Source organism: Paracidovorax cattleyae, from assembly GCF_900104515.1.
GTDB lineage: Bacteria > Pseudomonadota > Gammaproteobacteria > Burkholderiales > Burkholderiaceae_C > Paracidovorax > Paracidovorax cattleyae.
In genome coordinates this window covers 1-111,013 of record NZ_FNJL01000019.1, presented here as the reverse complement: position 1 = coordinate 111,013, position 111,013 = coordinate 1, and the positions used below count along the sequence as shown (strand labels likewise).

Here is a 111,013-nt window from a genome sequence, read left to right as displayed (position 1 = left end):
CCCCAGGGCAGTTGCTATCGCGCTCCCGAAGCAGGTGAATGTGTGCGGATAGCCTTGATGCTGGGCTCGGATCAGGGGTTGTGAGAGGTTCCCTACCGTGCCAGAGAGGGTTTTGAGCCGAATCTCTTCGCATAATCCGCGCCGGTCATCGTGCTGCGCAGTGCAGCGCGAGATGAAGAGGGAGGAAAGATGGTCGATCTGATGAAAGCGCCGCAGGAGGCGCTGCAAGCCATTCTCGGGCGGAGCAACAAGCCCAAATATGCAACGCCGCTGTTCCAGTTGCGCGATATCCCGTCCGTGATGCGTTCGCGGCTGGGGTGGCCGGTGGCTGCGGCGTTGATGGAGCGGTGGTTCAATGGGGCGGCTTACCAGATGACGCCCGAGGTCAAAGGCAGCGTGGAAGGGCAACGCCTAAGCCAACTGCCGTCAGCACAGCTTGATGAGACCACCATCTCAATGGGATGGGCTCTGGGATTTGCAAGAGTACAGGCGGCCATGGATAGGCTGCGCACGAATTGGGCAAGTCCAGCAGGGATTGCACAGTTGAGAGACCAAGTAGAACGGCACAACAAGGGCAGGCAGCAGCAATGCTGGCGATTTGGTGATCTGACTCTTCCTGCCAAAATCCTTGACAAAACTTGTCAGGTCAACTACTTAGTCTTTGGCCGTATGAGTGACCCCATGGACGATTTCTATGGTGCCATGGGTGAGGCTCAGTTAAAGGTGGCTGTTACAGGTATCGTTACTCCATTGGGCAGCGGTAAAGCCATGGTCGAGATCGACGAATTAGGATTCTATTTACGGGATTCTTATGATTTCAACGATGGAAAGTCTTTTATTTCCCAACCTCTTGGTTGCTGGGGGTTCAATGGAATGGAATGCGGAATCCTTACACATCTGACTGTGCCGATTGAGGATGTAGTAGCGGACGATTCACCCGAATCAGTGCAAAGCCATAAATATCTCGTACAAAACCAAGACTTCCGTCGTTGGAGAGAGAAAAACAACAGAGGTGGTGATTTCATGGTTGTTTCAGATGTGCACCGAATCAAATTACCTTTTCCACAAAAATTTTCATGGTAAATAAAAATCAAAAAAAGAGGCGAATTCTCAGGAATTCATTCCCTATATTATTCATAGCCACAATTGCTGTTGGCCTGTGGCACGGCACCCGCCCCCACCTGTTCCATACCGCCGTCAGCCCCTACAAGGCCTATCGGATCGAATACTACGAAGCCTCTTTCCTGCAAGGACTATTGCATCGCGATTTCAAGATGCCTGCATTCGTGAGGCTGTACCGCGTCCAGCCGGACACCTTGATCGGCGAAAGCAAGGTGGTCGATCTCTGGATGAATGGAGAGCTCTATTGGTACACGGAAGACCCCATGAACAAGGTCCGCGTCGGCCGCGATGTCGTTTTCGAGAATGTTCCATCGGAATGCGCCGGCTGCCCACCGCTGCCCGACTCAGCAGTAATGCCCTGAACCGTCCCGGGGAGGTCTTGCCCCATCGCATTCACCCTCCAAGGCAACGCACGCCATGGAGATCCAACGGGCCTCACCCTGTGGTACCAGCAATCCCGCTCCCATGACCATCACCCGTCGATTCAAGGCAGCCGCCCTGCTCCTCGGCATGGCAGCGCTTGGGGTCACCATACGCAGTCTCGCCACCCCTGAATACCAAAGAAGCCACTACAGCCCCCGGCACGTCTATCGCCTCGATTACTACGAAGCCTCCTGGCTCCAGCGGATGGCACATTGGGACATGCGCCATCCGCACGTCATCCGTCTGTACCGGATTGAACCACCGGCTCTCCTCGGAGAAAGCGCGGTCGTGGACCTGTGGATCAACGGCCAGCTGTACTGGTACCTCTATCCGCCCATGAACAAGGTCCGCATTGGCCGCGACGTCGTCTTCGAAAACATCCCCCCCGAATGCACCGGCTGCCCGCCCCTGCCCGATTCCGCCGCCATGCCCTGACTCGCCCGCCCAAGAAAAAACGGCACCCGAAGGTGCCGTCTTTCCCAATCGTGGAAGAGGATGTGCCCTGGGCGGGTCAGTCCTCGACGAAGGCTTCCTCGCGCTTCTTGCTCACGGCCGGCAGCAGCACGATGACGAGCAGCAGCACGGCGGCGGCGAGCAGGCCGGCGGAGATCGGGCGCGTGACGAACACGCTCCAGTCGCCGCGGGACAGCAGCAGCGCGCGGCGCAGGTTCTCTTCCATCATCGGGCCCAGGATGAAGCCCAGCAGCAGGGGCGCCGGCTCGGTGCCCAGCTTGTGGAAGATATAGCCGATGAAGCCGAAGATGCCGACCAGCCACACGTCGAACGTGTTGTTGTTCGTGCCGTACACGCCCACCGCGCAGAACAGCACGATGGAGGGGAACAGCCAGCGGTAGGGCACGGTGAGCAGCTTGATCCACATGCCGATCAGCGGCAGGTTCAGGATGATCAGCATCGCGTTGCCGATCCACATCGAGGCGATCAGGCCCCAGAACAGCTCGGGGTTGCTGGTCATCACCTGCGGGCCCGGCTGGATGTTGTGGATGGTCATGGCACCCACCATCAGCGCCATCACGGCGTTGGGCGGGATGCCCAGCGTCAGCAGCGGGATGAAGGAGGTCTGCGCACCGGCGTTGTTGGCCGACTCGGGGGCCGCCACGCCGCGGATGTTGCCCTTGCCGAAGGGCACTTCGCCCGGCTTCAGCTTGGTCTTCTTCTCGATCGTGTAGGCCGCGAAGGCCGCCAGCAGCGCACCGCCGCCGGGCAGGATGCCCAGGGCCGCGCCGAGCGAGGTGCCGCGCAGCACGGCGGGAATCATGCGCTTGAAGTCTTCCTTGGTGGGGAACAGGCCCTGCACCTTGGCCGTGAACACCTCGCGGTCGTCCTCGGGCTTGGAGAGGTTGGCGATGATTTCACCGTAGCCGAACACGCCCATGGCGATCACGACGAAGTTGATGCCGTCGGTCAGCTCGGGAATGTCGAAGCTGTAGCGGGCCACGCCCGAGTTCACGTCGGTGCCCACCAGGCCGAGCAGCAGGCCCAGCACGATCATGGCCACGGCCTTGAGCAGCGAGCCCGAGGCCAGCACCACGGCGCCGATCAGGCCCAGCACCATCAGCGAGAAGTACTCGGCGGGGCCGAACTTGAAGGCCACTTCGGTCAGCGGCGGGGCGAAGGCGGCCAGGATCAGCGTTCCCACGCAGCCCGCGAAGAACGAGCCCAGGCCGGCGGCGGCGAGCGCCGGGCCCGCGCGGCCCTTGCGCGCCATCTGGTAGCCGTCGATCACGGTCACCACCGAGGATGACTCGCCCGGCAGGTTCACGAGAATCGCGGTGGTCGAGCCACCGTACTGCGCACCGTAGTAGATGCCGGCCAGCATGATGAGCGCGGCCACGGGCGGCAGCGCGTAGGTGGCGGGCAGCAGCATGGCGATGGTCGCCACGGGCCCGATGCCGGGCAGCACGCCGATCAGCGTCCCCAAAATACAGCCGATCAGGCAGTAGATGAGGTTCTGGAAGGTGAAGGCGACGCCGAAGCCGGTCGCCAGGTTGTCAAACAATTCCATGGTTTTCGATGCTCCCGCTCAACCCGAAATGAAACTGGGCCACACGGGGAACTGCAGTTTCAGCGCCCACACGAAAGCCACGTAGCTGCCCACCGCGAGGATGGTGGCGAGGATGAACACTTCCTTGGCGTTGAAGGTATCGCCCGCCAAGCTCGCGATGAACACGAGCGCGTAGATGGCGACGATCAGGCCCATGGCCGGTACGCCGAAGCTCGGCAGGCCGGCGAGCAGCACGCCGAAAGCGAAGTTGGAAGCGAGGATGAAGAACAGCGGCTTCCAGGCCCACTTGCCGATCTTGTCGCCATCGGCGCTCTCCACCACGGTGGCATAGAAGGTGATGGCCGCCCCCAGGATGGCGAGCAGGATGCCCAGGATCAGCGGGAAATACCCAGGACCCATGCGCGCGCCGTTGCCGACGCTGTAATTGGTGGCGCCGACCGCGAAAGCGACCCCCACACCCATGAACATGAGGCCTGAGAAGAAATCTTTCTGGCTCTTTATTTTCACGAAACGACTCCTTACACGAAGTTGACGGGCGATTGTGCAATCACCCCCCTGCCACATCGATGTGGATACCACCTATCCGGCACCTAGGGAAAACCGCAACGCGCCCAGCGAAAACACCGTCCCGGAGACCGGGACGGACTTCAAGATTTTCGGCTTGCGGAATGGAGTTCAGGTGACAGCCGGTGGTGCGGCCCGGTCACGTGACTCCAGCGGTGGCGTCGCGGCGATGACCTCTTCGAGCGTGGTCACGCCCTCGGCCACGCGCAGTGCGCCGGCGAGCCGAAGGGGGCGCATGCCGTCCTGCAGCGCCTGCCGCCGCAGCGCGTCGATGGAGGGCGACTGGGTGATGCGCTCCTTCAGCGCCTCGCTCACGGCGAGCAACTCGTAGAGCCCCATGCGGCCGTGGAAGCCGGTCATGCGGCAGTCCACGCAGCCCACCGGCCGGTAGGGGTGGTAGCCGCCCGTGATCTTCCAGGGTCGCACCACTTCCGCCAGCCGATCGATGCCCGCCGCCTCGTCGCGCTGGCGGCACTGCTTGCAGAGCGTGCGCACCAGCCGCTGCGCCAGCACGCCCAGCAGCGTGGCATTGATGAGGTAGGGCGGCACGCCCAGCTCCATCAGGCGGCTGATGGCCGACGGGGCATCGTTGGTATGCAGCGTGGAGAACACCAGGTGGCCCGTGAGCGCGGCCTGCACGGCCATGTCCGCCGTCTCCAGGTCGCGGATCTCGCCCACCATCAGGATGTCCGGGTCCTGCCGCATGAGCGCGCGCAGGCCTTCCGCGAAGCTGAAGTCGAGCTGCGGCTGCACCTGCGTCTGGTTGAAGCTCGGCTCGATCATCTCGATCGGGTCTTCCACGGTGCTCACGTTCACCTCCTCGGTGGCCAGGCGCTTGAGGGTGGAGTAGAGCGTCGTGGTCTTGCCCGAGCCCGTGGGCCCGGTCACCAGGATGATGCCGTGGGGCCGCTGCACCAGCGCCTCCCAGCGCTGCGCGTCGTGCGGCGAGAAGCCCAGCGCGTCCAGGTCCTTGACGGTGTTGTCCGGATCGAAGATGCGCATCACCATCTTCTCGCCGAAGGCCGTGGGCAGGGTGGAGAGGCGCATTTCCACCTCGTCGCCGCGCGGGTTGCGGGTCTTGATGCGGCCGTCCTGCGGGCGGCGCTTCTCGACCACGTCCATGCGGCCCAGCAGCTTCACGCGCGACACCATGGCGTTCAGCACACCCATGGGCATCTGGTACACCGGATGCAGCACCCCGTCGATGCGGAAGCGGATCACGCCCTGCTCGCGCCGCGGCTCCAGGTGGATGTCGCTCGCGCGCTGGTCGAAGGCGTACTGCCAGAGCCAGTCCACCACCTTGACCACGCCCTGGTCGTTCGCGTCCAGCTGCTTGTTGCTGCGGCCCAGTTCCACCAGCTGCTCGAAGCTGCTGCCCGCGCTCGCGCCGCCGGCCTTCTGCGCCGCCTTCACCGACTTGGCCAGCGCGAAGAATTCCGCCGTGTAGCGGTGGATGTCCTGCGGGTTGGCGACCACGCGGCGCACGGCGCGGCGCGACTGGCGCTCCACCTCGGCCACCCAGTCATCGACGAACGGCTCGGCCGTGGCCACCACGATCTCGCGCGGCGTGACCTGCACGGGCAGCACCCGGTGCCGCTCGGCGTAGCTCGCGCTCATCATGTCGGCCACGCGGCCCACGTCCACCTTGAGCGGATCGATGCGCAGGTAGGCCAGGCCGCTGCGGCCGGCCAGGTATTCGGTCAGGCTCTCCAGGTCCAGCGGCCTGCCGTCGCTCGCGCGCGCCATCGCCACGCTGGCCAGCCGCACCAGCGGATGCTGGCGGCTCTCGGCCTGCGAGCAGCGCGCGATGGTGCGCGCGGCCTCCTCCTGCGAGATCACGCCGTCGGCGCGCAGCCACTCGACGATGCGCCGCCAGTCGAGGGGGCCCGCGAATCCGGCCGGCGCCGCGGGCCCGGCGGCGTCATGGGGGGGAAGCAGGCTGCGGCTCATCGCGCGTCACTCCACCGGCTTGAACACGCGCGGCCACTTCGCCGCAGGCAGGTCCCACCGCACCTGCACCGCATCGGCGCGTGCCAGCAGGTCGGCGCGGCGCGGCCGCGACGGCGTGCGCTGGGCCAGCACCACGGTGTTGCCCTCGCGCGTGGGCTTGAAGGCCCAGAGCGCGTCGGCGCCGAAGGCCTCGGCCATGCGCCCGAGGCTGCGCTCGTAGCTGGAAGAGCGGCCGAAGAGGTTCACCGTCATCGCGCCGTCCTCGGTGAGCAGCGCGCGGCAGTCGGCGTAGAACTCCGCGCTGTCGAGCACCGGCGCCGCGGCCTCGTGGTCGTACAGGTCCACGGCCAGCGCATCGACCGTGCCGTGCCACTCGGGCTTGCGGATCTCCTGCGCGGCATCGGCCAGCACCACGCGCAGCTTCGGCCCGTCGGGCGGCAGCTTGAACCATGCGCGGCAGACGGCCAGCACCTGCGGGTTGAGCTCGATCGCCGTGCAGCACATGCGCAGCTTCTTGTGGCAGAACTTGGTGATCGCACCCGCGCCCAGGCCCAGCTGCATCGCATGCCGCTTGCCCACGCTGGCAGGCTCCACGAACAGCAGCCAGGCCATCATGCGCTGCACGTACTCCAGTTCGATGTCGAAGGGCTCGTCGATGCGCATGGAACCCTGGATCCAGGGCGTGCCCAGGTGCAGGTGGCGCACGTCGCCGTCATCGGAAACGCTGACTTCGGGCAGCTCGGCGGCTGCGGCTTTCTTGCGGGTGGTCATTCAATCCATCAATCCAAAGGGGGCCAGCGCCTCGGCCCAGGCGGCACGCTTGCGCTCGAAGCTCCAGGACGCGTTCGCGGGGCTGGTGGAGGGCAGGCGCAGCGACGGCACCGGCCCTTCCTGCAGCCCGGCCGGCAGGCCCAGGGCGGCGCGCACGGCACGCGCGTGCCTGAAGCTTTCCCCGCCATTGTGGGCGATGGCCGAAAGGCGGTGGCAGCGCGGCCGCAGCGCCGCGAAATCGTTCACCGCCGCGTTGCGGATGCTGGTGTCCAGGCTGCCCTCGCGCTCGCAGGCCGCGTACACATCCCACAGCCCCAGCCCGCGGTCCAGCAGCCAGGCGCAGCGCTCCGCGTAGCGGTCCCGGCCGGGCAGCGGGTGCTGCGGCCACAGCGCCTGCAGGATGGGCCAGAAATGGTTCTGCGGATGGCCGTAGTACTGCCCCGCGCGCAGCGACGCCACGCCCGGGAAGCTGCCCAGCACCAGCACCACCGTGCGCTCCGAGACGACCGGCGCCAGCCCCGTCAGGCGCAGGGCTGCTGCGGGCTGCGGGTCGGCGGGAGGGATGTCGGGCAAACGGGTCGGAGGGGACGAACGGGGCATGCGTGCCAATGGTAGCTATTCGGTAGTCGCCCGGCGGGCCTGCGCAGGCGCCGGCAGCAGCACCGCCAGGCGCGGCAGCGCCGCCAGTGAATTCACGTGCGCGGCCCGGGCCAGCGCCTCCACCGGCATGCCGCGCAGCTGCGCCACCACCTGCGCGATGCGCGGCAGCTCGCCCGGCATGTTGCGCGCCGGCGCCGCACCCGCCGCCCGCTCGGCCGCCGTCACGTAGAGCCAGTGCGGCGGGATGTCCGGCGCGTCGGTTTCCAGCACGATGGATTCCAGCGGCAGCTCGGCCGCCAGCCGGCGCAGCTGCAGGGCGCGGTCGAAGGTCACCGCCCCGCCGAAGCCGAGCCTGAAGCCCAGGTCGATGAAGCCGCGCGCCTGCTGCAGACTGCCGTTGAACGCATGGGCGATGCCGCCCTCGGCCCCCACGTCGCGCAGGCCCTTGAGCACCTTGTCCACCGAACGCCGGGTGTGCAGGATCACGGGCAGCCGGCTGCGCCGCGCGAGCCGCAGCTGCTCGCGGAAGAAATGCTCCTGCCGCGCCGGGTCCAGGTCCTTCACGAAGAAGTCGAGCCCGATCTCGCCCACCGCCACGAGGCGCGGGTCCGCCGCATGCTGCTCCAGCGCCTGCGCCAGCACGCCGAGATCGCCGTCGTCCGCCCGGCCGGTGAAAAGCGGGTGGATGCCCAGCGCATAGCTGTCGCCGTGGCGGTGCGCCAGCGTGCGGACGGCCTCCAGGTTGCACCGCTCCACCGCGGGCAGCACGCAATGCGCGACCCCGGCACGCGCCGCTTCCGCGCGCACCCTGTCCAGGTAGTCCCGGCCCGCATGGGCTTCGAACTCGTCGAGGTGGCAATGGGTATCGATCCAGGCATCCATCCCCCCGAGCATGCCAGCACCATGGGCGGCACGCACGTCGGCCGGCTCCGGCGGCCCGCGCAGGCCGCCAGGCCGCTGCCCGGAAACCCGCCTTGGAAACACGCGGACACATGCGCGGCGGGCGGTTCCGTGCTACCGTGGCCGGGAACCGCCTGCCCGGCGCACGACACCGCGCGCGGGCCCCCTGACCCGAGGTGACCGCATGCCCAGGCCCGCCCGCTACAGCAGCTCCCGCCGCGCGCCAGCCGCGGCCACCGCGCCACACCCGTTCCCGGCAGGGCCCGAGGGCCCGCCCCCGGCCGGGACTCCGGCCGTTCCCCCGGCCGCGGCCCCGGGCGCCGCCGGACCTGCAGGCGCCGCCGCCCCGTCGCCCGCGCGCCCCCCGCGGCGCAGGCTCGGCGGCGCGCTGGCGGCCGTGCTCGTCGCCGCCGGTTTCGGCTGGCTGGCCTGGCGCATGCCGCCGCCGGCGCCGCGCATCACCCAGCAGGACATCGACGCGGCCGTTCTGCATACCCTCTCGACCCAGCCCCTGCCCTCGGCCGCCGCGCGCGCCGCCGAGGCCGTGGCCCCGTCGGTGGTGCGCGTCACCGGCTTCGCCCACACGAAGAAAGGCAAGGGCAAGGTGCAGGAGGAAGAGCGCGGCGTGGGCACCGGCATCGTGATCGTGGACAAGGGCGTGATCCTCACCAACCTGCACGTGGTGCGGGGCGCGTCGCGCATCCAGGTCACCTTCGCCGACGGCTCCGAAAGCGACGCCTCCCTGACCGGCGCCCAGCCCGCGAACGACCTCGCCGTGCTGCAGGCGCACCGCGTGCCGGACGACCTGCAGGCCGCGCCGCTGCGCTCCACGCAGGGCCTCAAACCCGGCGACGGCGTGGTCGCCATCGGCTTTCCCTTCGGCATCGGGCCCTCGGTCTCGGCCGGCGTCATCTCGGGCCTGCAGCGCGAATTCGATTCGCCCCAGGGCAAGCAGGAGATGCGCAACCTCATCCAGTTCGACGCCGCCGCCAACCCCGGCAATTCCGGCGGCCCCCTCGTCACGCTCGACGGCGAGGTCGTGGGCATCGTCACCGCCATCCTCAACCCCACGCCCGCGCGCACCTTCATCGGCATCGGATTCGCCGTGCCCATCGAGAACGCGGCCGAGGCCGCGGGCTCGCCGCCGTTCTGACCTTTCGCCAGGAGCCTCCATGGACATCGCCCCGCCCCCGACGGCCGCCGCCACCGCCACCGCCACCGCCACGCTGATGGAGCAGATTCTCTATGAAGTCAAGCGCGTGGTGGTCGGCCAGGACCGCTTCCTGGAGCGCGTGATGGTCGCCATGCTCGCGCAGGGCCACCTGCTGGTCGAAGGCGTGCCGGGCCTGGCCAAGACCCTCACCGTGAAGACGCTCGCGGGCACCGTGCGCGGCACGTTCAAGCGCATCCAGTTCACGCCCGACCTCGTGCCCGCCGACCTCGTCGGCACGCGCATGTACCACCAGCGCACGGGCGAGTTCGCCACCACGCTCGGGCCGGTGTTCACCCACCTGCTGCTGGCCGACGAGATCAACCGCGCGCCCGCCAAGGTGCAGAGCGCGCTGCTGGAGGTCATGCAGGAGCGGCAGGTCACCATCGCGGGCGAGACGCACGTGCTGCCGCGCCCCTTTCTCGTCATGGCCACGCAGAACCCGATCGAGACCGAGGGCACCTACCAGCTCCCCGAGGCCCAGGTGGACCGCTTCATGATGAAGGTGCTCATCGGCTACCCCACCGAGGAGGAAGAGTTCGTCATCGCCCAGCGTGCCCTCGCCGAGCCCGTGCAGGTGGCATCCGTGGCCACCACGGAGCAGCTCGCCGCGCTGCAGGCCGAATGCCGGCGCGTGTACGTCGATCCCTCCCTGCTGCAGTACGCCGTGCGCCTCGTGGCCGCCACGCGCGCGCCCGCGCATTACGGCCTGCCCGAACTCGAACCGCGCATCGCCTGCGGCGCCAGCCCGCGCGCCACCATCCATCTGGCCGAGGGTGCCCGCGCCCTGGCCATGCTGCGCGGCCGCGGCTACGTGCTGCCCGAGGACATGGCCGACCTCGCGCCCGACGTGCTGCGCCACCGCATCACGCTCTCGTACGAGGCGATCTCGGACGGGCTCGATGCCGATGCCCTCATCGCCCAGCTCATGGCGAGGCTGCCCGCGCCGGCCCGCCCGCTGGCGCACGATGCCCAGAACGAGGTGCTCCATGCCGCCGCGCAGCGGGCCTGACGCCGCGGCAGTGCGCACGGCGCCGCTGCCCGCCGCCGGCCTGGCCACGGGCGCTGCGGACCGCCTGCTGCGCCGGCTCGAATGGACCGTGCTGCGCCGCCTCGACGGCCTGCTGCAGGGCGATTACCGAACGCTGCTGCGCGGCGCGGGCGTGGACCTGGCGGACCTGCGCGAATACCAGGCGCACGACGACGTGCGCCACATCGACTGGAACGTCACCGCGCGGCTCGGCACGCCCCATGTGCGCGTCTTCTCCGAAGACCGCGAGATGGCCGCCTGGTTCCTGCTCGACCTCAGCCCCTCGGTGGATTTCGGGCCGCCGGGGCAGACCAAGCGCGACCGGCTCACCGGCTTCGCCGCCGTGCTCGCGCGGCTGCTCACGCGCCACGGCAACCGCGTGGGCGCGATGCTCTTCGGCCATGGCGCCCCTGCCACCGTGCTGCCGCCGCGTACCGGCCGCACCCATGTGCTGCGCCTCATCGACGCGCTGGCGCCCGCGGGCCCGCCCGGGTCCGCGCCGCCCGGCACCACCGAGCTGCACCGGCTGCTGGATTCGGCCGCGCCCGTGCTCCGGCGGCGCTCGACGGTGTTCGTCGTATCCGACTTTCTCTCGGCCCCCGGCTGGGAGAAGCCCCTCGCGCAGCTCGCGCAGCGCCACGACGTGGTCGCCGTGCGGCTGCTCGATCCGCTGGAGATGGCGCTGCCCGACGTGGGCGTGCTGCACCTGCGCGATCCCGAGACCGGCGAACATCTGACGGTGGACACGCGCGACCGCGCCTTCCGCCAGCGCTTCGCCCGCCTCGCCGCCGAGCGCGAAACCGCGCTGCGCTCGGCCCTGGCGCGCGCGGGCGCGGACACGCTCGAACTCGCCACCGACGACGACCTGCTCGACGCGCTGGTGCGCTTCATGGAACTGCGCGGCCAGCCCGTGCGGGCCCGCCGGCGCGTGCGCGCCTGAGCGCCGGACGCGCCGGCCGAACGAACGACAAGGAAGGAGCCGCCCATGGTCTTTCTCTGGCCCGACCTTCTCTGGCTGCTGCTCGCGCTGCCCGTGCTGGTAATGCTCTACCTTTGGCTGCTCCGCCGGCGCCGGTCCGCCGTGCTGCACTACCCTGCCCTGGCCCTGGCGCGCGAAGCCCAGGGCGCGCGCGCCCGCTGGCGGCGCCATGTGCCGCCGCTGCTCTTCCTGCTCGGCCTCGCGGCGCTGCTGGTCGCGGCCGCGCGGCCGCTGGCGGTGCTCACCCTGCCCTCGCAGCAGCAGACCATCATGCTGGCCATGGACGTGTCCGGCAGCATGCGCGCCGCCGACGTGCACCCCGACCGCCTCACCGCCGCCCAGGACGCCGCCAAGGCCTTCATCGCCGAGCTGCCGCGCCACGTGCGCGTGGGCATCGTGGCCTTCGCGGGCAGCGCCCAGCTCGCCCAGTTGCCCACGCAGAACCACGAAGACCTCGTCAAGGCCATCGACAGCTTCCAGCTGCAGCGCGGCACGGCCACGGGCAACGGCATCCTGCTGTCGCTCGCCACCCTGTTCCCCGACACCGGCATCGATGTCTCCGCGCTCGGCGGCCGGCAGGCCATGCTGCGCCCGCAGTCCATGGACGAGGTCGGCCGCCCGCCGCACCGCGGCAGCAACGGCAAGGGCGCCGACCGGCCCGCGCCCGTGGCACCGGGCTCCTACACCTCGGCGGCCATCATCATGCTCACCGACGGCCAGCGCACCACCGGCGTCGATCCGATGGAGGCCGCGCAATGGGCCGCCGACCGCGGCGTGCGCGTCTATACCGTGGGCGTGGGCACCGTGGCCGGCGAGACCATCGGCTTCGAGGGCTGGTCCATGCGCGTGCGCCTGGACGAAGACACCCTCAAGGCCGTGGCGCAGCGCACCAACGCCGAATACTTCCACGCGGCCACTGCGGCCGACCTGAAGAAGGTGTACGAAACCCTCAGCTCCCGCCTCACCGTGGAGAAGAAGGAAACCGAAATCTCCGCCCTGCTCGCGCTCGCGGGCGCGGCCCTGCTGGTACTGGCGGGCCTGCTGTCGCTGTGGTGGTTCGGGCGGGTGCTTTAGAGCAGCCAACACGACCCTTCTGGTGCCTCGCCAGAACCGCTCGCCGGGTCGTGCCAGCCGCTCTCAGCGCGCCGCTGTCATGCCGTCGGAGCCCGAGGCTCGACCCCCGCAGCGATTCCCTGGATGCGTGGCAGCGGACCGAGGCACGATGCCATGAACGCTTCCAGTTCCGCGTCCGACAGCCCGAATTCCGTGTGGGAGCGTGCCTGCAAATACTCCTCCACTGTGGTGTTGATCCTTTCCGCCGAAGCGGCTGGGTAGGCTCCCGTGAGATAGACCGCCAATTGGGTCGCATTCATCACATGCAGATTCAGTCCGGTCACCCTCAGCGCACCCGTCGCCGGATCCTGCCGCATCGGCATGTAATCGGTGAGAGCTGCCACCGAGGCCACGACCCCACCGATCGTGATGCCGATCTTCCCGCTTCTGGGCAAGGTCTCGCTGGCCAGGCGGCCCGGCTTCAAGCCACGTCCGGCATCCTGGTACGACGCGGCTGCGGCACCGATGATCTGCAAATCGCCTGAACGGGTGCCGAACCCCAGCATGGTTTCCGGTACACCGGAAACCCGGTTGCGGTCGGGAATCGGCCGAAGATCCTCTTTGATGGCATCCGACAGGATGTCGTGGAGTCCGCCGGCGGCATAGGCATCCTGGCCGGTGGAATTCACCAGGTAGTCCACATCCAGCGATCTCTTCTCCGAGGCCTCTCCTTGCGCCTTGCCCGACACATCGACGCGAAGCCTTTGCCCACCCGGCGCATCGCCTGAGTCCAGGCACCGTATCGCGTCGATTTCGCCCTGGATCTGGCAATCGCGGCTGCCTTCGATGATGGCCCCGACGCGGGGCCCGGCCGCCTCAGCCACCCCGAAGCCGTTTCTCGCCACCCACGTGGAAGATCCGGCATGTTGCTTTGCGACCTCCATGGCCCATGCTGCCGTCGGCCCCCCGCCATACACCATGACGCTCTTGCCCTGAATGCGCTCCGCCATCCCGGGCGTCAGAACGTCGTCGTAGCCGAGTATCTGGGGCAGCTGCGCTGCCGATCCTTCCGGCAGCAAATGGTCCGCCAACCGTCTCGCAGGGGCAGCCCCCGTTGCGATCACTACCTTGTGCCCCAGCACGGAGGGTCCCGGTCCGGTCGTGGCGATGCGGTAGCCCGTGCCCTGCTCCTTCGATATTTTCTCGACAGAAATTCCGCCGGTGAAAAACACTTTCCTGCCCTGGCTTCGCAGCATGTCGCCGGTGTATTCGCCGAGTTTCGCCAGCCGGGCCTGATAGTCACGGGAATGCACATAGGCCGAACGGTCGTCATGCGGCAGCAGGTTGTTGAGGGCATCATGCCGGCCGGGATCGATAAATCCTGCGCTTTCCTCATGCGGCAACGCCAGGATGTGATGCGGCTGCGCGAGCCGGTGCCCGACCCTGTTCCAATAACCCAGATCCCCGATCACCACCACATGGGTGAACATGCTGTCGAGATTTGCGGTGGAAAGATAGGTCAGGGCGGCAGTGCCCCCACCCACGACAAACAGCGCTCTGTCATCTTCGCTCATGCCCGACAGAAAATCATTCAATGCACTGTCGGGCGCCCTCCTGTGCCCCGCTGCCTCGGCTCCCGGCTGCGCGTGTGCGGGACGGGGACTTTGCGGTGCAATGGCACGGCTTCGCAGGCGGATGCTCCCTTCCCGCACAATGGCATGAGGCTGTGATCTCGCCCGGATACCGTCGTCTCCCAGGGCTCCGTGCGATGACGGGCCGTGCGCTCTCGTCGTTCCGGTCGGGGACCGGGACCGATCCGCCCTGGACGTTCCATGCGAAGAATCTGACAGGTGCGCAGAAGAGAGGGCTTGGCGGCCCGAACGGATGCCGGCTGTGGGGTTGATCATGAACTCGGGCAAGAAATCTTCTGCGCACGATGATGCGACCCCACACCGCTGCCCGGCAGTGTCTGCGCGAATGCCGTTGCGATGGTCCGAAACATCCGCATGCGGCCACGCCACGCCCTCCAAGCGCGCCCCACGGGCCTTCAACACCGGTGACGAAGCCCTGCTCAACGCGTCTTCCGGCCGGCGCGGCCAGGAGCGGCGACAACGCAGATTTATGCCGGGTTGTCGATCTCGATGAACCGTTGTTCGATGCCCAGCGCCACCGCCACGTGCGCGGCCGCCGCGGGCGCGCCGTAGCGCTCGGTCGCATGGTGGCCCGCCGCGAGGAAGGCCACGCCCGTCTCCCGCGCCAGGTGCGCCTGCGGCTCGGAGATCTCGCCCGTGATGAAGGCATCGGCCCCCGCCGCGATCGCGCCCTCGAAGTATCCCTGCGCGCCGCCCGTGCACCAGGCCACGCGGCGGATCGGCCGGCCCGGCCCGGCGTCCTCCGGCGCGACCAGCGTCACCGGCCGGCCCAGCGCCGCCTCCACGCGCGCGGCGAGCGTGGCCGCGTCCGCGATGTCGGCCGGCGCGCAGAAGCCCAGGTCCTGCTCACCGAAGCGCACGTCGGCCGCCGCGAAGCCCAGCACGCGGCCCAGCTGCGCGTTGTTGCCCAGCTCCGGGTGCGCGTCCAGCGGCAGGTGGTAGGCGAAGAGATTGATGTCGTGGGCCAGCAGCCGCTGCAGGCGCTGCTTCATCCAGCCCGTCACCCGCCCGTCCTGGCCGCGCCAGAACAGGCCGTGGTGCACGAAGACCGCATCCGCCCCGTCCGCGATGGCGGCATCGATCAGCGCGCGGCTCGCCGTCACGCCGCTCACGATGCGGCGGATGCGCTCGCGGCCCTCCACCTGCAGGCCGTTCGGGCCGTAGTCCTTGAAACGGGCCGGCTGCAGCAGGTCGTCGAAGGCCGCGAGCAGCGCCTGCCGGGAAACCCCGGGGGCCAGGTCATCCGCGGGAGAGGGTACAACTGAGTCCGTCATGCACGGCATTGTGGCAGGGCGCGCACCAGGGAGGGGTGCCGCCCGTGACCCCGCCGTACACCACCAGAACGGCCAACCAGAACGACCGGCACGGGCCCGCGGCCCCGCGGCATGCACCGCCGCCGGTACACGAGAAGGAGGGATCCCATGTGACCGCCGCCACCACACCACGCCGCGGGCGCTGAACGCCGCCCGTCCGGGCACTCCCGATTTCTCCGATCCCGAAAGCCACCCCATGCCCCATACATCCCGCCATTTGTCCGTGAACCGCGTCCGGCTCTACCAGGCCGCCCAGACCGCGTCCCACACCAGCTTTCCCGTCAAGGGCCAGGGCACCGTCTCCGTGCTCCCGGCCGACGTGCCCGAGGCGCTGGACATCATCCTGCACCAGGACATGCCCTTCACCCCCACCGGCAACGCCTGCGGCCTCACCATCGGCCGCGCCGGCATCGTCCTGTGGGCCGTGCGCCACGGCAAGAGGCACCCCATCGCGCACGCCGAAGCCCCCGACCTGCGCCTGGATCCGCCGGGCACCCACCAGCCCTACTGGCTGAGCCTGGACAGCAACAACCGCCGCATCCGGTACGGCAAGGGCGAAATGCTGCGCGCCCTGATGCTGTATGAGTTCACCTGGCCGGACAAGAACGACCCGAACGGCATGGACGCCCTGTGCCGGCAACTGCGCCACGTCAGCGTGCGCGGCGCCACCGGCGTGCAGCTCGCCACGCTCCAGATCCCCGTGAACCTCGATCCGCCGCCCCACCTCATCGCGCCCGCGGAGGTGACCATGGAAAGCATCGCCGCCAACCGCGCCAGCGTCGCGGGCGACCTGCCCCTGGCCTGCCAGCGCCTCTACGACAACGTCGCCGGGCCGGGCATGAACCTCTCGCCGCCGGACTTCGCCGAGTTCGCCCAGGCCATCCAGTACTCCATCGTCACGCCCGGCGCGCTCTGCCACACCAAGCTGCTGGAAAAAGACCCGAGCTTCGGCTACCTCCGCGTCACGCTGGACGCCAACCAGGGCGATTCGCCCGGCCAGCCCTACGTGCTGGAAATCTGGCCCGCGGGCAATGGCTCGCCCATTCACAACCACGGCCAGGCCTGCGCCGTCATCAAGGTGCTGCACGGGCAGATCCAGATCTCGTGGTTCAGTGCGCTGAGCCCCGGCATCGAGCAGCCCTGGGGCAGCACCATCGCGCACGCGGGCGAGGTGACCTTCCTCACGCCCGACTACTACCAGATCCACCAGTTGAAGAACCCGTCGCCCCGCGAAGGCGGCCAGTTCTGCGCGACCATCCAGTGCTACCGCTACGCGGACGACAACATCGTCCACTACGAGTACTTCGACTACATCGACGAGAAGAAGCAGACCATCGAGCACTTCCTGCCCGACTCGGACTGGGAATACCTGGAGTTCAAGCGGCTGATCCAGGAGGAATGGAAGGCGGCCATGTCCGGGCAACGGCCCGCCACCGCCTGAACGCGGCGCGGGCATCCGGCGCAGGATGCCCGTCGCTTCGAGAGAGGCCCGTTCAGGCCCGCGCAGCCACCGGCTGCCAGCCGCGCGAGGCCAGCGGCACGAAGCCCAGCACGAAGCCCAGCAGCCCCATGGCCGCCACATAGTGCGCGGGCGCCATCGGGTCGCGCTGCATCCACACCGTCAGCAGCACCGGCGTGATGCCGCCGAACACCGCATAGGCCATGTTGTACGAGAACGAAAGGCCCGAGAACCGCACTTCCGGCGGGAAGGCGCGCACGCCCACGATGGGCAGCAGCGCGATCGAGCCCACGAAAAAGCCCACCAGCGCATAGTTGCGCACCAGCGTCTCCGGCGTGCCCGGCAGGCCCAGGTAGAACAGGTACGAGGTCAGGAACAGGCCGCCCCAGCCCACCAGCATCACCGCGCGGGTGCCGAAGCGGTCGGTGGCCCAGCCCACCACCACGCAGCCGATGGTCAGCGTGAGCGTGGCCACGGCATTGGCCTCCAGCGCCAGCGTGGCGGGCAGGTGGTGCACCTTCTGCAGGTACGACGGCGTGATCAGCACCACCACCACCACCGCGGTGGAGAGCACCCAGGTCATCAGCGCCACCAGCAGCATCGCGCCCTTGTGGTCGCGGAAGATGGTCTTGAGCGGCAGCTCGCGCGCCACGGCGCGGCGCGCGGCCAACTCCTGGAACACCGGCGTCTCGTGCAGGAAGCGGCGCAGGTACACCGACACCAGGCCGAACACGCCGCCCAGGATGAACGGAATGCGCCACGCGAAGCCCTGCACCTCGGCGGGCGTGTACGTGCGGTTGATGGCGATCGCCACCAGAGAGCCCAGCAGGATGCCGCCCGTGATGCCGGCCGTCAGCGTGCCCACGCCCAGGCCGTAGCGGTTCTTCGGCACGTGCTCGGCCACGAACACCCAGGCCCCGGGCATCTCGCCGCCGATGGCCGCGCCCTGCAGCACGCGCATCGCCAGCAGCAGCAGCGGCGCCGCCACGCCGATGCTCGCGTAGGTGGGCAGCAGGCCGATCACCAGCGTGGGCACCGCCATCAGGAAGATCGACAGGCTGAACATGCGCTTGCGGCCCAGCTTGTCGCCGAAGTGGGCGATCACGATGCCGCCGATCGGCCGGGCCAGGTAGCCCGCCGCGAAGATGCCGAAGGTCTGCAACTGGCGCAGCCAGTCGGGCATGTCGGCCGGGAAGAACAGGCCGCTCACCACCGTGGCGAAAAACACGTAGATGACGAAATCGTAGAACTCGAGCGTGCCGCCCAGCGCGGAAAGGCCCAGGGTCTTGTAGTCGCCGCGCGTGAGCGGGCGGTGGGGCTGCGCGGCGTCGGCGCTCGCGGCAGCGTCAGAAGAGGAAGTCATGGCGTGGTCCGGAAAAGCACGGGTGCGGCCCGGGCACGGCCACGCATGCGGCGGCGCCAGGGCTTTCTCTTGCGGCCGCCGGACCGGAGCGGAGCGTGGCGGGTGGCGCGGGCTGCAAGGCCGGCCGCGGGGGTGGAGTGCGGGCGGCCGGGCGCGGGGCCGGGGCTGGAAGAAAAAGAAAGGAAAGAAGAAAGAAAAACGGGAAACGGAAAACGAAAGCAAAAGGCCGCGGGTGGCGGCCATCCCCCGATTTTAGGGTTTTCCCTCCGGTGCCCGCGCACGCACTCGAATGCCCCCCTCCTCGCGCGGGGCGCAGTCGGCATGCCCTCCCACGGCCCACGGCCGCGCAAAGTGGCGACAATGTGGGCCTTTGCCGCCCCACCTGTCACCATGAAGCGCTTCTGGCTGCTGTTCTCCCAGGCCGTGACCGTGTTCGTCGCCGCCTACTTCGTCGTCGCCACCCTGCAACCGGACTGGATCCGGCGCGGCGCCACGCGCAGCAGCGCCGGCATCTCGCTCATCGAGGCGCCGTCCGCCCCCTCCTCCCAGCCCGTGGCGGGCAGCTTCAGCGCGGCGGTGCGCAAGGCGGCCCCGGCCGTCGTCAGCATCAACACCAGCAAGGCCGTGCGCAACCCGCGCAGCAACGACCCCTGGTTCCAGTTCTTCTTCGGCGACCAGGGCGCGCAGCAGACGCAGACCGGCCTGGGCAGCGGCGTGATCGTCAGCCCGGACGGCTACATACTCACCAACAACCACGTCGTGGAAGGCGCGGACGAGATCGAGGTCACCCTGGCCGACAGCCGCCGCACCCGCGCCACCGTGATCGGCACCGACCCGGACACCGACCTCGCCATCCTGAAAGTGGACCTCGACAAGCTGCCCGCCATGGTGCTGGGCAACTCCGACCAGCTCTCCGTGGGCGACCAGGTACTGGCCATCGGCAACCCCTTCGGCGTCGGCCAGACCGTCACCAGCGGCATCGTCAGCGCCCTGGGCCGCAGCCAGCTGGGCATCAACACCTTCGAGAACTTCATCCAGACCGACGCCGCCATCAACCCCGGCAACTCCGGCGGCGCGCTGGTGGACATCAACGGCAACCTGATGGGCATCAACACCGCCATCTACTCCCGCTCCGGCGGCAGCATGGGCATCGGCTTCGCCATCCCCGTCTCCACCGCCAAGCTGGTGCTCGACGGCATCGTCAAGGACGGCCAGGTCACCCGCGGCTGGATCGGCGTGGAACCCAACGAACTCTCCCCCGAACTCGCCGCCACCTTCGGCGTGCGCGCCACCGAGGGCGTCATCATCACCGGCGTCCTGCAGGACGGCCCCGCCGCCCGCGCCGGCATCCGCCCCGGCGACGTGATCGTGCGCGTGGGCGACAAGCCCACCGACAACGTCTCGGCCCTGCTCAGCGCCGTCGCGGCCCTGAAGCCGGGCGAGCCGGCGGCGTTCCAGCTGCAGCGGGGGGATGCGCAGCTGGAATTGAATGTGGTGCCGGGGACGCGGCCGCAGCAGAGGGGGCAGCGGCGGTGAAGGGCAGGCCTCTGTCGGGTTGAGAGCGCGTATCGTTTTCGCAAGTAGAGAGAGGCGACGTACCGAAAGGCGGCTTCGCAGCAGATGCCGTCGGTCAGCGCAGCGGGCCCAGCCGGCAGGCCCCGACCAACAACGGTCTTTGCTGCTCCCCGCTTCGGCGCCCGAAAGCTGTGGTTCAGCAAGTGAACCCAGCGACCGGCGAGGCCGGTCCGCCCGAACGATCATCCTGTTCACTACTTTGGTTACCGAACTCCTCCGAGCGGTCCTCCACTTAGTCTGTCGCGTTCCTTGAACGCCGCGACTCCGTCGTCATGAGCCAGGGCGCGCAAGCTCTGGTGCCAAGGAGCTTGCGACGTTGTGGCTTAAAGATACTTTTGCAGGATGGCCTGCCTGCGGGCGGATGAACTTTTGAGCACCGCCTGCGCATCGGCAATCTGCTGTTCCAGCGCCTCGATCTTGGTGACGAATTTCTTCTGCTCTGCGAGGGTCGGCACCGGCACCTTGATATTGCGCATAATCGTTGCGTTGATATTGGCTTGATTGATCGACTTCGAGGCCTTGCCTTTCGCTTCGATTTGGAAGACCGACGAGTTCATCATCTTTTCCAGGAATTTCGGCAGCACCTTCCCCGTGTCGGGCACCACGCGCACAAGGTAAGAGGCAAAGCAATAGTCTCCATCCAGATCGAATAGCCCGGTCTTGCCGACATGCTCGATACTGTTGGTGCGATTGAAAAGCAGGTCACCTTTGCTGAGCTTGTATTTGGCAAACTCCTCGGCGCTAATGTCTGCGCACTTCATGTTGCCGTTGTCCACCATCCGGCCACGGATGATTTCATTCATGCGGAATATCTTGTAGCCGACACCGCCCTCATTCATGGCTTCGTTCAGGCCGTACTGAATGTCGATGGCGATTTTTCCGATTTCTAAATGTGCAACTGAAGATCCATAAATATTGGCGACTTCCACGTCAATGCGGGCCAAGGCATTCTCAGACGTGTCGCGCGAAGAGTTGACCTCAACGTCAATCAACCTGCACTCAGAGACAATGTTGTTCAGTGTGATCGGGTCAGGCAGTGGAATTTGTAGAGCCTCAAGATCCTTTGGATAAACATGAGGCTGCGCCGCACCACTCGAAGCCGCCTGAATTTCGCTCTGCCGACTTTTTAGTACGTGGTAGAGGTATTCCGTGTACTCATCATCCACTCCACGCACCGTTGTACAATCGGATGCAAAAATTGGCTCCCTCCAAAAAGCCACATAACCAGCACTGGCGCCTGATGCGCTGACGGTTATTGTGTTAGCCGGGCGATTGAAAGCATTGTGCATGTAAGCATGAGTCATACCCCCTGCAATGACTTTATATCTTCCGGGCACAGCTTTTTTCTGGGTAATTGAAGTGCCTTTTCGTATTTCAGCCAAGCGGCTTAACGGGAAAATGGGCCACTTGGATACGACTTTTGCGCCGCCCTTGATCGCCAAGTTGATCTGTTTTTCGAAGACGACTCGAGAAAAATCCAGCATCTCTACCAACGGAGCCGCTCGCGCCACCTCCTGCAACGCCGTCGGGATAGCCGACAGCGTACCGTTAAAATTCGCCGCAATGCTGAAATTGAGCTTCCCAGTGTTGTCCCGGTTGGTTTCGTCATACAACGGCGTTAGGTGCCGCCCGTGGACATCCTTGATCAGCTTGATGCCCTCGTCGCCCTTGGCGGAACTCCATTCGTAGCCGAGGAATTGCTTGATGGCCTTGGTCTCCGTCGGGCTGCGAATGATCAGCACTGGATTGGGCTGATCGCAGGCCATTACGAAATGGTAGAGCTTGTCGCGCTCGATGGCCTGGACAAACGCTAGATAGCGTTTTTCGACCTCGGCGTCCTGCGCTTCCAGCGTCAAGACCTTGAACCATTTGGCCTTGTAGAGATTGGTGACCTCGTTGCTGCTGTTGAATTTTTCAAGGTAGACCGCCTCCAGTTGAGTGGTCCATGCACCGTTTGGTTCTCCCCTGAGCAGGGTTTTGTAGTCCTCCAACGGCACATTGATGTGTGCGACGTAGCGGGCAATCAAGTGCTCATCCTTGTAGATGACCTGCTTGCGCTTACTGGCATCTCGGCCCTTGAACCATTCCTCTACGCGCTCGCGGTAGTGCGCGGCGGTGTCGGGAGCGGTCTTCTTGCGACGCAGGAACAGGGTTACGGTGTTAGTACCCGTTTTGCCGAAGGTGCCGCTGCCGAATTCAGCAATAGCGACGATGTCGAAATACTGGATCAGGATTTCGCGGGTGCGGATGTAGGCGCTGCCGCCATTGGACAGGATGCTGGATGGCAGGATGATCGCAGCTACGCCATCGGCCCGCAGTAGTTGCTTAGCGCGCTCGATGAAAAAGGTTTCGATGCTGTTGGAGGTTTCGAGATCATTGATGGTATCGGCAAGGGTGTAGGCCTTGCGTTCTTCCTCGGGCAGCGTTTCCAGAAAGCCGCGCACGCTGTAAGGTGGGTTGGCGACCAGCAGGTCAAAACTTCCGTCCTTGATCTCTGGAAATGCCTCGTGCTGCTTGATCAGGCCGTCGCCGTAGCAGATGTTGATGCCTTGCTGCCCGTACATGAAGGCCGACACCTTGGCCACCTTGGAGAGGCGGTACTCCTTCTCGATGCCATAGAGAGCCTTGTGATACGCCGCTAGGTCTGCTTCTGGCTGATGCGTTTCCACCAAGGGCTTGAGCTGCAAGGCCAGCTCGGTGAGAAAGTGGCCTGCGCCACAGGCGTAATCGATGGCCTTGGGCGGTGTGGCGCTGCGCTGGACAAGTGAGGCCAGCGGCAGGCTCATCATGATGAAGCGGCAGATGGGCATGGGGGTGAAGAACTGCCCCTCGCTCTGTTTGACACCCTGATCGAGGAAGCCCTCGAACATATCGCCCAGAAACTGGTTGTGGCCGTGCGGGTCGGTCAGGCGAATGTCCTGCCACATTTGCAGAATCTTCAGCAGCACCTCGGCGTTTTGGTAGAACAACTTTTCGTTGTGAACATCGATCAATGAAAAATCGTTGTTGGTGAAAAACTTTTGCTGAATGAACAAATTCCACACCGCCCGCTGCGTGGCATCCGGGTTCTGTTTGATAAATCGAAGTGCGTTGTTGACGTCGCCCTGGTTGATGTATGTGATGTCTTCGCCGAGAAACTTGCCCATACCTGCTTGGTACAACTGCTGCAGGCGGTCCATCAGATCGAAATGGGTGTCGTAGGCCACACCCTTCCAGTAAAACTTCAGATCGGAGGGATTTTCAATTTCGTCCACCAGCTTGCACAGAAACAAGTTAACCAGCTTGTCAAAGGCGTTTTCACGGCCCGACACATTGTGCTGGCGCAGGATGGTGGCAAACTCGTGGTACTTCTTCTGCTGATCTCTAGCCGAGATGGCATGCAAATCGGCCAACGAATACTTGTCTTTGCCGATGTGATACGGCTGAATGTTTTCTTCGAAAATTCCCTTGGTTGTGTAATCGAGCTTGTAGGTGTCACGCCAAACGGCATGGCGCTCTTTCACATCGGTGGCCGACTTAAAGCCTTTGAACAGCGGATTTTCAATTAGGTATTTGCCATTATCACGATGCGCAATGATGTGGCTGGTGTAGCTGACCGCGCCTGCATCCAGGTCCGAGGTGTACAAGCACAGGAACTGGGTTTCGCTGATTTGCTGCGCGTAGCTGAAGAGTTGATCGCCGTCCTGCTGAGTCTTATTCCAAGCGCGCTTAAATTCGATTCCGGCCGTTTTGCATTCGATGATCAGCAAGGGACGGCCATCGTTGTCCTTGATCAGAATGTCGGCACGTCCGCCGCTGGCGCCACGCCCCAGTTTCCACTTGGGCTCCAGTTCGATGTGCTCAGGCTTATAGCCCTTTTCCAGCAGGCGGTGTACGCATTCGAGTACAACGAAATTTTCGTTAGCGTCGAAGTTGCAGGTTTGCCGTTCGCTAATAATCAGTCCAGCAGCTTCGGGATAAGAAATTTCCTTCTTAATGAAATTCACCTCAAGGATGGCTGCGCCGAACCCCTTACGATAAATTGCACCCTTTTTCTCGAATCCAAGGGCGCCCAGCAAATCCGACAAATTGTCTTGAGTCAGCATTATTTTCTTATTCAGTATCTTGCTCTAACCGGTCAATCAAGGCGACACAGCGGGAGCTTCGCTGCCAGTCGTGTCATCCGCGCCCCCAGCGCGTACCCATTCATCAACGTCGGACAGCTTGAACTTCCACAAGCGACCCACGCGGTGCGCGGGCAAGCGCTTGCTGTCGATCCAGCGATAGATGGAGTCACGCGTGACGCCTAAGTGTTCGGCGACCTGTTCAACGGATACCCAGGGCTCGGTCACGGGATGCTCCAAGAGCGGAAAATTGGATGGCACTCAGTCGCACAAAATGGCAAAGAGTCGAATCTAGCAGGTAATCGTCAGCTTTTCCGTGAAGCGCTACGAAATGCGGTCAGTCTGAACTGAAGCAGCCGCTCGCCAATGCCCGCAACGGGTCGGGAACAGACTGTCGCCCAAGGCGCCGCCAATGGCCGGACTCAGCCTAAAGCGGTCACCGAAAATGCAGGCCGACCGCCAGATGCCAGCAAAGCCCCCCCCGCACTCAATCCAAATACTGCTTCACCACTACAGACGCCTCCACCACCACCGGCCACACCTGCACCCGGTACCAGTCCTCCCCCTCCAACCCATCCTCCGACAGCGACCCCAACCCCGCCGCCGACAACCTCACCCGGTACACCCCCGGCACAAAGGCAAACCGCGCTGCGTCCGGCAAATAGTCCGTACAGCCCGCCACCACCAGCGTCCCAGTCGCCAGGGCGAGCGAAGCCTCCACCACATGGTCGAAGCGCTCGAAATCAGCCGGCGGCTCGGCATCCCACAGTTCCAGCGTCACTGGCACCTGCATGTTCCGTACGGTGCCACAACCCACGATGCCGGGCGCGACCGCCAGCATGCTTTGCACGGCGGCGGCGTCCCAGGCGCCGGAGAGGTCACCCTCGGCCGCCTCGTCCTGCAGGATGAATTGGTGATAGTCCGCCAGCAGGCGGAGATGGTGGGTCTGCACGTTCTTCCCTCCCTGGCCAGAGCGCGTGCAGTTCGTTGCAACCCTCAGGCCGACGGCTCCCTCTGCTCCGCCGCATCCTCCGGCGCCTGCGTGTGCCGGATGAAGATCTGCGCCGCCCAGATGCCCAGTTCGTACAGCAGGCACATGGGCACGGCCAGCGCGAGCTGCGACACCACGTCCGGTGGGGTGACGACGGCGGCGATGATGAAGGCGACGACGATGAAATAGCCGCGGAAGCTCTTGAGCTTGGCCACGTCCACGATGCCCATGCGCGCCAGCACGACGACGACCACGGGCACCTCGAAGGCGAGGCCGAAGGCCAGGAACATGGTGAGCACGAAGCTCAGGTAGGCCTCGATGTCCGGCGCGGCGGTGATGCTCTTGGGCGCGAAGCTCTGGATGAAGCTGAACACCTGCCCGAACACGAAGAAGTAGCAGAACGCCACGCCCGCGAAGAACAGCACGGTGCTGGAGATGACCAGGGGCAGCACGAGCTTCTTCTCGTGCGAGTACAGGCCCGGCGCCACGAAGGCCCACACCTGGTAGAGCACCACGGGCAGGGCCACCAGGAAGGCCGACATCAGCAGGATCTTGAGCGGCACCATGAAGGGCGAGATCACCGAGGTGGCGATCAGCGTCGCGCCTGCGGGCAGGTGCGCCACCAGGGGCGCGGCCAGCAGGTCGTAGAGCCGGCCCGGGCCGGGGTAGAAGAAGAGCACGGCCCCGACGATGCCGACGGCGACGACGGCCTTGATGAGGCGGTCGCGCAGCTCCATGAGGTGCGCGACGAAGGGCTGCTCGGTACCGGCCAGCTCGTCTTCGAGGGAGGGTTTTTCGGACATGGTGGAGGTGGGCGGCCCGCGCGGGGCCGCGCGGACGCGGCCGTCAGCAGGCCATCACTGGAACTTGCGGGGCCGGAAGCGCGCGACGCGCGCCGCGCCCGACTGGGCCTTGGTGCGCACGCCGGCGCGCGCCTTGTACCACTGCGGGGTGGCACTGCGCTTGAGGCGCCAGTTCTTGCCGGGGTGCTTGTAGGTCGGGACGATGCGGGACGATGGCCCTTCCAGGGCGGCGGGGTCCAGGCTGCCGTCGTGGCCGGCCGCGGCCGCATCGGAGGTGCCGGATTCCCAGTCCTTCTGGAATTCGCTCGCGTGGGTCTGGAAGCTGTGGTGGGCGTCGCGCGCGGCGGTCTCCACCGTGTCCTTCATCTTGCGCAGCTCGTCCAGCTCCATGGAGCGGTTGACCTCGGCCTTCACGTCGGCCACGTAGCGCTGCGCCTTGCCCAGCAGGGTGCCGACGGTGCGCGCGACGCGGGGCAGCTTCTCGGGGCCGATGACGATGAGCGCCACGGCGCCGATCAACGCCATCTTGGAGAGGCCGATGTCGATCATGGATGGGCGGGAAGGCGGTTCAGCGGGGAAGAAGGAGGAGGGAAATCAAGGACCGGGGCGCCCGGTCAGCCCTTGTGCCTGGCCTCGACGTCGATCGTGCCCTGGTCGGCGGCGTGCGCCTGCTGGTTCGTCACCTGCCCTGCGGGGGGCGTGGCCGCGGTGGTGGAGGCGGGCGTGCCGTCGGGCGCGGTGCCGTCCTTCATGCCGTCCTTGAAGCCCTTCACGGCACCGCCGAGGTCGGAGCCGATGTTCTTGAGCTTCTTCGTGCCGAACACCATCACCACGATGAGCAGCACGATCAGCCAGTGCCAGATGGAAAAGGAACCCATGGAAATCTCCTAACGAATACGGCCCATTCTAGACCCGGCGCAAGTCACGGAAGTTGCATATCCCTGACCGCCGATGGGAAGGCGTCACTGCGCAAAACGGCGGCATGCCGCAGTCCGGCGGCCGCGGAGCAGGCCATGCCAGCAGACGCCGTGGAACGGGCTTTGCCCGGCCACTGGCGTCGTCCCCCTTCCCGCGCGGCAGCGCGAGAGAAGGGGGAAGCGGCGCAGCCGCTCAGGGGGATATTCACCCTTTGAGCCAGGGGCGCGGACCACCCATCACGTGCAGGTGCAGGTGGTGCACTTCCTGGCCGCCTTCCGTGCCGGTGTTTACCACGATGCGGAATCCGCCGTCCGGGTAGGGATTGCAGCCCTGCTCCAGCGCGAGCTTGGGCGCCAGCACCATCATGCGGCCCAGCAGGCCGGCATGGGCATCGGTCACGCCGGCCATGGAATGCACGTGCAGCTTGGGCACCATGAGGAAGTGGACGGGTGCGCCGGGGTGGATGTCGTGGAAGGCGAAGACTTCGTCGTCCTCATAGACCTTCCGCGAGGGAATCTGGCCGGCGATGATCTTGCAGAAAAGGCAGTCGGGATCGTGCATGGCGTGGGAAAGGAATCGGGTCGGGAAACGCGTCAGGCATTGTCGGCGATGTTCACCGTGGGCCGCACCCCGACGTCCCGGTGGTGGCGCTCGATCCAGGCCTGCCCGGCCGCGCGGCCGAGCGCGAAAAGCTGGCGCACGAACGGCAGGTCGGCGCGCAGCTTGCTGGAGGCACCGAACCCGGCCAGCACGGAGCCGCCGTCGATGCGGTGCATGCGCACGCTCTTGTAGCGCTGCGCATCCAGCTTGCCCTCGGCCAGCAGGCGCCGCACGAACTCGATGGCGCGCATCTCGGCCAGCAGGCTGGCGTTGAAGGTGACCTCGTTCATGCGCTCCATGATGTCGGCCGCGCTGTCGGGCAGTTCGGTGTGCTCGATGGGGTTGATCTGCACCAGCAGGATGTCGGCGCAGCGGGTCTTGTAGATCAGCGGGTGCAGCGCGGGGTTGCCGGAGTAGCCGCCGTCCCAGTAGGGATCGCCCTCGATCTGCACCGCCTTGAAGAGCAGCGGCAGGCAGGCCGAGGCCATGACGGCGTCGGCGCTCAGGCGCTGGCCCGAGAAGATCACGCCGCGGCCGGTGCGCACGTTGGTGGCGCAGACGAAGACGCGCGGCCCGGGCGCGTCGCGCAGTACGTCGAAATCGACCTCGCGCTCCAGCAGCCGGCGCAGCGGGTTGATGCCCAGCGGATTGGTCTGGTAGGGCGACAGCCACTGCGACATCATGCCCATCAGGGGCGTGGAGGCGAGCGGCACGCCCCACATCAGGCTGCCCATGGCGCCCACGCCCTCCCAGAGCCGCGCCAGGGCCTCGCGCGCCATGGCGCAGCCGCGCTCGTGCAGCGCCTCGCCGCGCAGGCCGGGGTTCTGGTGGGCGGCCTGGGCGAAGCCGTGGGCCAGCGCCACCGCGTTCATCGCGCCGGCGCTGGTGCCGCTGATGCCCTCGAAGTGGAAGCGGCCGTCTTCCAGCAGCGCATCCAGCACGCCCCAGGTGAGCGCGCCGTGCGATCCGCCGCCCTGCAGGGCGAGGTTGAGGGGCACCGATCCCGGCGCCGGCGCGGCCCGTTCAGACATCGACGGCCTGTCCCTTGTTCATGGCCACCATGCCGCGCACGATCCGGTAGAGGAACCAGATGGAGATCAGGCCCCAGGCGATCCAGCCGGGGAAGACGAACAGCAGCCACAGCGGCGCCGTGACGAGGTAGAGCACCCCGGCCCAGATCACCGTGCGGATGCGCCAGGAGAAGTGCGAGGCCTGCCATGTGCCCTCGGCATCGCCTTTCTTCACCAGGTCGATGACGAGGGCGATGATGAGCAGCGCCGCGCCGGGCTGCGCGCCCGGGATGACGGCACCCACCGCGACGATGAGGTGCAGGATGTAGCTCACCCAGCCAACGGTTTTCAGGCCGTCGGCGCGCGCGTCGAGGTCGATGTCGGTGATGTCGTTGCGGTTCATGTCGGCGGTCCTCAGGGTTGGGATTCGTCGGCGGCCCGCTGCAGCGACTTGCGCAGCGCCTTTTCCTCGATGCCGCTGGTGCCTTCGCGGCGCTCCAGCTCGGCCACCACGTCGGCGGGCGCCAGGCCGTAGTGCGCCAGGGCGACCATGGAGTGGAACCAGAGGTCGGCCACCTCGTACACGAGCTTGGAGGCGTCCGCGCCGTGGTCCACGTCCTTGGCGGCCATGACCACCTCGGTGGCCTCCTCGCCGATCTTCTTGAGGAAGGCGTCCGGGCCCTTGTGCAGCAGGCGCGCGACGTAGCTCTTGTCGGCGTCGCCGCCGTTGGCGGGCTTGCGGCTCTCGATCACGGCGGCGAGCCGGGCGAGCGCGTCACCGGAATGCACGGCCGGCGCGGCCGAGGGCGAAAGGGAATCGTGGGTCATCGCTGTCACTTGTAGATGGACTCGGGGTCTTTCAAGACCGGATCGACGGCCTGCCAGGCGCCGTCCTTGAGCACGCTGAAGAAGCAGCTGTGCCGGCCGGTGTGGCAGGCGATGCCGGGCTCGTGGCCCAGTTGGGTCACCTTGAGCAGCACCACGTCGTTGTCGCAATCGAGCCGGATCTCGTGCACGGTCTGCACGTGGCCGGATTCCTCGCCCTTGAACCACAGCCTGCCGCGCGAGCGGCTGAAATACACCGCCCGGCCCAGTTCGGCCGTCTTGGCCAGCGCCTCGCGGTTCATCCAGGCGAACATGAGCACGTCGCCCGTGGCCGCTTCCTGCGCGATCACGGGCACGAGGCCCTGCGCATCCCATTTCACTTCATCGAGCCAGTTCATCGCCCCATTCTCCGCTTTTTTGTTGCACTGCAGCATGAAACCATGCCCACCGGGCCATGCCCCTAGAGCCGCACGGGAATGCCCCGCGCGGCCATGCGCTCCTTGGCCTGCGCAACGGTGTATTCACCGTAATGGAAGATGCTGGCGGCCAGGACCGCGTCCGCCCCGCCCTGCTGCACGCCGTCGGCCAGGTCGTCGAGGCTGCCCACGCCGCCCGAGGCGATCACCGGCACGCTCACCGCGTCGCTCACGGCGCGGGTCAGGGCCAGGTCGAAGCCGGACTTGGTGCCGTCCCGGTCCATGCTGGTGAGCAGGATCTCGCCCGCGCCGCGGCGCGCCATCTCGGCGGCCCACTGCACGGCGTCCAGGCCGGTGTTCTTGCGCCCGCCGTGGCTGTACACGTCCCAGCCTTCGCCGCGGGGCGCGCCGTCCGGGCCGGGGCGCGCGGCCTCCTCCGGGGTGCGGCGCTTGGCGTCGATGGCCACCACGATGCACTGCGCGCCGTATTTCGCGGAGGCGGCATCGATCACCTCGGGGTTGGCGATGGCGGCGGAATTGAAGCTGGTCTTGTCCGCGCCCGCGTTCAGCAGGCGCCGCACGTCTTCCACGGTGCGCACGCCGCCGCCCACCGTGAGGGGAATGAACACCTGGCTGGCCACGGCCTCGATGATGGGCAGGATCAGGTCGCGCCCGTCGCTGGTGGCGGTGATGTCCAGGAAGGTGAGCTCGTCCGCCCCCTGGCCGTTGTAGCGCGCGGCGATCTCCACCGGGTCGCCGGCATCGCGCAGCTCCAGGAAGTTCACGCCCTTCACGACGCGGCCTCCGGTGACGTCCAGACAGGGAATGATGCGTTTGGCCAGCATGGGCGGATCCTGCAAGAGAGAAAGAAAAGAAGAAAGCGAAAGGAAGAAATGGGAGCCCCTGGGCAACGCCGTCAGCGCAGCACTTCGAGCCGCTGCCAGCCGGTCCATTCGGCGCCCGGTGCGACTTCGACGGGCCGGTGCACGCAGGCGGCCTCCACGCACAGCATGTGCCGGAAGCCGTCCCCGGGCATGTCCGGCAGCGCCGCGCAGCGCTCCGCGCCGGGGTTCCAGACGACATTCTCGGCCCAGCCGCCCTGGGTGACCGCCAGCACGCCCTGCCCCGTCTCCACGCGCAGCGGCGCGCCGGGGGCGTCGAACACGCTGTCGTATTCGCCGTCGAAGCGCACCGCGCCCTCCTGCACGCCGCGCCGGTCGGCCACGGCATCCCAGCGGGCGCAGCCCCCGAGCCCGTCCACCTGCGCCCGGGCGATGTCCGCCACCCGCAGGTAGGTATGCAATGCGCCGGTGAAGGACCAGGGCGCATCGCCGGTGTTGCGAAGGGTGAGCGACACGCGCAGCGCGTCTTCGGACAGCTCCACGCCCAGCAGGGCCTGGAAGGCATGGGGCCAGAGCGCGCGGGTGGCCTCGTCGCCCTCGAGCGCCATCACGGCACCCGTCACGTGACCGTTTGACGACTCGGATACCAATTTCCAAGGCAAATTTCGCATGAAGCCATGCTTGGGCAAAGCCCCGCGCTGGTTGAACTGGGGGCAGCAGACCGGCACGCCGCCGCGGATCGCCGTGTGCCCGTCATGGGCCGACCGGGGGCTCAGAAAAAGCCGCTCGACGCCGTCCGCGGTGGTCCAGGAAAGCACCTGCGCCCCCTGGAAAGCCACGGTGGCGGCGCCCGACCGGGGGCTGTGCAGCCGGACGGCGGGCAGATCCGGAAACGGCGGGACGGGGGCCGGGGACGCGGCCAAAGCGGTGGCTGTCATATTTCGGATTGTAGGAGTGACGGCCTTTGCGCAGCCGCATGGCGGGCGGTTTGCGGCCCGGGTACGCACCGCGTATTGAACGACAATGCGCCACCCCGCCAACGGCGCAAGGAGAGCGCCGGGGGATCCATCGCTCATTTCTGCCTTGCACCATGCCAGAGAACAAAAGAAAGCTTCCCCCAACGGTCAGCATCCTGATCGCGATGATCATCGGCATCCTCGCGGGATACCTGATCAACACGCACGTCGCGGACAAGGCGGCGGTCGCCGGTTACGTATCGATCCTCTCGGACATCTTCCTGCGGCTGATCAAGATGCTGATCGCGCCGCTGGTCTTCTCCACGCTGGTGGTGGGCATCGCCCACATGGGTGACGCCGCCGCCGTGGGCCGCGTGTTCCTCAAGGCCATGGCGTGGTTCCTGACGGCCTCGCTGGTCTCGCTGGCCCTGGGTCTGGTCCTGGCCAACGTGCTCCAGCCCGGCGCCAACCTCGGCCTGCCGCTGCCGGACACCCACCAGGCGACGCAGCTGGCCACGGGCAAGTTCACGCTCAAGGAGTTCGTGAACCACCTCGTGCCCAAGTCGTTCGCGGAGGCCATGGCCAACAACGAGATCCTGCAGATCGTGGTGTTCTCGATGTTCTTCGGCGTCGCGCTCGCCAGCCTGGGCGACAAGGCCCGCACGCTGGTGCGCTGCGTGGAGGAACTGTCCCACGCCATGCTCAAGATCACCGGCTACGTGATGCGCTTCGCGCCCGTGGCGGTGTTCGCCGCCATGGCCGCCACGGTGGCGGTGAACGGCCTGGGCATCCTGCTCAAGTTCGCGGTGTTCATGGGCCAGTTCTACCTGGGCCTGGTGCTGCTCTGGACCCTGCTGATCACCGCGGGCTTCATCGCGCTGCGCGGCCGGGTGTTCAAGCTGCTGCGCAACATCCGCGAAGCCTTCCTGCTGTCGTTCGCCACGGCAAGCTCCGAGGCCGCCTACCCCAAGCTGCTGGACGCGCTCGACCGCTTCGGCGTGAAGCGCCGGGTGTCCAGCTTCGTGATGCCGCTGGGCTACTCGTTCAACCTCGACGGCTCGATGATCTACTGCACGTTCGCCACGCTGTTCATCGCCCAGGCCTACGGCATCCACCTGCCGATCGAGACGCAGATCACCATGCTGCTGATCCTGATGCTCACCTCCAAGGGCATGGCCGGCGTGCCGCGCGCCTCGCTGGTGGTGATCGCCGCCACGCTGAACCAGTTCCACATCCCCGAGGCCGGCCTGCTGCTGATCCTGGGCGTGGACACCTTCCTGGACATGGGCCGCTCGGCGACCAATGCCGTGGGCAACTCCATCGCCGCCGCGGTCGTGGCGAAGTGGGAAGACGCACTGCTGTCGGAAGAGGATGCGGCCGTGCACGCCGCCACGCTGGACACCCAGCCCGACGACGCCCCCGCAGGCGCCCCGGGCACCGCCACGGCGGCCTGACCTTTTTCAGCCGGCCTGCAGGAGACTGCGGGCCACGCCGTCCTGCCAGCGCCAGGCATCGGCGCACATCCGGTCCAGGCCGAGGCGCGCCTTCCAGCCCAGCAGCCGTTCGGCCAGCCCCGGGTCGGCCCAGCAGGCGGCCACGTCACCGGGCCGCCGCGCCACCACCTGGCAGGGCACCGGCCGGCCGCTCGCGGCCTCGAAGCCGCGCACCATCTCCAGCACCGACACGGGCCGACCCGTGCCCAGGTTCACCGTGAGCAGGCCGGGGTGCGCGCGCAGGTGGCGCAGCGCCGCGACGTGGCCGTCGGCCAGGTCGCACACGTGGATGTAGTCGCGCACGCCCGTGCCGTCCGGCGTGGGGTAGTCGCCGCCATAGACGCTCAGGCGCTCGCGCAGCCCCACGGCCACCTGGGCCACGTAGGGCAGCAGGTTGTTGGGAACGTCCTGCGGGTCTTCGCCGATGAGCCCGCTCTCGTGCGCGCCCACGGGGTTGAAGTAGCGCAGCCGGGCGATGCGCCAGCGGCCCGGCTCGGAGGCGTCCACGTCCGCCAGCACCTGCTCCATCATGAGCTTGCTCTGGCCGTAGGGGTTGGTGGCCGAGAGGGGGAAATCCTCGCGGATGGGCAGGGAGGCCGGCTCGCCGTACACCGTCGCGGACGAGGAGAACACCAGGGTGCGGACGTCCGCCTTGCGCATGGCGCGCAGCAACGCCACCGTGCCGGCCACGTTGTTGTCGTAGTACGACAGCGGCTCGCGCACCGATTCGCCCACCGACTTGAGCGCGGCGAAATGGATCACCGCACCGATGGGATGCTCCGCGAAGATCCGCGCAAGCAGGCCTTCGTCCCGCACGTCGCCCTCGACCAGGTCGGGCACGCGGCCGGTGATGCGGCCCATGCGTTCCAGCACCGAGCGGCGGCTGTTGCAGAAGTTGTCCAGGATGAGGAATGGCAGCCCGGCCTCGGCCAGTGCCACGCAGGTATGCGAGCCGATGAATCCGGCTCCGCCCGTCACAAGTATCACGCGCTGTCCTCCCGTTGAATCCGCCCTATTCTGGCCTGCGTAACACCCGAAGGCCAACCCTGGAATGCAGCCGGCGTGCAAGTGCCGGAGCCCTCTGGAAAGGGAATTTGCTGAAAGCAGCAAAGAGCGCAGGAGAATTGATAATAATTGAAACAATACAATGAATTGTTTTTTTCTATGGGTTTAACCACAGCGGCCCGGTTGGGCCACGATGCACTCCATAGGAGGGAGTGGCCCCGCCCCACCGGGCAGGCAGGCGCTCCGGCGGGCCCCGCGGATCGCGGGCAAACCCTTAGACGTTTTTTCACTTCATAAGACCAACGCGCCGTGTCCAGACGCCTGAGACTGTTGTTTTTCTGCTTGATCGCGCAACTTTCCGCGGCAGTGGCCTGGGCCGCTTCGCCGGCGGTGGCGCTGCATTACGGCCCGTCGGCACCGCTGTCGGAGCTCAAGGTGTTCGACATCGTCGTGGTCGAGCCGGACCACGGCTACGACCCGCAGTCTTTCGCGAAGACGGGCAGTTCCCTCTACGCCTATGTCTCCGTGGCCGAGGTGCAGTCCTCGCGCGCGTACTTCCGCGACATTCCCGATGCCTGGAAGATGGCCCGCAACGGCGCCTGGAACTCCGAGGTGATTGACCAGACGCCCGCCGAGTGGCCCGAGTTCTTCGCCACGCGCGTGGTCGCCCCCCTGTGGGAGAAAGGCTACCGGGGCTTCTTCCTCGACACGCTGGACTCCTACCGCCTGGCAAAGCAGTTCGACGAAGCGGCGCAGCAGCAGGGCCTGGTGCGGGTGATCGAGGCGCTGCACCAGCGCTTTCCCGGTGTCCAGCTGATCCTGAACCGGGGCTTCGAGATCGTGCCCCGGGTGAAGGACAAGGTGCAGATGGTCGCCGCCGAGTCGCTCTTCCAGGGGTGGAACGCCAATACGCGCCGCTACGAGGAAGTGAAGGCCACCGACCGGGAATGGCTGCTGGGGCAGTTGCGCACCATCCATGAGCGCGACGGCCTGCCGGTGCTGGCCATCGACTATGTGCCGCCGGCCGACAGGGAACTCTCGCGCGCCACGGCCGAGCGCATCAAGGCGCTGGGCTTCATCCCCTGGGTGACCGACGGGCAGGTGCGCACCGTGGGCGTGGGCAGCGTCGAGCTGGTGCCGCGCCGGGTGCTGGTCGTCTATTACGGCGGCGAATCGCTCTCGCTCAACTATTCGTCGCCCCACCGCTTCCTGCAGATGCCGCTCAACCACATGGGCTACGTGGTGGACTATGCGGACGTGCGCAACCCGCTGCCCGAGGGTGTCCTGCAGGACCGCTACGCGGGCATCGTCACCTGGTTCTCGGGCTACCTGCCCGAAGGCCGGGTGCGCACCGTGAGCCAGTGGCTGTCCGCGCGGCTCGGCGAGCGCATGCCGCTCGCCGTGATGGGCAACTTCGGCTTCGCGCTGGACCGGCAGTTCAACGAGGCGCTGGGCATCAAGGGCAACGCGAGCCCGCCGCGCGGCGAGCAGCAGGTGGCCGTGCAGGACCCGATGATGGGCTTCGAGCTGGCCGTGCAGCCTTCCAGCGGTTCGCGCTTCGAATGGGTGATGCGCAACGGCGCCCCCGCCCGGCAGCCTGCGCGCGCGCTGATCGAGCACCGCGACGCGCGCGGCGGCTCGTACCTGGGCGGCGCCATCCTGCCGTGGGGCGGCTTCGTCATCGATCCCTTCGTGGTGACGGAAGTGCCCGGCACCGACTATGCCCGCTGGATGGTCGATCCCTTCGCCTTCCTCGCGCAGGCGTTGCGGCTGCAGCCGGTGCCCGTGCCGGACGTCACCACCGAGAACGGCCGGCGCCTGCTGTTCTCGCACGTGGACGGCGACGGCTTCCCCTCGCGCGCGGAACTGGCGGGCAGCCCCAACGCGGGCGGCGTGCTGCTCAAGGAGATCTTCGAGAAGTACACCCAGGTGCCGCAGACCATGTCCGTCATCGAGGCAGAGGTCGCGCCCCACGGGCTGCACCCCGACACCAGCGCGGAGATGGAGGACATCGCGCGGCGCATGTTCCGGCTGCCGCACGTGGAGATCGCCAGCCACACCTATTCGCACCCGTTCCTCTGGGACCGCAGCGTGCGCCACGGCCTCTTCAGCGACAACTCGGAAGCGGCCATGAGCCTGGACGTGCCGGGCTACACGATGGACCTGCGGCGCGAGATCGTGGGCTCCACCGACTACATCAACAGCCGGCTCGCTCCGCCCGACAAGCGCGTGAAAATCCTGCTGTGGTCGGGCGACACGGCGCCCAACGCGGAGGCGCTGGAGATCACCGAAGGCGCGGGCCTGCTGAACATGAACGGCGGCGACACCTCGATCACGCGCACCAATCCGTCGCTCACGGCCGTCGGCGCCTTCGGCATCCAGAAGAACGGCTACCTGCAGGTGTACGCGCCCATCACCAACGAGAACATCTACACCAATCTCTGGAAGGGTCCCTACTACGGCTTCGAGCAGGTGATCCAGAGCTTCGAGATGACCGGGAAGCCCCGGCGCATCAAGCCGGTGGACATCTACTACCACGTGTATTCCGCCAGCAAGCGCGCGGGACTGAACGCGCTGCGCAAGGTGTACGACTGGGCCATGGCGCAGCCGCTGCACCCGGTGTTCGCCTCGGAGTACATCCGCAAGGTGCGCGACTTCCACACCGTCGCCATCGCGCGCGACGGCGGCGGCTGGCGCGTGCGTGGCGACGGCGAGCTGCGCACGCTGCGCCTGCCCGGCGCGCTCGGCACGCCGCAGCTGGCCGCGAGCCAGGGCGTGGCGGGCTACCGGGACGGCAGCGAAGGCCTCTACGTGCACCTCACGGGCGGATCGGCCTGGCTGCGCACGGACCAGGCCTCCGGCATATCGGGCAACACCACGGAGCCGGCCTCAGGGGCCACGGCGGCACGGCCGGCGCCCTACCTGCTCGAAGCCAATGCCCGGATCGCGGACTGGAGCGTGGCGGCCGACGGCACGCGCACCGATTTCCGGCTCACGGGCCATGCCCCCCTCGCTTTCAGCCTCGCGAACGCGCGCGGCTGCCAGGTGCGCGCCGACCAGCGCGCCATCGCCCCGGAACGCCAGGCCGCCACGGCCGGCACCGACGTCCTCGCCTACCGACTGACCCATGCTGCTGCGCAAATCCAGCTCCAGTGCCCAGCCCGCTGAGCGGCCCGTACTGGCGCCGCCCTGGCTGATCACGCTGCTCGCCGGCATGGTGGGCGGCGGCCTGTGGCTGCTCTACCCGCGGCAGGATCTGGAACGCCGGCTGGCCGAGACCGAGAACTCCGCGCTCTCGGTCGCCTATCTGCACAACCTGCTGCGCAGCGACCCGGACAACCCGCGCCTGCGGCTGCTGCTGGCGCAGCGGCAGATCGCCGTCGGCCAGATGGGCGATGCGCGCGCCACGCTGCAGCCTGCGCTGGACTCCGCCGACCCTCAGATCCACCGCGACGCGCTGTGGGCGCTCTGGGAACTGTCGTATGCCGAGTACCAGCGCACGCCCGAGCGGGAAGCCACCTACCGCAAGGCGATGCGCGAGGACCTGCTGCGCCAGCTGCGCGCGCTGTCCGCCGAACCCTGGCCGCTGGAGCGCCGCGTGCTGCTGACGCGCCGCGCCGCCGAGCTGCAGGACCGCGTGCTCGGGGCCGCGATGACCCGCAGGATGGCCGAGGAGGCCACCGATCCGCGGGAAGCCGCCCTGCTCTACGAGCGTGCCGCCAAGGAGGCCCTTGGCCAGTCGGACTACGCGGGCTCCGCGGAGCTCTACCTGCTGGCGCGCCGCGCCACGCCTGACGCGGAGCAGGCCAAGTCCTTCTATATGGCCGCGGTGCGCACCCTGCAGTCCGGCAACCGGCCCGTGGATGCGCTGGAGATGGCCGAGCGCGAGATCGGCCCGCTGGCGAAGGATCCGCAGGTGCTGCTGATGATTACGCAGCTGGCGCGTGCGGCCGGCAAGCCCGCCGTCGCGGACCGCTATGTGCGGCAGCTGCTGCGCATGTCCTGGCTGCGGCAGTGGGAGGACGACGCCACCGCGCTGGCCGCGGCGGTGCCCACCGTCGGCGCGATGCTGCGCCCCATGGCGTGGCACGGTTCCCCCGCGCCCGCCCCGGCTCCGGCGCAGTGCTACGACGATGGCGCCCACCTGCTGCGCCCGCCCATGCTCACCCTGCCGTCCGCCGCCGGCGCCGGTACGGCGAACGGCTGGGGATTCCGCCGCACGGCGGGACCGGCCCCTACGGCCCCTGCTGCACCTGCCGCTCCGGCCGCTTCCGCCCCCGCCCCGGCCCCTGCCGTCGCGGCCCCGCCCGTGCCGATCCCGGCGCACCTGCTGCCCTACGACGAGAAGATCTACGGCATCGCGTTCGAGGTCTTCCTGGAAAACCGCAAGCTCGACGACGCCTGGCTGATCGCGCACGCCGCGGTGCAGGCGCAGCCCGACGACCTGGCCTGGCGCGAACGGCTCGCCCAGGTGTCGGAATGGTCGCAGCGGCCCGGCGTGGCGCTGCAGAACTGGCTGGTGGTGGCCCAGCGCACGCAGAAGGAAGCGGCCTGGCAGGCCGTGCTGCGGATCGCGCCGGGTCAGTTCGACGACACGGCCCTGGTGCAGGCCATCCGCTTCCAGCTGCGCCAGCGGGCGGACGATTTCGGGCTGATCCGCCAGTTGGTGGCCACCTACGAACGCATCGGCGAACCCCAGCCGGCCATCGACTACCTGCGCCAGCACGGCAAGATACCTGAGGCCGTGGAGCTGCTGGCCCAGTTGGCCGAGCGCGCGGGACAACCCACGCTGGCGCTGGAGACCTGGCGCCGCCTGCTGGCGGACCCGAAGCAGCTTACCCCCGAGCGGGCCATGCGCGCAGCGGTGCTCGCGCTCACCCACGACCGGCCCGACGAGGGCCTGGGCTGGCTGGAGGCCGCCCAGCAGCGGCAGGCCCCGTCGGAGGCCGCCGCCATGGATTTCTGGCGCCTGACCGGCCAGCTGGCCGAGAGCCGGCAGCGCCAGGCCCTGGCCGTGCAGGCCTACCGGGCGCTGGTGGGCGCCAAGGACCACGACCGTTCCGACTACGACGCGCTGATCCGCCTGCTCATGGCCGACCAGCCGCTCGAGGCCGCCAAGGTGTCGGCGCTCGCCTGGGAGAAATTCGGCGACCCGCGCTACCTCGTGGATGCGCTGTCGGTCTATTCCAGCCGCAACCAGTGGGACGCGATGCGGCCGCTGATGCGCAAGCTCGAAGCCGGCTCGCAGGAAACGCAGCAGGCGGTTGCCGCCCTGCGGGAGATTCCCGAGTTTCTGCGCCTTGCGGGGGGCTACTACCAGGCCCAGGGCGACCTTGCCCGCGCGCGGCGCTATTACGAGGACGGCCTGCGCGCCAGCCCCGATTCGTCCGAGATGCGCCAGGCGCTCATCTGGCTGTTCATCGACAGCAACGATGCCGTCGCGCTGCGCACCCTGCTGACCACGCAGGAGCGCAGCTGGGCGCGCGACGAGGACGTGCACGACGCGCTCGCCGCCGCCTACCAGGCGCTCTCGCTGCCACAGGTCGCGCTGGAGCGCTACCTCACGCCGCGCGTGGCGCAGCACCAGGACGATTTCCTGTGGCTCATGAACTACGCCGACGCGCTGGACCAGAACCAGCAGACCGACCGTTCCTGGCGCCTGCGCCGCGAACTGCTCTCGCGCGAGTGGCGCGCCGCGCGGCAGGCCGGCGGCGAGCCCGGCAAGCGGCTCACGCCGCAGCAGGCCCGCGCCCGGTGGCTCACCGAGGAAGGCCTGGACACCACGCGCCGCGTGGCCCGCGCCCGCCTCATGCTCACCCAGCGGCCCGGTGATCCGGCGCTGGACGTGCTGCGCGAGCTGCTGCGCATGGACACGGACGACCGCAACCGCATGTCCAACGCGGCGGCGGAAACCGCCATCGGCTGGCTGCAGGATGCCGGCGAGTACACCGCCGAGCGCGGCTACCTCTGGCAGCAGTACGCCCGCGCCCGCGGCACGCGCACCAACCGGCCGCTCTGGGCCGAGATCACGGTGGCGCTGGCCGAGGACGACAAGGCCGCCACCGGCCAGTTGCTGGAAGGTTTCGACGAGCGCCTGCCGCGCTACGACCGTGTCAATGCAGCTCGCGCCGTGGACGATGTGCGGCTCGCGCAGACCGCGGCCTTCGACGCGCAGGGCGAACAGCGGGAGGACGAGCCCCTGCAGCTGCAGCTCACCGAAACCCTGCTGGCGTTCAGCGACCACGCCGGCGGCTACGGCAAGATCCAGCAGCTGGGCGGCCTGGACGAGGACGAGGCCGGCAGCCGTTTCCACATCGCCTTCAATCCGCGCATGGCGCTGGACCTGGAGTTCGCCAGCATCCGGCGCCGCTCCACCGATCCGCTGGTGGTGGTGAATCCTCCGGATGAAAGCGTGTTCGACGCCCGCCTGCACTGGCGCCATCCGGACGGGGAAACCACGCTGCGCGCGGGACGCCGCGTGAGCTTCCAGGCCTATACACCCGTGCAGATCGAGCACGAGCAACGCATCGACAACCGCCTGTCGCTGCGCATGGAACTGGGATTCCAGCTGCCCAGCCAGGAAAGCCTCGCGCTGCGCATCGCCGGCATGAAGCGCCGCGCGGGCGCCAGCCTGCGCTACCAGGCATCGCGCCTGGACCGCTTCGTGCTCGAGTACGCGGACGAGCGCTACCGCCTGCAGACCGGTGCCGGCCTCGGCAGCGGACGGCACACCACGCTGAGCTATATCCACACCTACCGGCAGGAGGCGCCGCTGCTGGAGTTCGGCGCGTTCTGGTCGCGCCACGATTTCTCGCGCACCGACATCTTCTCGCTCGCCCCGCGCGACCGCGAATTCCAGCGCTACCTGCTGCCGGGCATCGTGCCGGGGCCGGACTACTTCCTGCCCGACAGCTTCACCTACTACGGGCTGCAGGTATCGACCAACATGCGCTACGAGGAAGAGTATTCCCGCACGCTGCGGCCCTATGCCAGCGCGAGCCGCACCTGGCACAGCCGGCTGGGGCCGGGCTACGAGGTGCGGCTGGGCATGGCCGGCAGCGTGCTGGGCGGCGACCACCTCGGCCTGACCTGGGGCCTGAGCAAATCGGGCCTGCAGCTGCAGCAGGGGCTCAACCGCAACCTGGTCTTCAGCTACCGGCTGCATTTCTGACGCGTTTCTCCAAAGAAGAAAGGACTCTCCCATGCCACATCCACGCACCCTGATGCAACGCCTGCGCCGCTGCGCCGCCGGCGGCGTGATCCTGGTGATGCTCGCGGCGTGCTCCACGATCGACCGCGGCACGCCCCCTCCACTGGAGCGCAATGCCAGCTGGGTGGTCCTGCCGTTCGCGAACCACACGGAAACGCCGCTGGCCGGCAACCGGGCCGAGGCCATCGCCCTGGCCCTGCTGCAGGCCCGCGGCGTGGGCCGGGTGCAGCGCTATCCCGGCGGCACCCAGCAGGAGGCCCTGTTCGACGCGGGCGACGCCAAGCGCCAGGAAGAGGTGCTGGCCTGGGCCCGCGAGAAACAGGCCAGATACGCCCTGGCGGGCGCGGTGGACGAATGGCGCTACAAGGTCGGCGTGGACGGCGAGCCCGCGGCCGGCGTGACGCTGCAGATCCTCGACGTCGAGACCGGCGACACGCTGTGGAGCGGCACCGGCGGCAAGAGCGGATGGAGCCGCGAGTCCCTCTCGGGCGTGGCGCAGAAGCTGATCCGCAGCCTGATGGATTCCGGCCTGTCCGGTGCGCGCTGACCCTGCCATGCCGCCGGAGAAGTCCCCCCCGCCCCCCCCCGGCCGCCGCCGCGCGGTCGGCGCTGCGCCCGCGGGCGCCGTGCCGGCCTCGGGGCGCACGGGCCTGCGCCCGCTGCCGCAGCAGTTGCTGGGCAAGCTCGCCGCCACCGACACGCGCCCGGCCATCATGCTGCTGGAGACCCTGCTGCTGCCGGGCCTGGCGATCGCGCTGGGCCTGCTGGTGCACCCGCAGGATCCGATCTGGAGCGACGGCGACTTTCCCTGGGCATGGCTCGCGCCCGTCATCGTGGCGCTGCGCTACGGGCCGCTCGCCGGCCTGGGCGGCGCCGTGGTGCTGCTCGCGGGCTGGCTGCTGACCAATCTCGGCCACTACGACCGCTTCCCGCAGCTGTTCTTCCTGGGCGGCCTCATCCTGGTGCTGATCGTGGGCGAATTCTCCAGCCTGTGGCAGGCGCGCACCCGGCGCGCCGAGAACGTGCAGCTCTACCTCGACCAGCGCCTGGAGCACCTGGTGCGGCAGTACTACCTGCTGCGCCTGTCGCACGACCGGCTGGAGCAGGAGCTCATCGGCCGGCCCATGTCGATGCGCGACGCACTCTCCACGCTGCAGAGCGTGGATGTGGACGCGCCGGAGGATGCCGCGCAGGGCGCGCAGACCCTGCTGCGCCTGCTCGCGCAGTACTGCCAGCTCGAATCGGCCGCGCTGCACGCGGCCACCGAAGACCGCGTGGAGGCCGAGCCCGTGGCCCGCATCGGCAGCGGCAGCGAGCCGCTCGACACGCACGATCCGCTGGTGCTGCAGGCGCTGGAAACCCGCAAGCTCTGCCACATCAGCCAGTTGCTCACGCACAAGCAGCAGACCCGCTACCTCGCCGTCGCGCCGCTGCTGGATCTGGGCGGGGAGATCTACGGCCTGCTCGTGATCGAGGATATGCCGTTCTTCTCGCTGCAGGACGAGAACCTGCAGACCATCAACCTGCTGCTGGGCTACTACACCGACGGCCTCGCCATGCAGACCCTGGCGCGCCCGATCGTGGAGCGCATTCCCGACTGCCCGGCGGATTTCGCCTTCGAGGCCCGGCGGCTGTCCCACATGCGCGACACCACGAGCGTGCCCAGCATCATCGTGGCGCTCGAGTTCCTGCCCCGCGCCGTCGAGCGCGGCCTGCCGGCACAGATCGAGCGCCTGAAGCGCGAGCTGGACGAAAGCTGGCTGATCACCGGCCCCGGGCGCCAGGTGCTGGCGATGCTCATGCCGCTGGGCGACCTGGCCACGGCGGAGGGCTACATCAAACGGCTCGAGAACTGGTCCCAGCAGAAGGGCGGCCAGCCGCTCGCCGAATCCGGCATCTTCCCGCACGTGGTGCCCCTGGAGGGCGAGCCGCTCGCGGTGCTGGAGCAACTGCACAGGATCGCCCATGCTTAACCTCAAGCTCGGCATTTCGGCCTTCCTGCTCGAACTGGGCGCGTGGAGCGGCCCGCTGATGCTGCAGGGCCGCTCCGACGCCGCGCTCGTGAGCTACCTGATCGCGCACGCGCTGGCCTGCGCCATGCTCGCGCTGTGCCTGCTGCCGCTGCTCTCGGGCGAGCAGGCCCGCCCCCGCCTGCCCGTGCTGGTGCTCATGGCCGTCTTCAGCTACGCCATCCCCATCGCCGGATTCGTCGGGGTGGTGGTGGGCGTAGTGGTGCTGCGCCTGTACCGCTCCCCGACCGGGCAGGACGATTTCGAATCCCTGCAGCTGCCCGAGTTCGACCTGCACCAGCGCATGCAGGCGAGCTTCCGGCAGGCGGGGCTGCGGTCCTTCCTTGGCAACGCCCAGGCCCCCATGCAGACCCGCATGCGCGCCATGGTGGCGCTGCAGCACGTCTCCGGCCGCATCGCCTCGCCCCTGCTGCGCAGCATCCTCAGCGATCCCAGCGAAGACCTGCGGCTGCTCGCCTACGGCATGCTCGACACGCTGGAAAAGCGCATCAACCGCACCATCGACAGCGAGCTCGACGCCATGCGCCGCGCCGAGGCCCAGGAAGGCGCCACGCCCGGCCCGCTGACGATGGAATCCGCCCACCGGCTCTCCGATCTCTACTGGGAACTGGTGTACCAGGAACTGGTGCAGGGGGACCTGCGCACCCACGCCATCCACGAATCCCTGCGCTACTGCGACATGGTGCTGGCCCAGTCCCCCGGCAATGCGCAGCTCAACCTGCGGCGCGGTCGCCTGTTGCATGCGCAGGGCCGCACCGACGAGGCGGGCGACGCTTATGCCCGCGCGCGGGAACTGGGCCTGCCGGCCACGCGCGTGCTGCCCTACCAGGCCGAGCTGTGCTTCGAGCGGCGCGACTATGCGCAGGCCCGCGCGCTGCTGCAGGAACTCGGCCAGTGGCGCGCCCTGCCGCGCCTGCGGCCGGTGCTCGACTACTGGAGAGCCCGATGAGCGACGTCCGCCCCCAGGCCCAGGAAGCCGACATCGCGCTGCTGCTCGAAGGCACGTTCCCCTACGTGAGCGGGGGCGTGTCGAGCTGGATCAACCAGATCATCCGCGCCTACCCCGAGTACCGTTTCGCCATCATCTTCCTGGGCAGCCGCCGCGAGGACTATTCCGGGTTCAAGTACGAACTGCCGCCCAACGTGGTGCATTTCGAGGAGCACTACCTCTACGAGCATCTCGGCGTGCGCTCCATGCCCGCGCGGCGCCGGGGCGACCGCGCCGCGCTCGAGATGGTGCGCACGCTCGTCGATTCGTTCCGGCTCGGCGACCGCAGCCCCGCGGCGATCGAGGCCTTCCAGCGCATCAGCCTGGAGATGCAGCCCGGCGGGCGCCTGCCGCTGGAAGACTTCCTCTACAGCGAGCGCGCCTGGGAAATCATCTGCCAGAGCTACCGCGAGCACTGCACGGACCCGTCCTTCGTGGACTATTTCTGGACCGTGCGCATCATGTACCAGCCGCTCTGGATGCTCGCGCGCGTCGCCCGCAGCATGCTGCGCGTGCGCATGGTGCACAGCGCCTCCACCGGCTATGCAGGCTACCTGGGCGGCCTGGTGCGGCAGATGCGCGGCGTGCCGCTCATCCTCTCGGAACACGGCATCTACACCAAGGAACGCAAGATCGACCTGTTCAAGAGCGAGTGGATCCGCGACAACCGCAACATCTTCCAGCGCGACCCGACCGAGCTGTCGTACTTCCGCCAGATGTGGATCCAGTTCTTCGAATGGCTGGGCTACTACTGCTACGCGGCGGCCGACCCCATCATCGCGCTGTACGAGGCCAACCGGCTGCGGCAGGTGACCGACGGCGCGGATCCCGCGCGCACCTTCAACATTCCCAATGGCATCAAGCTCGGCCGCTTCGCGCCGCTGCGCCACCAGCGCCCCGCCGAGGTACCGCCCATCCTCTGCCTCATCGGCCGGGTGGTTCCCATCAAGGACATCAAGACCTTCATCCGCGCGATGCGGCGCGTGGTGAACCAGCGGCCCGACGCCGAAGGCTGGATCGCCGGCCCCACCGAGGAGGACCCGGCCTACGCGCAGGAGTGCGAGAACCTCGTGCGCAGCCTGGGCCTGGAAAAGAACGTGCGCTTCCTGGGCTTCCAGAAGGTGGAAGACCTCATGCCGCGCATCGGGCTCATCATCCTCTCGTCCATCAGCGAGGCGCTGCCCCTGGTGCTGCTGGAAGGCTATGCGGCCGGCGTGCCGGCCGTCTCCACCGACGTGGGCTCGTGCCGCCAGCTCATCGAGGGGCTGGACGAGGAAGACCGCGCACTCGGCGCCTCTGGCAAGGTGGTGCCCATCGCCGATCCGCAGCAGCTCGCGGACGCATCGCTGTCGCTGCTGAACGACGCGCCCGCCTGGCATGCGGCGAGCCGCGCCGCCGTGGCGCGCGTGGAGCGCTACTACACCGACACGCTCATGTTCGACCGCTACCGCCGCGTGTACGAACGGGCGTTCGAACAGACGGAGGGCCCCCGCTGATGGCTGGCATCGGATTCGAGCTGCGGCGCATGCTGCGCAAGAACACCCTGGTCGGCCTCGTGCAGGCCTACGCCTATGCGGGCGTGATCGGCTCCGGTCCCTGGGTGTTCTCCATCGTGGGCATCCTGCTGATCGGTATCTTCAGCGCGAGCGTGGTGGTGCCGGGCGTGCTCGTCACCCAGTTCCAGACCTCGGTCACCTACATGGTGGCGGGCAGCCTCATCCTCACCGGCCTGGTGCAGCTGGCGTTCACGCGCTTCGTGTCCGACCGGCTCTTCGAGAAGCGCAAGGACTCGATCCTGCCCAACCTGCACGGCCTGCTGCTGGTGACCACGCTGGCCGCCGCGGCCCTGGGCACGCTGGCGCTCTTCACCGTGCTGCCGCACCTGGGGCTGGTCTACCGCATGCTCATGCTCGCGGGCTTCACGCTGATGTGCGACGTCTGGGTGCTCACGGTGCTGCTCTCGGGCATGAAGCGCTACAAGGAGATCGTGGCGCTCTTCGGCGTGTCCTACGCCGTCATCGTGGTCAGCGCGCTGCTGATGCGGCCCTGGGGACTGGAGGGCCTGCTCGCGGGCTTCGTGCTGGGCAACTACCTGCTGCTCGCGGGCATGTGGCTGCTCGTGGTGCGCGAGTTCAACCCGCGCGGCCGCATCATCGCCTTCGACTTCGCGGACCGCAAGCTGCTCTACCCCTCCCTGGTCGCCATCGGCTTCCTCTACAACTTCGGTATCTGGGTGGACAAGTTCATGTTCTGGTACTTCCCGCCCACCTCCGAGCCCATCATCGGAGCGCTGCGGGCCTCGCTGATCTACGACCTGCCCGTGTTCCTGGCCTACCTGTCCATCATTCCCGGCATGGCGGTGTTCCTGGTGCGCATCGAGACCGATTTCGTCGAGTACTACGACAAGTTCTACGACGCCGTGCGCAGCGGCGGCTCGCTGGAGTACATCGAGGCCATGCGCGACGAGATGGTCTATTCCATCCAGCAGGGCCTGGGGGAGATCGGCAAGATCCAGACGCTGGCCGTGCTCATCACCTTCGTCGCCGGGCCGGCCATCCTGAGCGGCCTGGGCATCTCGCGCCTGTACCTGCCGCTGCTGCACGTGCAGGTGATCGGCGCGGGGCTGCAGGTGGGGCTCATGGCCATCCTCAACGTGTTCTTCTACCTGGACCAGCGGCGCATCGTGCTGATGCTGTGCGTGCAGTTCGTGCTGCTCAACATGGTGCTCACCGGCTTCACGCTGTACGCGGGCGCAGCCCTGTACGGCTACGGCTTCGCCGTCGCCACGCTGATCACGCTGTGCACGGGCATGTATTTATTGTCTCGACAGCTGAACCGGCTGGAATACGAAACTTTTATGCTGCAGTAGCCGGCGGCATTCCACAATCGGTGCTCCAGACCAGCAGAGGGGGCCCGATGGCACAGCCGATCTTTCCGAACGCACGCGCGGCCCTGCCCGCCTGCCTCCTGGCCGCTGCCGGACTGCTGGGCGCCTGCGGCGGCGGAGGAAGCGCCGGCGAAAACACGGGCGCCGCCACGACCTCCCCAACCGCCCAGGACGCAAAGGCCTCCGCCCTGCCGGCTACAGCCCTCGCGTTCACTGCCCCTGACGATGGGTCGGACGTGTTCGACGTCGGCACCGCCGTCGGCGTCTCCGTGGAGGCCCCGGGGGCCGAGGACGGCGCCACCGTGGTGTTCTCCGCAGGCACGGCCGCCATCCTGCCGGTGGCCGCCACGGTCCGCGCCGGCACCGCCTCGGCCAGCTTCACCGCATCCGTCCCCGGCCCCCAGGTGATCTCCGCGACGCTGGCGTCGTCCAGCGGCGCCGCATCCGCGTCGCGCACGGTGTATGCGCGGCCAGCCCCGGCCCCGATAGAAGTGCTGGTGCCTGCCTACTTCTATCCGTCGGAAGGCTCGCCCTGGGACGCCCTCGGCGCCGGCGCCCGCGCCTATCCGGGGGTGGCGGTCACCGCCATCCTCAACCCCGACAACGGCGTGTTCAAGCGCGCGAACCCGGAATTCACCGCGGCGGCCGGCAGCTTCGTGCAGTCGGGCGGCCGGCTGCTCGGCTACGTCTATACCCGCTACGGCGCGCGCTCCGCCAGCACGGTGAAGCGCAACATCGACAGCTACCTGCAGCTCTACGGCCGGGGCCTCATCAGCGGGTTCTTCATCGACGAGATGTCCACGTCGCCGAAGCGCCTGGCCTATTACCTGGACCTGTACACCTACATCAAGGGGCGCGATGCGGGCCTGCGGGTGGTGGGCAACCCCGGCACCCAGAGCACCAGCGGCTACCTGGGGGCGGCCGATACGCTGGTGAACTTCGAGAACCGGTCGCCGGCCTTCGCCGGCTACGACCCGCGCGCCGACGGCGGCTGGCTCTACCAGGCGGCCAACACCCGGCAGGCGGCGCTGCTGCACGACGCACCCGACTGCGCGGCCATGCAGCAGGCCGTGCGCGCAGCCGCCACGCCGCTGCGCAACACCGGCATGCTGTACGTGACCGACGACCAGTTCAATCCGGACACGGGCGAAGGCAACCCCTGGGACACCCTGCCGGGCTACTGGCTGCGCTTCCTCGGCACGGTCGATGCCGTCAACCGCGGAGCGACCCTGCCCGCCTGCTGAGCACCTGCCGCGCACCTGTTGAGCATTTCCCGGCGCACCCGCCCCGAAATGTGTCGAAAATTTACAAGAACCACAGAAATCGTCAAAACTACGCCGACCGTAACGAAAGACAATCCCGTCCTCCCGCTTCGTTCTTATCCAGACAGGAATCGCCATGGCCCGTATGTCACCCTTCGCCCGCTGGTGCAGCCTGTCGCTGGCCGCCCTGCTCGCCGCCTGTGGCGGCGGAGGCAGCGGCTCTTCGGACAGCACGACGCCGACCAACCCGGCCAATCCCGCGAACCCCACCACCGTCGCCATCGCCTTTGCCGGGCCCGACGCGGAAACGGTCTCCACCGCAGGCGCCACCCTGTCGCTGAGCGCGCAGGTCACGGTGAACGGCGCGGCTGCCGCGGACGGCACCCCGGTCAGTTTCGCGGTCTCCCCGGGCACGTTCTCCGCCACCGGCACCACGCGCTCCGGCGTGGCGACGGTCACGTTCAACGGCGCCACGCCGGGCCGGCAGCAGCTCAGCGCCTCCGTGTCGGTGGCCTCGTCGTCGGCGAACGCCACCGCGACGGCCACGCGCGTCATCTACCTGCGCCCCGCCCCGGCGCCGATGGAAGTGCTGGTGCCCGCCTATTTCTCGCCCTCTTCCGGCACCGAATGGAGCCGCCTGGCCAGCGGCGCCGCCGCCAATCCCGGCGTGCAGGTCACCGCCATCATGAACCCCGACAACGGGGAATTCGACGCGGCGGATCCTGCCTACGTGAACGCGCTCACCCAGTTCGTCGCCGCCGGCGGCAAGGTGGTGGGCTACGTGTACACGGGCTACGGGAAACGCTCGCTGGCCACCGTGAAGGCCAACATCGATGCGTATTTCACGCTCTACGGGCGCAGCGCGATCAGCGGCATCTTCCTGGATGAAATGTCGTCCGACGCGGCCATGCTGGGCGGATACCGAGAGATCTACGCCTACATCAAGGCCAAAGATTCCAGCCTGCGCGTGATCGGCAACCCGGGCATGGTGCCGAACACCGCCGACTACGCCTCGGTGGCCGACGTGCTGGTCACCTTCGAAGCGCGCAACAGCAGCTACGCCACCTACGATCCGCGCACCACCCCGTGGCTCTACACCCTGGCCAACAGCCGCCAGAGCTCGCTGGTGCACAACACCGCCACCTGCGCCGACATGCAGAAGGCCGTGCAGTCCGCCGCTTCCGCGCTCTACAACGCCGGCCCCATCTATATGACGGACCTGCAGTACGACCCGGTGAACGACATCGGCAACCCATGGGCATCGCTGCCCTCGTACTGGACGGCCCTGCTGCAGACCGTGGCGGCCGTGAACCAGGGGCGCACGCCCCCCGGCTGCTGACGGGAAACACCGCCTGCGCCCTGCGGCGCAGGCGCCGGATCAGGCCGCGCCGTTCAGCTCGTCCGCACGCGCCTGCGCCGCGGCGAAGTCGAGATCGCCCGAGTAGATCGCGCGGCCGCAGATGACGCCTTCCACGCCTTCGCTCTCTACCGCGCAGAGCTGCTCGATGTCGGGCATGCCCGCCAGGCCACCGGAGGCGATCACGGGGATGGTGAGGGCCTGCGCCAGCTTCACCGTGGCGTCGATGTTGATGCCCGACAGCATGCCGTCGCGGCCGATGTCGGTATAGACGATGGACTCGACGCCCCAGTCCTCGAACTTCCTGGCGAGATCGACCACCTCGTGGCCGGTGAGCTTGCTCCAGCCGTCGGTGGCGACCTTGCCGTCCTTGGCGTCCAGGCCCACGATGATGTGGCCGCCGAAAGCGCTGCAGGCGTCCTTCAGGAAGCCGGGGTTCTTCACTGCGGCCGTGCCGATGATCACGTAGCGCAGCCCGCCGTCGATGTATTTCTCGATGGTGTCCAGATCGCGGATGCCGCCACCCAGCTGCACGGGCAGGTCGTCGCCCACCTCCTTGAGGATGGCCTTGATCGCCGCGTAGTTCTTGGGCGTGCCGGCGAAGGCGCCGTTCAGGTCCACGAGGTGCAGGCGCCGCGCCCCGGCATCCACCCACTTGCGCGCCATGGCTGCGGGGTCTTCGCCGAAGGTGGTCGATTGATCCATGTCACCTTGCTTGAGGCGTACGCAGTGTCCGTCCTTGAGGTCGATGGCGGGGATGAGCAGCATGATGGAATGACGAGGTGGGGATATGCCGTGGCAGGGGCGTGCCAGTGCCGGCCGGGGTGGAAGAAAGAGGGGGAAGGCAGCGAGGAATGCTCAGGGATTCCAGTGGAGGAAGTTGCGGTAGAGCGCCAGGCCGTGCTCGGAACTTTTCTCGGGATGGAATTGCGTGGCAAAAATATTATCGCGGGCCACGGCGGATGCAAAGCCTCCGCCGTAATCGGTTTCCCCTGCAGTGTGCGCCGCATCGCGCGGCAACGCATGGAAACTGTGCACGAAATAAAAATAGCTTTCATCGGGAATACCGGCCCACACGGGGTGCACCGACCCGCCGTGCGGCACCTGCCGCACACGGTTCCAGCCCATCTGGGGCACCTTGTAGCGGCTTCCGTCCGGCTGCAGGCGGCCGGCCAGTTCGAATCGCACCACGTCGCCCGGGATCAGCCCCAGGCCCGGGGTGCCTCCTTCGGCGCTGTGGTCCAGCAGCATCTGCATGCCCACGCAGACACCGAAGAGCGGCTTCGACGCTGCGGCCTCCAGCACGGACTCCTGCAGGCCGGATTCGCGCAGCTCGCGCATGCAGTCCGGCATGGCACCCTGCCCCGGCAGCACCACGCGCTGCGCGGCGCGCACGTCCTCGGGGCGCGAGGTCACCACCACGGTCCATCCGCTGCCCGCGGCGGCCGCCTGCACGGCCTGGGACACCGAGCGCAGGTTGCCCATGCCGTAATCCACGACGGCGACGGTCTTTGCTTCAACATGCATGGCAGCGACCTAGAGCGAGCCTTTGGTGGAAGGAATGACGCCGGCCGAGCGCGGGTCGCGCTCCAGTGCTGCGCGCAGCGCGCGCGCGAAGGCCTTGAAGATGGTTTCGCACTGGTGGTGGGCGTTGAAGCCCTTCAGGTTGTCGATGTGCAGCGTCACGCCGGCATGGTTCACGAAACCCTGGAAGAACTCGTACACCAGCTGGGTATCGAGCTGGCCAATGCTGCCGGCCGTGAACTTCACGTCCATGTGCAGTCCCGGGCGGCCCGAGAAATCGACCACGACGCGCGAGAGCGCCTCGTCGAGCGGCACGTAGGCATGGCCGTAGCGGCGGATGCCCTTCTTGTCGCCCACGGCCCGCGCGAACGCCTGGCCGAGCGTGATGCCCACGTCTTCCACCGTGTGGTGGCCGTCGATGTGCAGGTCGCCCTCGCACTCGATGTCCAGGTCGATGAGGCCGTGCCGCGCGATCTGGTCGAGCATGTGGTCGAAGAAGCCGATGCCCGAGGACAGGCGCGCCGCGCCCGTGCCGTCGAGGTTCACGCGCACGCGGATGCGGGTTTCGGCGGTGTTGCGGGCGACCTCGGCCGTGCGGTCGGCGGCGGGGCCCTCGGGGGCGGTGGAGGGAACGAGTGCGGAGGAAGTCATAGGGAAGCCTGGAGTGCGTCGAGCATCTGGGCATTGTCGGCCTCGCTGCCCACCGTGAGGCGCAGGCAGCGGGCCAGCAAGGAATGCATTGTAGAAACGTTCTTGACGAGAACCTTGCGGGCCTTCATGCCCTCGAACGCCTTCGCCGCGTCGGGCACGCGCACGAGCACCATGTTGGCCTCGCTGTCCCACACGCGCTCGATGCCCGGCATGGCGCGCAGTGCCGCGACCAGCCCGGTGCGCGCGGCGCGCAGCTCGGCCGCCTGCGCCGCGAACACCTGCGCATGCTCCAGCGCGAACAGGGCGGCCTCGCAGTTGAGCACGCTCACGTTGTAGGGGGGGCGCACCTTCTCGATCTCGTCCACGAGCGCGGCCGGCCCGGCCAGGTAGCCCAGGCGCACGCCCGCGAGGCCGAATTTGCTCAGGGTGCGCATGAGCAGCACGTGGGCGTTGCGCCCGGGCTCGGCGCGCATGCGGTCCAGCCAGGTGCGGCTCGCGAAGGGCTGGTAGGCCTCGTCCATCACCACGATGCCGCCCTGCGCGCCCGCCGCGTCGATGACGCGCTGCACCGCATCCTCGTCCCACAGCGTGGCCGTGGGGTTGTTGGGATAGGCCAGGTAGGTGATGGCCGGGCGGTGCTGCGCTATGGCGGCCAGCATGGCGGGCTCGTCGAGCTCGAAATCGGGCGTGAGCGGCACGCCCACGAAGTCCAGGCCCTGCAGCTGCGCGCTCATCGGGTACATCACGAAGCCGGGCATGGGTGCGAGCATGGTCGCGCGCTCACCCGTGCCGGGCCGCGCGCAGGCCAGCGCCAGCAGCGTGATGATCTCGTCCGAACCGTTGCCCAGCACCATCGAGAAGCCCTCCGGCATGCCGATGTGCGCGGCGAGGGCGTCCTTCAGATGGGCCAGCCGCGCGCCGGGGTAGCGGTTCAGCGCCAGGGTGCCGAGGCGCCGACCCAGGGCTTCCTGCAATTGCAGTGGCAGCGGAAACGGGTTTTCCATCGCGTCCATCTTGAGCACGCCGGTGGCGGGCTGCACCGAGTAGGCGTGCATGGCGCGGACGTCGGGGCGGATGCGGCCGAGCGCGGCGGCAAGGGTGTCGGTCATTCGAGCGATTCCAGTTCGTCGGGAGCCAGGAGAAAGGGATTCACGGCGCGCACCGCGTCGTAGCGCTGCCCGTGCGGCAGCACGTCGCCCAGCACATGGCGGCAGCCCTGCTGGTGCGCGGACGCGACGATGAGGGCATTCCAGTAACTCAGGCCGTAGCGGTCCTGCAGGTCCCAGGCGCCATCGACCACGTAGGCGTCGAGGTGCGGCGGCTGCCAGACGCGCAGGCGGCGCACCTGCGCGCGCACCAGGTGCAGCGTCTGCGGGCCGGGGAAGCAGGCCACGGCGTTGTGATACAGCTCATTGAGCACCTGCGAGCTGATGCGCCCGCGGCGCGTGTTCCAGCACAGCGCGAGCCATTCGCGGGCCCGGGCCTGCCGGACGGGATCGCGGTCGTCCACGCTGCTGAGCAGCACGCCGGTATCGACGAACAGCGGGGCATTCATGGCGCGGCCTCGCGCTCCTGCAGTTCGGGCCTCGCCAGATAGGGCCGGGACGAAGCGCCCCAGCTTTCGAAGGCCAGCGCTTCGCGCATGGCCTGCGCATACGCGTCTTCCTGCCGCATTTTTTCCGCCAGCCATTCGCCCAGCATGCGCGATACGCTCGTGCCGCGCCGGGCCGCCTCGATGCGCGCCCATTCGGCAACGGTGTCGTCCATGGTGACGGTGACGTTTTTCACGGAGACTATGGTAGCCGAAAATTACACGAAGTTCGTGCAGCACGAAGTTCGTGCAACCTTCAGGCCAGGGTTTTGTCGGAATGGCCTGCCTTCGCCCCCATCGCACAGGCGATGGCGCCGACCCGCCGCAGCGCGGCCGCATGGTGCTCCGTCCAATCGCCGCCCACCCCGATCCGCAGGCAGTTGCGGAAGCGCCCACCGGTGCCGAATACGGTGCCGGGCGGCACGAGAATGCGCTCCTGCAGGCAGGCCTGGTGCAGCTGCAGGGTGTCCAGCCCGCGCGGCAGTTCCACCCACAGCAGCAGCCCTCCCGGCGGATCGCTCACCCGCGTGCCCGGCGGGAACGACTGCGCGATGGCGTGCCGCACGGCATCCATGCGTGCTGCCACGGCGCTGCGCAGCTGGCGCATCGCCGCGGCGTGGCCGGTCTGCAGCATCAGGTCGGCCAGCGCCAGCTCCAGCACCGGGGACTGTCCGCCCGCCTGCAGGTCCTTCATCTGGCGCAACTGCTCCGTCCACCGGCCGCCGTCCAGCCAGCCCAGCCTCAGCCCGGGCGCGAGCGTCTTGGAAAACGAACTGCACAGCATCACGTGGCCCGCGGTGTCATGCGATTTCACGGTGCGGCGGTGCTCCTCCTGCTCCGCAAGATCGTTGTACACCGCGTCTTCGATCACCGCGAGCCCGTGGCGCGCGGCGAGTTGCGCGAGCCGCCTGCGCTCCACCTGCGGCATGCAGGCCCCGAGCGGATTGCTGAGCGTGGGCACCACGACCAGGGCCTTGACCGGCTGCGTTTCCAGCGCCAGCTGCAGGGCATCCAGCGAGATGCCGTGCCGTGGATGGGTGGGAATCTCCAGCACCTTCAGGTGCAGCCCCTGCAGCAGTTCCAGGAAGGAAAAATGCGTGGGCGACTCCAGGGCCACCACATCGCCCGGCTGCGTCACCGCCCGCAGGCACAGGCTGATGGCGTCCATGCAGCCACCGGTGATGAGGATGCGCTCCGGATCCAGGCTGCAGCCCATGCCCACGGCATAGCGCGCGATGGCGCGCCGCGCCTCCTCGTGCCCCTCGGATGAGGGATACATGCACAGCAGGTGGCGGTGGCGCTGCACCGATCGGGCGACCGCGCGCCGCACCCGGTCCACATCGAGCAGGTCCGGGCCCGGCGTGCCGCTGCTGAACGACACCACGTCGGCCGGCTGCGGCGTGCCGAGGATGCGCTGGCCCAGCCAGTCCACGGACACGTCGCGCGGACGGCGCAGACCGCGGGACACCGTCGGCTCGGGCAGCACGGCCGGCCGTGGCGCCACGAAATAGCCCGAGCGCGGGCGGGCGGCGATCAGGCGGGCGTCCTCCAGCCAGTGGTAGGCCTGCACCACCGTGCTCTGGGCGACGCCGCGCTGGCGGGACAGTTCGCGCACGGAGGGCATGCGCGCGCCCCGGGCGAGCGTGCCGTTGCGGATCAGCTCGGCCATCTGCGAAGCGATCTGCAGGTACAGCGGTGTGGAATCGAGGTCGGGCATTGCATCCATTCTGTATCGCTGCTCCTCGCAATCATCAATACAGATGCCTGGCAATGCGGGCAATACAGACGCCACGCGGCCGGCATCTGTGCTGCCCCATCTGGCGCCTGCCTGCGGCTGTCGCACCCCGCCCGGCACCGGCACAGTGGGCAGCATGAACTCCGCAACCGCCTCCGCATCCCTCGCCCTCCTGCGCCGCCTGGCCTCGCGCCCGGCAGCAGCGCCCCGGACCCTCGTGGCCACGCTGGCGCCCAACGATGCGGTGCAGCCGCTGGACTGCGCCCCCGGCTGCCGGGCCACCCTGCAGGTGCTGGCAGGCCTGGCCTGGATCACGCAGCACGGTGACGGAGACGACTGGTTCCTGGAGGCGGGCCAGCGACTGGCCCTGCCAGGGCCGGGGCGCCTCTACGTGGGCGCCGAGGGCAGCGCGCCCCTGCGGCTGCGCTGGGTGGTGGAACCTGCACCGCCGCAGGACGGCACGGCGGGCACCGTGCGTGCCGCTGCCTGAGCCCGACACGTGCCCGAAGACTGCCGGCTCTGGCGGCTGCCCGGAGGCGCGCAGCGCCTCAGGTGGGTGTCACTTCAACCGCATCTCCGCAGCCCGCGCATGGGCCTGCAGCCCCTCGCCGTGCGCCAGCACGCTGGCGATGGCGCCCAGCGTCTGCGCGCCCTGCTCGCTCACCTCGATCAGGCTGCTGCGCTTCTGGAAGTCGTACACCCCCAGCGGAGAGGAAAAACGCGCCGTGCCGCTGGTCGGCAGCACGTGGTTGGGGCCCGCGCAGTAGTCGCCCAGGCTCTCGCTGGTATAGGCCCCGAGGAAGATCGCGCCCGCATGGCGCAGCAGCGGCTCCCAGCGGTGCGGGTCGCGGCTCGACACCTCCAGGTGCTCGGGCGCGATGCGGTTGCTGATGGTGCAGGCCTCTTCCATGTCCTTCGTGAGGATCAGCGCGCCGCGGCCCGTGAGGCTTTTGGCGATGATCTCCGCACGCGGCATGTCGGGTAGCAGTCGGTCGATGGCCGCCTGCACGGCATCGATATAGGCGGCGTCCGGGCATAGCAGGATGGACTGCGCCAGTTCGTCGTGCTCCGCCTGGCTGAACAGGTCCATCGCCACCCAGTCGGGCGGCGTGGTGCCGTCGGCCAGCACCAGGATCTCGCTCGGGCCGGCGATCATGTCGATGCCCACCGTGCCGAACACGCGCTTCTTGGCGCTGGCCACGTAGGCATTGCCGGGGCCGGTGATCTTGTCCACCTTCGGCACGGTGGCCGTGCCGTAGGCCAGCGCGGCCACGGCCTGCGCGCCCCCGAGGGTGAAGGCCCGGCTCACGCCCGCCACGTAGGCGGCCGCCAGCACCAGCGGGTTCTTCTCGCCGCGCGGCGTGGGCACCACCATGACGATGTCCTGCACGCCGGCCACGTGGGCCGGAATGGCATTCATCAGCACGCTGGAAGGGTATGCCGCCTTGCCGCCGGGCACGTAGATGCCGACGCGGTCCAGCGGCGTCACCTTCTGGCCCAGCAGCGTGCCGTCCTCGTCGCGGTAGCTCCAGCTCTCGCCGCTCGCCTTCTTCTGCGCCTCGTGGTACGTGCGAACGCGGCGGGCTGCCGCCTCCAGCGCCTCGCGCTGCGTGGCCGGCAGCATCTCGAAGGCGGCTTTCAATTCCGCCTGGGAGAGTTCCAGGGCCGCCACGGAGTCCGCCTGCAGCCCGTCGAAGCGCTGGGTGTATTCCAGCACGGCCGCATCGCCGCGCGCCTGTACGTCGGCCAGGATGTCGGCCACGCGCTGCTCGATGGCGGCGTCGGTGTCCGCGGACCAGTGCAGGCGCTCCCGGAAGGCGGTTTCGAAATCGGCACTCTGGGTGTTCAGGCGGACAGGCGTGGCTTTCATGGATCTCTCGGGGGCGCTTGCGGCAGCGGAGGAGACTTATTCGGTCTCCGCCGACACCTCGCGCGTCTTGCGGTTGTATTTCAGGGTGATCTTGTCGAGTTCGCAGAGGTTGAGGCCTTCCCACTCGACTTCCGATTCGTCGTCCGCGAACACCACCTTGATGTCCTGGACGCAGTGCTTGGTGTCGCCAAACTTGAACTTCCGGGAGGCTCCGTTGGCCAGCTGGTTGCGGCCCAGGCGGTCGGAACCCCAATTGTCCATTTTCGTCGGCGAGATGAACACTTCGTTCAGCGCATAGCCCGTGCGATTGACCAGCGTGAAATCCGCGTCCGCGGCGAATGCGGCACCGCTGAGGAACAGGCCGCCGAGCAGCAGGAATTTCTTGACCATGGGATGAGCCCTCCGAATTGAAACAATTGATGCACCGAGAAACAATTTTCCCGGTACTCGCATTTTGACGCGTGTTTCAACGGAAACTCATCCGTACCTCGGATTTCAGCTTTTTCATTCCGTCGCGGCGGCGAACGCATCGATGATGCGGCGCAGCGGCTCGCGCTTGAGCTTGAGCGCGGCCTGGTTGACCACGAGGTGCGAACTGATATCCATGATGCGCTCCACCTCCACCAGGTGGTTGGCGCGCAGCGTGCTGCCCGTGGAGACCAGGTCCACGATGGCATCGGCCAGACCCGTGAGCGGCGCGAGCTCCATGCTGCCGTACAGCTTGATCATGTCCACGTGCACGCCCTTGGCCGCGAAGAACTCGCGGGCGATGGTGGTGTACTTGGTGGCCACGTTGAGGCGCGCGCCCTGCTTCACCGCACGGGCGTAGTCGAAATCCTCGCGCACCGCGACGCTCACGCGGCACTTGGCGATGCGCAGGTCCAGCGGCTGGTACAGCCCCTGGCCGCCGTGCTCGATGAGCGTGTCCTTGCCCGTCACGCCCAGGTCCGCGCCTCCGTACTGCACATAGGTGGGCACGTCGGTGGCGCGCACCAGCACCACGCGCACGTCGGGCCGGTTGGTCGGCAGGATCAGCTTGCGGGATTTCTCGGGGTCTTCCAGCACCTCGATGCCGGCGGCGGCCAGCAGCGGAAGGGTTTCCTCGAAGATGCGGCCCTTGGACAGGGCCAGGGTGATCACGTCGCCCGGGTTCGTCATGCCTTCACCCTTTCGATATCGGCGCCCAGGGCGCGCAGCTTGCCTTCCATGCAGTCGTAGCCCCGGTCGAGGTGGTAGATGCGGTCCACCGTGGTCTGGCCCGTGGCCACCAGGCCGGCGATCACCAGGCTGGCGGAGGCGCGCAGGTCGGTGGCCATCACGGTGGCGCCCGACAGCAGCGCGCCCGTGTCGCCCAGCCCCTCGATCACCGCCACCTTGCCGTCGGCCTGGATGCGCGCGCCCAGGCGCAGCAGCTCGTCCACGTGCATGAAGCGGTTCTCGAAAATCGTCTCGGTCACGCGCGAGGCGCCCTGGGCCACCACGTTGAGCGCCATGAACTGCGCCTGCATGTCGGTGGGAAACCCCGGGTATTCGGTGGTGCGGAAGCTCTGCGCCCGCAACTGGCCCGCCCCCGGGCTGCGCACGCGGATGCCACCCTCGACGGACTCCACGGTCACGCCCGCATCGCGCAGTTTGTCGATGACGGCGTCCAGGTGATCGGCGCGGCCATGGCGCAGCAACGCCTCTCCGCCCGTGGCTGCCACCGCGCACAGGAACGTGCCGGCCTCGATGCGGTCGGCCACCACGCGGTGCGTGCAGCCGTGCAGGCGTTCCACGCCCTGCACCCGGATGCGGCTCGTGCCGTGGCCCTCGATCTGCGCGCCCATGGCGATGAGCATCTCGGCCAGGTCCACCACCTCGGGCTCCTGGGCCGCGTTCTCCAGCACCGTCTCGCCATCGGCCAGCGTGGCCGCCATGAGCAGGTTCTCGGTGCCGGTCACCGTGACCATGTCGGTGGTGATGCGGGCGCCCTGCAGCCGCGAGCGGCCCTCGGGCAGCCGCGCGATCATGTAGCCGTGCTCCACCACGATCTCCGCGCCCATGGCCGACAGGCCCTTGATGTGCTGGTCCACCGGACGCGAGCCGATGGCGCAGCCACCGGGCAGCGACACCGTGGCCTCGCCGAAGCGCGCGAGCAGCGGGCCCAGCGCCAGCACCGACGCGCGCATGGTCTTCACCAGCTCGTAGGGCGCCTCGGGCGTGGACAGCGCGCCGGCATCGATGCGCACCGTGCCGCTGCTGGCCCGGTCGTCGCCCTGGGAATGCTCGGCCGCCACGCCCATATTGCGGATGAGCTGCAGCATGGTCGCCACGTCCTGCAGGCGCGGCACGTTCAGGAGGGTAACGGGCTCGGCCGTGAGCAGCGCGGCGCACAGCTCGGGCAATGCGGCGTTCTTGGCGCCGGAGATCGGCACGTCGCCGCTCAGGGCACGGCCGCCGCGAATCTGGAGTTGGTCCATGGCTTGTTGTTCTGGGGTCTGGGGACGAAAAGAGGACGTTGCGGCAGATGGCGCAGCGGAAAGGGACCTGCGCTCATTCGCCGCGCGGCTGCGCAGCCCATTCGGCAGGTGTGAAGGTCTTCATGGAAAGCGCGTGCACCTCGTCGGTGTGCATGCGGCTGCCCAGCGTCGCGTACACCCGCTGGTGGCGCTGGATCGCGCGCTTGCCCTCGAACTCCGCGGAGACGATGGTCGCATACCAATGGCGGCCGTCGCCCTCGAGCGTGAGGTGTTCGCAGGGCAGCCCCGCCCGGATCAGGTCTTTGAGTTGGTCGGCGGTCATGTCAGTGGTTCATGTGGAGGACGGGCGCCCGGCCGCACGTGCGGCGCTTCGCCTGCGCGCGCCCGGGAGGGTGGTCATCAGTTCCTGATCTTGTAGCCGGTGCGCAGCAGGTGCACGGCCAGCGCGCTCACGGCCAGCCAGGCGCTGCCCACGATGGCCAGGCTCAGCCAGGGCGACGCGTCGCTCTGCCCGAAGAAGCCGTAGCGGAATCCGTCGATCATGTAGAAGAACGGATTCAGGTGGCTCACCGTCTGCCAGAAAGGCGGCAGCGACTGGATGGAATAGAACACGCCCGAGAGAAAGGTCATCGGCACGATGATGAAGTTCTGGAACGCCGCCATCTGGTCGAACTTGTCGGCCCAGAGCCCGGCGATCAGGCCCAGCGTGGCGAGCAGCGCGGCCCCCAGGAGCGCGAACGCCGCGATCCACAGCGGCGCGGCGAATTCCGGCTGCGCAAAGCCGAGCGTGGCGATGAACACGCCCAGTCCCACGGCCAGGCCGCGCACCACCGAAGAGCCCACGTAGGCGAAGAACCAGGCCCAGTGCGACAGCGGCGTGAGCAGCACGAACACCAGGTTGCCCATGATCTTGCTCTGGATGAGGCTCGACGAGCTGTTCGCGAACGCGTTCTGCAGCACGCTCATCATCACCAGGCCCGGCACCAGGAATGCGGTGTAGCTCAGGCGGTCATAGACCTTCACGTGGTCTTCCAGCACATGGCCGAAGATCAGCAGGTAGAGCACGGCCGTGAGCACGGGGGCGGCGATGGTCTGGAAGCTCACCTTCCAGAAACGCAGCACCTCCTTGTAGAACAGGGTCTGCCAGCCGGTCATAGCCGCACCCCGCCTTCGGGGGTTTCCGCGGGTTCGTCCGCCGGCGCGGGTTCGCGCGCGGGATCGGGATAGCGCCCTTCGGCCATGAGGCTGAGGAACACGTCCTCCAGGTCCGCCTTGCGGATCTCGACGTCGTGCACGCCGACGCCCGCGGCACGCAGCCCGGAGAGGATGCGCTCGATGTCCGCCGCATCCTGCGAGGGCAATTGCACCACGCGGCCGGTGACGCGCGCGGCCGCGGCCAGCGCGGGCGGCAGCGCGTCGTCGGTCTTGAATCGCAGCACGTTCGTGGAGGCGGCCTGCAGCAGCTCGGACGTGGTCGAGAGCGCCACCATCCGGCCGCGCTTGAGCATCGCGATCCGGTTGCAGAGCGCCTCGGCCTCTTCCAGGTAGTGGGTGGTGAGCAGCACCGTATGGCCCGCCTTGTTGAGCCGCGCGACGAAGTGCCAGAGGGTCTGGCGCAGTTCCACATCGACCCCGGCCGTGGGCTCGTCCAGCACGATGATGGGTGGCTTGTGCACCAGCGCCTGCGCGACGAGCACGCGGCGCTTCATGCCGCCCGAGAGCTGGCGCATGTTGGCGGACGCCTTGTCGGCCAGGCCCAGGCTCTCGAGCAGCTCGTCGATCCAGGCGTCGTTGTTCTTCACGCCGAAATAGCCCGACTGGATGCGCAGCGCCTCGCGCACGTTGAAGAACGGATCGAAGACGAGCTCCTGCGGCACGATGCCGAGCTTGCGGCGCGCATCGGCATAGTCGGCGAGCACGTCGCTGCCCTGCACCAGCACGCGCCCGCCGGAGGCACGGGCCAGTCCTGCGAGGATGCTGATGAGCGTGGTCTTTCCCGCGCCGTTGGGCCCGAGCAGGCCGAAGAACTCGCCCTCCTCGATGTCGAGGCTCACGCCGTCGAGCGCCTGGAAGGGCCCTTTGGGCGTGTCGTAGGTCTTGGAGACGGACTGGAAGGAGACTGCGGGCATGGGAGCCGCACATTCTAAGGTTTCGCATGCGCGGGTACCCGCGCATGGTCTTGCAGGGCACAGGCCGCCTCCGGAGCGGTGCGGCCAGGAACTCAGGAAGCGTCGGCGACGGCCTCGGGGGACGCCAGCAACTCCCCCACCCCGTACAGCCCGGCCAGCTTGGCCAGGCCCGCAGGCAGGTCTTTCACTTCGAAGCGCCGGTTCTCCAGCAGCGCGGCGCGGCGGCACTCGAGCAGGACCGCCAGGGCCGAGGAGTCGAAGGTGGCGAGGGGCGCGGCGTCCACGACGAGGATTGCGTCGCGGTGCGCCTTGAGCCCCTGCAGCAGCATGCGCAGGCAGGCCTCGGCCTGCCGGTGCGTCAGCTCGGTGGGTAGGACCAGCATGGCGGACGCCCCGGGGATGCGTCAGCCTGCCTTGCCGGAGCCGGCGGCGTTGGCCTTGTTGCGTGCGGCCAGCGATTCGATGAGGCCATCGATGCCCTTGGCGTTGATCTCCTGGGCGAACTGCGTGCGGTAGGTCTCGACCAGCCACACGCCCATCACGTTCAGGTTGTAGATCTTCCAGTCGCCGTCGCCGGGCGTCTTCTCCAGGCGGTAGTCGAGCTGGATCGGGTCGCCGCGGCCCAGGATCTCGGAACGCACGAGCACGTCCTTGTCGTCGGCGCCGGCGCGCAGGGGCTTGACCTGGATCGACAGGTCGTTGACCTGGCTGAGGGCGCCCGAGTAGGTGCGCACAAGCAGCGACTTGAATTCTTCCTGCAGGCGCGCCTGCTGCTGCGGCGTGGCCTGGCGCCAGGCCGGGCCCACCGCGGCGGCCGTCATGCGGCGGAAGTTCACGTGCGGCAGGATGACCTTGTCCACCAGCGCGGTGATCTTGTTGATGTCGCCCGACTTGATGCTCTTGTCGCTGCGCACCGTGTTGAGCACGTCGGTGGACAGGCGCTTGACCAGCTCGTCAGGCGTTTCGTCGGCGGCAAGGGCCGCCACCGGCATGCCCAGCCACAGCACGGCGGCGGTGCAGAGGGCGGCTTGGCCCAGGGTACGTCGGCTCATCGTCATATCGGTTTCCTTTCTGAAGGCGCGTCCCCGGCGGGGCGCTCCATGTCATGTTCGATTGTGTGCGGGGGTGGAGCCCCTCATGCGTCTGCCCGGTGCACGGATGCAAGCAACTGCAACGCCGTCCCGGGCCCTGCCGCGGCCTCAGGGCCTGGGCTCTTCGGGCAGCTTGCCGGCATCCTGGTCGTAGCGTTCCTCGCTGCGCCGGTCCGTCTGCACCGCCTGGCTGCGCACCTGCAGGTAGGCGTCGCGCGTGAAGCTGTACTTGTCGAGCGCGGCGCTGTCCAGCACCGAGCTCGCGCGCAGCAGGTTGGCCCGCGTGTTTACCGCACTCAGGGCATAGAGGGCGTTGCGGTCCGACACGGGATCGACATAGGTGATGAGGTTGCCCTTGGCATCCACCGGCAGGGCCACCGTGTCGCGCACGGTGGACGGGCCCAGGAAGGGCAGCACGAGGTACGGCCCCGTGGGCACGCCCCAGCGGCCGAGCGTGAGGCCGAAATCCTGCTTCGAGCGCTCGATGCGCATCTCGGTGGCGACGTCGAACAGGCCGCCGATGCCGAACACGGTGTTCGCGCTGAAGCGCGCGATGCTGTTGAGCGCACCCTCGCCGCGCAGCTGCAGCGCATTGTTCACGAAGGACCACAGGTCGCCGAGGTTGGCGAAGAAGTTGCTCACGCCGGTGCGCACCAGGCGCGGTGTGACCTCGGTATAGGCGGTGGCGACGGGCCGCAGCAGCACGTCGTCCACCTTGTCGTTGAACCGGGTCATGCCGCGGTTGTAGGGCTCGAACGGATCGCGCGGATTGGCGTCGGGCCCGGTGGCGCAGCCGGCCAGCAGGCAGGCCACGGCCAGCGCGCAGGCACCGCTGCGCAGGGAAGGTGCCCGGAGAGCTTGGAACTTGGTGGTCATCATTTTGTTGTCGTCATTTCTTGGAGCCGCCCGCGGAGGCCCCGCCGCCGCCCTCTTCGGCCTTGCCGTAGAGGAACTGGCCGATGAGGTTTTCCAGCACCACGGCGGACTGCGTGGACGTGATGCGGTCGCCCTCGGCGAGGTTCTTTTCGTCGGCACCCGCCTGGATGCCGATGTACTGATCGCCCAGCAGGCCGCTGGTGAGGATCTTGAGCGAGCTGTCCTTGGGGAAGGCGTAGCGCTTGTCCATCTCCAGCGTCACCTGGGCCTGGAAGGTCTTGTCGTCGAAGGTGATGGAATTCACCCGGCCCACCACCACGCCGGCGCTGCGCACCGCGGACTGGGGCTTGAGCCCGCCGATGTTGTCGAAGAGCGCGGTGACGTGGTAGCCGGACTGCCACTGCACGCGCAGCAGGTTGGCCGACTGCAGGGCGAGGAAGAGCAGGGCCGCACCGCCGAGGAGGACGAAGAGGCCGACCCAGACGTCGTTCTTGGAATGCTGCATGGTGTTTTTCTCTCTGAAGGGTTCTTGGGCGCTGCCGCGTCAGATGCTGAACATCCAGGCCGTGAGCAGGAAATCCAGCCCCAGCACCGTGAGCGAGGCCATCACCACGGTGCGGGTGGTGGCGCGGGACACGCCCTCGGGCGTGGGCTTGGCGATGTAGCCCTGCAGCAGCGCGATGAAGGTGACCGTGACGCCGAAGACGAAGCTCTTGAGGACGCCGTTGCCCACGTCCGCCCACACGTCCACCCCGCCCTGCATCTGGCCCCAGAAGGCGCCACCATCCACGCCGAGCATGACCACGCCGACGATCCATCCGCCGATCACGCCCACCGCGCTGAACACCGCCGCCAGCAGCGGCATGGCGATCACGCCGGCCCAGAAACGCGGGGCCAGGATGCGGCGCACCGGGTCCACGGCCATCATTTCCATGGCCGATAGCTGCTCGCCCGCGCGCATCAGGCCGATCTCCGCCGTGAGCGAGGTGCCCGCGCGGCCCGCGAACAGCAACGCCGAGACGACGGGCCCGAGCTCGCGCACCAGCGACAGTGCCACGAGCAGGCCCAGTGCCTGCGCGGAGCCGTAGCGCTGCAGCGTGTAGTAGCCCTGCAGGCCCAGCACGAAGCCCACGAACAGGCCCGACACGGAAATGATGGACAGCGAATAGTTGCCCAGGAAGTGCAGTTGGTCGCGCACCAGCCCGAAGCGCTGCAGCGTCGGTCCGAGCAAACCGGCCAGGCGCACGAACAGCCGCGCCGCGCGGCCCATGTCCGCCAGCAGGCTTCGCGTGGCGAAGCCGACGTCGGAAGGTTTCCACCAGCTCATCGCGCGCCTCCGCCCGGGCCGCCCAGCGGCCCGAAATCGTCGGCCGCCGAAGGGCCGGGGTAATGGAACGGCACCGGCCCGGTGGGCAGCGCATGCACGAACTGGTGCACCAGTGGATCGGTGCTGGCGCGCACCTCGTCGGGCGAGCCCTGCGCGGCGACCACGCCCGGCCCGAGGATGACCACGTGGTCCGCCACCCGGAAGGTTTCCTCCACGTCGTGGGACACGACCAGCGTGGTCAGGCCCATGGATTCGTTGAGTTGCCGGATCAGCTGCGCGGCCGTGCCGAGCGAGATGGGATCGAGCCCGGCGAAGGGCTCGTCGTAGAGGATCAGCTCCGGGTCGAGCGCGATGGCCCGGGCGAGGGCCACGCGCCGCGCCATGCCGCCCGAGATCTGGCTGGGCATCAGGTCGCGCGCGCCGCGCAGGCCCACCGCCTGCAGTTTCATGAGCACGATGTCGCGCACCAGCGCCTCGGACAGGTCGGTGTGCTCGCGCAGCGGGAAGGCCACGTTCTCGAACACGCTCATGTCGGTGAACAGCGCCCCGAACTGGAACAGCATGCCCATGCGGCGCCGTGCGGCGTAGAGCTGCTGCGCATCCATGCGTGCGACGTCCTGGCCGTTCACCAGCACCTCGCCCTGCTGCGCGAGGTGCTGCCCGCCGATGAGGCGCAGCACCGTGGTCTTGCCCCCGCCGGAGGCACCCATGAGCGCAGTCACCTTGCCGCGCGGGATGCGCAGCGAGACATCGCGCAGGATCGGGCGCTCGCCATACGAGAACGTGACGTTGCGCAGTTCGACCAGGGGGGTTTCGGACATGCGGAGGGTGCTGGAAATATCGGTTGGGAACGTGATTGTCGCGGCTGCGGCCATTGGCGATGCGAGCGATGGTAACGCAAACATACATGCATGCATGTTTGCTGGAATGCCTGACCGCCGAGCACTATATTTTCAATAGCACCCCGAACAGGCCCGGCAAGCCGTAGAAGCCCGGCAAACAGGTATTCTCTCGCCCGCGGAAGGCCTTCTCACAGCATGCTGCGAAGGAATGCCTGGGTTCGCGCATGTCGCGGATTCGCAAAGAACTCCGCCGATGGCGCGGACTCGATGATTTCCCCCTGGTCCATGAAGACCACGCGGTGGGCCACCTCGCGCGCGAAGCCCATCTCGTGCGTGACCACCAGCATGGTCATCCGCTCCCGGGCCAGGGCCCGCATGGTGCGCAGCACCTCGCCGGTCAGCTCCGGATCGAGTGCCGAGGTGGGCTCGTCGAAGAGCAGGATGTCGGGCTCCATGGCCAGGGCGCGGGCGATCGCCACGCGCTGCTTCTGCCCGCCCGAGAGCCGGCCGGGGTAGCTGTCCTGCTTCTCCAGCAGCCCCACCTTGGCGAGCAGCGCCTGCGCGGGCGGCACGGCGGCCTGCCGGGCCACGCCCTTGACCACCATGGGCGCCTCGATGACGTTCTCCAGCACGGTGAGGTGCGGGAACAGGTTGAACGACTGGAACACCATCCCCATGCGTCGGCCGATGCGGCGCACCTCGGCATCGGGCACGTAGCGGCAATGGCCGCCGGCATCGGTGGTCGCGAGCGTGTCGCCTTCGATGGCGATGTGTCCCCTGTCGATGGTCTCCAGGTGGTTCAGGCAGCGCAGGAAGGTGCTCTTGCCCGAGCCCGAGGGGCCAATCACGGCCACGGTCTCGCCACGGCCGAGCGTCAGCGACACATCCCGCAGCACGGGCAGGCCGCCGAAGGCCTTGTGCAGGCCGCGCGCCGCGATCATGGGCACGGCGGCACCGGTGGCAGCAGCGGAATGGTCAGGCGTCATGGCGGGCATAGCGTCGCTCCAGGCGCTGGAAGCCCCAGGTCAGCACCAGGGTCATCACGAGATAGAAGGCGGCGGCCACGAGGAAGGGCGTGGTCGTGAAGTCGCGCTGCACGATGCCGCGCGCGGCGCGCAGCAGGTCGTTCAAGGCCAGCACGTAGATGAGCGAGGTGTCCTTGACCAGCGTGATGGTCTCGTTGCTCATGGGCGGCAGGATGCGGCGCACCATCTGCGGCAGCACGATGCGGCGCATGGTCTGCCCGTAGGTCATGCCCAGCACCTTGGCGGCCTCATATTGGCCGCGGTCGATCGACTGGATGCCGGCGCGGAAGATCTCGGCGAAATACGCCGCATAGTTCAACGCGAACGCCACCACCGCCGCGGGGAAATCCGGCAGCCGCACGCCAACCACCGGCACGAACGGCAGCGCGAAGTAGATGAACAGCATCTGCAGCATCAGCGGCGTGCCGCGCATCAGCCAGATGTAGCCGTTGACCAGCCCCGACAGCAGCCTCCAGCGCGACACCCGCGCCAGCGCGAGCGCCAGCCCCAGCGGCACCGCCAGCACCAGCGTGATCGCGAAGAGCTTCAGCGTGACCGTCGCGCCCTGCGCCAGCGGCCCCAGAAGTGAAAGAACGTAATCCATCTACGAGCTAAAAGAATCCATGGCTGAACAACAGCGCCAAATACCGCCCAAGGCGCATGCACTCGGCACGGCCCCAGGTCAGCAGCAGCCGCGCAAGGGCCGCCCCGCCGCGCCGGCTGCGTCCCCCTTCCCGCACCGCGCAGCGATGCGAGAGAAGGGGGAAGCGGCGAAGCCGCTCAGGGGGATGCGCCGAGGTTATTTAATGATGTTCTTCCCGAACCACTGCGTGGCGATCGTGGCCGCGGCGCCGTCCTGCTTCATGTCGGCCAGCGCCTTGTCGAGGCGGCCCTGCAGTGCGGTGTCGTCCTTGCGCACGCCCACGCCGTATTCCTCGGTGCCGAAATGCTCGTCCAGCACGGCGTAGTCCTTCGGCTTCTTGGCGACGTAGTAGCGGCCCACCACCTCGTCCACGACAACGGCCTCCAGGCGCCCGGTGGAGAGGTCCATGAGTGCGGTCACGTTGTCGCCGAAGGTCTTGAATTCCTTGAACGACTTGAAGACGGCGTCATCCTTCTTGACCGCATCCACGGCGCTGCTGCCCTCCTGCGCACCGACGATCCTGCCAGCAAGGTCCGCCTTGGTCCTGATCGGGGATTTGGCGGCTACCACGATGATCTGGTGGTTCTCCATGTAGGGCGCGGTGAAGGCGATGTTCTGCCTGCGCTCTTCGGTGATCGTGAGGCCGTTCCAGAGCGCGTCCACGCGCTTGCCCGACAGCTCGGCCTCCTTGGCGCTCCAGTCGATGGGCTTGAACTCCACCTCCACGCCCATGCGCCTGGCGGCCTCGCGCGCCATGTCGATGTCAAAGCCCACGAGCTGGTTCTTGTCGTCGCGGAAGCCCATCGGCGGGAAATTGTCGTCCAGGCCGATCACGATCTTCGTGGCGGCGGCCGGGGGCGTGGCGGGGGTGGCAGCGGCCGGCTGGGCGCTGTCGTTCTTGCCGCAGGCAGCAAGCAGGGCACCGAGGGACACCAGGGCGATGGCGGCGATTTTCTTCATGGCGATGGGCACGGCCGGCTTTCGGCCGGCGCTGACATAGGGAACAAGGAGATGGACGGACGGCAGGCGAGGCACGGCGTCCGCGCACAGGGAACGGGTCCGCGGCACGGCGCAGCAGGTCCGCACGCGGCCCGGCGCCGCAGCGATGCCGCCGCACCCAGGCGCGTCGCGTCGGGGCGGGCGGAGGTGGACAGCAGGCCCGGAACCGGCGCCTATTGTCCCCGATCGCGGACCGGCCGCGCCAAAACGGCGCACCCAAGGCACTGCGAGGCACGCATGGCGAGAAAAAACGGCGCCTCCGGGGCGCCGTTCGCTTTCCTTTCGCCTGACCGGCAAGACCGGCCCGGCGGCTGACCTCTCACCGAGGCAGGTCGGAGTACCCCATCAGGAATTCGTCCACCGCCCGCGCGGCCTGCCGGCCTTCGCGGATGGCCCAGACCACCAGCGACTGGCCGCGGCGCATGTCGCCGGCCGCGAACACCTTGGGCACGCTGGTCGTGTAGCCGCCGGTGAAGTCGGTGCTGGCGCGGGCGTTGCCGCGGGCATCCTTCTCCACGCCGAAGGCTTCCAGCACGGGCGACACCGGAGCGACGAAGCCCATGGCCAGCAGCACGAGGTCGGCCTTGAGCGTCTGCTCGGAGCCGGCCACCTCGACCATCTTTCCGTCCTTCCACTCCACGCGCACCGTCTTCAGGCCGGTGACCTTGCCCTTCTCGCCGATGAATTCCTTCGTGGCGATGGCGAACTCGCGCTCGCAGCCCTCCTCGTGGCTGGAGCTGGTGCGCAGCTTGTAGGGCCAGTAGGGCCAGGTGAGCGGGCGGTTCTCCACTTCGGGCGGCTGGGGCATCAGTTCGAACTGCGTCACGCTCACGGCGCCGTGGCGGTTGCTCGTGCCCACGCAGTCGCTGCCCGTGTCGCCGCCGCCGATCACGATGACGTGCTTGCCGTCGGCGCGCAGCTGGCCCTTGAGCTTGTCGCCCGCGTTCATCTTGTTCTGCTGGGGCAGGAACTCCATCGCGAAGTGCACGCCGTCCAGTTCGCGGCCGGGCACCGGCAGGTCGCGGCTCTGCTCGGCGCCGCCGGCCAGCAGCACGGCGTCGAACTCGGCCTGCAGTTGCTCGGGCGTCACGGTTTCCCTGGCCCAGTTGGTGACCTTGGAGCCCTTGCCCAGGCCGTCCTTGGCCGCGCCGACGAACACGCCGGTGCGGATCTGGACGCCCTCGGCCTTCATCTGCTCGGCGCGGCGGTCGATGTGCGACTTCTCCATCTTGAAGTCGGGAATGCCGTAGCGCAGCAGGCCGCCGATGCGGTCGTTCTTCTCGAAGAGCGTCACGTCGTGGCCGGCGCGCGCGAGCTGCTGGGCGGCTGCCATGCCCGCGGGACCGGAGCCCACCACGGCCACCTTCTTGCCGGTCTTGTGCCTGGCCGGGCGCGGCTGCACCCAGCCCTCGGACCAGGCGCGGTCGATGATGGCGTGCTCGATGGATTTGATGCCCACCGGGTCGTCATTGACGTTGAGCACGCAGGCGGCTTCGCAGGGTGCGGGGCAGATGCGGCCGGTGAACTCCGGGAAGTTGTTGGTCGAATCCAGCACGGCCCAGGCGCTCTTCCAGTCCTGCTGATAGACCAGGTCGTTGAAGTCCGGAATGATGTTGTTGACCGGGCAGCCGTTGTTGCAGAACGGCGTGCCGCAGTCCATGCAGCGCGCGCCCTGCAGCCTGGCCTGCGCCTCGTCGAGGCCGATGACGAATTCCTTGTAGTGCTTCAGGCGCTCGGCGACGGGCTTGTAGCCCTCCTCGATGCGCTCGTATTCCATGAAGCCGGTGGTCTTTCCCATGATTGCGTGTCCTGTCGTTGTGGGGTGCGAAGCGGTGCGTCGTCGGTGCGGCCGGCCTTACTTGGCCGGCACCGCGGCGCGCACCTTCTCCTGCTCGGGGGCGGCCACCGGCGGGGTGGGCGGCTCCTGCAGCGCGCGGCGTTCGTGGATCTCGGACAGCGCGCGCTTGTATTCCGTGGGGAACACCTTCACGAACTTCGCCCGCGAGGCCGCCCAGTTGTCCAGCAGTTCGCGTGCACGCTTGCTGCCGGTCCAGCGGTTGTGGTCCTCCAGCATCTTCTTGAGCTGCGCCTCGTCGGTCTGGCCGCGGTGCCAGATGCCGGCGTGGGTGGTCGCCATCTGCTCGTCGGAGGGCAGGATGCGGTCCAGCGTGACCATCGACAGGTTGCAGCGCGTGTGGAACAGGCCGTCCTCGTCATAGACGTACGCCACGCCGCCGCTCATGCCGGCAGCGAAGTTGCGGCCCGTCTTGCCGAGCACCACCACCGTGCCGCCCGTCATGTATTCGCAGCCGTGGTCGCCCGTGCCCTCCACCACCGCGGAGGCGCCCGACAGGCGCACCGCGAAGCGTTCGCCCGCCACGCCGCCGAAGAAGGCTTCGCCGGTCGTGGCGCCGTACATCACCGTGTTGCCCACGATGGTATTGCGCGTGGTGTCGCCGCGGAAGTCGATGCTCGGGCGCACGATCACGCGGCCGCCCGAGAGCCCCTTGCCGGTGTAGTCGTTGGCATCGCCGATCAGGTAGAGCGTGATGCCGCGCGTCAGGAACGCGCCGAACGACTGGCCGCCCGTGCCTTCGAGCTGGATGCGGATGGTGTCGTCGGGCAGGCCTTCCGGGTGCTCGCGCGTCACCGCACCCGAAAGCATCGCGCCCACGGAACGGTTCACGTTGCGCGCCACCTCGATGAACTGCACGCGCTCGCCCTTCTCGATGGCGGGCCGGCTGCGCTCGATGAGCTTGCGGTCCAGCGTGTGCCCGATGTTGTGGTCCTGCGTGTCCACGTGGAAGCGCGGCACGTCGGCGGGCACCTGCGGCTGGGCGAACAGGCGGCCGAAATCGAGGCCGCGCGCCTTCCAGTGCGCGATGCCGGCGCGCATGTCGAGCAGGTCGGTGCGGCCGATCAGGTCATCGAACCTGGCGATGCCCAGCTGCGCCATGATCTGGCGCACTTCCTCGGCGACGAAGAAGAAGTAGTTCACCACGTGCTCGGGCTTGCCCGAGAACTTCCGGCGCAGCACCGAATCCTGCGTGGCCACGCCCACCGGGCAGGTGTTCAGGTGGCACTTGCGCATCATGATGCAGCCCTCGACCACCAGCGGCGCGGTGGCGAAGCCGAACTCGTCGGCACCCAGCAGCGCGCCGATGGCGACGTCGCGGCCCGTCTTCATCTGGCCGTCGGCCTGCACGCGGATGCGGCCGCGCAGGCGGTTGAGCACCAGGGTCTGCTGGGTCTCGGCCAGGCCGATCTCCCAGGGCGAGCCCGCGTGCTTGATGGACGACCAGGGCGATGCGCCCGTGCCGCCGTCATGGCCGGCGATCACCACGTGGTCGCTCTTGCACTTGGCCACGCCGGCCGCGATCGTGCCCACGCCCACTTCGGAGACGAGCTTGACCGAGATGTCGGCGTGCGGCGCCACGTTCTTCAGGTCGTGGATCAGCTGCGCCAGGTCCTCGATCGAGTAGATGTCGTGGTGCGGCGGCGGCGAGATCAGGCCCACGCCCGGCACGCTGTGGCGCAGCTTGCCGATGTAGTCGGACACCTTGCCGCCCGGCAGCTGGCCGCCCTCGCCGGGCTTGGCGCCCTGGGCCATCTTGATCTGGATCTGGTCGGCCGACGACAGGTATTCGGCCGTGACACCGAAGCGGCCCGATGCCACCTGCTTGATGCGCGAGCGCAGCGAATCGCCGTCCTGCAGCGGCAGGTCCACTTCGACGTTCGCGGCGCCGATCACGCTCTTGAGCGTGTCGCCCTGCTTGATGGGGATGCCCTTCAGTTCCTGGCGGTAGCGCGCGGCATCCTCGCCGCCCTCGCCCGTGTTGCTCTTGCCGCCGATGCGGTTCATCGCCACGGCCAGCGTGGCGTGCGCCTCGGTGGAGATGGAGCCCAGCGACATCGCGCCGGTGGCGAAGCGCTTGACGATCTCCTTGGCCGATTCGACCTGCTCGACGGGGATGGCCTTGGCCGGGTCGAACTTGAACTCGAACAGGCCGCGCAGCGTCATGTGGCGGCGGCTCTGGTCGTTGATGATCTGCGCGTATTCCTTGTAGGTGTTCCAGTTGTTGGCACGCGTGGAATGCTGCAGCTTGGCGATCGCGTCGGGGCTCCACATGTGCTCCTCGCCACGGGCGCGCCAGGCGTACTCGCCGCCCGCATCCAGCATGGTCTCCAGCACCGGATCGTCGCCGAACGCGGCCTTGTGCATGCGGATGGCTTCCTCCGCGATCTCGAACACGCCGATGCCTTCCACGCGGCTGGCCGTGCCGGTGAAGTACTTGGCGATGGTGTCGGTGTTCAGGCCGATGGCTTCGAACAGCTGCGCGCCACAGTAGCTCATGTACGTGGACACGCCCATCTTGGACATGATCTTCGACAAGCCCTTGCCGATCGCCTTCACGTAGTTGTAGATGGCCTTCTCCGGCGACAGGTCGCCGGACATGTCCTTGTGCATGTCGGCCAGCGTCTCCATGGCCAGGTAGGGGTGCACGGCCTCAGCGCCGTAGCCCGCCAGCACCGCGAAGTGGTGCACCTCGCGCGCCGTGCCGGTTTCCACCACCAGGCCCGCCGTGGTGCGCAGGCCCTCGCGCACCAGGTGCTGGTGGATGGCCGACAGCGCCAGCAGCGCGGGAATGGCCACCTGTGTCGCGCTCACGGCGCGGTCGCTGATGATGAGGATGTTGGCGCCACCCTTGATCGCGTCCACGGCCTGCGCGCACAGCGAGGCCAGCTTGGCCTCCACGCCCTCGCGGCCCCAGGCCAGCGGGTAGGTGATGTCGATCACCGCGCTCTTGAACTTGCCCTGCGTGTGCTGCTCGATGTCGCGCAGCTTGGCCATACCCGCGAAGTCGAGCACCGGCTGGCCCACTTCGAGCCGCATCGGCGGGTTGACCTGATTGATGTCCAGCAGGTTGGGCTTGGGCCCGATGAAGCTCACGAGCGACATCACGATCGCCTCGCGGATCGGGTCGATCGGCGGGTTGGTCACCTGCGCGAACAGCTGCTTGAAGTAGTTGTAGAGCGGCTTGTTCTTGCCCGAGAGCACGGCCAGCGGGCTGTCGTTGCCCATCGAGCCGATGCCCTCCTCGCCGTTCCTGGCCATGGGGGCCATCAGGAACTTGATGTCTTCCTGCGTGTAGCCGAAGGCCTGCTGGCGGTCCAGCAGCGGCAGCTCGGCCGGCAGCGGCGCGACCGGCGCGTCGCTGCCCACGCTGTCGAGCTTGATGCGCAGGTTCTCGATCCACTGCTTGTAGGGTTTGGTGTTGACGATGTTGGCCTTCAGCTCGTCGTCGTCGATCATGCGGCCCTGCTCCAGGTCGATCAGGAGCATCTTGCCGGGCTGCAGGCGCCACTTGCGCACGATCTTGTTCTCGGGCACGGGCAGCACGCCGGACTCGGAGGCCAGGATCACGATATCGTCGTCGGTCACGCAGTAGCGCGAGGGGCGCAGGCCGTTGCGGTCCAGCGTGGCGCCGATCTGGCGGCCGTCGGTGAACACGATGGAGGCCGGGCCGTCCCAGGGCTCCATCATGGCGGCGTGGTATTCATAGAAGGCGCGGCGGCGGCCATCCATGGTGGCGTGCTGCTCCCATGGCTCGGGGATCATCATCATCACGGCCTGGCTGATCGGATAGCCGGCCATCGTCAGCAGTTCGAGGCAGTTGTCGAACGTGGCGGTGTCGGACTGGTCCGCGAAGCTGATCGGGTAGAGCTTCTTCAGGTCCGGGCCCAGCACGGGCGAGGCCATCACGCCTTCGCGGGCGCGCATCCAGTTGTAGTTGCCCTTGACGGTGTTGATCTCGCCGTTGTGCGCCACGTAGCGGTACGGGTGGGCGAGCGGCCACTCGGGGAAGGTATTGGTGGAGAAGCGCTGGTGCACGAGGCCGATGGCCGAGACGCAGCGCGGGTCCTGCAGGTCCAGGTAGTAGGTGCCCACCTGGTCGGCCAGCAGCAGGCCCTTGTAGACCACGGTGCGGCTGGACATGCTGGGAACGTAGTACTCCTTGCTGTGCTTGAGCTTCAGGCTCTGGATGGCGGCACTGGCCGTCTTGCGGATCACGTAGAGCTTGCGCTCGAGCGCGTCCTGCACGATCACGTCGTTGCCGCGGCCGATGAACACCTGGCGCAGGATGGGCTCCTTGGTGCGCACGGTGGGCGACATCGGCATGTCGACGTTCACCGGCACGTCGCGCCAGCCCAGCAGCACCTGGCCTTCGGCCTTGATGGCGCGCTCCATCTCCTGCTCGCAGGCAAGGCGGGATGCGTGCTCCTTGGGCAGAAAGATCATGCCCACGCCGTATTCGCCGGCGGGCGGCAGGGTGACACCCTGGCGCGCCATCTCTTCGCGGTAGAGCGCGTCCGGGATCTGGATCAGGATGCCCGCGCCGTCGCCCATGAGCTTGTCGGCGCCCACGGCACCCCGGTGGTCGATGTTCTCGAGGATCTTCAGCGCCTGGGTGACGATGTCGTGGCGCTTCTCGCCCTTGATGTGGGCCACGAAGCCCAACCCGCACGCGTCGTGCTCGTTGGCGGATGCATACAAACCGTGCTGTTGCAGGTGCTGGATTTCGGCGGCCGTCGTCATGGCGCACTCCTCGGAATAAGAATCGCAGGGACCACAAGCGTAGTGCATTGCAGCAAAAGCCTGCAAGTTATTTAATAAGGGTCAGATACCAATATGACCAAACAATAAATCACAGCCGAATTAATTGGGGACATATCAAAAAAGAGCAGGCCCGGGCCACAACATCCGATGGCAGCCGCTTCCAGAGCCGCCTCCTGCGGGCGAGCGCTGGACAGCACGCGGTGAACGCCGTCAGCCGGCAGCCGGCTTGCGCGGCCGCCCCGGGCGGGCCTTGGTGACGCGGCGATCGGTCTGCCGCCGGAGTTCGTCCAGGAAATCCGGGCCGCCCAGCGCCCACCCCGACAGGGCGGAGGCCGCGATCGCCGCCTGCTCGGCAGCGGGCAGGCCGGCCTGCACCAGCGCGGCATAGGCGGCCTCGCGCGCGAACGGCGTGTTGCCCAGCGCCCAGTAGAGCGCATGTGGCGTCACCAGGCGGTCGGAGCGCAGGCCGCGCGCATGCGCATGGCTGGACCACGGATAGTCCGCCGGATCGGCCACCAGCCCCGACCGGACCGGATTGAGGTCGATATAGGCCATGCACGGCAGCAGGTACCGGCCGGGCTCGACCACCGTGGACCGGTAGCGCCCCTCCCACAGCGTGCCGGTGCGTCCGTGGCGCTGGTTGAACACGCGCACATAGCGGCGGCCCACGGCCTGCATCAGCAGCGGAATGCCCTCTGCGGTGCCCGGCGTGGCCAGCAGGTGGAAATGGTTGTCCATCAGCACATAGGCATGCACGGCCACCTCGCAGGCACGCGCCTGCTCCGCGAGCATCTCGAGCAGGAACTCCCGGTCCTGCCGGTCCACGAACACCGCCTGCCGGTTGTTCCCCCGGTGGATCACATGGTGGGGGTAGCCGGGAAGGGTCAGGCGGGGAAGGCGGGCCATGGCGGGCTCGGCAGCGGAATGGGGCTTTCGGCCGCCATCAGGCCGGCACGTCCGGCATGCCCTGCACCGGTGCCTCGGCCTGGCACGCACCGGCTTCGAGGCCGAAGCGCGGCCCGAGGTCCCGCTCCAGCCCGAACTCGGCGAGGATCGCACGCAGCCGCTCGGCCGCACTGCGCTTGCGCTGGCCGATATGCCGCGCCACGATCAACTCGTTCTTCATGCTGTGCTCCCAACCCACCAGCTCCGTCACCGTGACCTGGTAGCCACTGGCTTCCAGGTACAGGCAACGCAGCACGTTGGTCAGCTGGCTGCCCAGCTCGCGCGTGTGCAGCGGGTGGCGCCACAGTTCGGCCAGGGGCGTGCGCGCCAGGGCCAGGGCCTTGTTCTGGCGCAGGCAGGCCGCGACCTCGGCCTGGCAGCACGGCACCAGCACCATGGCGCGCGCCTGTTTGGCGAGTCCGAAGGCGATCGCGTCATCCGTCGCGGTATCGCAGGCATGCAGCGCCGTCACCACGTCGATGCGCGGGGGCAGCGCATCGGCCTGCATGGACTCCGCCACGCTCAGGGCCAGGAACGACATGCGTTCGAAGCCCAGGCGCCGGGACAGCGCCTGCGAACGCTCCACCAGTTCGGCACGGGTCTCGATGCCGTAGATGTGGCCGCGCCCGAGCTCCCGGAAAAACAGGTCGTGGAGGATGAAGCCCAGGTACGACTTGCCGGCGCCGTGGTCCGCCAGCGTGGGGGCCTGCCCGTCCTGCGCGAGCTCGCGCAGCAGGGGGTCGATGAACTGGAACAGGTGGTACACCTGCTTGAGCTTGCGGCGCGAATCCTGGTTGAGCCGGCCTTCGCGCGTGAGGATGTGCAGTTCCTTGAGCAGCTCCACGGACTGTCCGGGCCGCAGTTCCTGCAGCACCTGGGCATCCGCGGCGGCCGGCCCCGGCCCTTGCTGCCCGCCGGCCTGCGGGGATTTCGCCGCCGTGCGGCCGGCCTTCACGACCCGCTCCGCGCGCCGCCGTGCGCCACAGGGCAGCGCGGCCCCACGTCGAGCGCCGCCCATCCGTCGGCGCCCAGTTCCTCCAGCACCTCGATATTGCGCTCGAAGATCGCCTCCGCCTCGGGGAAGGCCTCCACGGCCCGGTCGATGCTTTCCTCGCGCAGCAGGTGCAGCGTGGGATACGGCGCCCGGTTCGTGGCATTGCCCACGTCATCCCCTTCCGTGTCCGCGAACTGGAAGCGCGGATGGAACGAAGCCACCTGCAGGATGCCGCCCAGGTCCATGGCTTCGACGAGATCGTCGGCCAGGCCGAGGAAGTCATTGAAATCGAGAAAATCCTCCATGCAGCGGGGGGCGATCAGCAGGGTGGTGTCCCGCTGCTCGGGGGAGGCCTCGGCCAGGGCCTCCAGTTCGCGCTGCAGGTCTTCGATGAGGGCGCGGGCGTCCTCGGCCTCGCTCACCACGTAGTGGATCTGGCCCTTGACGTGCACGGCCTTGGCGAAGGGGCAGAGATTCAGCCCGATCACCGCGCGCTCCAGCCAGCGGACCATGTCGTCGGTCACGGTCTGGTGCATGGTGGATGCGCTCGCGGTGGCGGAAGGCGGCACCGCGTCGGCGGGGGATTCGGTCATGGGGTCTTTCGGCAAGGCAGGCATGGGGTCGGGAAGCAGGCCGATTTTATCGGCCACCTTCCGGCCGGGTTCCCTGCGCCGTCGCCGCCGGGGCTCAGGACAGCAGGCGCTGGCCCGTGAGCCGCTCGTGCTCGCGCACCGCGAAGCGGTCCGTCATGCCGGCGATGAAGTCGGCGACGGTGCGGGCATGGGGCATGCCGCCATTATCGGAAGCCGCCTCCTGCGCCGCCACCGCACGTTCGGCGAACCGGTGCTTCATTTCCGAAGGCCGCTCCGCGTAGATGCCGAACAGGTCGCGCACCACCTGCTGGGCGTGGCCGGTGGTTTCCATCACCTGCGGATGCCGGTAGAGGTTCTGGAACAGGAAGCGCTTGAGCTCGAGGGACTGCGCGCGCATGGCCGCACTGAAAGCCACCATCGGGGGCATGCGGCGCACATCGTCCGCCGTGCGCGGTGCCGACTGCGCCAGCGCGGCTTCGGTGGCACCGATCACGTCATACACCTGGGCGCTCAGCATGCGGCGGATGGCCTCGTGCAACAGCCGCCGCTGCGCCTGCGGCGCGGCCAGGTGCGAATGCTCCCGCTCGGCATCGGCCCGGAACCGGTCGAACAGCGGCACGTCGCGCAACTGCGCCAGCGTGATCAGGCCGGAACGGACGCCATCGTCGATGTCGTGGGCGTTGTAGGCGATCTCGTCGGCCAGGTTGCACAACTGCGCCTCCAGGCCGGGCTGCTCGCGGTGCAGGAACCGCGCGCCCACGCCCCCGGGCTCCGAGGCTTCCAGCCGCTCGGCGTTGGCGCGCGAGCAGTGCTTGAGGATGCCCTCTCGCGTTTCGAACGTCAGGTTCAGGCCGTCGTAGTCCGGGTAGCGCTCCTCCAGCGCATCCACCACGCGCAGGCTCTGCAGGTTGTGCTCGAAGCCGCCGTACGGGGCCATGCACGCATTCAGCGCATCCTGGCCTGCGTGCCCGAAGGGCGTATGCCCCAGGTCGTGCGCCAGCGAAATCGCCTCGACCAGGTCCTCGCTGATGCGCAGCGAGCGCGCGATGGAGCGCCCGAGCTGCGCGACTTCGAGCGAATGCGTGAGCCGGGTGCGGAACAGGTCGCCCTCGTGATTGAGGAACACCTGGGTCTTGTACACCAGCCGGCGGAACGCGGTCGAATGCACGATGCGGTCGCGGTCGCGCTGGTACTCGGTGCGCGTGGGCGCGGGCACCTGCGGATGGCGGCGGCCCCGCGTCCGGGCGGGGTCGCTGGCATAGGGCGCGAGCGGGCCGGCGATCTGATCCGCGGCGCCCTCCTCCGCGCCGAACCCGGACTGCCCGACTGCGCCAGGGGAATGCATGTCCGCCATCGGGCGCTCCCGCATGTTCAGCTCACGCGCAGCAGGCGTCGATGACCTCGCGCACCAGCGCGTCCGGTGCAGCACGCACGGCGGCCCGGCCCGGCCCGTCGATGACGACGAAACGGATCTCGCCCCCTTCCGACTTCTTGTCCAGCCGCATGAGTTCCAGGTAGCGGCCGGCGTTGTCGGCGGGATCGAGCACGGCGCCCCGCACGGGCAGGCCGGCACGCTCGACGAGGCGGCGCAGCCGTGCGATGAACGCTTCGTCCACCAGGCCCAGCCGGCGCGACAGTTCGGCAGCCATCACCATGCCCGCACCCACGCCTTCGCCGTGCAGCCACACGCCATAGCCCATGCCCGCCTCGATCGCGTGCCCGAAGGTATGGCCGAAATTCAGGATGGCGCGCAGGCCGGCCTCGCGCTCGTCCTGCCCCACCACCCAGGCCTTGATTTCGCAGCTGCGCCGCACGGCGTGGGCCAGGGCTGCGTGGTCGCCTGCGCGCAGGGCATCGATGTGGTCTTCGAGCCAGGCCAGGAATTCCATGTCCGCGATCGGGCCGTACTTGATGACCTCGGCCAGCCCCGCGCTCAGCTCCCGCGCAGGCAGCGTCGCCAGGGTGGCCAGATCGCACACCACCAGCTGCGGCTGGTAGAACGCTCCGATCATGTTCTTGCCCAGGGGGTGGTTGATGGCCGTCTTGCCACCCACCGAAGAATCCACCTGCGCGAGCAGGGTCGTGGGCACCTGCACGAAGGGCACGCCACGCATGTAGCTCGCGGCCGCGAAGCCGGTCATGTCGCCGACCACGCCGCCGCCCAGGGCGAAAAGCACCGTCTTGCGGTCGCAGCCGTGCGACAGCAGCGTGTCGAAAATGCGGTTCAGCGTCGGCCAGTCCTTGTGCTCCTCGCCGTCGGGCAGCACGGCCAGGACGACCTCGGCATAGTGCGCGGACAGGGCCGCGCGCAACGGCTCCGCGTAGAGCGGCGCCACGGTCTCGTTCGTCACGACCAGCGCGCAGGCGGCCCTGGGCAGCGCACCATAGGTCCGGGCATCGCCCAGCAGGCCCGCACCGATCTCGATGCCGTAGCTCCGGTCGCCCAGCGCGATCTCCACGCGGTGGGCATGCCCCTGCGGCGCAGGCGATACCGAGGACGGGTCCATGCGGTCCAGCGCGGCGACGCCGGCATGGGAGGACGGGAGGGGCCGGTCGGTATCTCGAACGGGAAATGCATCGGCTGTCATGCCGTGGAGTCTATCGGCTTCCGTCCACGGGGAAAGGAGCGGGGAGATGGCGTGCCGCAGGTCTCGCTGCCATGCGGACGATCCCGGCGGCGTCGCCGGTCCCTGCTGGAATGCGCCTGCCCGCTTTGGCGGCTGGCTTCAGGCCCTCACGGGGTTGGCAGGTGGATGCCTGCCAGTTCCAGCTGCATGGCGATGCTCTGGACCAGGGCCGCCACGTTCTTGCCACGCTCCGGCGCAATGACGAAGTGGGCCGCGTCCCGGTAGAGCGGATCCCGCTCGCGCTGCAGTTCGCGGAGCCGGTCCAGCGGCGAATCCACCTGCAGCAGGGGCCGGGTCTGGTCGTGTCGGATGTGCCGGAAGATTTCTTCCGGCGAAGCGTTCAGGTAGACGACGGTGCCCCGATCGCGCAGGCGCGCGCGGTTCCCGGCCCGCATCACGACCCCGCCGCCCGTGGCCAGCACCCGGGGCCGGACCTCCGGGCGGGTCAGGTCGTGGATGACCTCCTCCTCCAGGTCGCGGAAGGCGGTCTCGCCCTCCCTATCGAAAAAACCACGGATCGAGCCGCCGATGCGCTGCTCGATCACGTGGTCCGAATCGATGAAGGGCAGACCCAGCCGCCGGGCGAGATGCCGCCCGACGGTGGATTTCCCCGAGCCTGGAAGCCCGATGAGGTGGATGCTCAGTTGGGGTCCGTGCAATTGTTGATGGAGCCGAAAGGACTGACCTGGGAGGCAGGAGGCACCTGCGCGTTCGTCATGTCCGAAGACGGTGCCCCCGTGAAGAAGCTGAAGAACGTGCTGGATTCCGTGCCCGCAACGATGGCCCTGGCAGCCAGCTCGATCTGGAGCCAGTTGGCATATTGCTGGCCAAAGGTCAGCGTGAAGGTGGCGCTGCCGGTGGCATCCGTGGTCACGGAAGCCGGTGCGATGGCGGCCGGCAACCCCGGGCTCAGGCGGCCGTTGCCGTCACGGTCCTCGCCTGGATCCAGGATGCCGTTGCGGTTGGTGTCTTCATTGAGGCAGAAGGCCGGGGGATTATCCCTGTAGGCCCAGACGCTGTTGGTCTTGTCGAAGAGCAGGATCCCCTTGCCGTACAGCGGCGCCCAGTACGACAGCGCCACATTCTGGTTGGCCACCGGCGCGCCGGTGGCATCCGTGACCTGCACGGAGAACGTATTGCGGTACGTGGTCGTCAGCTTTTCAATTTGATTGTTGGCCGCGATGGAAATGAAGAGCGCCTGGCTGCTCACCGTCAGTGACGACACGGCACTGATGCTGGTGTTGGCCACGTTGGCGCGGATCTGCACGCCATTGGCCGCGGTCGAGGTGGCGCCGGCCACGAACACGTCGGTCGCCAGCCCGTTGGCATCGGTCACTGCCGTGCCCGTCTTGATGGCACCGCCGCTCAGGTCCTGCACCACGGTGAAGAACACGGTCTTGCCCTTCACGGCATTGCCGGCGGCGTCGCGCACGGTGGCGCGCAGCTGCACCTGGCTGGCGCTGCTGCCGGCCGGGTTGGGTGCCAGGGCCGCCGAAGAGGTCTGCAGCACCAGCGTCGCCGGCGTGGAAGCCACGAAGTTCAGCGGCAGGGTCGTGATGGCGTTGTCGTCCACGCGGGCGCTCACCGTGGCAACGCCCACCGACGGAGACGTCACCTGCACCGTGGCCGAGCCCGTCGCATCGGTGACCACCTGGGTGGGCGTCACGGTGCCGCGCGTCGTGCCGAACGAAACGGTCTTGCCCGCCACGCCGGCATTGCCCGACAGGTAGCGCACCGTGACCGTGCTCGTGCTGTTGATCTCCACCTCCGTGTTGGCGGCGGGGGCCGTGAAGGCGAAATTCACGCTGCTGACATTGATGGTGAGCGCCTGCGACGCGCCTGCGCCCTGGATGGTCAGCGTGTCCGTGCCGCTGCGGGTCGCCGCATAGGTCAGCGTCACCGAGCCATTCGCATCCGTGGCGGCGCTGCTGGCGGTGACGGCATTGCCCAGAGACGAAGACGCGGTCACCGCAGTGCCGGCAATGGCGGCCCCGCCGCTGTCGCGCAGCGACACGGCGAAGTTGGCGGAGGCACCCGTCAGCATGGACGTGGCACCCGAAGCCGTCAGCGTGGTGCCCGAGACCGGGATGGTGGCCTTCTGCGTGATGGAGCCCGACGCTACCGTCACCACGATGTCGCGGTTGGAACGGTCCGTGCCGGCGGTGAGGATGGCCGTGGCGCGCCCGTCCGTACCGGTGGTGGCCGCGACGCTGGCCAGCGTGCCGCTGCTCGCGCTGAAGGTCACCGGCTTGGACGCAATGGCGTTGTTGGAAGCATCCTTCAGCACGGCCGTCACCGTGACGCCCGTGGTGTCGGCAGATGCGAGCGTCGTCGCGGAGGTCAGGACCTCGATGGACGCGACGTTCGGCGTCGTGGTGCCGCCGCCGCTTCCGCCGCCGCTGCTGCCACCGCTCCCACCACCTCCTCCACACGCTGCAAGCGTGGCAGCCAGCGTCACCGCGATAGCTCTCATCAATGCTTTCATTCGTTCACCTTCGTTTGCTTTTAACGGACCGGACCTTTGTCCGAAATCACCTTCGGCGTGATGAACACCAGCATCTCGCGCTTGGTGGACTCACGGGTCCTGTTTTTGAAGAGGTTGCCGACGACCGGCACGTCTCCCAGCAGGGGGATCTTGTTCTCCTGGTTGGTTTCCTCCAACCGGAAGATCCCGCCGATCACCACGGTGCCGCCGTTCTCCACCAGAACCTGCGTCTTGACGTGGTTCGTGTCGATGGCGACACCCTGCGTGGTCGTCTCTCCCTTGCTGTCCTTGTTCACATCCAGGTCGAGGATGATGTTGCCTTCGGGCGTGATCTGGGGTGTGACCTCCAGCTTCAGCACCGCCTTCTTGAAGGCGATGGTGGTCGCGCCGTTCGGGGCCGTCACCGAGTACGGGTATTCGGTACCCTGCTCGATGAGGGCCTTGGTCTGGTCCGCCGTGATGAGGCGGGGACTCGACACCACCTTGCCCTGGCCATCGGCCTCCATGGCGGACAGCTCCAGGGTCAGGAAACGGTTCGCGGCGGAATTGAAGAGCGTCAGTGCGAAGTTGCCGAAGCTGGCACCCGACGAGAGCGCGGCCGGCAGGTTCACGAAGGTGGAGCCGGCGGCATCCGAACCCGTCGCCACCGTTCCGCCTCCACCGCTCGATGCGACGGCGTTGTTGTAGCTGGTGCCGATCGCGAGGCGGTTGTTGCCGCCCACGCTGTAGCCGCCGTCGCCCCCGCGGTTGGCCCGCAGGTCGGCGCCGCCCAGGCGCACGCCCAGGGAGCGGCCGAAGGTGTCCCGCGCCTCGACGATGCGCGCCTCGATCATCACCTGGCGCACGGCCACGTCCAGCGTGCTCAGCAACTGGCGCACTTCCTCCAGCTTCGCAGCCGTATCGGTGACGAAGAGCTGGTTGGTGCGGGGCTCGGCGATCGCGCTGCCGCGCTCGGACAGGAAGCGCGTGGACATGCCCGTGGAGCCGGTGCTGTTGTTGGCCAGCTGGGCCAGCATGTCCGCCGCCTTGGCGTAGTTGAGCTGGAAGGCCTGCGTGCGCAGCGGTTCGAGCTTCTGGATGGCCAGCGCCGCTTCATAGTCCTTCTTCGTACGGGCGTCGATCTCGTCCTTGGGGGCGATCCAGAGCACGGTGCCGGACTTGCGCATGCCCAGGCCCTTGGCATCCATGATGATCTGCAGCGCCTGGTCCCAGGGGACGTCCTTGAGCCGGAGCGTGAGGGCGCCGGTCACGGTGTCGGAAGTGACGATGTTGAAGTTGGTGAAATCGGCGATCACCTGCAGCAGCGAGCGCACTTCGATGTTCTGGAAGTTGAGCGACAGCTTCTCGCCGCTGAAGCCCGGCCCCTGGCTCAGCTTGTTCAGATCGACCTTCTTCTGCCGCACCTCGACCACGAACTGGTTGTCGCTCTGGTAGGCACTGTGCTCCCATTCCCCGATGGGCTCGATCGTCATGCGCACGCGCTCGCCCTGGGTGGTGGTGGTCACGGTGCGCACGGGCGTGCCGAAGTCCGTGACGTCGAGGCGCCTGCGCAGGCCCTCGGGCAGCGAGGATTTGAGGAATTCCACCACGAGGTTGTTGCCCTGCTTTCGCAGGTCCACACCCACCTGGTTGTTGGCCAGGCCGACGATGACCCGGCCGGCCCCGTCCGTGCCGCGGCGGAAATCCACGTCGCGCAGCGCAAGCACATCGGTGTTGCGGTTTTCGGCGAACACCGCGGGGGTGGCCGCACTGGCCACGGCCCCGCCGGACACGGGCTCCAGCGACACCATGAGCGCGGAGCCCTGCACTTCCGCCTTGTACGACGTGGGTTGCTTCAGGTTGAGGACCACCCGCGAACGGTCACCCGCCTGGACGATGTTCACCGACTTGAGGTTGCCCTGGTTCACCTCGACCAGCGACTTGCCGGTTCCGTTGGTGGTGTTGGGAAAGTCCAGCGCGATACGGGCCGGCGCCTGTATCGCGAAGCCCGAAGGCACGGCACCGAGCGGCTGCGACAGCTCGATGCGGACCATTTCCGTGCCACTCTGCATCACGCCCTTGACCGACTCGATTGCAGCCTGCGCATGGGCCCAGGTGCTGCAGAACGTGGCTGCGGCAGCCAGCAAGGCCGCCCGGCAGCGAAAACCAAACCATTTCGTTCGAATCATTTCTTCCCCTCTTGGAGATCCAGCGTCGCAGGACGCTCTATCCAGTCACCCGTGGCGTCCTGGACTATTTCACGCAGCTGAATGGCCGTCTCGGTGATCCGGGTGATCTTCCCGTAGTTCTGCCCCAGGTAATTGCCCACGCGCACCTGGTAGATCAGGTTGTCCACCTTCAGGAGGGCGGTGGGAACACCGCCCTTGTCGAGGCTGCCGACCATGGCCATGGCGTCCAGCGGATAGGCCTCCAGAGGTTCCTTGCGGCGGGCCATCTCGGGCGCGATCAGCGTCGCGTTGGAAGCCACCTGGGCGGAGTCGCGGCGCAGCGCCTGCGTCAGCTTGGCCTGGTTGAACGGATCGGCCGCGCCGTCGACGACATAGTTCTCGGGCTGGAATCGCTTGGGCTCGCTCAGGGGCGTGACGTGCGGACGCGTCGTGGCGCGCAGCTGCGTCATCCACTCGCGCAGCTCGTCTTCGTTGGAGGAGCCGCAGCCCTGCAACGCTGCCACCGCGAGCGCGGCCATCGCATACGGAAGATGCCGCTTCATTTCTTGCCTCCGGCAGCCTTGCGCTGGGCCTGGATCTCATCGGGATCCAGGTAGCGGAACGTGCGCGCCGTGGCCTCCATGGACAGCGTGCCGGCCGGCGCGTCCTTCGCGTTCGCGGGCGACAGCACGATGTTGTTCAGCGTGACGATGCGGGAAAGATTGGCGATGTCCGCCGCGAAGGCGCCGATGTCGTGGTACTTGCCCGTGACCCTGATGGCGATGGGCAGCTCCGCGTAATAGTCGCGCACCACCACCTGTCCCGGACGGAACAGTTCGAACTGCAGGCTGCGGCCCAGGCCGGCCTGGTTGATGTCCGACAGCAGCGCGGCCATCTCTGCCTTGCTCGGCAGCTGCTTTTCCAGCTGTATCACGTATTGCTGCACCTGCTCGCGCTGCTTCTTCAGGGCGTCCAGGCTCACGGCCTTGACGAGCTTGCGCTGATAGTCCTCCCGCAGGCTGACCTCCTTCGCACGCTCGGCTTCGAGCTCGTCCTGGTATTCGTTGATCTTGAAGAACCAGAGCAGCGCAGCCACGGCCACGGCGATGAACACGCACAGCAGCAGCCGCGGCAGGGCCGGCCAGAGGGAGGGATCCTTCGGATCCAGGTTCCTGAATTGCCGCTGCAGGTTGTCCTGCAGCGCGCCGAAATCCACGGATGCTTTTTTTCTTGTCGCCATGCTCATCCCCCCGCCGCGCGCGGCGCGCTCGCGCCGTCCATGGCCTTCTGCGCCTCGCTGGTCCGCATGAGCCGGAAACGCACGTTGAACGAAGCCACCCGGCGCTGGTCCCTGGGGGTCAGCGCCACATTCGCGGCCACGATCTCCACCAGTTCGGGCTTGGAGAACCACGGGGTGTTGTCCGCCAGGTTGCGCAGCATTTCCGAGACCCGCTCGTTCGACTGCGCCATGCCCTGCATGGTGATGACCTGGTCTGCCTGCTTCAGGCTCGTGATGTAGACGCCGTCAGGCAGCTGCCGCACCAGTTCCGAGAGCAGGTGGACGGGCAGGTTGCGGTCGGACTGGAGGTCCTCCACGGCCTTCTGGCGCGCGCGCAGGGCGGCGATCTCTTCCTCGATCGTGGCGATCTCCTTGATCTGGCCCTCCAGGACCTGGATCTCGGACTGCAGGAACGCGTTGCGTCCCTGCTGCTCGCCGATCATCATCTGGAACCACCAGTAGACGATGGCGGCGATCGCGAGGCCCGCCAGGAACGACGCGAACATCGCCACCTGGAAAGCTTCCTTGCGGCGCTTCCGGGCTGCCTCGCGGTGGGGCAGCAGGTTGATGAGAATCACTGGAGGAACCTCCGCATGGCGAGCCCGCACGAAGTCAGGTAGGAAGGCGCCTCGCGCACCATCTTCTTGAGACGGACGGAACTTCCGATCTCCATGCCCTCAAAGGGATTGATGGCCGTGCAGGCACAGCCCGAGTGCTGCGTGACGGCTTCCGTCAGGCCGGGCAGCGGCGCGGAGCCGCCGGCCAGCATGATGTGATCCACCCGGTTGTAAGGGGTACTGGTGAAGAAGAACTGCAATGCACGGCCGATTTCCTGAGCCATGCTGTCCACGAACGGGCGGAGGACGGCCGAGGAATAGTCCTCCGGCAGGTCGCCGCTGCGCTTCTTGCTCTCCGCTTCCTCGGCGGAAAAACCGTATTGCCGCACGATGAGCTGGGTCAGTTGCGCGCCGCCGAAGGCCTGGTCCCTGTCGTAGAGGACTTCCTCGTTGCGTATGACCTGCATGCTCGTCGTGAGGGCCCCCACCTCGAACAGCGCCACCAGCGCATCCCTGCCCTGCTGCGGCAGGGCCTCGATGAGCCGGCCCGCGGCAAGGCGTGACGCATGGGATTCGATGTCCACGATGACCGGCTTGAGCCCCGCGGCCTCGGCCAGCCCCTGCCGGTCCTGCACCTTCTCGCGCCGCGAGGCCGCGATCAGCACGTCCACGTCGCCGGGCGCGCTCTTGTTGGGGCCGATGACGCAGAAATCGAGGCTCACCTCGTCCAGGGAGAACGGGATGTACTGGTTGGCCTCGGACTCGACCTGGACCTCGAGTTCCTGCTCCGTCATGCCCCCCGGCAGGGTGATGCGCTTGGTGATGACGGCCGAAGGCGGCAGCGCGAGCGCCACGTTCCGGGTGCGCGTGCCGCTCTTTTTCACCAGCCGGCGCAGGGCCTCGGCGACCTCGTCGAATTTTTCGATGTTGCCGTCGCTGATCCAGCCCCGCTCCAGCGGCTCGATCGCGCAACGTTCCAGTACCAGCCCCCCTGCCTTGTCGCGCCCGAGCTCGACCAGCTTGACGCTGGAGGAGCTGATGTCGATGCCCAGCAGCGGCGCAGCCTGGCGACTGAACAAAGATCCCAAAGAGATCAAGATTGGCCCCCTGTAACTCGCCTTATTGACGCAACAAAACTTAACACTTCACATGAATGCTAGCAGTAAGGTTGCGGAGCGGCAAAGCGTTTCCCGCCGCCGAAGCCGGCGTTACGTTGTCAAAAGCAGACGGTTTTCAGGCCGTTGCGGGGCGTTAAATGCATGCGGCCGCAAGCACGGCAGCGCCGGACGCGGCGCCGGCGGCCGGTCCTGAAAAAACCTTGATGCAACGCCCGTTTTTTTATAATGCCCGGTTGATTTGCACTGGACAGATATGCCGCCTCCCCCCACCGACAAGACTGCTCGCGAGAGCGCTCCCGCCCGTCCCACGTGGCTCCGCTGGCTGCTCAGGAGCCTGGCCTGGCTCTTGGGGATCGCGGCTGCGGGCGCTCTGGGCCTGGCTCTGCTGATCGCCGTGGCGCTGGCGGTGGCCTACCCCAACCTGCCGGACATCTCCGACCTCGCCGACTACCGGCCCAAGCTGCCGCTGCGCGTCTATTCCGCGGAAGGGGCTCTGCTCGGCGAATTCGGCGAAGAGCGCCGGAACCTGACGCCCATCCAGGACATCCCCAAGGTCATGACCAATGCGGTGCTGGCCATCGAGGACGCCCGCTTCTTCCAGCACGGCGGCGTGGACTACAAGGGCATGGTGCGCGCGGGCCTGGCCAACCTGGGACGGGTGAAGAGCCAGGGCGCCTCCACCATCACCATGCAGGTGGCGCGCAATGTTTATCTCTCATCCGAAAAAACAATCACACGCAAAATTTACGAAATATTACTAACATTCAAACTCGAGCATCTGCTGACAAAAAACCAGATTCTGGAGATTTACATGAACCAGATTTATCTGGGTAACCGGGCATACGGTTTCGCTGCGGCATCCGAAGCGTATTTCGGAAAACCGCTGAAATCCATCAGCATTGCCGAGGCAGCGATGCTGGCTGGCCTGCCCAAGGCGCCTTCCGCATACAACCCCATCAGCAATCCCAAGCGCGCGCGCATACGCCAGCTCTACATCATTGATCGCATGGTGGAGAACGGCTTCATCACCGCCGAGGAAGGCGCGGCCGCCAAGCAGGAAGACCTGAAGATCCGCCCCGGCGGCCCGGACAATACCCGCATCCATGCCGAATACGTGGCCGAGATGGCACGCCAGCTCATCTTCGCGCAATATGGCAGCGAGGCCTATACGCGCGGCCTGAATGTCTATACCACCCTGACGGCGGGCGACCAGGAAGCGGCCTACCAGGCGCTGCGCAAGGGCATCATGGACTATGAGCGCCGCCAGCATTACCGCGGGCCGGAGAAATTCGTCGCCCTGCCCACCGATGCCCAGGAGGCAGAGGACGTCATCGACGACACGCTCGCGAGCCATCCCGACAATGGCGACGTGCTGTCTGCCGTGGTGCTGGAGGCATCCCCGAAGAAGATCGTGGCGGCGCGCGCGAATGGCGAGCCGATCGAGATCACGGGCGACGGGCTCAAGCCCGCGCAGTCGGGGCTCAGCGACAAGGCACCACCCAATATCCGCATCCGCCGCGGCGCGGTGATCCGCATCATCCAGACGCCGAAGAAGACCTGGGACATCACGCAGCTGCCCGAGGTCGAGGGTGCCTTCGTCGCCGTCGATCCCCGCAACGGCGCGATCAAGGCGCTCGTGGGAGGCTTCGACTTCGACAAGAACAAGTTCAACCACGTCACCCAGGCATGGCGGCAGCCGGGCTCGAGCTTCAAGCCCTTCATCTATTCGGCCGCGCTCGAGAAGGGATTCACGCCCGCGACGGTGGTGAACGACGCCCCGCTGTTCTTCAGCGCCGGCACCACGGGCGGCCAGCCCTGGGAGCCCAAGAACTACGACGGCAAGTACGACGGCCCCATGACGCTGCGCACCGCGCTGGCCAAGTCCAAGAACGTCGTGTCCATCCGCATCCTCCAGGCCGTCGGCCCGAAGACCGGGCAGGACTGGATCACGCGATTCGGCTTCGATGCGGACAAGCACCCTGCCTACCTGACGATGGCGCTGGGCGCCGGCTCCGTGACGCCCATGCAGATGGTGTCCGCCTATTCGGTGTTCGCCAATGGCGGCTACCGCGTGAACCCCTACCTCATCACCCGGGTGACAGACCACAAGGGACGCATACTGTCCAACTTCGAGCCCCCGGCGACCTCGGACAACCCGCGCGCCATCGAGGCACGCAACGCGTTCGTGATGGACAGCCTGCTGCAGGAAGTGACGCGCTCGGGCACGGCCGCCCGTGCCCAGGCGACGCTCAAGCGGCCGGATATCTACGGCAAGACCGGCACCACCAACGATGCCATGGATGCGTGGTTCGCGGGCTTCCAGCCCACGATCGCGGCAGTCACCTGGATCGGCTACGACACCCCGCGCAACCTCGGCAGCCGCGAAACCGGCGGCGGCCTGAGCCTGCCGGTCTGGATCAGCTTCATGGAGCGCGCCCTGAAGGGAGTGCCCGTGGCCGAGCCGACCGTGCCGCCCGGCGTCGTGAACGTCGGTGGCGAGTGGTTCTACGAGGAGTTCGCCCGCAACGCCGGCGTGGCGAGCGTGGGCATGGAAGACCACCCCGCCGCCGCGGTGCCCGGCGCGCCGCCGCAGGCGCAACCTCCCGCGGAGGAGCGCAACCGCATCCTGGACCTGTTCAGGAACTGACTCCCCCTCGCGCGCAGCGGCGACGGAGGCACCCCGGCTTCGGCCGCGGTGCCTTTTTTCCTGGAGGAACTTCCTGGGAAAACTGCCCGGCGCTCAGGCCGCGGAGAACGCCAGCGGCATGCCCGCCTGCCGGGACGCGTCCCGGCTCAGTGCAGCGAAGAACTCGCCGGCACCCTTGGTGTCCTGCCAGGTGCCATCCTCGAACCGGTAGTGGTAGCCGCCCGACTGCGCAGCCATCCAGATTTCGTGCAGCGGCTTTTGCAGGTTGATGACGATCTGGCTGCGGTTGGGGAAGGTGATGGTCACCATGCCGCCCGAGCGCTGGGCGTCCAGGTCGGCGTCGGTCGCATCGTTGATGCGGTCGCAGCCCTGCTCCACCGCCAGCAGCAGTTTCTCGGCATGGTCCAGGAATTCGGGATCGGTCATTACTTCTACAATTTGCGGATGTTGAGAGCTTCCCAAATTCTAGTCAGCATGTCCGTCCTTGCTGCCGGTACGGTTGCCGCGCTGACGGGCTGCGGGCAGCGCGGCCCGCTCTACCTGCCGGGCGACGCCGCGGCCAGCCAGCGCGCCACGCTGCCGCAGACGCTCGATCCCATGCGTGACGCACCGACGCCCTCGCCGATCCCGGTGCCGTCACTGGCGCCCGCGGAGCCGGCGATGCCGGCCTCGTCGCCGTCCACTCCGTCGTCCGCGGCATCGCCTGCGTCCTCCTCCCCCGCCTCCGCCACCACCCCATGACGCTGACCGCACTGCCCGGGCACCCCCACATCGCCTACCAGGGCGACGACCTCTTCATCGAATCCGTGCGTGCCGCCGATCTGGCGCAGGCGCACGGCACGCCGCTCTACGTCTATTCCAAGGCGTCCATGCTGTCCGCGCTCGAGGCCTACCAGCGGGGCTTCGCGGGCCGCAAGGTGCAGATCTGCTATGCCATGAAGGCCAACTCCTCCCTGGCCGTACTGCAGCTGTTCGCGCGGGCAGGCTGCGGTTTCGACATCGTTTCCGCTGGCGAACTCCGGCGCGTGCTGGCGGCGGGGGGCGAGGCCCGCAAGGTGATCTTCTCCGGCGTCGGCAAGACGCGCCAGGAGATGCGCGAGGCCCTCGAAGCCGGCATCGGCTGCTTCAACGTGGAGAGCGAGCCCGAGCTCGAGGTGCTGAGCGAGGTCGCAGTGGCCTGCGGCCGGCGCGCACCGGTGAGCATCCGCGTGAATCCCAACGTGGATCCGAAGACCCATCCCTACATCTCGACGGGACTCAAGGGCAACAAGTTCGGGGTGGCCCACGAGCGCACGGTGGCGACCTACCAGCGCGCCGCGGCCCTGCCGGGCCTGCAGGTGGCGGGCATCGACTGCCACATCGGCTCGCAGATCACCGAGGCCACGCCCTACCTCGACGCCGTGGACCGCATGCTCGATCTGGTCGCGCAGATCGAGTTGGCCGGCATTCCCATCCACCACATCGACTTCGGCGGCGGCCTGGGCATCGACTACAACGGCGACACGCCGCCCGCGGCGGATGCGCTGTGGACGCAGTTGCTCGCGCGTCTGGACGCACGGGGCTACGGCGACCGGCAGTTCATGATCGAGCCAGGCCGCTCCCTCGTGGGCAATGCGGGCGTCTGCCTGACCGAGGTGCTCTATGTGAAGCCGGGCGAGCAGAAGAACTTCTGCATCGTCGATGCCGCGATGAACGACCTGCCCCGCCCCGCGATGTACCAGGCGTTCCATGGCATCGTGCCAGTGGCCGCGCCTGTTCCCAGCGCGGCGCCCGCCGTGTACGACGTGGTCGGCCCCGTGTGCGAGAGCGGCGACTGGATCGGCCGGGACCGCACGCTGGCCGTGCGCACCGGCGACCGGCTGGCCGTGCTGTCCGCAGGGGCGTATTGCAGTTCCATGGGCAGCAACTACAACACCCGCGCACGGCCCGCCGAAGTGCTGGTGGACGGCAGCTACGCCCACCTGGTCCGCGCGCGAGAGCCGCTGGAAGACACGTTCCGCCACGAGAAACTGCCCGGCTGACACACCACTTGATGCGCATCAAGTTCCCGGAGGGCCGATGTCCGTACAGTGACCGTTTCACGACAGATGGAACGCTATGGCATCGGAACCTCTGGAACTCTATCGAGACAGGCACCATGCCTGCCTGATGTTCTCCGACCTCATCGAGGAGGACGGGCAGGCGGTGCAGGCCAACCAGTTCCTCATCGTCGATGGGGACACCGGGGCGATCATCGACCCGGGCGGGAACCTGGCCTTCAATGAGCTGTTCATGGGCATGAGCAAGCACTTCGCCCCGCACAAGCTCTCCTACCTCATCGCATCCCATGCCGACCCGGACATCATCGCGTCGCTCGACCGGTGGATGACCAGCACCAAGGCCACGCTGGTGATCTCGCGCATCTGGGAACGGTTCGCGCCGCATTTCACCAAGGTGGGCAAGACCGAGAACCGCGTGATCGGCGTGCCCGATGCCGGCGGCCACCTGCCCCTGGGGCGGCACGAACTGGTACTGCTGCCCGCACATTTCATGCACTCCGAGGGCAACTTCCACTTCTACGACCCGGTGAGCAAGATCCTCTTCACGGGGGACCTGGGCGTATCGATGACCTCCGGGGCCGAGGCGCGCGAACCGGTCACCGACCTTCGCCCGCACATCCCGCGCATGGAAGGCTTCCATCGCCGCTACATGGTGTCCAACAAGATCCTGCGCCTGTGGACGCGAATGGCGCGCCAGCTCGACATCGCGATGCTGGTGCCACAGCACGGCGCGCCCATCATGGGCCGCGCGGCGATCGCCGACTTCTTCGACTGGATCGAGAACCTGCAGTGCGGCATCGACCTGTTCGACGACCGCGCCTACCAACTGCCCACTGCGCTCATCGACCCGGCCACCCGGCAGGTGCGGCCGGCACTGCAGGCCGTGCGGGCCTGACACGGCACCGCCCGCGGGAGGTCACGCTGCGGACGCGCGCGCACGGGCAGCGCGTGCACCCCACAACGCCCGCACCAACCGCCAGCCCAGCAGCGCGGCCAGGATGGCGGCATAGGCGGCCACCTCCCCGAAAAGGTTCTTGCCGGCCCGCATCCAGAAGAAATGCAGCAGCGCCAGGCCGGCCACGGCATACACCGTGCGGTGCAGCGCCTGCCAGCGCCGCCCCCCCAGCCAGCGGATGGCGCGGTGGAAGGAGGTGGCCGCCAGCACCAGCAGGACGAGGAAGGCCAGCATGCCCACGAGGATGAACGGCCGCTGGGCGGTGTCGCGCAGGATGCCGGGCACGTCCAGGCCCTGGTCGAGCCAGGCATAGGCCACGAGGTGCAGCAGTGCGTAGAAGAACGTGAACAGTCCCAGCATGCGCCGGTAGCGGGCGAGCGCCGGCAGCCCGGCGATGACGCGCAGCGGCGTCACGGCGAGCGCGATGCACAGGCCCCGGAGCGCCCAGTCGCCCGTGGACCGGATGATCACCTCCGCGGCATTGGCGCCCAGCCGGTCCGTTGCGGCACCGTAGAAAAGCCAGGCGAACGGCAACAGGCAGAGCACGAAGACGGCCGGCTTCGCGGCAGGATGCAGCAGCAGTTTGTTCATGGGAATGGCGGCCCGGGGGCCGGCGCGCAGGCCGCATGCCTGGCTCCGCCGGAACCCCGGTTGCGTCAGTAGAACTTCTTCAGGTCCATGCCCGCGTAGAGCTGGCCGACCTGGGCTTCGTAGCCGTTGAACATCAGCGTCTTGCGCTTCTTGGCGAACAGGCCGTCCTCACCGATGCGGCGTTCCGTCGCCTGGCTCCAGCGCGGATGGTCCACATTGGGATTCACGTTGGAGTAGAAGCCGTACTCCTGCTTCGCCGCCTTGTTCCAGGCCGTGCCGGGCTCCTTCTCGACGAAGCGGATCTTGACGAGGCTCTTGGCGCTCTTGAAACCGTACTTCCAGGGCACCACGAGGCGCACGGGCGCGCCGTTCTGGTTGGGCAGGACCTCGCCGTACATGCCGAAGGCGAGCAGGGTCAGGGGGTGCATTGCCTCGTCCATGCGCAGGCCCTCCGTGTAGGGCCAGTCGAGCACGGGCCGGTCCACGTAGGGCATGGTCTTCTTGTCGGCCAGAGTCACGAACTCGACGTACCTGGCGCTGCCCTGGGGCTCGACGCGCTTGATGAGTTCGGCCAGCGAATAGCCCACCCAGGGAATGACCATCGACCAGCCCTCGACGCAGCGCAGCCGGTAGATGCGCTCCTCCTGGGGGCTGAGCTTGAGCAGGTCCTCGAGGGCGAACTTGCCGGGCTTGTTGACGAGGCCCTCGACCTCGACGGTCCAGGGCGAGGTCTTCAGGGTGTGGGCGTTGCGGGCGGGATCGCTCTTGTCCACGCCGAATTCATAGAAGTTGTTGTAGGTGCTGGCGTCCTTGTAGTCGGTCAGCTTCTCGATGGTGGTGGCGCCTGCCACCTTGCTGGGAACCGACGGCAGGGCCGCCAGCTTGCCCGGGCGGGCGGTCTGGGCCAGGGCCTCGCGGCCGGTCCAGGTGGTCAGGGCGGCACCGGCGGCGCCCGCGGCCATCAGCTTCATGAGGTTGCGGCGGCACTCATAGACCGCGCGGGGGGTGATTTCGCTGCCGGCGGGGTGGAGAAAGCCGTCGTCGTGGTTGCGGATGAGCATGAATGGTCCTCGGTGGGGGGCGCACTGGGGGAAAGACCCCTGTTGTACGCGCCGAACCCTCCGAAGGATTCATCCCGCGTTACAACGTTCCATAGCTGTGCAGGCCCGACAGCCACATGTTGACGCCCAGGAACGCGAAGGTGGTGACCCCCAGGCCCACCAGCGCCCACCATGCCGACACCGTGCCGCGCAGCCCCTTCATCAGCCGCATGTGCAGCCAGGCCGCGTAGTTGAGCCAGACGATGAGCGCCCAGGTTTCCTTGGGGTCCCAGCTCCAGTAGCCGCCCCAGGCTTCGGCCGCCCAAAGCGCGCCCAGCACAGTGGCGATGGTGAAGAAGGCGAAGCCCACCGCGATGGCCTTGTACATCACGTCGTCGAGCACCTCGAAGGACGGCAGACGCTCGGCAATGCGCCGGCGGCCCAGCAGGATGCCGGCGACGATGAGCGCGGAGATGCCGAAATACACCATCCAGTAGCTGCCGCCGTTCTCCGCCGCGCCCTGGCGGAACACGATGGGCTCGAAGCACAGCACCACGCCGAGCATCCACAGCGGCGCGAGCCGCCACCAGCGCGTCTCGCCGGCCTGCTGCTTGATGAGGTAGGCGAAGGCCACCATGGCGGCGAGCGCGAAGGTGCCGTAGCCGATGAAGTTGGCGGGCACGTGCAGCTTCATCCACCAGCTCTTCAAGGCCGGCACCAGCGGCTGGATCTCGTGGGCCTCCCGCACGACGGTGTACCAGAGCAGGAAGCCCACGGCCGCGCTGACCACCAGCATGACGAAGCCGCCGAGCGCCCGCGTCGCGTACTGCTCCTCGTAATAGAGGTAGAACGCGGCCGTCATCCAGCAGAAGAGCACGAAGACCTCGTAGAGATTGCTCACGGGGATGTGGCCGATGTCCGGACCGATGAGGTAGCTCTCGTACCAGCGCACCATCGTGCCGATCAGTGCCATGGCGATCGCCACCCAGGCGATGCGTGAACCCAGCAGGTAGAGCGTGCCGCGCTCGCCGCGGGCGAACATGCCCAGCCAGTAGAAGACCGTGCTGATGAAGAACAGCATGCTCATCCAGAGGATGGCGGACTGGCTGGAGAGGAAGTACTTGAGCCCGAACACGGTGTCGGCCCGCGCGAGGCTGCCCGCGCCGTCCTGCTGGTAGAGGCCGATGGCCAGCAAAGCGAACGCCGCCACCGCCAGCATCAGCGTGCGCAGCGGCCGCCAGAACCAGCCCAGCCAGGTGGTGCAGGGGATGGCGCAGAGCAGGATGCCCTTCTCGTACACGTCCATGAAGGCACCGTAGCGCTGCAGGGCATAGAGGCCGCCTGCCGCCACGATGGCCGCGAACAGCCAGTCGAACCAGCTGCGGCGCGCGAAATAGCCTTCGCTCAGGGTGATGGTGGTGGTCGCCGTGTTCATGCGGTGATGCCTCCGTGGTGGGGCCGGGCCCCGATGAGTTTCTCGGTGAGCCGGGCGAATTCGCGGTCGCCGTCCAGGGTCTTGCGGTTGGTGGACAGGGCCATGGTGGCGTCGGCCCCCTCGCCGCTCCCGGCCGGCGCCAGCCACACCCACACGCGCCGCTCGCGCACGTAGAGCATCGCGAACACACCCAGGATCAGCAGCGCGCAGCCCAGGTACACCACGTTCTTGCCCGGAGCGCGCGCCACCTGGAACACGCTGGCCTGCACCTGCTTGAAATCCGCCAGTTCGAACGCCATCGGCGCTGGATAGGCCTGGGCATCGCTGAGCGACAGCACGGCCTGCGTCATGAAGGCGCGGGTGGCCTCATCCTGCGGCAGGGGCGCGAGGCCCGCGCGCTCGCGCGTCAGCTGGGCGAGCTCGAACAGCGCTCCATTCAGGATGCGGATCAGCACCTCGCCGGCCCGCTCGCGCTCGGCGGGCGGCACGTTCGCCTCCATGAATTCCGAGATGGCCTGCAGCCCTCCGCGCGGGGGCTGGCCCGCGGCGGACTTGCCGGGCTCCGCCGCGCCGGCGAAGATCGACAGTGCGCGCAGCGTGGACTGGGCCAGTTGACCGGCCAGCTCGGGACGGGAACCGTCCACCGCATGGGCCACGTAGCGCCGCACCGCCTGCTCGCGGAGTGCGGGGTCGGCCAGTGCCATGCGCATGCGCAGGAAGCCGTCCATGCGGCCCTGGTCATCGACCGGCACGCGCAGGAACCGAAAGGGATCGGCCGGGGTCTCCCGCACGCCCAGCAGGAACACCGGCTGGCCGTCGCCGGTGTCCACCGGCAGCATGTAGTTGTGGAATTCGCGCGCCTGGCCCGCGGCGTCGCGCAGCTTGTAGGTGACGCTCGGGCCCACGTTGCGCAACTCCTTGGGCGTGGACGTCTTGTTGCCCGCCCCGAGGCGCGATTCGATGGAATGCCGCAGGTCCACCTTGCGCACGTCCGCACCGGAGCCACCGGCCCCGGCGCCGAAGTTCTCGACGTTGATGGTGCGCAGCCCCGTGAACTCCAGCGTGAGGGCCTGCGCGGCATCCGTGCCCTGCTCCCCCGTGCCCGCGCGCTCGATGCGCGTGGAGCCGCCCACGGTTCCATCCACCTCGAACGGCCGTACGCCCGGGGCCATGGGCACGGCCCGCAGCTTGAGCAGTGAGCCGCCATCATCGAAGCTCGACTGGTAGATCTCGATGCCCCGGTAGCTGGCGGGATGGTTCACTTCCACGCGGGCGGGCACGGATTCGCCCGTGGCACGGTCATGGATGACGATCTCGCTCGCGAACAGCTTGGGCATGCCCGTGGAGTAGTGCTCCACGATGAATTTCTTCAGCTCGATGGAAAACGGCAGCTCCTGGAGCAGCACGCCGTCGGACTGGTTCAGGATCGCCGTGCCGGACTGGGTGCCTTCGGCCACGAACAGATTGCCCCGGAAGGTGGGATTGCGCTCGGAGAGCCGGTGTTCCGCCCCCACCTCGGAAACCATCCCCCCACCGGTGTACGGCGTCTTGCCCCCCAGCCACATCTGGGCGCGCACGATCAGGTCTCCGTCCAGCAGCCCACCCAGGCAGATAAGCACGATGGCGCTGTGCGCGGCGATATAGCCGATCTTGTTGGCGGCCCCGGCCTTGGCGGCCACCATCCATCCCGTGCCCGGCCCGGCGGCGGTGTCGCGCTGCTGCAGGCGAACCTTCCAGCCGCCACCGGCCAGCAGCCCCCCGATACGCCGCGCCGCGGCCTCCGGCGTCTCGGCGCCGAGCGCCGCGTGCGCACGGTGGCGGAAGGCCTCCAGGCTCTGCTCCCGGATGTTTTCCTTGTAGCTGCGCAGGTCGGCGAGGTAGCGCGGCCCGTTGCGGGCGATGCACAGGGAGGTGCTGGTCACCAGGAAGGCGAGGATCAGCAGGAACCACCAGGCGCTGTAAACGGCGTTCAGCCGCAGCGCCAGGAACAGCTCGGCCCAGAAGGGTCCGAACTGGTTCACGTAGTTCGCCGCGGGCTCGTGCTGCTTGAGCACGGTGCCGATCACCGAGGCGATGCAGATCACCGTGAGCAGCGAGATCGCGAAACGCATGGACGACAGCAGCTCGACCAGGGCCCGCGCGGGCGCGGTGCGGGACGGATGCGGATGGCCGTGGACGGTGTCGGACATGGAAACGGACAGGCGAAAAAGCGTGCGGCGAGCGGGGTCGGCTGGAAGCGGCGGGACCCTGAAAACAAAAAAGGCGGGCCATCCGTTCAGATGGGCCCGCCCGTCTTGGGTGTGATTATCGGCGGCAGGTTCCGGAAGGCCGGGCGGCCAACCGGGGGGATTTTGACGCAAATCAAGCGCCGGGGCTCCCGGGATTCCCGCAGGATGCGCGGGGAGGTAAAGGGTTCAGCGCAGGCCGGCGATGTAGTCCGCCACGGCGCGGATCTCGCGGTCGTTGAGCTTGGCGGCGACCTGGGTCATCTGCACGCTGTTGGCGCGCTTGCCCTCACGGAAGGCAGCGAGCTGCTTGGCGGTGTAGTCGGCGTGCTGGCCCGACAGGCGCGGGTACTGGGCCGGAATGCCGGCGCCGTTGGGGCTGTGGCAGCCCGCACAGGCGGCGATGTTGCGGTCGGCGATGCCGCCGCGGTAGATCCGCTCGCCCAGGGCGACCAGGTCCTTGTCCTTGGCGAAGCCGGGCTTGGCCTGCTTGCCGGCCGCCCACCAGGCGATGTTGCGCATGTCGTCTTCCGACAACGTGGCGGCGATGCCCTGCATCACCGGGTCGCTGCGCTTGCCGGATTTGAACTCCTGCAACTGCTTGACGAGGTATTCGGGGTGCTGCTGCGCCAGCTTGGGATTGGCCACGATGGTGGAGTTGCCGTCCGCCGCATGGCAGGCCGCGCACACCGCGGCGAAGCTGGCTTCGCCCTTGGCCGGGTCCGGCTTGCCCGCCTTCTGTCCCGCCGCGGGTGCCTGGGCCGAGGCCGGGAACGCGGCAACCGCCAGCGCGGCAGCCATCAGCATGGGAGCAAGCAGTTTCTTCATATCGGGGGGTTCTGTGTTGTAGAAGGAGGGCCGCAGAGCCCGTCAATCTTACAATGCGCCCCTTCGCGGGCGTCTCCCTGCTAACCCCCATTTATGACGACTACATCACATGCGCCAGTTGCTGGCCCGCTTCCGCCCGCACCCGACGCCAAGGTCGCCGTGGGATGGATGCACACGGCCCGCTTCCTCACCACCGCCGCGCAGCTGCACCACCTGCCGCCCATCGACGTTCCCGAAATCGCTTTCGTCGGACGCTCCAACGCCGGCAAGTCCACCTGCATCAACACGCTGACGCAGCAAAAGCAGCTCGCGTTCGCCTCGAAGAAGCCCGGACGCACGCAGCACATCAACCTGTTCGCGCTCGGCCGGCAGAACGTGACCGACGCGGTGCTGGCCGACCTGCCGGGGTACGGTTACGCCGCCGTGTCGCGCTCGGACAAGCAGCGCTGGCAGCAGGTGATGGTGAACTACCTCGTGAGCCGCAAGGGCCTCACGGGCATCGTGCTGCTGTGCGACCCGCGCCTGGGCCTGACCGAGCTGGACGAGGCGCTGCTGGAAGCCGTGCGGCCCCGCGTCGAGGCCGGACTGAAGTTCCTGGTGCTGCTCACCAAGGCCGACAAGCTCACGCGCGCCGAGCAGGCCAAGGTGCTGTCCATCACGCGACTGCAGGCGGGCGGCGGGGAGGTGAAGATGTTCTCCGCCCTCAAGAAGCAGGGCGTGGACGAGGTCGCGCAACTGCTGTGGCAATGGTCGCACCCCCTGGGCGCGACGCCGGCCGCAGCGGACGGGCCGCAGGAGGGCCCGCAGCCGCCCGACGCTCCCGCGCCCGGCCCCGAGGATTCCCCAGCCCCCTGACGACCCGCGTGGACGATCCGCGCGGGTGGCCCCACGGACCGCCGCGCACATGACCGACACCACGCTCCATCCGCTGCCCCACGGCATCACCCTGCACTGCCGCAACCGCGGCGCGCCAGGGCGACCGGTCCTGGCCTTCCTCCACGGATTCCCGGAAGGTGCCTTCATCTGGGACGGGATGCTGGAGCATTTCTCGCGCCCCGAGAACGGCGGCTACCGCTGCGTGGCGCCCTTCCTGCGCGGTTTCGCGCCCTCCAGCAGCCCGCAGGCCGTGGAGTCGTACCGTGCCAAGCACTTGGTGCAGGACCTGGTGGCGCTGATCGAGGCCGAATGCGGCCCGGTGGATGCGGGCGGCCGGCTCGCGGCGCTCATCGCGCACGACTGGGGCGGCGCGGTGGCATGGAACCTGGCCAACCAGCGGCCCGACCTGCTGGAACGCCTGGTGATCGTGAATTCGCCCCACCCCGGTACCTTCCTGCGGGAACTGCGGCAGAGCCCCGAGCAGCAGCAGGCGAGCGAGTACATGCATTTCCTCTGCCGGCCGGACGCCGAGACGCTGCTGGCGGAGGACGGCTACCGCCGGCTCTTCGGCTTCTTCGGCCGCCCGGACGGCAGCGCGCCAGGTTGGCTCACGCCCGAACTGCAGGGCCGCTACCGCGCCACCTGGGACGAAGGCCTCACGGGCCCGTGCAACTACTACCGCGCCAGTCCGCTGCGCCCGCCGCGCGAGGGCGAGGCGCATGCGGCGGGAGTCGAACTGCCTGACGCCATGCTCTCCATCGGCATGCCGACGCTGGTCGTCTGGGGCCTGGATGATCCTGCGCTGCGGCCGGGCCTGCTCCATGGCCTGGAGCGCTGGGTGCCGTCGCTGCGGTTGCGCACCGTGCCAGGCGCGTCGCACTGGATCGTGCACGAGCAGCCGGAGCGCGTGGCGCACGAGATCGGAGAATTCCTTGGAGATGCCTCCGCTTCGGCTCGAGCGCTTTGACCGGTCGGGGCCGCAGCCTCGGGCGCTGCAGCTTGGCCGGTCGATTGATCGATCGGGCTATCCGTAGACCGGCGGCTCGCCCGGCGGGCGCGACTTGAAGCGCCGGTGCACCCAGTAGTACTGGCCAGGCATGGTGTCGATCCACTGCTGCAGCTCGCGGTTCATGCGGGCGGTGTCGGCCTCGAGATCGTCGGTGGGGTAGTTCTGCCAGGCCGGCATCATCTCGGCGCGGTAGCCGCGCGGCGTGATGCGGCCGATGAGCGGCACCACCTTGGCCCGCCCCAGGCGCGCGAAGCGCGACAGCGAGGTGATGGTGGCGGCCGACATGCCGTAGAACGGCACGAACAGCGAATCGTTGGGCCCGAAATCCATGTCCGGCAGCAGGTAGAGCAGCCCGCCCTTGCGCAGTCCGCTCAGGATCGGCTTGACGCCGTCGGCCCGGTTGAGCATGCGCACGTTGCCGAAGCGCTGGCGGCCGGCGAACAGCCAGGCGTCGATGTCCGGATCAGGGTGTGGCGTGAAGATCGAGGTGAATGCCCGGTCGGTCTGCAGCGTGAGCGCGGTTCCGGCGGCGTCCATGCCCAGGAAATGCGGCGCCAGGATGATGGTGGGCGTGTCGCCGTCCAGTTCATCGAGCGCGCCGTGGATCTCCAGGCGCTTTTCCACCACCGGCTGCGGCGCCATCCAGAGCCAGCTGCGGTCCAGCCAGGCCTGGCAGAAGCGCACGAAGGTCTCGCGCGCCCATGCCCGCCGCTGCGCCGCACTCGCCTGGGGAAAGCACAGCTCCAGGTTGCGCAGCGCCACCTTGCGCCGCGGCTTGGCCAGCACGTAGGTCAGCTGCCCCAGCACCCAGCCCAAGGCGCGCAGCACGGGCAGGGGCAGCCGCGCGAGCACGCGCATGCAGGCGAGGTTGAAACGCCCTGCCGTCATGCGTCCGCTCCCGGCACGGCCGGCGTGGATGCCTCGGCCCGCGGATGCTTGTAGCGCCCGTAGCCCCAGAGGTATTGGTCGGGAGAGTGTCGGATGGTGCGCTCCATGGATTGGTTGATCTGCAGGACGGCAGTTTCGAGGGAAGGGGACAGCGGCTCGGCCAGGGGCTCGAGGTGCAGCACGTAGCCTCGCCCGCGCGGCAGGCGCTCGCAGCGTGCCAGGATCACCGCGGCGCCGGTCTGCTGCACGAGGCGGGCGGCCAGCGTCATCGTATAGGCCGGCTGACCGAAGAACGGCGCCCACAGGCCCAGCCCCTCGGGCGGCACCTGGTCGGGCAGCAGGCCCACGGCTTCGCCGCGGCGCAGTGCCTTGATCATCTGCCGCACGCCCGAGAGTGCCGTGGGCACCGCCCGGATGCCGGGCCGGTCGCGCGCCGTGCGCATGAGATCGGCGAGCCAAGCCTGCCGGGCGGGGCGGTAGAGCACCGTGAAGGGGCCGTGCTCAGGGGCCCAGCGCCGCGCCGCGATCTGCACGGACAGCTCGAAACTCCCGATGTGAGGGGTCAGGAACACGATGCCCCGGCCAGCCGCCCAGGCCTGCTCCACGCATTCAGCCCCCTCCAGGCGAAACGGCGGTGCTTCGGCATGCAGCCACAGGCGCGGCAGCTCGGCCGCCATGCGGCCCGCGTGGGCCACGGCGGCGCGCACGCGGGCGAACGGATAGCCGGCCAGACCGGCGTTGGCCAGGAAGCGGCGGCGGTAGGTGGGGGACGCGAGAAATGCGATCCAGCCCAGCACCGCGCCCAGCGCGTGGAGCGCAGGCAATGGCCATCGGGCGAAGAAGCGGAACGCGGGGGGCATGCGGTGACAGATCCGTGTCGGTAGAATGGCGGGGTCGCTGAGTTAAATGAGCAACTTGCAGGGCGACGTTAAACAATTCTGCTAAAGCGTTCGCCACGGCTCCACAAGGCTGAGGGCAACGCCCAAAATGCCAAAAAGCACAGGAGTTTATTCAAATGGCGAACGATTTTCTCTTCACGTCGGAATCGGTGTCCGAAGGCCACCCCGACAAGGTGGCGGACCAGATCTCCGACGCCATCCTCGATGCGATCTTCCGCGAGGATCCCCGCAGCCGCGTGGCCGCCGAGACGCTGACCAACACCGGCCTCGTCGTGCTCGCCGGCGAGATCACCACGAATGCCCACGTGGACTACATCCAGGTGGCACGCGACACCATCAAGCGCATCGGCTACGACAACACCGACTACGGCATCGATTACAAGGGCTGCGCGGTGCTGGTGGCCTACGACAAGCAGAGCAACGACATCGCCCAGGGCGTGGACCACGCCAGCGACGACCACCTGAACACGGGTGCCGGCGACCAGGGCCTGATGTTCGGCTACGCCTGCGACGAGACGCCCGAGCTCATGCCCGCGCCCATCTACTACGCCCACCGCCTGGTGGAGCGCCAGGCCCAGCTGCGCAAGGATGGCCGCCTGCCCTTCCTGCGCCCCGACGCCAAGAGCCAGGTGACGATGCGCTACGTGGACGGCAAGCCCCACAGCATCGACACGGTGGTGCTCTCCACCCAGCACCATCCCGACCAGTCCGAGACGGCCACGAAGATGAAGGCCAGCTTCATCGAGGCGGTGATCGAGGAGATCATCAAGCCCGTGCTGCCCAAGGAATGGCTGCAGGACACGAAGTACCTCATCAACCCCACGGGCCGCTTCGTCATCGGCGGCCCGCAGGGCGACTGCGGCCTGACGGGCCGCAAGATCATCGTGGACACCTACGGCGGCGCCTGCCCGCACGGCGGCGGCGCCTTCAGCGGCAAGGACCCGACGAAGGTGGACCGCTCGGCCGCCTATGCCGCGCGCTACGTGGCCAAGAACATCGTGGCCGCGGGCCTCGCGCGCCAGTGCCAGATCCAGGTGAGCTACGCCATCGGCGTGGCGCGCCCGATCAACGTCACGGTGTACACCGAAGGCACGGGCGTGATCCCCGACGAGGAGATCGCCGCGCTGGTGCAGGAGCACTTCGACCTGCGCCCCAAGGGCATCATCCAGATGCTGGACCTGCTGCGCCCGATCTATGAAAAGACCGCCGCCTACGGCCACTTCGGCCGCGAGGAACCCGAATTCACCTGGGAAAAGACGGACCAGGCCGCCGCGCTGCGAGCAGCCGCCGGCCTGTAAGCATCGCAGCCCCCGTCGAGCCGCCGCCCCGCCAGGGCCGGCGGCTTTTTCGTTGCGCGCGCTCCTACATCCGCAGTCACGGCATGCCGACGGCGCCACGCATGGACGCTGGCGATGATCGGTACACCCGACGCCGAAAGCGCCCTCACCGGCCCGGCGGCGGCTTCATCGTCAACGGAGCGACACCATGCTGAAGTACGCCATCATTTTCGCCATCATCTCCCTCATCGCCGGCGCGCTCGGTTTCAGCGGCGTGGCCGCGGGCGCGGCGGGCATCGCCAAGATCCTGTTCTTCCTGTTCCTCGTGGTCGCGGTCATCTTCATCGTGCTGGCCGTGCTCGGCGTGGGCGCCGCACGCAGCGCGATGAAGTAACCGCTCTGGCACTCCTCGCGGCCGCGCAACGGCCCGAGGTCCAGCCCGGCGTGCCCGGTCCGCCTCGCCCCTGCCACGCGCAGGGGTGCCAGGCGGGCCGGGCACGCGTGTTTGTGGCCGGGCATCGCGCACCAGAGAGCCATTGACGGTGCGGAGGCAACACGGCCCAGCGGTTCTACCCCCAGGTGTTGCATCCTTTTACGGCAAAGTTAGTTTCACAAATAAACTAACAAACTAGAATGTGAGCCATCTGCACATTCCTACCAAGGACCCTGCCATGATCCGATCCTCCACCTCGCTGCACCTGCTGGCCATCGATCCGCAGAATGATTTCTGCGACCTGCCTGCGGACTGGTGCCCCGCCGATCCCGCCAGCGGTGCGCAGACGGCACCCTCCCTGCCGGTGACCGGCGCACACGCCGACATGCAGCGTCTGGCCTCGTTTGTGCGGCGCACCGCCGGCCGAATGGAAGCCGTGACCGTCACGCTGGATTCGCACCAGCGCTACGACGTGGCCCATCCGCTCTTCTGGCAGGCACGCGAAGGCGGGGAGGTGCGCCCCTTCACGCCGATCACTGCCGCGCAGGTGCACGACGGCGTGTTCCTGCCGCGCGACACCGATGCCCTGCCCCGCGTGCTGGCCTATCTGGACGCGCTGGAAGCCCAGGGCCGCTACACGCTGATGGTGTGGCCCGTGCACTGCGAGATCGGAAGCTGGGGCCACGGCGTGCATGCCGACGTGCTGGCGGCCTGCGCGCAATGGCAGGCCGTGCGCGGGAGGGCCGTGCAGGCCGTGTTCAAGGGCATGAACCCCTGGACCGAGCACTACAGCGCCATCGAGGCCGAGGTGCCCGATCCGCAGGATCCGGCGACCGCGCTCAACGTACCGCTGCTGCAGCGCCTGGGCGCGGCGGATTGCCTGGTGATCGCCGGGGAGGCCAGCAGCCACTGCGTGCGAGCCACCACCGAGCACATCGTGCAGCACCTGCCGCGCCTGCAGCCGGGCTGGACGCCGGAGCGCGTCGTGCTGCTGACCGACTGCATGAGCCCGGTGCCTGGCTTCGAGAGCCAGCACAGGGCCTTCCTCGACGCGATGCATGCACAGGGAGTGCGGCTGGCTGTCTCAGAGGATTTTCCTGCCTAGCGCGGGCCACCGTGCCTTTCCATCACGCACCGCATTCCAGGAGCACGCACGCATGCCACCGATCATCCAGAGCCTGCTGGACACCGACCTCTACAAGTTCACGATGTGGCAGGCACTGCTGCACCGCCATCCGCAGACGCAGGCCGAGTACCGCTTCGTCTGCCGCAATACGCCGGCCTTCCCGCTCACGGAGCTGCTGCCGCAGGTCAACGCCGAACTGGACGCCCTGTGCGCCCTGCGATTCTCCCCGGCCGAGCTCGACTACCTGGCCGGGCTGCGCTACATCAAGAGCGACTTCGTGGATTTCCTGCGCATCTTCCAGTTCCAGCGCGCCTTCATCGAGGCGCGTGCGGAGGGGGAGCAGCTGTCGATCGTGGCGCGCGGGCCGCAGGTGCACGTGATGGGCTTCGAGATCTTCGTGCTGGCCATCGTGAACGAGCTGTATTTCCGCCGGCTCGGCGGTGGCGCGGACGTGCTGCAGGAGGGCCGTCGGCGGCTGGCCGCGAAGATCGCGCGGGTGCAGGCGCTGGCAGCGGAGGCGCCGCGGGCCCATCCGTTCGAGATGTTCGACTTCGGCCTGCGCCGGCGCTACAGCGGCACCTGGCAGCGCGAGGTGGTGCAGACCTTCGCCACGCAGGCCCCGCAGTGGTTCAAGGGCACGTCCAACGTGCTGCTGGCCCGCGATCTGCAACTGGTGCCCATCGGCACCATGGCCCACGAATACCTGCAGAGCTACCAGGCGCTGGGCGTGCGGCTGCGCGACTTCCAGAAGGCGGCGCTGGAAGACTGGGTGCAGGAATACCGCGGAGACCTCGGCATCGCGCTCACCGATACGGTCGGCATGGACGCCTTCCTCGCGGATTTCGACCTGTACTTCGCCAAGCTCTTCGACGGACTGCGACACGACTCGGGCGATCCGGTCGCCTGGGGCGAGAAGGCCCTGGCGCACTATGCGCGGCTGCGCATCGACGCCCACGGCAAGCGGCTGGTGTTCTCCGACGGGCTCGACGTGGAGCGCGCCCTGGCGCTCCACCGCCACTTCGGCGACCGCGTGCAGCTGGGTTTCGGCATCGGCACGCAGCTCAGCAACGACCTGGGGCCGCGCCCGCTCAACATCGTCATGAAGATCGTGCGTGCCAATGGCCAGCCGGTCGCGAAGCTGTCCGACAGCCCGGGCAAGACGCTGTGCGACGATGAAACCTACCTCGCCTACCTGCGCCAGGTGTTCGGCCTGCCACCCGAGGCCTGACGTCTTCGCCCTTCCCCAACGACGCCCAAGGAAACGACATGCTCCGGATCACCCTCGCCCAGCTCAACCTCACCGTAGGCGACATCGAAGGCAACGTGCAGCGGATGACCGACGCCGCCCGGCAGGCGGCACGGGACGGCGCCGACCTGGTGGTGTTCACCGAACTGGCGCTGTGCGGCTACTACCCCGGCGACATGCTGGAGGAGTCCGGATTCATGGAACGCGTGGATGCGGGCATCGCCGCACTGCAGGACGCCTCGCGCGCCACGCCCGGGCTGCACTGGGTGGCGGGCACGCCCACGCGCGCCCAGGGCCCCGGCAAGCGCCTGCACAACAGCCTGCTCGTGCTGCGGGACGGCGCGGTCCGCCTCACCTATGCCAAGCAGCTGCTGCCCACCTACAACATCTTCGACGAACGCCGCCACTTCGAGCCCGGACCCGACGTCGCGCGGGTGCTGCGCATCGGCCACGCGCAGATCGGCTTCCTCGTCTGCGAGGATGGCTGGAACGACACCGTGGCCGATTACGCCACCAACCCCTTCCAGCGCCTGGCCGATGCCGCGCCGGACCTGGTGGTGAGCATCAACGCGAGTCCCAGCCACATCGGCAAGCGCGAGGTGCGGCACCAGGTCTTCGGCGACGCCGCGCGGCGCCACGGCCTGCCGGTGGTCTATGTGAACCAGGTCGGCGGCCAGGACCAGATCGTCTATGACGGGGCCTCGTTCGCGGCGGAGCCGGAGGCGGGCGTGGTCTTCGAAGCGCCGCGGTTCGCCGAAGACGTGCGCACCCTGTGCCTGGAGGACGGGCGCTTCCGCTCCGGGGATGGGGGCGCCCTGCCCCCCGTGCCGCGGGAGGGCCTGCCCACGATGGACTTCTACCGCCAGCAGATAGTGCTCGGCCTGCGCGACTATGCGCGGCGCTGCGGCTTCGGGCAGGTGGTGGTCGGCAGCTCGGGCGGCATCGACAGCGCCCTGACCCTGGCGCTCGCCGCCGAGGCGATGGGCGCGGAGAACGTGGTGGCGGTGACCATGCCCTCGCGCTTTTCCTCGAGCGGATCGGTGGACGATTCGGTGGCCCTCTGCCGCAACCTCGGCATCCGGCTGCACACCCATCCCATCGCGGACCTCGTGGCGGGCTATGCCGCGCAGTTCGAGGCCAGCTTCGGCCAGCCGCTCGAAGGGCTGCCGCTGGAGAACCTGCAGGCACGCATCCGCGGCACCATCCTGATGGAGTATTCGAACGCCTTCGGGCACCTGCTGCTCACCACGGGCAACAAGTCGGAGATTTCCGTGGGCTACTGCACGCTCTACGGCGACACGAACGGCGGCCTGGGCCTGCTGGGCGATCTCTACAAGACCGAGGTGTTCGAGCTGTCGCGGCACGTCAACGCGCACGCGGGCCGCGAACTGATTCCCCAGGCCATCATCGACAAGGAGCCGTCGGCCGAACTGGCCCCCGGCCAGCGGGACGTGGACAGCCTGCCACCCTACCCGGTGCTGGACCAGGTGCTCAAGCTCCTCATCGAAGGCGAGGGCCTCTCGCATGCCGAGTATGCCGACGCGCGCGACTTCGCCGCCCGCCTTCAGCACGACGAGGCCGGCCGCGCGCTGGTGCACCGGGTGCGCCGGATGATCGCGCGCAACGAGTACAAGCGCCGCCAGGCACCGCCCATCCTGCGCGTGCGTGCCAAGGCCTTCGGCAACGGCCGGCAGATGCCGATCGCGGCGAAGTACGTCTGACCGCGCCGGCACGGCTACATTTGCCGCAGTGGCCCCGCAGCCCCGCAGCGCGCATCCCGCCCGCGGGCTCCCTCATCGCATCCGCATCCATGTACGACAACGCCATCCTCATCGGCCGCTTCGAGCCCGTCCACAACGGCCACCTGGCCCTGCTGCGCCGTGCGCTCGACAGCGCCCACCACGCCATCGTCATCATGGGCTCGGCATGGCAGGCACGTTCGCCCAAGAACCCGTTCACCTGGCAGGAGCGCGAAGCCATGCTGCGCAACGCCCTGCCCGAGGCGGACCGCGCCCGCCTCACCGTGCTGCCCGTACGCGACCACTACAACGAACTCGCCTGGGTGGCGGCCGTTCTTGACGCGGTGTCGCGGCATGTGCGGCCCGACGCGCGCATCGGGCTGGTGGGCCACTTCAAGGACGCCACCAGCAGCTACCTGCGGCGCTTCCCGGGCTGGCAGCTCATCGCCGTGGAGCGCCAGGGCAGCATCGACGCCACGGCCATCCGCGATGCCTACTTCGGCGCCACGCCGGACACCCTGCTCGCTGCGCTGGGCCCGCTCGCCGAACAGGTACCCGACAGCACCATCGACTTCCTGAGCGCCTTCGCCCAGGCTCCGCACTACGCGGCCCTGCAGGAGGAGTGGCGCATGCTGCGCGGCTACCGCGAAGCCTGGGCGAAGGCGCCCTATCCGCCGGTGTTCGTGACCGTGGATGCCGTGCTGCGCTGCCAGGACCACGTGCTGCTCATCCGCCGCGCGCACGCGCCGGGCAAGGGGCAACTGGCCGCGCCGGGCGGCTTCATCGAGCAGCGCGAGACCGTCTGGCAGTCCTGCCTGCGCGAACTGGCCGAGGAGACGCATTGCACGCTGCCCGAGGCGCGCATGCGCGCCGCACTGCGCGAGGTGGCCGTGTTCGACCACCCGGACCGCAGCCAGCGCGGACGCACCATCACGCACGCGCACTACTTCGACCTGGAAGGCGCGCCCTTCCCCGACGTGCGCGCGGACGACGACGCGGCGCAGGTGGAGTGGTTTCCCATCACCAGGCTGGCAGCGCTGGAAGAGGCCTTTTTCGAGGACCATTTCCACATGCTGGACCATTTCCTGGGACTGACGCGCGAACCGGCGGCCGGCTGACGCGGCACACCAGCATGCCTTCGTCCGGGTACGGCAGCACCGTTTTGCGATTCACGGAAGTGCTCACCAGCGCATGTGTAATGGATGCAGGAGGAAAGGGAGCCCTGCCGGATGGCGGGCAGGCCGGAGGCCTACGGCGTGCGCCGCGGCGTGAAGGCAGGCACCCGGATCGTCGTGCCCACTTGGCGGCACCGGGCCTTCAGGCGCTCGACCCAGGCACGGCTCACCAGGGTCGTGCTGGAGCCGACGTCGGCTTCGGTCGGGGCGACGCCGGTCTTGAGATCCACGCTGCCGCTGGAGGATGCCAGCGAACGGCCTTCTCCCACGGAGTCTTCCACCGGCTGATAGCGCTGGCCCGGCCGGACGAGATTGACGAGATAGACGCGCGCGCCTTCATGCCAGAGCATCGACAGCACGCTGGTGCCGTCTTCGGCCGTCTCAGGGGGCGACAGGCGTTGCTGCACGAAGCAGAAGGTGTTCGCGCGGCGGGTCTGCCCAATTTCATCGAGGAAGGCGCGCAGCATGGACCGGTCGGGCAGGCGGACGGGATCGGGCCGCGTGAACGCAGGATCTCCAGCCAGAGGCGCTGCAAGGCAGGGGATGGCGGCGAGAAGGCCGACCAGTACCAGTACAGCGCGCAACGTACGGGAGACGTGCGTGATGGCGTGTCGCATTGTTCGAAGGCTCCTCCGGGCAAGGAGTGTAGCGCCACGCCCGAAGGAGCCGTTACGCGCCGGCTCAGCGCGAGAGCGCGTCGGTCGTGGCCGAGTCCAGGCGGCCCGTCACCGGCAGGCCCTTGTCCTTCTGGAAGGCCCGCAGCCCGTTCGCCGTCT

The 111,013-nt window shown here is 68.0% G+C and carries 102 protein-coding genes; 32 read left to right on the top strand and 70 right to left on the bottom strand.

Annotation, left to right across the window (positions count from 1 at the left end; translation table 11 throughout):
* Positions 1 to 189 precede the first annotated feature (189 nt).
* From BLR05_RS16210 to BLR05_RS16200, 3 genes are all read left to right on the top strand, one after another.
* The gene (locus tag BLR05_RS16210; protein ID WP_092836021.1) at positions 190 to 1,083 is read left to right on the top strand and encodes a DUF6402 family protein; all 894 of its coding nucleotides are present in this window, start codon (positions 190 to 192) and stop codon (positions 1,081 to 1,083) included.
* Positions 1,077 to 1,484, top strand: coding sequence for a hypothetical protein (locus tag BLR05_RS16205; protein ID WP_092836019.1), 408 nt, complete (start codon positions 1,077 to 1,079; stop codon positions 1,482 to 1,484). The genes BLR05_RS16210 and BLR05_RS16205 overlap by 7 nt, the downstream gene beginning before the upstream one ends.
* Positions 1,485 to 1,587: 103 nt before the next feature.
* The gene (locus BLR05_RS16200; RefSeq protein ID WP_092836017.1) at positions 1,588 to 1,980 is read left to right on the top strand and encodes a hypothetical protein; all 393 of its coding nucleotides are present in this window, start codon (positions 1,588 to 1,590) and stop codon (positions 1,978 to 1,980) included.
* 76 nt (positions 1,981 to 2,056) lie between these two features.
* On the opposite strand, the gene BLR05_RS16195 is transcribed toward BLR05_RS16200, so the two are convergent.
* The 6 genes from BLR05_RS16195 to BLR05_RS16170 form a co-directional block, all read right to left on the bottom strand.
* A complete protein-coding gene (locus tag BLR05_RS16195) occupies positions 2,057 to 3,568 on the bottom strand; it encodes a tripartite tricarboxylate transporter permease (protein ID WP_053844740.1) in 1,512 nt (503 codons plus the stop codon).
* Between the two features lie 18 nt (positions 3,569 to 3,586).
* A complete protein-coding gene (locus BLR05_RS16190; protein WP_053844741.1) occupies positions 3,587 to 4,075 on the bottom strand; it encodes a tripartite tricarboxylate transporter TctB family protein in 489 nt (162 codons plus the stop codon).
* A gap of 168 nt (positions 4,076 to 4,243) precedes the next feature.
* The gene (gene tfpB / locus BLR05_RS16185; RefSeq protein WP_092836015.1) at positions 4,244 to 6,082 is read right to left on the bottom strand and encodes a type IV pilus assembly ATPase TfpB; all 1,839 of its coding nucleotides are present in this window, start codon (positions 6,080 to 6,082) and stop codon (positions 4,244 to 4,246) included.
* A 6-nt stretch (positions 6,083 to 6,088) separates the two neighbouring features.
* On the bottom strand, positions 6,089 to 6,853 hold the full coding sequence (locus BLR05_RS16180) for a class I SAM-dependent methyltransferase (protein ID WP_092836013.1): 765 nt from the start codon (positions 6,851 to 6,853) through the stop codon (positions 6,089 to 6,091).
* The gene (locus BLR05_RS16175) at positions 6,854 to 7,453 is read right to left on the bottom strand and encodes a DNA-deoxyinosine glycosylase (protein WP_092836011.1); all 600 of its coding nucleotides are present in this window, start codon (positions 7,451 to 7,453) and stop codon (positions 6,854 to 6,856) included.
* A gap of 15 nt (positions 7,454 to 7,468) precedes the next feature.
* Positions 7,469 to 8,335: a TatD family hydrolase gene (locus tag BLR05_RS16170; RefSeq protein ID WP_208606023.1), complete on the bottom strand. Its 867-nt coding sequence runs from the start codon at positions 8,333 to 8,335 to the stop codon at positions 7,469 to 7,471.
* Positions 8,336 to 8,537: 202 nt separating this feature from the next.
* Between BLR05_RS16170 and BLR05_RS16165 the strand changes: the two genes are divergently transcribed.
* The 4 genes from BLR05_RS16165 to BLR05_RS16150 are packed head-to-tail and all read left to right on the top strand — an operon-like array spanning position 8,538 to position 12,646.
* On the top strand, positions 8,538 to 9,506 hold the full coding sequence (locus BLR05_RS16165) for a S1C family serine protease (RefSeq protein WP_092836007.1): 969 nt from the start codon (positions 8,538 to 8,540) through the stop codon (positions 9,504 to 9,506).
* A 19-nt stretch (positions 9,507 to 9,525) separates the two neighbouring features.
* Complete coding sequence (locus BLR05_RS16160; protein ID WP_092836005.1) at positions 9,526 to 10,575, top strand: AAA family ATPase; 1,050 nt, start codon at positions 9,526 to 9,528, stop codon at positions 10,573 to 10,575.
* On the top strand, positions 10,553 to 11,533 hold the full coding sequence (locus tag BLR05_RS16155; protein ID WP_244160116.1) for a DUF58 domain-containing protein: 981 nt from the start codon (positions 10,553 to 10,555) through the stop codon (positions 11,531 to 11,533). Before BLR05_RS16160 ends, BLR05_RS16155 begins: the two co-directional genes overlap by 23 nt.
* Positions 11,534 to 11,578: 45 nt before the next feature.
* The gene (locus BLR05_RS16150) at positions 11,579 to 12,646 is read left to right on the top strand and encodes a VWA domain-containing protein (protein WP_092836003.1); all 1,068 of its coding nucleotides are present in this window, start codon (positions 11,579 to 11,581) and stop codon (positions 12,644 to 12,646) included.
* A gap of 77 nt (positions 12,647 to 12,723) precedes the next feature.
* Here BLR05_RS16150 and BLR05_RS16145 read toward each other — a convergent pair whose 3' ends face one another.
* Entirely contained in the window at positions 12,724 to 14,199 is a 1,476-nt protein-coding gene (locus BLR05_RS16145) for a hypothetical protein (RefSeq protein WP_143015939.1), read from the bottom strand.
* 545 nt (positions 14,200 to 14,744) lie between these two features.
* Positions 14,745 to 15,551, bottom strand: coding sequence for a Nif3-like dinuclear metal center hexameric protein (locus BLR05_RS16140; RefSeq protein WP_092836000.1), 807 nt, complete (start codon positions 15,549 to 15,551; stop codon positions 14,745 to 14,747).
* Between the two features lie 235 nt (positions 15,552 to 15,786).
* Here BLR05_RS16140 and BLR05_RS16135 point away from each other — a divergent pair, with 235 nt between their 5' ends.
* Entirely contained in the window at positions 15,787 to 17,031 is a 1,245-nt protein-coding gene (locus BLR05_RS16135) for a cysteine dioxygenase (protein WP_092835998.1), read from the top strand.
* Between the two features lie 52 nt (positions 17,032 to 17,083).
* On the opposite strand, the gene BLR05_RS16130 is transcribed toward BLR05_RS16135, so the two are convergent.
* Entirely contained in the window at positions 17,084 to 18,412 is a 1,329-nt protein-coding gene (locus BLR05_RS16130; protein WP_092835996.1) for an MFS transporter, read from the bottom strand.
* A 390-nt stretch (positions 18,413 to 18,802) separates the two neighbouring features.
* Between BLR05_RS16130 and BLR05_RS16125 the strand changes: the two genes are divergently transcribed.
* Positions 18,803 to 19,948, top strand: coding sequence for a trypsin-like peptidase domain-containing protein (locus BLR05_RS16125; protein ID WP_092835994.1), 1,146 nt, complete (start codon positions 18,803 to 18,805; stop codon positions 19,946 to 19,948).
* 362 nt (positions 19,949 to 20,310) lie between these two features.
* Here the strand turns inward: BLR05_RS16125 and BLR05_RS16120 are convergent, their stop codons facing one another.
* From BLR05_RS16120 to BLR05_RS16060, 13 genes are all read right to left on the bottom strand, one after another.
* The gene (locus BLR05_RS16120; protein ID WP_092835992.1) at positions 20,311 to 24,072 is read right to left on the bottom strand and encodes an N-6 DNA methylase; all 3,762 of its coding nucleotides are present in this window, start codon (positions 24,070 to 24,072) and stop codon (positions 20,311 to 20,313) included.
* 36 nt (positions 24,073 to 24,108) lie between these two features.
* A complete protein-coding gene (locus BLR05_RS16115; protein WP_092836031.1) occupies positions 24,109 to 24,318 on the bottom strand; it encodes a helix-turn-helix domain-containing protein in 210 nt (69 codons plus the stop codon).
* A gap of 259 nt (positions 24,319 to 24,577) precedes the next feature.
* Positions 24,578 to 25,042, bottom strand: coding sequence for a hypothetical protein (locus BLR05_RS16110; protein WP_092835990.1), 465 nt, complete (start codon positions 25,040 to 25,042; stop codon positions 24,578 to 24,580).
* A gap of 44 nt (positions 25,043 to 25,086) precedes the next feature.
* Entirely contained in the window at positions 25,087 to 25,884 is a 798-nt protein-coding gene (gene tatC / locus BLR05_RS16105; RefSeq protein WP_092835988.1) for a twin-arginine translocase subunit TatC, read from the bottom strand.
* 54 nt (positions 25,885 to 25,938) lie between these two features.
* Positions 25,939 to 26,433, bottom strand: a complete 495-nt coding sequence (gene tatB, locus BLR05_RS16100) for a Sec-independent protein translocase protein TatB (RefSeq protein ID WP_092835986.1) — start codon at positions 26,431 to 26,433, stop codon at positions 25,939 to 25,941.
* 65 nt (positions 26,434 to 26,498) lie between these two features.
* Complete coding sequence (gene tatA / locus BLR05_RS16095) at positions 26,499 to 26,762, bottom strand: Sec-independent protein translocase subunit TatA (RefSeq protein ID WP_092835984.1); 264 nt, start codon at positions 26,760 to 26,762, stop codon at positions 26,499 to 26,501.
* Positions 26,763 to 27,006: 244 nt separating this feature from the next.
* Positions 27,007 to 27,363 (bottom strand): histidine triad nucleotide-binding protein, encoded by a 357-nt coding sequence (locus BLR05_RS16090; RefSeq protein WP_092835982.1) that lies wholly within the window; start codon positions 27,361 to 27,363, stop codon positions 27,007 to 27,009.
* Between the two features lie 32 nt (positions 27,364 to 27,395).
* Positions 27,396 to 28,433 (bottom strand): patatin-like phospholipase family protein, encoded by a 1,038-nt coding sequence (locus BLR05_RS16085; protein ID WP_092835980.1) that lies wholly within the window; start codon positions 28,431 to 28,433, stop codon positions 27,396 to 27,398.
* On the bottom strand, positions 28,426 to 28,815 hold the full coding sequence (locus BLR05_RS16080) for a DUF4870 family protein (protein WP_092835978.1): 390 nt from the start codon (positions 28,813 to 28,815) through the stop codon (positions 28,426 to 28,428). Before BLR05_RS16080 ends, BLR05_RS16085 begins: the two co-directional genes overlap by 8 nt.
* Before the next feature lie 11 nt (positions 28,816 to 28,826).
* Positions 28,827 to 29,240 carry a phosphoribosyl-ATP diphosphatase gene (locus tag BLR05_RS16075; protein ID WP_092835976.1) on the bottom strand — a complete coding sequence of 138 codons (414 nt, stop codon included), beginning with the start codon at positions 29,238 to 29,240 and terminating at the stop codon, positions 28,827 to 28,829.
* Between the two features lie 5 nt (positions 29,241 to 29,245).
* Positions 29,246 to 29,671, bottom strand: coding sequence for a phosphoribosyl-AMP cyclohydrolase (hisI, locus tag BLR05_RS16070; protein WP_081483718.1), 426 nt, complete (start codon positions 29,669 to 29,671; stop codon positions 29,246 to 29,248).
* A 26-nt stretch (positions 29,672 to 29,697) separates the two neighbouring features.
* Entirely contained in the window at positions 29,698 to 30,498 is an 801-nt protein-coding gene (gene hisF, locus BLR05_RS16065) for an imidazole glycerol phosphate synthase subunit HisF (protein WP_092835974.1), read from the bottom strand.
* A 71-nt stretch (positions 30,499 to 30,569) separates the two neighbouring features.
* Positions 30,570 to 31,433 (bottom strand): D-hexose-6-phosphate mutarotase, encoded by an 864-nt coding sequence (locus tag BLR05_RS16060; protein ID WP_092835972.1) that lies wholly within the window; start codon positions 31,431 to 31,433, stop codon positions 30,570 to 30,572.
* Positions 31,434 to 31,585: 152 nt separating this feature from the next.
* Between BLR05_RS16060 and BLR05_RS16055 the strand changes: the two genes are divergently transcribed.
* Positions 31,586 to 32,905, top strand: coding sequence for a dicarboxylate/amino acid:cation symporter (locus BLR05_RS16055; protein ID WP_092835970.1), 1,320 nt, complete (start codon positions 31,586 to 31,588; stop codon positions 32,903 to 32,905).
* 6 nt (positions 32,906 to 32,911) lie between these two features.
* Here BLR05_RS16055 and galE read toward each other — a convergent pair whose 3' ends face one another.
* Positions 32,912 to 33,931, bottom strand: coding sequence for a UDP-glucose 4-epimerase GalE (gene galE / locus BLR05_RS16050; RefSeq protein ID WP_092835968.1), 1,020 nt, complete (start codon positions 33,929 to 33,931; stop codon positions 32,912 to 32,914).
* 327 nt (positions 33,932 to 34,258) lie between these two features.
* Here galE and BLR05_RS16045 point away from each other — a divergent pair, with 327 nt between their 5' ends.
* From BLR05_RS16045 to BLR05_RS16005, 9 genes are all read left to right on the top strand, one after another.
* Positions 34,259 to 37,117 carry a bifunctional glycoside hydrolase/polysaccharide deacetylase family protein gene (locus tag BLR05_RS16045; protein WP_092835966.1) on the top strand — a complete coding sequence of 953 codons (2,859 nt, stop codon included), beginning with the start codon at positions 34,259 to 34,261 and terminating at the stop codon, positions 37,115 to 37,117.
* Positions 37,077 to 41,120 (top strand): tetratricopeptide repeat protein, encoded by a 4,044-nt coding sequence (locus BLR05_RS16040; protein ID WP_092835964.1) that lies wholly within the window; start codon positions 37,077 to 37,079, stop codon positions 41,118 to 41,120. Before BLR05_RS16045 ends, BLR05_RS16040 begins: the two co-directional genes overlap by 41 nt.
* Positions 41,121 to 41,151: 31 nt before the next feature.
* Positions 41,152 to 41,706: a penicillin-binding protein activator LpoB gene (locus BLR05_RS16035; RefSeq protein WP_092835962.1), complete on the top strand. Its 555-nt coding sequence runs from the start codon at positions 41,152 to 41,154 to the stop codon at positions 41,704 to 41,706.
* 7 nt (positions 41,707 to 41,713) lie between these two features.
* Positions 41,714 to 43,132, top strand: a complete 1,419-nt coding sequence (locus BLR05_RS16030) for a PelD GGDEF domain-containing protein (RefSeq protein ID WP_092835960.1) — start codon at positions 41,714 to 41,716, stop codon at positions 43,130 to 43,132.
* Positions 43,125 to 44,138 carry a tetratricopeptide repeat protein gene (locus tag BLR05_RS16025; protein ID WP_092835959.1) on the top strand — a complete coding sequence of 338 codons (1,014 nt, stop codon included), beginning with the start codon at positions 43,125 to 43,127 and terminating at the stop codon, positions 44,136 to 44,138. The genes BLR05_RS16030 and BLR05_RS16025 overlap by 8 nt, the downstream gene beginning before the upstream one ends.
* Positions 44,135 to 45,673, top strand: a complete 1,539-nt coding sequence (pelF, locus tag BLR05_RS16020; protein WP_092835957.1) for a GT4 family glycosyltransferase PelF — start codon at positions 44,135 to 44,137, stop codon at positions 45,671 to 45,673. Before BLR05_RS16025 ends, pelF begins: the two co-directional genes overlap by 4 nt.
* Positions 45,673 to 47,046 carry an exopolysaccharide Pel transporter PelG gene (gene pelG / locus BLR05_RS16015; RefSeq protein ID WP_092835955.1) on the top strand — a complete coding sequence of 458 codons (1,374 nt, stop codon included), beginning with the start codon at positions 45,673 to 45,675 and terminating at the stop codon, positions 47,044 to 47,046. The genes pelF and pelG overlap by 1 nt, the downstream gene beginning before the upstream one ends.
* Positions 47,047 to 47,093: 47 nt before the next feature.
* Entirely contained in the window at positions 47,094 to 48,308 is a 1,215-nt protein-coding gene (locus BLR05_RS16010; protein WP_092835953.1) for a spherulation-specific family 4 protein, read from the top strand.
* Positions 48,309 to 48,462: 154 nt separating this feature from the next.
* The gene (locus BLR05_RS16005) at positions 48,463 to 49,665 is read left to right on the top strand and encodes a spherulation-specific family 4 protein (RefSeq protein WP_092835951.1); all 1,203 of its coding nucleotides are present in this window, start codon (positions 48,463 to 48,465) and stop codon (positions 49,663 to 49,665) included.
* Between the two features lie 39 nt (positions 49,666 to 49,704).
* Here BLR05_RS16005 and hisA read toward each other — a convergent pair whose 3' ends face one another.
* The 7 genes from hisA to BLR05_RS15970 all read right to left on the bottom strand — a co-directional run bounded on the left by hisA (position 49,705) and on the right by BLR05_RS15970 (position 55,175).
* Positions 49,705 to 50,451 carry a 1-(5-phosphoribosyl)-5-[(5-phosphoribosylamino)methylideneamino]imidazole-4-carboxamide isomerase gene (hisA, locus tag BLR05_RS16000; RefSeq protein WP_092835949.1) on the bottom strand — a complete coding sequence of 249 codons (747 nt, stop codon included), beginning with the start codon at positions 50,449 to 50,451 and terminating at the stop codon, positions 49,705 to 49,707.
* Positions 50,452 to 50,541: 90 nt separating this feature from the next.
* Positions 50,542 to 51,210: an imidazole glycerol phosphate synthase subunit HisH gene (gene hisH, locus BLR05_RS15995; RefSeq protein ID WP_092835947.1), complete on the bottom strand. Its 669-nt coding sequence runs from the start codon at positions 51,208 to 51,210 to the stop codon at positions 50,542 to 50,544.
* Positions 51,211 to 51,219: 9 nt separating this feature from the next.
* Positions 51,220 to 51,858, bottom strand: coding sequence for an imidazoleglycerol-phosphate dehydratase HisB (hisB, locus tag BLR05_RS15990; RefSeq protein WP_092835945.1), 639 nt, complete (start codon positions 51,856 to 51,858; stop codon positions 51,220 to 51,222).
* Complete coding sequence (locus BLR05_RS15985; RefSeq protein WP_092835944.1) at positions 51,855 to 52,967, bottom strand: pyridoxal phosphate-dependent aminotransferase; 1,113 nt, start codon at positions 52,965 to 52,967, stop codon at positions 51,855 to 51,857. Before BLR05_RS15985 ends, hisB begins: the two co-directional genes overlap by 4 nt.
* A complete protein-coding gene (locus BLR05_RS15980) occupies positions 52,964 to 53,413 on the bottom strand; it encodes a PIN domain-containing protein (protein ID WP_092835942.1) in 450 nt (149 codons plus the stop codon). The genes BLR05_RS15985 and BLR05_RS15980 overlap by 4 nt, the downstream gene beginning before the upstream one ends.
* Entirely contained in the window at positions 53,410 to 53,646 is a 237-nt protein-coding gene (locus BLR05_RS15975) for a CopG family transcriptional regulator (protein ID WP_092835940.1), read from the bottom strand. The genes BLR05_RS15980 and BLR05_RS15975 overlap by 4 nt, the downstream gene beginning before the upstream one ends.
* Positions 53,647 to 53,705: 59 nt before the next feature.
* Positions 53,706 to 55,175, bottom strand: coding sequence for an aminotransferase-like domain-containing protein (locus tag BLR05_RS15970; RefSeq protein ID WP_092835938.1), 1,470 nt, complete (start codon positions 55,173 to 55,175; stop codon positions 53,706 to 53,708).
* 145 nt (positions 55,176 to 55,320) lie between these two features.
* Between BLR05_RS15970 and BLR05_RS26595 the strand changes: the two genes are divergently transcribed.
* Complete coding sequence (locus tag BLR05_RS26595) at positions 55,321 to 55,674, top strand: DUF2917 domain-containing protein (protein ID WP_167361277.1); 354 nt, start codon at positions 55,321 to 55,323, stop codon at positions 55,672 to 55,674.
* A gap of 69 nt (positions 55,675 to 55,743) precedes the next feature.
* Here BLR05_RS26595 and hisD read toward each other — a convergent pair whose 3' ends face one another.
* From hisD to BLR05_RS15815, 30 genes are all read right to left on the bottom strand, one after another.
* Positions 55,744 to 57,054 (bottom strand): histidinol dehydrogenase, encoded by a 1,311-nt coding sequence (hisD, locus tag BLR05_RS15960; protein ID WP_092835936.1) that lies wholly within the window; start codon positions 57,052 to 57,054, stop codon positions 55,744 to 55,746.
* 36 nt (positions 57,055 to 57,090) lie between these two features.
* Complete coding sequence (locus BLR05_RS15955; RefSeq protein WP_092835934.1) at positions 57,091 to 57,444, bottom strand: hypothetical protein; 354 nt, start codon at positions 57,442 to 57,444, stop codon at positions 57,091 to 57,093.
* Between the two features lie 114 nt (positions 57,445 to 57,558).
* Complete coding sequence (gene hisG, locus BLR05_RS15950) at positions 57,559 to 58,212, bottom strand: ATP phosphoribosyltransferase (protein ID WP_092835932.1); 654 nt, start codon at positions 58,210 to 58,212, stop codon at positions 57,559 to 57,561.
* Positions 58,209 to 59,513, bottom strand: coding sequence for a UDP-N-acetylglucosamine 1-carboxyvinyltransferase (gene murA / locus BLR05_RS15945; RefSeq protein ID WP_013593456.1), 1,305 nt, complete (start codon positions 59,511 to 59,513; stop codon positions 58,209 to 58,211). Before murA ends, hisG begins: the two co-directional genes overlap by 4 nt.
* A gap of 73 nt (positions 59,514 to 59,586) precedes the next feature.
* Positions 59,587 to 59,835: a BolA family protein gene (locus BLR05_RS15940; protein WP_011794177.1), complete on the bottom strand. Its 249-nt coding sequence runs from the start codon at positions 59,833 to 59,835 to the stop codon at positions 59,587 to 59,589.
* Positions 59,836 to 59,912: 77 nt separating this feature from the next.
* Positions 59,913 to 60,668: an ABC transporter permease gene (locus BLR05_RS15935; RefSeq protein WP_092835929.1), complete on the bottom strand. Its 756-nt coding sequence runs from the start codon at positions 60,666 to 60,668 to the stop codon at positions 59,913 to 59,915.
* Positions 60,665 to 61,642: an ABC transporter ATP-binding protein gene (locus tag BLR05_RS15930; RefSeq protein WP_092835927.1), complete on the bottom strand. Its 978-nt coding sequence runs from the start codon at positions 61,640 to 61,642 to the stop codon at positions 60,665 to 60,667. The genes BLR05_RS15935 and BLR05_RS15930 overlap by 4 nt, the downstream gene beginning before the upstream one ends.
* 92 nt (positions 61,643 to 61,734) lie before the next feature.
* Positions 61,735 to 62,043 carry an STAS domain-containing protein gene (locus BLR05_RS15925; protein ID WP_491896662.1) on the bottom strand — a complete coding sequence of 103 codons (309 nt, stop codon included), beginning with the start codon at positions 62,041 to 62,043 and terminating at the stop codon, positions 61,735 to 61,737.
* Positions 62,044 to 62,046: 3 nt separating this feature from the next.
* On the bottom strand, positions 62,047 to 62,700 hold the full coding sequence (locus tag BLR05_RS15920; RefSeq protein ID WP_092835923.1) for an MlaC/ttg2D family ABC transporter substrate-binding protein: 654 nt from the start codon (positions 62,698 to 62,700) through the stop codon (positions 62,047 to 62,049).
* Positions 62,701 to 62,841: 141 nt separating this feature from the next.
* Positions 62,842 to 63,609: an MlaA family lipoprotein gene (locus BLR05_RS15915; protein ID WP_377777345.1), complete on the bottom strand. Its 768-nt coding sequence runs from the start codon at positions 63,607 to 63,609 to the stop codon at positions 62,842 to 62,844.
* Between the two features lie 13 nt (positions 63,610 to 63,622).
* A complete protein-coding gene (mlaD, locus tag BLR05_RS15910) occupies positions 63,623 to 64,114 on the bottom strand; it encodes an outer membrane lipid asymmetry maintenance protein MlaD (RefSeq protein ID WP_011794171.1) in 492 nt (163 codons plus the stop codon).
* A 39-nt stretch (positions 64,115 to 64,153) separates the two neighbouring features.
* Positions 64,154 to 64,936, bottom strand: coding sequence for a lipid asymmetry maintenance ABC transporter permease subunit MlaE (gene mlaE / locus BLR05_RS15905; protein ID WP_092835919.1), 783 nt, complete (start codon positions 64,934 to 64,936; stop codon positions 64,154 to 64,156).
* Positions 64,933 to 65,757 (bottom strand): ABC transporter ATP-binding protein, encoded by an 825-nt coding sequence (locus BLR05_RS15900; RefSeq protein WP_092835917.1) that lies wholly within the window; start codon positions 65,755 to 65,757, stop codon positions 64,933 to 64,935. Before BLR05_RS15900 ends, mlaE begins: the two co-directional genes overlap by 4 nt.
* A 209-nt stretch (positions 65,758 to 65,966) precedes the next feature.
* Complete coding sequence (locus BLR05_RS15895) at positions 65,967 to 66,773, bottom strand: amino acid ABC transporter ATP-binding protein (protein WP_279616022.1); 807 nt, start codon at positions 66,771 to 66,773, stop codon at positions 65,967 to 65,969.
* Positions 66,754 to 67,407 carry an amino acid ABC transporter permease gene (locus BLR05_RS15890; RefSeq protein ID WP_092835915.1) on the bottom strand — a complete coding sequence of 218 codons (654 nt, stop codon included), beginning with the start codon at positions 67,405 to 67,407 and terminating at the stop codon, positions 66,754 to 66,756. Before BLR05_RS15890 ends, BLR05_RS15895 begins: the two co-directional genes overlap by 20 nt.
* Before the next feature lie 195 nt (positions 67,408 to 67,602).
* The gene (locus tag BLR05_RS15885) at positions 67,603 to 68,406 is read right to left on the bottom strand and encodes an amino acid ABC transporter substrate-binding protein (protein WP_092836025.1); all 804 of its coding nucleotides are present in this window, start codon (positions 68,404 to 68,406) and stop codon (positions 67,603 to 67,605) included.
* A 358-nt stretch (positions 68,407 to 68,764) separates the two neighbouring features.
* A complete protein-coding gene (locus BLR05_RS15880) occupies positions 68,765 to 70,243 on the bottom strand; it encodes a glutamate synthase subunit beta (protein WP_092835913.1) in 1,479 nt (492 codons plus the stop codon).
* Positions 70,244 to 70,300: 57 nt separating this feature from the next.
* Complete coding sequence (locus BLR05_RS15875) at positions 70,301 to 75,043, bottom strand: glutamate synthase-related protein (protein ID WP_092835911.1); 4,743 nt, start codon at positions 75,041 to 75,043, stop codon at positions 70,301 to 70,303.
* A 231-nt stretch (positions 75,044 to 75,274) separates the two neighbouring features.
* A complete protein-coding gene (locus BLR05_RS15870) occupies positions 75,275 to 75,970 on the bottom strand; it encodes a transposase (protein WP_092835909.1) in 696 nt (231 codons plus the stop codon).
* Positions 75,971 to 76,007: 37 nt separating this feature from the next.
* Complete coding sequence (locus BLR05_RS15865; protein WP_377777337.1) at positions 76,008 to 76,964, bottom strand: class I SAM-dependent methyltransferase; 957 nt, start codon at positions 76,962 to 76,964, stop codon at positions 76,008 to 76,010.
* A complete protein-coding gene (locus BLR05_RS15860; protein ID WP_092835907.1) occupies positions 76,961 to 77,596 on the bottom strand; it encodes a DUF1415 domain-containing protein in 636 nt (211 codons plus the stop codon). Before BLR05_RS15860 ends, BLR05_RS15865 begins: the two co-directional genes overlap by 4 nt.
* A gap of 94 nt (positions 77,597 to 77,690) precedes the next feature.
* Positions 77,691 to 78,950 carry a deoxyguanosinetriphosphate triphosphohydrolase gene (locus BLR05_RS15855; RefSeq protein ID WP_092835905.1) on the bottom strand — a complete coding sequence of 420 codons (1,260 nt, stop codon included), beginning with the start codon at positions 78,948 to 78,950 and terminating at the stop codon, positions 77,691 to 77,693.
* 22 nt (positions 78,951 to 78,972) lie between these two features.
* Positions 78,973 to 80,103 carry a 3-dehydroquinate synthase gene (gene aroB / locus BLR05_RS15850; protein WP_167361278.1) on the bottom strand — a complete coding sequence of 377 codons (1,131 nt, stop codon included), beginning with the start codon at positions 80,101 to 80,103 and terminating at the stop codon, positions 78,973 to 78,975.
* Positions 80,104 to 80,330: 227 nt separating this feature from the next.
* Positions 80,331 to 80,882: a shikimate kinase gene (locus tag BLR05_RS15845; RefSeq protein ID WP_092835901.1), complete on the bottom strand. Its 552-nt coding sequence runs from the start codon at positions 80,880 to 80,882 to the stop codon at positions 80,331 to 80,333.
* Positions 80,864 to 82,696: an Ig-like domain-containing protein gene (locus BLR05_RS15840; protein WP_225979123.1), complete on the bottom strand. Its 1,833-nt coding sequence runs from the start codon at positions 82,694 to 82,696 to the stop codon at positions 80,864 to 80,866. Before BLR05_RS15840 ends, BLR05_RS15845 begins: the two co-directional genes overlap by 19 nt.
* A gap of 32 nt (positions 82,697 to 82,728) precedes the next feature.
* Positions 82,729 to 84,876, bottom strand: a complete 2,148-nt coding sequence (locus BLR05_RS15835; protein WP_092835896.1) for a type IV pilus secretin PilQ — start codon at positions 84,874 to 84,876, stop codon at positions 82,729 to 82,731.
* The gene (locus tag BLR05_RS15830) at positions 84,873 to 85,418 is read right to left on the bottom strand and encodes a pilus assembly protein PilP (RefSeq protein ID WP_092835894.1); all 546 of its coding nucleotides are present in this window, start codon (positions 85,416 to 85,418) and stop codon (positions 84,873 to 84,875) included. Before BLR05_RS15830 ends, BLR05_RS15835 begins: the two co-directional genes overlap by 4 nt.
* Entirely contained in the window at positions 85,415 to 86,095 is a 681-nt protein-coding gene (locus BLR05_RS15825) for a type IV pilus inner membrane component PilO (protein ID WP_192883867.1), read from the bottom strand. Before BLR05_RS15825 ends, BLR05_RS15830 begins: the two co-directional genes overlap by 4 nt.
* Positions 86,096 to 86,097: 2 nt before the next feature.
* Positions 86,098 to 86,712, bottom strand: a complete 615-nt coding sequence (locus BLR05_RS15820; RefSeq protein ID WP_092835889.1) for a PilN domain-containing protein — start codon at positions 86,710 to 86,712, stop codon at positions 86,098 to 86,100.
* The gene (locus tag BLR05_RS15815; RefSeq protein WP_092835887.1) at positions 86,709 to 87,788 is read right to left on the bottom strand and encodes a pilus assembly protein PilM; all 1,080 of its coding nucleotides are present in this window, start codon (positions 87,786 to 87,788) and stop codon (positions 86,709 to 86,711) included. Before BLR05_RS15815 ends, BLR05_RS15820 begins: the two co-directional genes overlap by 4 nt.
* A 274-nt stretch (positions 87,789 to 88,062) precedes the next feature.
* Between BLR05_RS15815 and BLR05_RS15810 the strand changes: the two genes are divergently transcribed.
* Positions 88,063 to 90,456, top strand: coding sequence for a penicillin-binding protein 1A (locus BLR05_RS15810; protein WP_092835885.1), 2,394 nt, complete (start codon positions 88,063 to 88,065; stop codon positions 90,454 to 90,456).
* Positions 90,457 to 90,549: 93 nt separating this feature from the next.
* Here the strand turns inward: BLR05_RS15810 and cyaY are convergent, their stop codons facing one another.
* On the bottom strand, positions 90,550 to 90,882 hold the full coding sequence (cyaY, locus tag BLR05_RS15805) for an iron donor protein CyaY (protein WP_092835883.1): 333 nt from the start codon (positions 90,880 to 90,882) through the stop codon (positions 90,550 to 90,552).
* A 48-nt stretch (positions 90,883 to 90,930) separates the two neighbouring features.
* Between cyaY and lptM the strand changes: the two genes are divergently transcribed.
* The 3 genes from lptM to BLR05_RS15790 all read left to right on the top strand — a co-directional run bounded on the left by lptM (position 90,931) and on the right by BLR05_RS15790 (position 93,390).
* Positions 90,931 to 91,197 (top strand): LPS translocon maturation chaperone LptM, encoded by a 267-nt coding sequence (gene lptM, locus BLR05_RS26795; RefSeq protein ID WP_377777333.1) that lies wholly within the window; start codon positions 90,931 to 90,933, stop codon positions 91,195 to 91,197.
* Positions 91,194 to 92,477 (top strand): diaminopimelate decarboxylase, encoded by a 1,284-nt coding sequence (lysA, locus tag BLR05_RS15795; protein ID WP_092835879.1) that lies wholly within the window; start codon positions 91,194 to 91,196, stop codon positions 92,475 to 92,477. Before lptM ends, lysA begins: the two co-directional genes overlap by 4 nt.
* 76 nt (positions 92,478 to 92,553) lie before the next feature.
* Positions 92,554 to 93,390 carry an oxygen-binding di-iron domain-containing protein gene (locus BLR05_RS15790; RefSeq protein WP_092835877.1) on the top strand — a complete coding sequence of 279 codons (837 nt, stop codon included), beginning with the start codon at positions 92,554 to 92,556 and terminating at the stop codon, positions 93,388 to 93,390.
* Positions 93,391 to 93,411: 21 nt separating this feature from the next.
* On the opposite strand, the gene msrQ is transcribed toward BLR05_RS15790, so the two are convergent.
* The 5 genes from msrQ to BLR05_RS15765 form a co-directional block, all read right to left on the bottom strand.
* Positions 93,412 to 94,041 (bottom strand): protein-methionine-sulfoxide reductase heme-binding subunit MsrQ, encoded by a 630-nt coding sequence (gene msrQ / locus BLR05_RS15785; protein ID WP_092835875.1) that lies wholly within the window; start codon positions 94,039 to 94,041, stop codon positions 93,412 to 93,414.
* A gap of 65 nt (positions 94,042 to 94,106) precedes the next feature.
* Positions 94,107 to 95,102, bottom strand: a complete 996-nt coding sequence (msrP, locus tag BLR05_RS15780; RefSeq protein ID WP_092835873.1) for a protein-methionine-sulfoxide reductase catalytic subunit MsrP — start codon at positions 95,100 to 95,102, stop codon at positions 94,107 to 94,109.
* Positions 95,103 to 95,181: 79 nt separating this feature from the next.
* A complete protein-coding gene (ccsB, locus tag BLR05_RS15775; protein WP_092835871.1) occupies positions 95,182 to 96,516 on the bottom strand; it encodes a c-type cytochrome biogenesis protein CcsB in 1,335 nt (444 codons plus the stop codon).
* Entirely contained in the window at positions 96,513 to 98,705 is a 2,193-nt protein-coding gene (locus tag BLR05_RS15770; RefSeq protein WP_092835869.1) for a cytochrome c biogenesis protein ResB, read from the bottom strand. The genes ccsB and BLR05_RS15770 overlap by 4 nt, the downstream gene beginning before the upstream one ends.
* Before the next feature lie 225 nt (positions 98,706 to 98,930).
* Positions 98,931 to 99,569 carry a c-type cytochrome gene (locus tag BLR05_RS15765; protein ID WP_092835867.1) on the bottom strand — a complete coding sequence of 213 codons (639 nt, stop codon included), beginning with the start codon at positions 99,567 to 99,569 and terminating at the stop codon, positions 98,931 to 98,933.
* Between the two features lie 93 nt (positions 99,570 to 99,662).
* On the opposite strand from BLR05_RS15765, the gene yihA reads away from it, so the two are divergent.
* Together yihA and BLR05_RS15755 are read left to right on the top strand one after the other, a co-directional pair.
* Complete coding sequence (gene yihA, locus BLR05_RS15760) at positions 99,663 to 100,424, top strand: ribosome biogenesis GTP-binding protein YihA/YsxC (protein ID WP_092835865.1); 762 nt, start codon at positions 99,663 to 99,665, stop codon at positions 100,422 to 100,424.
* 49 nt (positions 100,425 to 100,473) lie between these two features.
* On the top strand, positions 100,474 to 101,412 hold the full coding sequence (locus tag BLR05_RS15755) for an alpha/beta fold hydrolase (protein WP_092835863.1): 939 nt from the start codon (positions 100,474 to 100,476) through the stop codon (positions 101,410 to 101,412).
* A gap of 57 nt (positions 101,413 to 101,469) precedes the next feature.
* Here BLR05_RS15755 and BLR05_RS15750 read toward each other — a convergent pair whose 3' ends face one another.
* Entirely contained in the window at positions 101,470 to 102,342 is an 873-nt protein-coding gene (locus BLR05_RS15750; RefSeq protein ID WP_092835861.1) for a lysophospholipid acyltransferase family protein, read from the bottom strand.
* Positions 102,339 to 103,202, bottom strand: a complete 864-nt coding sequence (locus tag BLR05_RS15745; protein WP_092835859.1) for a lysophospholipid acyltransferase family protein — start codon at positions 103,200 to 103,202, stop codon at positions 102,339 to 102,341. The genes BLR05_RS15750 and BLR05_RS15745 overlap by 4 nt, the downstream gene beginning before the upstream one ends.
* A 155-nt stretch (positions 103,203 to 103,357) precedes the next feature.
* Between BLR05_RS15745 and metK the strand changes: the two genes are divergently transcribed.
* From metK to BLR05_RS15715, 6 genes are all read left to right on the top strand, one after another.
* The gene (gene metK, locus BLR05_RS15740) at positions 103,358 to 104,539 is read left to right on the top strand and encodes a methionine adenosyltransferase (protein WP_092835857.1); all 1,182 of its coding nucleotides are present in this window, start codon (positions 103,358 to 103,360) and stop codon (positions 104,537 to 104,539) included.
* 187 nt (positions 104,540 to 104,726) lie between these two features.
* Positions 104,727 to 104,912, top strand: coding sequence for a DUF1328 domain-containing protein (locus BLR05_RS15735; protein WP_092835855.1), 186 nt, complete (start codon positions 104,727 to 104,729; stop codon positions 104,910 to 104,912).
* A gap of 277 nt (positions 104,913 to 105,189) precedes the next feature.
* Positions 105,190 to 106,056 carry a cysteine hydrolase family protein gene (locus BLR05_RS15730; RefSeq protein ID WP_092835853.1) on the top strand — a complete coding sequence of 289 codons (867 nt, stop codon included), beginning with the start codon at positions 105,190 to 105,192 and terminating at the stop codon, positions 106,054 to 106,056.
* Between the two features lie 52 nt (positions 106,057 to 106,108).
* Entirely contained in the window at positions 106,109 to 107,305 is a 1,197-nt protein-coding gene (gene pncB, locus BLR05_RS15725) for a nicotinate phosphoribosyltransferase (protein WP_092835851.1), read from the top strand.
* A 38-nt stretch (positions 107,306 to 107,343) separates the two neighbouring features.
* A complete protein-coding gene (locus BLR05_RS15720) occupies positions 107,344 to 109,044 on the top strand; it encodes an NAD+ synthase (protein WP_092835849.1) in 1,701 nt (566 codons plus the stop codon).
* A gap of 89 nt (positions 109,045 to 109,133) precedes the next feature.
* Complete coding sequence (locus BLR05_RS15715; RefSeq protein ID WP_092835847.1) at positions 109,134 to 110,180, top strand: bifunctional nicotinamide-nucleotide adenylyltransferase/Nudix hydroxylase; 1,047 nt, start codon at positions 109,134 to 109,136, stop codon at positions 110,178 to 110,180.
* Positions 110,181 to 110,311: 131 nt separating this feature from the next.
* On the opposite strand, the gene BLR05_RS15710 is transcribed toward BLR05_RS15715, so the two are convergent.
* Both BLR05_RS15710 and BLR05_RS27240 read right to left on the bottom strand, forming a co-directional pair.
* Positions 110,312 to 110,854 (bottom strand): hypothetical protein, encoded by a 543-nt coding sequence (locus BLR05_RS15710; protein WP_092835845.1) that lies wholly within the window; start codon positions 110,852 to 110,854, stop codon positions 110,312 to 110,314.
* 64 nt (positions 110,855 to 110,918) lie between these two features.
* Positions 110,919 to 110,999 (bottom strand): peptidoglycan-binding domain-containing protein, encoded by an 81-nt coding sequence (locus tag BLR05_RS27240; RefSeq protein ID WP_279616024.1) that lies wholly within the window; start codon positions 110,997 to 110,999, stop codon positions 110,919 to 110,921.
* Positions 111,000 to 111,013: the final 14 nt, after the last annotated feature.

Coding starts and splice junctions, on each gene's coding strand:
- BLR05_RS16210 (WP_092836021.1), top strand. CDS start 190: ATGGTCGATCTGATGAAAGCGCCGCAGGAGGCGCTGCAAGCCATTCTC.
- BLR05_RS16205 (WP_092836019.1), top strand. CDS start 1,077: ATGGTAAATAAAAATCAAAAAAAGAGGCGAATTCTCAGGAATTCATTC.
- BLR05_RS16200 (WP_092836017.1), top strand. CDS start 1,588: ATGACCATCACCCGTCGATTCAAGGCAGCCGCCCTGCTCCTCGGCATG.
- BLR05_RS16195 (WP_053844740.1), bottom strand. CDS start 3,568: ATGGAATTGTTTGACAACCTGGCGACCGGCTTCGGCGTCGCCTTCACC.
- tfpB (WP_092836015.1), bottom strand. CDS start 6,082: ATGAGCCGCAGCCTGCTTCCCCCCCATGACGCCGCCGGGCCCGCGGCG.
- BLR05_RS16180 (WP_092836013.1), bottom strand. CDS start 6,853: ATGACCACCCGCAAGAAAGCCGCAGCCGCCGAGCTGCCCGAAGTCAGC.
- BLR05_RS16175 (WP_092836011.1), bottom strand. CDS start 7,453: ATGCCCCGTTCGTCCCCTCCGACCCGTTTGCCCGACATCCCTCCCGCC.
- BLR05_RS16170 (WP_208606023.1), bottom strand. CDS start 8,335: ATGGATGCCTGGATCGATACCCATTGCCACCTCGACGAGTTCGAAGCC.
- BLR05_RS16165 (WP_092836007.1), top strand. CDS start 8,538: ATGCCCAGGCCCGCCCGCTACAGCAGCTCCCGCCGCGCGCCAGCCGCG.
- BLR05_RS16160 (WP_092836005.1), top strand. CDS start 9,526: ATGGACATCGCCCCGCCCCCGACGGCCGCCGCCACCGCCACCGCCACC.
- BLR05_RS16155 (WP_244160116.1), top strand. CDS start 10,553: ATGCCGCCGCGCAGCGGGCCTGACGCCGCGGCAGTGCGCACGGCGCCG.
- BLR05_RS16150 (WP_092836003.1), top strand. CDS start 11,579: ATGGTCTTTCTCTGGCCCGACCTTCTCTGGCTGCTGCTCGCGCTGCCC.
- BLR05_RS16145 (WP_143015939.1), bottom strand. CDS start 14,199: ATGAGCGAAGATGACAGAGCGCTGTTTGTCGTGGGTGGGGGCACTGCC.
- BLR05_RS16140 (WP_092836000.1), bottom strand. CDS start 15,551: ATGACGGACTCAGTTGTACCCTCTCCCGCGGATGACCTGGCCCCCGGG.
- BLR05_RS16135 (WP_092835998.1), top strand. CDS start 15,787: ATGCCCCATACATCCCGCCATTTGTCCGTGAACCGCGTCCGGCTCTAC.
- BLR05_RS16130 (WP_092835996.1), bottom strand. CDS start 18,412: ATGACTTCCTCTTCTGACGCTGCCGCGAGCGCCGACGCCGCGCAGCCC.
- BLR05_RS16125 (WP_092835994.1), top strand. CDS start 18,803: ATGAAGCGCTTCTGGCTGCTGTTCTCCCAGGCCGTGACCGTGTTCGTC.
- BLR05_RS16120 (WP_092835992.1), bottom strand. CDS start 24,072: ATGCTGACTCAAGACAATTTGTCGGATTTGCTGGGCGCCCTTGGATTC.
- tatC (WP_092835988.1), bottom strand. CDS start 25,884: ATGTCCGAAAAACCCTCCCTCGAAGACGAGCTGGCCGGTACCGAGCAG.
- tatB (WP_092835986.1), bottom strand. CDS start 26,433: ATGATCGACATCGGCCTCTCCAAGATGGCGTTGATCGGCGCCGTGGCG.
- tatA (WP_092835984.1), bottom strand. CDS start 26,762: ATGGGTTCCTTTTCCATCTGGCACTGGCTGATCGTGCTGCTCATCGTG.
- BLR05_RS16090 (WP_092835982.1), bottom strand. CDS start 27,363: ATGCACGATCCCGACTGCCTTTTCTGCAAGATCATCGCCGGCCAGATT.
- BLR05_RS16085 (WP_092835980.1), bottom strand. CDS start 28,433: ATGTCTGAACGGGCCGCGCCGGCGCCGGGATCGGTGCCCCTCAACCTC.
- BLR05_RS16080 (WP_092835978.1), bottom strand. CDS start 28,815: ATGAACCGCAACGACATCACCGACATCGACCTCGACGCGCGCGCCGAC.
- BLR05_RS16075 (WP_092835976.1), bottom strand. CDS start 29,240: ATGACCCACGATTCCCTTTCGCCCTCGGCCGCGCCGGCCGTGCATTCC.
- hisI (WP_081483718.1), bottom strand. CDS start 29,671: ATGCTGCAGTGCAACAAAAAAGCGGAGAATGGGGCGATGAACTGGCTC.
- hisF (WP_092835974.1), bottom strand. CDS start 30,498: ATGCTGGCCAAACGCATCATTCCCTGTCTGGACGTCACCGGAGGCCGC.
- BLR05_RS16060 (WP_092835972.1), bottom strand. CDS start 31,433: ATGACAGCCACCGCTTTGGCCGCGTCCCCGGCCCCCGTCCCGCCGTTT.
- BLR05_RS16055 (WP_092835970.1), top strand. CDS start 31,586: ATGCCAGAGAACAAAAGAAAGCTTCCCCCAACGGTCAGCATCCTGATC.
- BLR05_RS16040 (WP_092835964.1), top strand. CDS start 37,077: ATGCTGCTGCGCAAATCCAGCTCCAGTGCCCAGCCCGCTGAGCGGCCC.
- BLR05_RS16035 (WP_092835962.1), top strand. CDS start 41,152: ATGCCACATCCACGCACCCTGATGCAACGCCTGCGCCGCTGCGCCGCC.
- BLR05_RS16030 (WP_092835960.1), top strand. CDS start 41,714: ATGCCGCCGGAGAAGTCCCCCCCGCCCCCCCCCGGCCGCCGCCGCGCG.
- BLR05_RS16025 (WP_092835959.1), top strand. CDS start 43,125: ATGCTTAACCTCAAGCTCGGCATTTCGGCCTTCCTGCTCGAACTGGGC.
- pelF (WP_092835957.1), top strand. CDS start 44,135: ATGAGCGACGTCCGCCCCCAGGCCCAGGAAGCCGACATCGCGCTGCTG.
- pelG (WP_092835955.1), top strand. CDS start 45,673: ATGGCTGGCATCGGATTCGAGCTGCGGCGCATGCTGCGCAAGAACACC.
- BLR05_RS16010 (WP_092835953.1), top strand. CDS start 47,094: ATGGCACAGCCGATCTTTCCGAACGCACGCGCGGCCCTGCCCGCCTGC.
- BLR05_RS16005 (WP_092835951.1), top strand. CDS start 48,463: ATGGCCCGTATGTCACCCTTCGCCCGCTGGTGCAGCCTGTCGCTGGCC.
- hisA (WP_092835949.1), bottom strand. CDS start 50,451: ATGCTGCTCATCCCCGCCATCGACCTCAAGGACGGACACTGCGTACGC.
- hisH (WP_092835947.1), bottom strand. CDS start 51,210: ATGCATGTTGAAGCAAAGACCGTCGCCGTCGTGGATTACGGCATGGGC.
- hisB (WP_092835945.1), bottom strand. CDS start 51,858: ATGACTTCCTCCGCACTCGTTCCCTCCACCGCCCCCGAGGGCCCCGCC.
- BLR05_RS15985 (WP_092835944.1), bottom strand. CDS start 52,967: ATGACCGACACCCTTGCCGCCGCGCTCGGCCGCATCCGCCCCGACGTC.
- BLR05_RS15980 (WP_092835942.1), bottom strand. CDS start 53,413: ATGAATGCCCCGCTGTTCGTCGATACCGGCGTGCTGCTCAGCAGCGTG.
- BLR05_RS15970 (WP_092835938.1), bottom strand. CDS start 55,175: ATGGATGCAATGCCCGACCTCGATTCCACACCGCTGTACCTGCAGATC.
- BLR05_RS26595 (WP_167361277.1), top strand. CDS start 55,321: ATGAACTCCGCAACCGCCTCCGCATCCCTCGCCCTCCTGCGCCGCCTG.
- hisD (WP_092835936.1), bottom strand. CDS start 57,054: ATGAAAGCCACGCCTGTCCGCCTGAACACCCAGAGTGCCGATTTCGAA.
- BLR05_RS15955 (WP_092835934.1), bottom strand. CDS start 57,444: ATGGTCAAGAAATTCCTGCTGCTCGGCGGCCTGTTCCTCAGCGGTGCC.
- hisG (WP_092835932.1), bottom strand. CDS start 58,212: ATGACGAACCCGGGCGACGTGATCACCCTGGCCCTGTCCAAGGGCCGC.
- murA (WP_013593456.1), bottom strand. CDS start 59,513: ATGGACCAACTCCAGATTCGCGGCGGCCGTGCCCTGAGCGGCGACGTG.
- BLR05_RS15940 (WP_011794177.1), bottom strand. CDS start 59,835: ATGACCGCCGACCAACTCAAAGACCTGATCCGGGCGGGGCTGCCCTGC.
- BLR05_RS15935 (WP_092835929.1), bottom strand. CDS start 60,668: ATGACCGGCTGGCAGACCCTGTTCTACAAGGAGGTGCTGCGTTTCTGG.
- BLR05_RS15930 (WP_092835927.1), bottom strand. CDS start 61,642: ATGCCCGCAGTCTCCTTCCAGTCCGTCTCCAAGACCTACGACACGCCC.
- BLR05_RS15920 (WP_092835923.1), bottom strand. CDS start 62,700: ATGACGATGAGCCGACGTACCCTGGGCCAAGCCGCCCTCTGCACCGCC.
- BLR05_RS15915 (WP_377777345.1), bottom strand. CDS start 63,609: ATGACCACCAAGTTCCAAGCTCTCCGGGCACCTTCCCTGCGCAGCGGT.
- mlaD (WP_011794171.1), bottom strand. CDS start 64,114: ATGCAGCATTCCAAGAACGACGTCTGGGTCGGCCTCTTCGTCCTCCTC.
- mlaE (WP_092835919.1), bottom strand. CDS start 64,936: ATGAGCTGGTGGAAACCTTCCGACGTCGGCTTCGCCACGCGAAGCCTG.
- BLR05_RS15900 (WP_092835917.1), bottom strand. CDS start 65,757: ATGTCCGAAACCCCCCTGGTCGAACTGCGCAACGTCACGTTCTCGTAT.
- BLR05_RS15895 (WP_279616022.1), bottom strand. CDS start 66,773: ATGCCCGCCATGACGCCTGACCATTCCGCTGCTGCCACCGGTGCCGCC.
- BLR05_RS15890 (WP_092835915.1), bottom strand. CDS start 67,407: ATGGATTACGTTCTTTCACTTCTGGGGCCGCTGGCGCAGGGCGCGACG.
- BLR05_RS15885 (WP_092836025.1), bottom strand. CDS start 68,406: ATGAAGAAAATCGCCGCCATCGCCCTGGTGTCCCTCGGTGCCCTGCTT.
- BLR05_RS15880 (WP_092835913.1), bottom strand. CDS start 70,243: ATGGGAAAGACCACCGGCTTCATGGAATACGAGCGCATCGAGGAGGGC.
- BLR05_RS15875 (WP_092835911.1), bottom strand. CDS start 75,043: ATGACGACGGCCGCCGAAATCCAGCACCTGCAACAGCACGGTTTGTAT.
- BLR05_RS15870 (WP_092835909.1), bottom strand. CDS start 75,970: ATGGCCCGCCTTCCCCGCCTGACCCTTCCCGGCTACCCCCACCATGTG.
- BLR05_RS15860 (WP_092835907.1), bottom strand. CDS start 77,596: ATGACCGAATCCCCCGCCGACGCGGTGCCGCCTTCCGCCACCGCGAGC.
- BLR05_RS15855 (WP_092835905.1), bottom strand. CDS start 78,950: ATGGCGGACATGCATTCCCCTGGCGCAGTCGGGCAGTCCGGGTTCGGC.
- aroB (WP_167361278.1), bottom strand. CDS start 80,103: ATGGACCCGTCCTCGGTATCGCCTGCGCCGCAGGGGCATGCCCACCGC.
- BLR05_RS15840 (WP_225979123.1), bottom strand. CDS start 82,696: ATGAGAGCTATCGCGGTGACGCTGGCTGCCACGCTTGCAGCGTGTGGA.
- BLR05_RS15835 (WP_092835896.1), bottom strand. CDS start 84,876: ATGATTCGAACGAAATGGTTTGGTTTTCGCTGCCGGGCGGCCTTGCTG.
- BLR05_RS15830 (WP_092835894.1), bottom strand. CDS start 85,418: ATGAAGCGGCATCTTCCGTATGCGATGGCCGCGCTCGCGGTGGCAGCG.
- BLR05_RS15825 (WP_192883867.1), bottom strand. CDS start 86,095: ATGGCGACAAGAAAAAAAGCATCCGTGGATTTCGGCGCGCTGCAGGAC.
- BLR05_RS15810 (WP_092835885.1), top strand. CDS start 88,063: ATGCCGCCTCCCCCCACCGACAAGACTGCTCGCGAGAGCGCTCCCGCC.
- cyaY (WP_092835883.1), bottom strand. CDS start 90,882: ATGACCGATCCCGAATTCCTGGACCATGCCGAGAAACTGCTGCTGGCG.
- lptM (WP_377777333.1), top strand. CDS start 90,931: ATGTCCGTCCTTGCTGCCGGTACGGTTGCCGCGCTGACGGGCTGCGGG.
- lysA (WP_092835879.1), top strand. CDS start 91,194: ATGACGCTGACCGCACTGCCCGGGCACCCCCACATCGCCTACCAGGGC.
- BLR05_RS15790 (WP_092835877.1), top strand. CDS start 92,554: ATGGCATCGGAACCTCTGGAACTCTATCGAGACAGGCACCATGCCTGC.
- msrQ (WP_092835875.1), bottom strand. CDS start 94,041: ATGAACAAACTGCTGCTGCATCCTGCCGCGAAGCCGGCCGTCTTCGTG.
- msrP (WP_092835873.1), bottom strand. CDS start 95,102: ATGCTCATCCGCAACCACGACGACGGCTTTCTCCACCCCGCCGGCAGC.
- ccsB (WP_092835871.1), bottom strand. CDS start 96,516: ATGAACACGGCGACCACCACCATCACCCTGAGCGAAGGCTATTTCGCG.
- BLR05_RS15770 (WP_092835869.1), bottom strand. CDS start 98,705: ATGTCCGACACCGTCCACGGCCATCCGCATCCGTCCCGCACCGCGCCC.
- BLR05_RS15765 (WP_092835867.1), bottom strand. CDS start 99,569: ATGAAGAAACTGCTTGCTCCCATGCTGATGGCTGCCGCGCTGGCGGTT.
- yihA (WP_092835865.1), top strand. CDS start 99,663: ATGACGACTACATCACATGCGCCAGTTGCTGGCCCGCTTCCGCCCGCA.
- BLR05_RS15755 (WP_092835863.1), top strand. CDS start 100,474: ATGACCGACACCACGCTCCATCCGCTGCCCCACGGCATCACCCTGCAC.
- BLR05_RS15750 (WP_092835861.1), bottom strand. CDS start 102,342: ATGACGGCAGGGCGTTTCAACCTCGCCTGCATGCGCGTGCTCGCGCGG.
- BLR05_RS15745 (WP_092835859.1), bottom strand. CDS start 103,202: ATGCCCCCCGCGTTCCGCTTCTTCGCCCGATGGCCATTGCCTGCGCTC.
- metK (WP_092835857.1), top strand. CDS start 103,358: ATGGCGAACGATTTTCTCTTCACGTCGGAATCGGTGTCCGAAGGCCAC.
- BLR05_RS15735 (WP_092835855.1), top strand. CDS start 104,727: ATGCTGAAGTACGCCATCATTTTCGCCATCATCTCCCTCATCGCCGGC.
- BLR05_RS15730 (WP_092835853.1), top strand. CDS start 105,190: ATGATCCGATCCTCCACCTCGCTGCACCTGCTGGCCATCGATCCGCAG.
- pncB (WP_092835851.1), top strand. CDS start 106,109: ATGCCACCGATCATCCAGAGCCTGCTGGACACCGACCTCTACAAGTTC.
- BLR05_RS15720 (WP_092835849.1), top strand. CDS start 107,344: ATGCTCCGGATCACCCTCGCCCAGCTCAACCTCACCGTAGGCGACATC.
- BLR05_RS15715 (WP_092835847.1), top strand. CDS start 109,134: ATGTACGACAACGCCATCCTCATCGGCCGCTTCGAGCCCGTCCACAAC.
- BLR05_RS15710 (WP_092835845.1), bottom strand. CDS start 110,854: ATGCGACACGCCATCACGCACGTCTCCCGTACGTTGCGCGCTGTACTG.